General features: G+C 55.9%; 126 protein-coding genes, 1 tRNA gene and 2 pseudogenes (1 of these 129 cut by a window edge). 28 read left to right on the top strand and 101 right to left on the bottom strand.

Translation table 11 applies throughout. The annotated features are described in order from the left end of the window. The 9 genes from ccoP to ACR0AL_RS18220 form a co-directional block, all read right to left on the bottom strand. Window positions 1-623: the 5' portion of a cytochrome-c oxidase, cbb3-type subunit III gene (ccoP, locus tag ACR0AL_RS18260; protein ID WP_480664142.1), read on the bottom strand. It extends 250 nt beyond the left edge of the window; only the first 623 of its 873 coding nucleotides appear in the window; its start codon is at window positions 621-623; its stop codon lies beyond the left edge, outside the window. Then, window positions 614-781: a cbb3-type cytochrome c oxidase subunit 3 gene (locus ACR0AL_RS18255; RefSeq protein WP_170351576.1), complete on the bottom strand. Its 168-nt coding sequence runs from the start codon at window positions 779-781 to the stop codon at window positions 614-616. The genes ccoP and ACR0AL_RS18255 overlap by 10 nt, the downstream gene beginning before the upstream one ends. Beyond that, window positions 778-1,509 carry a cytochrome-c oxidase, cbb3-type subunit II gene (ccoO, locus tag ACR0AL_RS18250; protein ID WP_480664140.1) on the bottom strand — a complete coding sequence of 244 codons (732 nt, stop codon included), beginning with the start codon at window positions 1,507-1,509 and terminating at the stop codon, window positions 778-780. The genes ACR0AL_RS18255 and ccoO overlap by 4 nt, the downstream gene beginning before the upstream one ends. Window positions 1,510-1,515: 6 nt before the next feature. Next, window positions 1,516-3,138, bottom strand: coding sequence for a cytochrome-c oxidase, cbb3-type subunit I (ccoN, locus tag ACR0AL_RS18245; RefSeq protein WP_480664138.1), 1,623 nt, complete (start codon window positions 3,136-3,138; stop codon window positions 1,516-1,518). Continuing rightward, complete coding sequence (locus ACR0AL_RS18240; protein ID WP_170362189.1) at window positions 3,128-3,418, bottom strand: TehB-like domain-containing protein; 291 nt, start codon at window positions 3,416-3,418, stop codon at window positions 3,128-3,130. Before ACR0AL_RS18240 ends, ccoN begins: the two co-directional genes overlap by 11 nt. After that, window positions 3,415-4,158 carry a DUF2189 domain-containing protein gene (locus ACR0AL_RS18235; RefSeq protein WP_480648824.1) on the bottom strand — a complete coding sequence of 248 codons (744 nt, stop codon included), beginning with the start codon at window positions 4,156-4,158 and terminating at the stop codon, window positions 3,415-3,417. Before ACR0AL_RS18235 ends, ACR0AL_RS18240 begins: the two co-directional genes overlap by 4 nt. Next, entirely contained in the window at window positions 4,155-4,574 is a 420-nt protein-coding gene (locus ACR0AL_RS18230; RefSeq protein WP_170362191.1) for a group III truncated hemoglobin, read from the bottom strand. Before ACR0AL_RS18230 ends, ACR0AL_RS18235 begins: the two co-directional genes overlap by 4 nt. Before the next feature lie 105 nt (window positions 4,575-4,679). Beyond that, the gene (locus ACR0AL_RS18225; protein ID WP_170351588.1) at window positions 4,680-5,576 is read right to left on the bottom strand and encodes a catalase; all 897 of its coding nucleotides are present in this window, start codon (window positions 5,574-5,576) and stop codon (window positions 4,680-4,682) included. 152 nt (window positions 5,577-5,728) lie between these two features. Next, on the bottom strand, window positions 5,729-6,685 hold the full coding sequence (locus ACR0AL_RS18220) for a catalase (protein WP_174820559.1): 957 nt from the start codon (window positions 6,683-6,685) through the stop codon (window positions 5,729-5,731). Between the two features lie 97 nt (window positions 6,686-6,782). Between ACR0AL_RS18220 and ACR0AL_RS18215 the strand changes: the two genes are divergently transcribed. Both ACR0AL_RS18215 and ACR0AL_RS18210 read left to right on the top strand, forming a co-directional pair. Further along, complete coding sequence (locus tag ACR0AL_RS18215) at window positions 6,783-7,241, top strand: MarR family winged helix-turn-helix transcriptional regulator (RefSeq protein ID WP_170351589.1); 459 nt, start codon at window positions 6,783-6,785, stop codon at window positions 7,239-7,241. 280 nt (window positions 7,242-7,521) lie between these two features. After that, window positions 7,522-8,448, top strand: a complete 927-nt coding sequence (locus ACR0AL_RS18210; protein ID WP_480664136.1) for a DMT family transporter — start codon at window positions 7,522-7,524, stop codon at window positions 8,446-8,448. 137 nt (window positions 8,449-8,585) lie between these two features. On the opposite strand, the gene ACR0AL_RS18205 is transcribed toward ACR0AL_RS18210, so the two are convergent. From ACR0AL_RS18205 to ACR0AL_RS18135, 15 genes are all read right to left on the bottom strand, one after another. Next, window positions 8,586-8,834: a ParB N-terminal domain-containing protein gene (locus ACR0AL_RS18205; protein ID WP_170351593.1), complete on the bottom strand. Its 249-nt coding sequence runs from the start codon at window positions 8,832-8,834 to the stop codon at window positions 8,586-8,588. Between the two features lie 74 nt (window positions 8,835-8,908). Then, the gene (locus ACR0AL_RS18200; RefSeq protein WP_480664134.1) at window positions 8,909-9,541 is read right to left on the bottom strand and encodes a hypothetical protein; all 633 of its coding nucleotides are present in this window, start codon (window positions 9,539-9,541) and stop codon (window positions 8,909-8,911) included. A gap of 247 nt (window positions 9,542-9,788) precedes the next feature. Beyond that, window positions 9,789-10,592 carry a hypothetical protein gene (locus tag ACR0AL_RS18195; RefSeq protein ID WP_480664132.1) on the bottom strand — a complete coding sequence of 268 codons (804 nt, stop codon included), beginning with the start codon at window positions 10,590-10,592 and terminating at the stop codon, window positions 9,789-9,791. Window positions 10,593-11,654: 1,062 nt separating this feature from the next. Next, window positions 11,655-13,436 (bottom strand): thiamine pyrophosphate-binding protein, encoded by a 1,782-nt coding sequence (locus ACR0AL_RS18190; RefSeq protein WP_480664131.1) that lies wholly within the window; start codon window positions 13,434-13,436, stop codon window positions 11,655-11,657. Further along, window positions 13,436-14,845 (bottom strand): aldehyde dehydrogenase family protein, encoded by a 1,410-nt coding sequence (locus tag ACR0AL_RS18185; RefSeq protein WP_170351599.1) that lies wholly within the window; start codon window positions 14,843-14,845, stop codon window positions 13,436-13,438. Before ACR0AL_RS18185 ends, ACR0AL_RS18190 begins: the two co-directional genes overlap by 1 nt. Then, window positions 14,826-15,740, bottom strand: coding sequence for a sugar phosphate isomerase/epimerase family protein (locus ACR0AL_RS18180; RefSeq protein WP_170351601.1), 915 nt, complete (start codon window positions 15,738-15,740; stop codon window positions 14,826-14,828). Before ACR0AL_RS18180 ends, ACR0AL_RS18185 begins: the two co-directional genes overlap by 20 nt. Before the next feature lie 153 nt (window positions 15,741-15,893). Further along, window positions 15,894-17,084, bottom strand: a complete 1,191-nt coding sequence (locus ACR0AL_RS18175; RefSeq protein WP_170351604.1) for a Gfo/Idh/MocA family protein — start codon at window positions 17,082-17,084, stop codon at window positions 15,894-15,896. Further along, window positions 17,077-17,751: a hypothetical protein gene (locus ACR0AL_RS18170; protein ID WP_170351606.1), complete on the bottom strand. Its 675-nt coding sequence runs from the start codon at window positions 17,749-17,751 to the stop codon at window positions 17,077-17,079. Before ACR0AL_RS18170 ends, ACR0AL_RS18175 begins: the two co-directional genes overlap by 8 nt. Then, window positions 17,741-18,928, bottom strand: coding sequence for a Gfo/Idh/MocA family protein (locus ACR0AL_RS18165; RefSeq protein WP_480664129.1), 1,188 nt, complete (start codon window positions 18,926-18,928; stop codon window positions 17,741-17,743). The genes ACR0AL_RS18170 and ACR0AL_RS18165 overlap by 11 nt, the downstream gene beginning before the upstream one ends. Further along, entirely contained in the window at window positions 18,918-19,754 is an 837-nt protein-coding gene (locus tag ACR0AL_RS18160) for a citryl-CoA lyase (RefSeq protein ID WP_254440267.1), read from the bottom strand. The genes ACR0AL_RS18165 and ACR0AL_RS18160 overlap by 11 nt, the downstream gene beginning before the upstream one ends. Further along, a complete protein-coding gene (locus tag ACR0AL_RS18155) occupies window positions 19,751-21,643 on the bottom strand; it encodes a bifunctional sugar phosphate isomerase/epimerase/4-hydroxyphenylpyruvate dioxygenase family protein (RefSeq protein ID WP_170351609.1) in 1,893 nt (630 codons plus the stop codon). The genes ACR0AL_RS18160 and ACR0AL_RS18155 overlap by 4 nt, the downstream gene beginning before the upstream one ends. After that, the gene (locus ACR0AL_RS18150) at window positions 21,643-22,938 is read right to left on the bottom strand and encodes a TRAP transporter large permease (RefSeq protein ID WP_074736095.1); all 1,296 of its coding nucleotides are present in this window, start codon (window positions 22,936-22,938) and stop codon (window positions 21,643-21,645) included. The genes ACR0AL_RS18155 and ACR0AL_RS18150 overlap by 1 nt, the downstream gene beginning before the upstream one ends. After that, window positions 22,935-23,510 (bottom strand): TRAP transporter small permease, encoded by a 576-nt coding sequence (locus ACR0AL_RS18145; protein WP_170351611.1) that lies wholly within the window; start codon window positions 23,508-23,510, stop codon window positions 22,935-22,937. Before ACR0AL_RS18145 ends, ACR0AL_RS18150 begins: the two co-directional genes overlap by 4 nt. Before the next feature lie 30 nt (window positions 23,511-23,540). Beyond that, window positions 23,541-24,551 carry a TRAP transporter substrate-binding protein DctP gene (gene dctP, locus ACR0AL_RS18140; RefSeq protein ID WP_170351613.1) on the bottom strand — a complete coding sequence of 337 codons (1,011 nt, stop codon included), beginning with the start codon at window positions 24,549-24,551 and terminating at the stop codon, window positions 23,541-23,543. A gap of 88 nt (window positions 24,552-24,639) precedes the next feature. Continuing rightward, window positions 24,640-25,725: a Gfo/Idh/MocA family protein gene (locus tag ACR0AL_RS18135; protein ID WP_217356094.1), complete on the bottom strand. Its 1,086-nt coding sequence runs from the start codon at window positions 25,723-25,725 to the stop codon at window positions 24,640-24,642. A gap of 213 nt (window positions 25,726-25,938) precedes the next feature. Between ACR0AL_RS18135 and ACR0AL_RS18130 the strand changes: the two genes are divergently transcribed. Then, window positions 25,939-26,592, top strand: a complete 654-nt coding sequence (locus ACR0AL_RS18130; RefSeq protein WP_170351617.1) for a GntR family transcriptional regulator — start codon at window positions 25,939-25,941, stop codon at window positions 26,590-26,592. A 901-nt stretch (window positions 26,593-27,493) separates the two neighbouring features. Here the strand turns inward: ACR0AL_RS18130 and ACR0AL_RS18125 are convergent. Beyond that, a complete protein-coding gene (locus tag ACR0AL_RS18125; protein WP_480664127.1) occupies window positions 27,494-28,165 on the bottom strand; it encodes a GntR family transcriptional regulator in 672 nt (223 codons plus the stop codon). A gap of 117 nt (window positions 28,166-28,282) precedes the next feature. On the opposite strand from ACR0AL_RS18125, the gene ACR0AL_RS18120 reads away from it, so the two are divergent. The 4 genes from ACR0AL_RS18120 to ACR0AL_RS18105 all read left to right on the top strand — a co-directional run bounded on the left by ACR0AL_RS18120 (window position 28,283) and on the right by ACR0AL_RS18105 (window position 32,332). After that, window positions 28,283-29,281: a TRAP transporter substrate-binding protein gene (locus tag ACR0AL_RS18120; RefSeq protein ID WP_480664125.1), complete on the top strand. Its 999-nt coding sequence runs from the start codon at window positions 28,283-28,285 to the stop codon at window positions 29,279-29,281. Between the two features lie 78 nt (window positions 29,282-29,359). Further along, complete coding sequence (locus ACR0AL_RS18115; RefSeq protein ID WP_170357713.1) at window positions 29,360-29,845, top strand: TRAP transporter small permease; 486 nt, start codon at window positions 29,360-29,362, stop codon at window positions 29,843-29,845. Between the two features lie 10 nt (window positions 29,846-29,855). Beyond that, window positions 29,856-31,139, top strand: coding sequence for a TRAP transporter large permease (locus ACR0AL_RS18110; RefSeq protein WP_170357711.1), 1,284 nt, complete (start codon window positions 29,856-29,858; stop codon window positions 31,137-31,139). A gap of 47 nt (window positions 31,140-31,186) precedes the next feature. Continuing rightward, on the top strand, window positions 31,187-32,332 hold the full coding sequence (locus tag ACR0AL_RS18105) for an alpha-hydroxy acid oxidase (RefSeq protein WP_170411663.1): 1,146 nt from the start codon (window positions 31,187-31,189) through the stop codon (window positions 32,330-32,332). A 24-nt stretch (window positions 32,333-32,356) separates the two neighbouring features. On the opposite strand, the gene ACR0AL_RS18100 is transcribed toward ACR0AL_RS18105, so the two are convergent. The 13 genes from ACR0AL_RS18100 to ACR0AL_RS18040 all read right to left on the bottom strand — a co-directional run bounded on the left by ACR0AL_RS18100 (window position 32,357) and on the right by ACR0AL_RS18040 (window position 43,070). Continuing rightward, window positions 32,357-32,770 (bottom strand): methylglyoxal synthase, encoded by a 414-nt coding sequence (locus ACR0AL_RS18100; protein ID WP_480664122.1) that lies wholly within the window; start codon window positions 32,768-32,770, stop codon window positions 32,357-32,359. Further along, on the bottom strand, window positions 32,751-33,269 hold the full coding sequence (locus ACR0AL_RS18095) for a 2,4'-dihydroxyacetophenone dioxygenase family protein (RefSeq protein ID WP_170357704.1): 519 nt from the start codon (window positions 33,267-33,269) through the stop codon (window positions 32,751-32,753). Before ACR0AL_RS18095 ends, ACR0AL_RS18100 begins: the two co-directional genes overlap by 20 nt. A 9-nt stretch (window positions 33,270-33,278) precedes the next feature. Further along, window positions 33,279-33,980, bottom strand: a complete 702-nt coding sequence (locus ACR0AL_RS18090) for an SDR family NAD(P)-dependent oxidoreductase (protein WP_480664120.1) — start codon at window positions 33,978-33,980, stop codon at window positions 33,279-33,281. After that, complete coding sequence (locus ACR0AL_RS18085) at window positions 33,977-34,603, bottom strand: 2-dehydro-3-deoxy-6-phosphogalactonate aldolase (RefSeq protein ID WP_480664118.1); 627 nt, start codon at window positions 34,601-34,603, stop codon at window positions 33,977-33,979. Before ACR0AL_RS18085 ends, ACR0AL_RS18090 begins: the two co-directional genes overlap by 4 nt. Beyond that, on the bottom strand, window positions 34,600-35,520 hold the full coding sequence (locus ACR0AL_RS18080; RefSeq protein ID WP_170765392.1) for a 2-dehydro-3-deoxygalactonokinase: 921 nt from the start codon (window positions 35,518-35,520) through the stop codon (window positions 34,600-34,602). Before ACR0AL_RS18080 ends, ACR0AL_RS18085 begins: the two co-directional genes overlap by 4 nt. After that, on the bottom strand, window positions 35,501-36,190 hold the full coding sequence (locus ACR0AL_RS18075) for an RraA family protein (RefSeq protein ID WP_170596885.1): 690 nt from the start codon (window positions 36,188-36,190) through the stop codon (window positions 35,501-35,503). The genes ACR0AL_RS18080 and ACR0AL_RS18075 overlap by 20 nt, the downstream gene beginning before the upstream one ends. A 12-nt stretch (window positions 36,191-36,202) precedes the next feature. Next, entirely contained in the window at window positions 36,203-37,234 is a 1,032-nt protein-coding gene (locus ACR0AL_RS18070) for a C-terminal binding protein (protein WP_480664116.1), read from the bottom strand. After that, window positions 37,227-37,721 (bottom strand): lactoylglutathione lyase family protein, encoded by a 495-nt coding sequence (locus ACR0AL_RS18065; protein WP_010437254.1) that lies wholly within the window; start codon window positions 37,719-37,721, stop codon window positions 37,227-37,229. The genes ACR0AL_RS18070 and ACR0AL_RS18065 overlap by 8 nt, the downstream gene beginning before the upstream one ends. A gap of 22 nt (window positions 37,722-37,743) precedes the next feature. Beyond that, window positions 37,744-38,532 carry an SDR family NAD(P)-dependent oxidoreductase gene (locus ACR0AL_RS18060; protein ID WP_050606103.1) on the bottom strand — a complete coding sequence of 263 codons (789 nt, stop codon included), beginning with the start codon at window positions 38,530-38,532 and terminating at the stop codon, window positions 37,744-37,746. 1 nt (window position 38,533) lies between these two features. Further along, entirely contained in the window at window positions 38,534-39,535 is a 1,002-nt protein-coding gene (locus ACR0AL_RS18055) for an ABC transporter permease (protein WP_170351637.1), read from the bottom strand. Continuing rightward, on the bottom strand, window positions 39,532-41,055 hold the full coding sequence (locus ACR0AL_RS18050) for a sugar ABC transporter ATP-binding protein (RefSeq protein ID WP_425080914.1): 1,524 nt from the start codon (window positions 41,053-41,055) through the stop codon (window positions 39,532-39,534). Before ACR0AL_RS18050 ends, ACR0AL_RS18055 begins: the two co-directional genes overlap by 4 nt. Window positions 41,056-41,139: 84 nt before the next feature. Then, window positions 41,140-42,174 carry a sugar ABC transporter substrate-binding protein gene (locus ACR0AL_RS18045; RefSeq protein WP_170351639.1) on the bottom strand — a complete coding sequence of 345 codons (1,035 nt, stop codon included), beginning with the start codon at window positions 42,172-42,174 and terminating at the stop codon, window positions 41,140-41,142. Between the two features lie 26 nt (window positions 42,175-42,200). Then, window positions 42,201-43,070 (bottom strand): SMP-30/gluconolactonase/LRE family protein, encoded by an 870-nt coding sequence (locus ACR0AL_RS18040; RefSeq protein ID WP_480664113.1) that lies wholly within the window; start codon window positions 43,068-43,070, stop codon window positions 42,201-42,203. Between the two features lie 105 nt (window positions 43,071-43,175). On the opposite strand from ACR0AL_RS18040, the gene ACR0AL_RS18035 reads away from it, so the two are divergent. From ACR0AL_RS18035 to ACR0AL_RS18010, 6 genes are all read left to right on the top strand, one after another. Continuing rightward, the gene (locus ACR0AL_RS18035) at window positions 43,176-43,847 is read left to right on the top strand and encodes a GntR family transcriptional regulator (protein ID WP_480664112.1); all 672 of its coding nucleotides are present in this window, start codon (window positions 43,176-43,178) and stop codon (window positions 43,845-43,847) included. Window positions 43,848-43,952: 105 nt separating this feature from the next. Continuing rightward, complete coding sequence (locus tag ACR0AL_RS18030; protein ID WP_480664110.1) at window positions 43,953-45,548, top strand: sugar ABC transporter ATP-binding protein; 1,596 nt, start codon at window positions 43,953-43,955, stop codon at window positions 45,546-45,548. A gap of 2 nt (window positions 45,549-45,550) precedes the next feature. Further along, on the top strand, window positions 45,551-46,537 hold the full coding sequence (locus ACR0AL_RS18025; protein WP_174818509.1) for an ABC transporter permease: 987 nt from the start codon (window positions 45,551-45,553) through the stop codon (window positions 46,535-46,537). A gap of 56 nt (window positions 46,538-46,593) precedes the next feature. Beyond that, window positions 46,594-47,589, top strand: a complete 996-nt coding sequence (locus ACR0AL_RS18020; protein ID WP_170351641.1) for a substrate-binding domain-containing protein — start codon at window positions 46,594-46,596, stop codon at window positions 47,587-47,589. Between the two features lie 53 nt (window positions 47,590-47,642). Continuing rightward, window positions 47,643-48,545: a hypothetical protein gene (locus ACR0AL_RS18015; protein WP_480664108.1), complete on the top strand. Its 903-nt coding sequence runs from the start codon at window positions 47,643-47,645 to the stop codon at window positions 48,543-48,545. Continuing rightward, window positions 48,533-49,342, top strand: a complete 810-nt coding sequence (locus ACR0AL_RS18010) for an NAD-dependent epimerase/dehydratase family protein (RefSeq protein WP_480664106.1) — start codon at window positions 48,533-48,535, stop codon at window positions 49,340-49,342. Before ACR0AL_RS18015 ends, ACR0AL_RS18010 begins: the two co-directional genes overlap by 13 nt. A gap of 707 nt (window positions 49,343-50,049) precedes the next feature. On the opposite strand, the gene ACR0AL_RS18005 is transcribed toward ACR0AL_RS18010, so the two are convergent. The 4 genes from ACR0AL_RS18005 to ACR0AL_RS17990 form a co-directional block, all read right to left on the bottom strand. Then, window positions 50,050-50,126: transfer RNA gene (locus tag ACR0AL_RS18005), tRNA-Arg, on the bottom strand. 64 nt (window positions 50,127-50,190) lie between these two features. Continuing rightward, on the bottom strand, window positions 50,191-51,576 hold the full coding sequence (locus ACR0AL_RS18000; protein ID WP_170351695.1) for a sensor histidine kinase: 1,386 nt from the start codon (window positions 51,574-51,576) through the stop codon (window positions 50,191-50,193). A gap of 15 nt (window positions 51,577-51,591) precedes the next feature. Then, window positions 51,592-53,010 (bottom strand): dihydrolipoyl dehydrogenase family protein, encoded by a 1,419-nt coding sequence (locus tag ACR0AL_RS17995; RefSeq protein ID WP_480664104.1) that lies wholly within the window; start codon window positions 53,008-53,010, stop codon window positions 51,592-51,594. A 4-nt stretch (window positions 53,011-53,014) separates the two neighbouring features. Then, entirely contained in the window at window positions 53,015-53,746 is a 732-nt protein-coding gene (locus ACR0AL_RS17990; protein WP_480664191.1) for a TVP38/TMEM64 family protein, read from the bottom strand. Between the two features lie 296 nt (window positions 53,747-54,042). Here ACR0AL_RS17990 and rpmH point away from each other — a divergent pair, with 296 nt between their 5' ends. Genes rpmH through yidD form a run of 3 tightly spaced genes read left to right on the top strand, consistent with a single transcriptional unit; the run spans window position 54,043 to window position 54,861 of the window. Next, window positions 54,043-54,177 (top strand): 50S ribosomal protein L34, encoded by a 135-nt coding sequence (rpmH, locus tag ACR0AL_RS17985; protein WP_005980833.1) that lies wholly within the window; start codon window positions 54,043-54,045, stop codon window positions 54,175-54,177. Between the two features lie 25 nt (window positions 54,178-54,202). Continuing rightward, a complete protein-coding gene (gene rnpA, locus ACR0AL_RS17980) occupies window positions 54,203-54,628 on the top strand; it encodes a ribonuclease P protein component (RefSeq protein ID WP_480664102.1) in 426 nt (141 codons plus the stop codon). After that, entirely contained in the window at window positions 54,625-54,861 is a 237-nt protein-coding gene (gene yidD, locus ACR0AL_RS17975; protein WP_480664100.1) for a membrane protein insertion efficiency factor YidD, read from the top strand. The genes rnpA and yidD overlap by 4 nt, the downstream gene beginning before the upstream one ends. 28 nt (window positions 54,862-54,889) lie before the next feature. On the opposite strand, the gene ACR0AL_RS17970 is transcribed toward yidD, so the two are convergent. Further along, window positions 54,890-55,834 (bottom strand): alpha/beta hydrolase, encoded by a 945-nt coding sequence (locus tag ACR0AL_RS17970; protein ID WP_170351647.1) that lies wholly within the window; start codon window positions 55,832-55,834, stop codon window positions 54,890-54,892. Between the two features lie 112 nt (window positions 55,835-55,946). Between ACR0AL_RS17970 and ttcA the strand changes: the two genes are divergently transcribed. The 7 genes from ttcA to ACR0AL_RS17935 all read left to right on the top strand — a co-directional run bounded on the left by ttcA (window position 55,947) and on the right by ACR0AL_RS17935 (window position 63,622). Next, window positions 55,947-56,840 (top strand): tRNA 2-thiocytidine(32) synthetase TtcA, encoded by an 894-nt coding sequence (gene ttcA, locus ACR0AL_RS17965; protein ID WP_480648869.1) that lies wholly within the window; start codon window positions 55,947-55,949, stop codon window positions 56,838-56,840. A 71-nt stretch (window positions 56,841-56,911) separates the two neighbouring features. Further along, window positions 56,912-58,456: a putative bifunctional diguanylate cyclase/phosphodiesterase gene (locus ACR0AL_RS17960; RefSeq protein ID WP_480664098.1), complete on the top strand. Its 1,545-nt coding sequence runs from the start codon at window positions 56,912-56,914 to the stop codon at window positions 58,454-58,456. A 123-nt stretch (window positions 58,457-58,579) separates the two neighbouring features. Next, on the top strand, window positions 58,580-60,403 hold the full coding sequence (yidC, locus tag ACR0AL_RS17955) for a membrane protein insertase YidC (protein ID WP_170351650.1): 1,824 nt from the start codon (window positions 58,580-58,582) through the stop codon (window positions 60,401-60,403). Then, a complete protein-coding gene (locus tag ACR0AL_RS17950; protein WP_480664096.1) occupies window positions 60,400-61,137 on the top strand; it encodes an MOSC domain-containing protein in 738 nt (245 codons plus the stop codon). Before yidC ends, ACR0AL_RS17950 begins: the two co-directional genes overlap by 4 nt. Further along, window positions 61,134-61,787: a ribosome biogenesis GTP-binding protein YihA/YsxC gene (gene yihA, locus ACR0AL_RS17945; RefSeq protein WP_480664094.1), complete on the top strand. Its 654-nt coding sequence runs from the start codon at window positions 61,134-61,136 to the stop codon at window positions 61,785-61,787. Before ACR0AL_RS17950 ends, yihA begins: the two co-directional genes overlap by 4 nt. Continuing rightward, window positions 61,784-62,152, top strand: coding sequence for a DUF2946 domain-containing protein (locus tag ACR0AL_RS17940; RefSeq protein WP_480648879.1), 369 nt, complete (start codon window positions 61,784-61,786; stop codon window positions 62,150-62,152). The genes yihA and ACR0AL_RS17940 overlap by 4 nt, the downstream gene beginning before the upstream one ends. Before the next feature lie 66 nt (window positions 62,153-62,218). After that, a complete protein-coding gene (locus ACR0AL_RS17935; RefSeq protein ID WP_480664092.1) occupies window positions 62,219-63,622 on the top strand; it encodes a PepSY-associated TM helix domain-containing protein in 1,404 nt (467 codons plus the stop codon). An 83-nt stretch (window positions 63,623-63,705) separates the two neighbouring features. On the opposite strand, the gene ACR0AL_RS17930 is transcribed toward ACR0AL_RS17935, so the two are convergent. Next, entirely contained in the window at window positions 63,706-64,431 is a 726-nt protein-coding gene (locus ACR0AL_RS17930; protein WP_480648883.1) for an SDR family NAD(P)-dependent oxidoreductase, read from the bottom strand. 117 nt (window positions 64,432-64,548) lie between these two features. Here ACR0AL_RS17930 and argB point away from each other — a divergent pair, with 117 nt between their 5' ends. The 3 genes from argB to ACR0AL_RS17915 are packed head-to-tail and all read left to right on the top strand — an operon-like array spanning window position 64,549 to window position 66,602. Then, window positions 64,549-65,412, top strand: coding sequence for an acetylglutamate kinase (argB, locus tag ACR0AL_RS17925; protein WP_170362244.1), 864 nt, complete (start codon window positions 64,549-64,551; stop codon window positions 65,410-65,412). 18 nt (window positions 65,413-65,430) lie between these two features. Then, window positions 65,431-66,108 (top strand): ferredoxin, encoded by a 678-nt coding sequence (locus ACR0AL_RS17920; protein ID WP_480648885.1) that lies wholly within the window; start codon window positions 65,431-65,433, stop codon window positions 66,106-66,108. Continuing rightward, window positions 66,105-66,602, top strand: coding sequence for a SixA phosphatase family protein (locus ACR0AL_RS17915; protein ID WP_480648887.1), 498 nt, complete (start codon window positions 66,105-66,107; stop codon window positions 66,600-66,602). The genes ACR0AL_RS17920 and ACR0AL_RS17915 overlap by 4 nt, the downstream gene beginning before the upstream one ends. Before the next feature lie 45 nt (window positions 66,603-66,647). Here the strand turns inward: ACR0AL_RS17915 and ACR0AL_RS17910 are convergent, their stop codons facing one another. From ACR0AL_RS17910 to ACR0AL_RS17800, 23 genes are all read right to left on the bottom strand, one after another. Further along, window positions 66,648-67,439: an amino acid ABC transporter ATP-binding protein gene (locus ACR0AL_RS17910; protein ID WP_058283489.1), complete on the bottom strand. Its 792-nt coding sequence runs from the start codon at window positions 67,437-67,439 to the stop codon at window positions 66,648-66,650. 12 nt (window positions 67,440-67,451) lie between these two features. After that, on the bottom strand, window positions 67,452-68,807 hold the full coding sequence (locus ACR0AL_RS17905; protein WP_480637976.1) for an amino acid ABC transporter permease: 1,356 nt from the start codon (window positions 68,805-68,807) through the stop codon (window positions 67,452-67,454). A gap of 1 nt (window position 68,808) precedes the next feature. Continuing rightward, entirely contained in the window at window positions 68,809-70,077 is a 1,269-nt protein-coding gene (locus ACR0AL_RS17900) for an amino acid ABC transporter permease (protein WP_170351660.1), read from the bottom strand. A 124-nt stretch (window positions 70,078-70,201) separates the two neighbouring features. Next, the gene (locus ACR0AL_RS17895; protein ID WP_170351661.1) at window positions 70,202-71,221 is read right to left on the bottom strand and encodes an amino acid ABC transporter substrate-binding protein; all 1,020 of its coding nucleotides are present in this window, start codon (window positions 71,219-71,221) and stop codon (window positions 70,202-70,204) included. 208 nt (window positions 71,222-71,429) lie between these two features. Beyond that, complete coding sequence (locus tag ACR0AL_RS17890; protein WP_170362249.1) at window positions 71,430-72,137, bottom strand: ATP12 family chaperone protein; 708 nt, start codon at window positions 72,135-72,137, stop codon at window positions 71,430-71,432. A 4-nt stretch (window positions 72,138-72,141) separates the two neighbouring features. Then, window positions 72,142-72,813, bottom strand: a complete 672-nt coding sequence (locus tag ACR0AL_RS17885; RefSeq protein WP_480664090.1) for an HAD-IA family hydrolase — start codon at window positions 72,811-72,813, stop codon at window positions 72,142-72,144. Further along, complete coding sequence (locus ACR0AL_RS17880) at window positions 72,810-73,853, bottom strand: RluA family pseudouridine synthase (protein ID WP_480648891.1); 1,044 nt, start codon at window positions 73,851-73,853, stop codon at window positions 72,810-72,812. Before ACR0AL_RS17880 ends, ACR0AL_RS17885 begins: the two co-directional genes overlap by 4 nt. 109 nt (window positions 73,854-73,962) lie before the next feature. After that, a complete protein-coding gene (locus ACR0AL_RS17875) occupies window positions 73,963-75,273 on the bottom strand; it encodes a replication-associated recombination protein A (RefSeq protein ID WP_480664088.1) in 1,311 nt (436 codons plus the stop codon). Between the two features lie 3 nt (window positions 75,274-75,276). Further along, the gene (locus tag ACR0AL_RS17870; RefSeq protein WP_480664086.1) at window positions 75,277-76,662 is read right to left on the bottom strand and encodes a trypsin-like peptidase domain-containing protein; all 1,386 of its coding nucleotides are present in this window, start codon (window positions 76,660-76,662) and stop codon (window positions 75,277-75,279) included. Between the two features lie 71 nt (window positions 76,663-76,733). Continuing rightward, entirely contained in the window at window positions 76,734-77,726 is a 993-nt protein-coding gene (locus ACR0AL_RS17865) for a TauD/TfdA family dioxygenase (protein ID WP_254429609.1), read from the bottom strand. Between the two features lie 193 nt (window positions 77,727-77,919). Next, the gene (locus ACR0AL_RS17860; protein WP_480664084.1) at window positions 77,920-78,810 is read right to left on the bottom strand and encodes a DUF2950 family protein; all 891 of its coding nucleotides are present in this window, start codon (window positions 78,808-78,810) and stop codon (window positions 77,920-77,922) included. A 1-nt stretch (window position 78,811) separates the two neighbouring features. Beyond that, a complete protein-coding gene (locus tag ACR0AL_RS17855; protein ID WP_480664082.1) occupies window positions 78,812-80,155 on the bottom strand; it encodes a DUF3300 domain-containing protein in 1,344 nt (447 codons plus the stop codon). A gap of 141 nt (window positions 80,156-80,296) precedes the next feature. Continuing rightward, on the bottom strand, window positions 80,297-80,719 hold the full coding sequence (gene rplQ, locus ACR0AL_RS17850; protein ID WP_480664080.1) for a 50S ribosomal protein L17: 423 nt from the start codon (window positions 80,717-80,719) through the stop codon (window positions 80,297-80,299). Between the two features lie 119 nt (window positions 80,720-80,838). Continuing rightward, the gene (locus ACR0AL_RS17845; RefSeq protein ID WP_058276312.1) at window positions 80,839-81,855 is read right to left on the bottom strand and encodes a DNA-directed RNA polymerase subunit alpha; all 1,017 of its coding nucleotides are present in this window, start codon (window positions 81,853-81,855) and stop codon (window positions 80,839-80,841) included. Window positions 81,856-81,970: 115 nt separating this feature from the next. Beyond that, the gene (gene rpsK, locus ACR0AL_RS17840; RefSeq protein ID WP_008757289.1) at window positions 81,971-82,360 is read right to left on the bottom strand and encodes a 30S ribosomal protein S11; all 390 of its coding nucleotides are present in this window, start codon (window positions 82,358-82,360) and stop codon (window positions 81,971-81,973) included. 15 nt (window positions 82,361-82,375) lie between these two features. After that, entirely contained in the window at window positions 82,376-82,744 is a 369-nt protein-coding gene (gene rpsM / locus ACR0AL_RS17835; protein WP_058272383.1) for a 30S ribosomal protein S13, read from the bottom strand. 200 nt (window positions 82,745-82,944) lie between these two features. Further along, entirely contained in the window at window positions 82,945-83,589 is a 645-nt protein-coding gene (locus ACR0AL_RS17830) for an adenylate kinase (protein WP_170351670.1), read from the bottom strand. Continuing rightward, window positions 83,586-84,950, bottom strand: a complete 1,365-nt coding sequence (gene secY / locus ACR0AL_RS17825; RefSeq protein ID WP_058283501.1) for a preprotein translocase subunit SecY — start codon at window positions 84,948-84,950, stop codon at window positions 83,586-83,588. Before secY ends, ACR0AL_RS17830 begins: the two co-directional genes overlap by 4 nt. 109 nt (window positions 84,951-85,059) lie before the next feature. Next, a complete protein-coding gene (gene rplO, locus ACR0AL_RS17820; RefSeq protein WP_170351671.1) occupies window positions 85,060-85,533 on the bottom strand; it encodes a 50S ribosomal protein L15 in 474 nt (157 codons plus the stop codon). A 144-nt stretch (window positions 85,534-85,677) separates the two neighbouring features. Continuing rightward, window positions 85,678-86,538 (bottom strand): hypothetical protein, encoded by an 861-nt coding sequence (locus ACR0AL_RS17815; RefSeq protein WP_480664078.1) that lies wholly within the window; start codon window positions 86,536-86,538, stop codon window positions 85,678-85,680. A gap of 178 nt (window positions 86,539-86,716) precedes the next feature. Then, window positions 86,717-86,929 (bottom strand): DUF1127 domain-containing protein, encoded by a 213-nt coding sequence (locus tag ACR0AL_RS17810; protein ID WP_170351672.1) that lies wholly within the window; start codon window positions 86,927-86,929, stop codon window positions 86,717-86,719. Window positions 86,930-87,099: 170 nt separating this feature from the next. Further along, window positions 87,100-87,558 (bottom strand): hypothetical protein, encoded by a 459-nt coding sequence (locus ACR0AL_RS17805; RefSeq protein ID WP_170351673.1) that lies wholly within the window; start codon window positions 87,556-87,558, stop codon window positions 87,100-87,102. A 21-nt stretch (window positions 87,559-87,579) separates the two neighbouring features. After that, the gene (locus ACR0AL_RS17800; RefSeq protein ID WP_170351674.1) at window positions 87,580-87,948 is read right to left on the bottom strand and encodes an antibiotic biosynthesis monooxygenase family protein; all 369 of its coding nucleotides are present in this window, start codon (window positions 87,946-87,948) and stop codon (window positions 87,580-87,582) included. Between the two features lie 77 nt (window positions 87,949-88,025). Between ACR0AL_RS17800 and ACR0AL_RS17795 the strand changes: the two genes are divergently transcribed. Then, complete coding sequence (locus ACR0AL_RS17795) at window positions 88,026-88,457, top strand: MarR family winged helix-turn-helix transcriptional regulator (protein ID WP_170351675.1); 432 nt, start codon at window positions 88,026-88,028, stop codon at window positions 88,455-88,457. 102 nt (window positions 88,458-88,559) lie between these two features. Here ACR0AL_RS17795 and rpmD read toward each other — a convergent pair whose 3' ends face one another. The 26 genes and pseudogenes from rpmD to ACR0AL_RS17665 all read right to left on the bottom strand — a co-directional run bounded on the left by rpmD (window position 88,560) and on the right by ACR0AL_RS17665 (window position 102,451). Beyond that, on the bottom strand, window positions 88,560-88,748 hold the full coding sequence (rpmD, locus tag ACR0AL_RS17790) for a 50S ribosomal protein L30 (RefSeq protein ID WP_008757946.1): 189 nt from the start codon (window positions 88,746-88,748) through the stop codon (window positions 88,560-88,562). A gap of 12 nt (window positions 88,749-88,760) precedes the next feature. After that, complete coding sequence (gene rpsE, locus ACR0AL_RS17785; protein ID WP_058283505.1) at window positions 88,761-89,330, bottom strand: 30S ribosomal protein S5; 570 nt, start codon at window positions 89,328-89,330, stop codon at window positions 88,761-88,763. A 116-nt stretch (window positions 89,331-89,446) separates the two neighbouring features. Continuing rightward, window positions 89,447-89,806, bottom strand: a complete 360-nt coding sequence (gene rplR / locus ACR0AL_RS17780; RefSeq protein WP_058283506.1) for a 50S ribosomal protein L18 — start codon at window positions 89,804-89,806, stop codon at window positions 89,447-89,449. Between the two features lie 11 nt (window positions 89,807-89,817). Continuing rightward, window positions 89,818-90,351, bottom strand: coding sequence for a 50S ribosomal protein L6 (rplF, locus tag ACR0AL_RS17775; RefSeq protein WP_170351676.1), 534 nt, complete (start codon window positions 90,349-90,351; stop codon window positions 89,818-89,820). Window positions 90,352-90,363: 12 nt separating this feature from the next. Further along, window positions 90,364-90,756 (bottom strand): 30S ribosomal protein S8, encoded by a 393-nt coding sequence (rpsH, locus tag ACR0AL_RS17770; protein WP_010437099.1) that lies wholly within the window; start codon window positions 90,754-90,756, stop codon window positions 90,364-90,366. 13 nt (window positions 90,757-90,769) lie between these two features. Continuing rightward, window positions 90,770-91,075, bottom strand: a complete 306-nt coding sequence (gene rpsN, locus ACR0AL_RS17765; protein ID WP_010437098.1) for a 30S ribosomal protein S14 — start codon at window positions 91,073-91,075, stop codon at window positions 90,770-90,772. Window positions 91,076-91,094: 19 nt separating this feature from the next. Then, window positions 91,095-91,655: a 50S ribosomal protein L5 gene (gene rplE / locus ACR0AL_RS17760; protein ID WP_170351677.1), complete on the bottom strand. Its 561-nt coding sequence runs from the start codon at window positions 91,653-91,655 to the stop codon at window positions 91,095-91,097. Beyond that, window positions 91,648-91,959 carry a 50S ribosomal protein L24 gene (gene rplX, locus ACR0AL_RS17755; protein WP_008755589.1) on the bottom strand — a complete coding sequence of 104 codons (312 nt, stop codon included), beginning with the start codon at window positions 91,957-91,959 and terminating at the stop codon, window positions 91,648-91,650. Before rplX ends, rplE begins: the two co-directional genes overlap by 8 nt. Window positions 91,960-91,961: 2 nt before the next feature. Beyond that, on the bottom strand, window positions 91,962-92,330 hold the full coding sequence (gene rplN, locus ACR0AL_RS17750; protein WP_008757934.1) for a 50S ribosomal protein L14: 369 nt from the start codon (window positions 92,328-92,330) through the stop codon (window positions 91,962-91,964). 76 nt (window positions 92,331-92,406) lie between these two features. Next, the gene (gene rpsQ, locus ACR0AL_RS17745) at window positions 92,407-92,637 is read right to left on the bottom strand and encodes a 30S ribosomal protein S17 (protein ID WP_170351678.1); all 231 of its coding nucleotides are present in this window, start codon (window positions 92,635-92,637) and stop codon (window positions 92,407-92,409) included. A 4-nt stretch (window positions 92,638-92,641) separates the two neighbouring features. After that, the gene (rpmC, locus tag ACR0AL_RS17740; RefSeq protein WP_010437082.1) at window positions 92,642-92,848 is read right to left on the bottom strand and encodes a 50S ribosomal protein L29; all 207 of its coding nucleotides are present in this window, start codon (window positions 92,846-92,848) and stop codon (window positions 92,642-92,644) included. A gap of 194 nt (window positions 92,849-93,042) precedes the next feature. Beyond that, entirely contained in the window at window positions 93,043-93,468 is a 426-nt protein-coding gene (locus tag ACR0AL_RS17735) for an ester cyclase (protein ID WP_480664076.1), read from the bottom strand. Window positions 93,469-93,664: 196 nt separating this feature from the next. Further along, window positions 93,665-93,871 (bottom strand): cold-shock protein, encoded by a 207-nt coding sequence (locus tag ACR0AL_RS17730; protein WP_170351679.1) that lies wholly within the window; start codon window positions 93,869-93,871, stop codon window positions 93,665-93,667. A 256-nt stretch (window positions 93,872-94,127) separates the two neighbouring features. Then, entirely contained in the window at window positions 94,128-94,748 is a 621-nt protein-coding gene (locus tag ACR0AL_RS17725; protein ID WP_170351700.1) for a 2OG-Fe(II) oxygenase family protein, read from the bottom strand. Window positions 94,749-94,797: 49 nt separating this feature from the next. Continuing rightward, the gene (locus tag ACR0AL_RS17720) at window positions 94,798-95,346 is read right to left on the bottom strand and encodes an amino acid synthesis family protein (protein ID WP_170351680.1); all 549 of its coding nucleotides are present in this window, start codon (window positions 95,344-95,346) and stop codon (window positions 94,798-94,800) included. A 216-nt stretch (window positions 95,347-95,562) separates the two neighbouring features. Then, window positions 95,563-95,670, bottom strand: a pseudogene (gene rplP / locus ACR0AL_RS17715) (50S ribosomal protein L16); the annotation flags it as partial. After that, complete coding sequence (locus tag ACR0AL_RS17710; protein WP_480567458.1) at window positions 95,667-96,011, bottom strand: YHS domain-containing (seleno)protein; 345 nt, start codon at window positions 96,009-96,011, stop codon at window positions 95,667-95,669. The gene ACR0AL_RS17710 and the pseudogene rplP (ACR0AL_RS17715), both read right to left, overlap by 4 nt. 329 nt (window positions 96,012-96,340) lie before the next feature. Beyond that, complete coding sequence (gene rplP, locus ACR0AL_RS17705; protein ID WP_058283513.1) at window positions 96,341-96,754, bottom strand: 50S ribosomal protein L16; 414 nt, start codon at window positions 96,752-96,754, stop codon at window positions 96,341-96,343. A gap of 12 nt (window positions 96,755-96,766) precedes the next feature. After that, on the bottom strand, window positions 96,767-97,477 hold the full coding sequence (rpsC, locus tag ACR0AL_RS17700) for a 30S ribosomal protein S3 (protein ID WP_008758042.1): 711 nt from the start codon (window positions 97,475-97,477) through the stop codon (window positions 96,767-96,769). Further along, window positions 97,477-97,857, bottom strand: coding sequence for a 50S ribosomal protein L22 (gene rplV / locus ACR0AL_RS17695; RefSeq protein WP_039538267.1), 381 nt, complete (start codon window positions 97,855-97,857; stop codon window positions 97,477-97,479). The genes rpsC and rplV overlap by 1 nt, the downstream gene beginning before the upstream one ends. A gap of 3 nt (window positions 97,858-97,860) precedes the next feature. Next, window positions 97,861-98,139 carry a 30S ribosomal protein S19 gene (rpsS, locus tag ACR0AL_RS17690; protein WP_005980699.1) on the bottom strand — a complete coding sequence of 93 codons (279 nt, stop codon included), beginning with the start codon at window positions 98,137-98,139 and terminating at the stop codon, window positions 97,861-97,863. Between the two features lie 3 nt (window positions 98,140-98,142). Next, window positions 98,143-98,985: a 50S ribosomal protein L2 gene (gene rplB / locus ACR0AL_RS17685; protein ID WP_170356688.1), complete on the bottom strand. Its 843-nt coding sequence runs from the start codon at window positions 98,983-98,985 to the stop codon at window positions 98,143-98,145. A 307-nt stretch (window positions 98,986-99,292) separates the two neighbouring features. Further along, window positions 99,293-100,303, bottom strand: coding sequence for a formylglycine-generating enzyme family protein (locus ACR0AL_RS17680; protein ID WP_170351682.1), 1,011 nt, complete (start codon window positions 100,301-100,303; stop codon window positions 99,293-99,295). A gap of 172 nt (window positions 100,304-100,475) precedes the next feature. Beyond that, window positions 100,476-100,570, bottom strand: a pseudogene (locus ACR0AL_RS17675) (50S ribosomal protein L23); the annotation flags it as partial. 5 nt (window positions 100,571-100,575) lie between these two features. After that, a complete protein-coding gene (locus tag ACR0AL_RS17670) occupies window positions 100,576-101,610 on the bottom strand; it encodes a fatty acid desaturase (RefSeq protein ID WP_170351683.1) in 1,035 nt (344 codons plus the stop codon). A 259-nt stretch (window positions 101,611-101,869) separates the two neighbouring features. Then, window positions 101,870-102,451, bottom strand: a complete 582-nt coding sequence (locus tag ACR0AL_RS17665; RefSeq protein ID WP_170351684.1) for a YceI family protein — start codon at window positions 102,449-102,451, stop codon at window positions 101,870-101,872. Between the two features lie 39 nt (window positions 102,452-102,490). Here ACR0AL_RS17665 and ACR0AL_RS17660 point away from each other — a divergent pair, with 39 nt between their 5' ends. Beyond that, on the top strand, window positions 102,491-102,991 hold the full coding sequence (locus ACR0AL_RS17660) for a MarR family winged helix-turn-helix transcriptional regulator (protein ID WP_170553308.1): 501 nt from the start codon (window positions 102,491-102,493) through the stop codon (window positions 102,989-102,991). 28 nt (window positions 102,992-103,019) lie between these two features. On the opposite strand, the gene ACR0AL_RS17655 is transcribed toward ACR0AL_RS17660, so the two are convergent. The 8 genes from ACR0AL_RS17655 to ACR0AL_RS17620 all read right to left on the bottom strand — a co-directional run. Beyond that, complete coding sequence (locus ACR0AL_RS17655; protein ID WP_480664074.1) at window positions 103,020-103,721, bottom strand: hypothetical protein; 702 nt, start codon at window positions 103,719-103,721, stop codon at window positions 103,020-103,022. A gap of 312 nt (window positions 103,722-104,033) precedes the next feature. Further along, complete coding sequence (locus tag ACR0AL_RS17650; protein WP_058272362.1) at window positions 104,034-104,330, bottom strand: 50S ribosomal protein L23; 297 nt, start codon at window positions 104,328-104,330, stop codon at window positions 104,034-104,036. Next, complete coding sequence (rplD, locus tag ACR0AL_RS17645) at window positions 104,327-104,944, bottom strand: 50S ribosomal protein L4 (protein ID WP_170334382.1); 618 nt, start codon at window positions 104,942-104,944, stop codon at window positions 104,327-104,329. The genes ACR0AL_RS17650 and rplD overlap by 4 nt, the downstream gene beginning before the upstream one ends. Then, window positions 104,941-105,666 (bottom strand): 50S ribosomal protein L3, encoded by a 726-nt coding sequence (gene rplC / locus ACR0AL_RS17640; protein ID WP_170351686.1) that lies wholly within the window; start codon window positions 105,664-105,666, stop codon window positions 104,941-104,943. Before rplC ends, rplD begins: the two co-directional genes overlap by 4 nt. Window positions 105,667-105,684: 18 nt before the next feature. Next, window positions 105,685-105,999, bottom strand: a complete 315-nt coding sequence (gene rpsJ, locus ACR0AL_RS17635; protein WP_008756422.1) for a 30S ribosomal protein S10 — start codon at window positions 105,997-105,999, stop codon at window positions 105,685-105,687. Window positions 106,000-106,226: 227 nt separating this feature from the next. Then, window positions 106,227-106,913 carry a hypothetical protein gene (locus tag ACR0AL_RS17630; RefSeq protein WP_425081859.1) on the bottom strand — a complete coding sequence of 229 codons (687 nt, stop codon included), beginning with the start codon at window positions 106,911-106,913 and terminating at the stop codon, window positions 106,227-106,229. A gap of 303 nt (window positions 106,914-107,216) precedes the next feature. Beyond that, on the bottom strand, window positions 107,217-108,461 hold the full coding sequence (locus tag ACR0AL_RS17625; protein ID WP_170351688.1) for a cation:proton antiporter domain-containing protein: 1,245 nt from the start codon (window positions 108,459-108,461) through the stop codon (window positions 107,217-107,219). 132 nt (window positions 108,462-108,593) lie between these two features. Next, a partial coding sequence (locus ACR0AL_RS17620; RefSeq protein WP_480664189.1) for an EF-Tu C-terminal domain-related protein occupies window positions 108,594-108,730 on the bottom strand: 137 nt, incomplete at its 5' end.

The raw sequence follows: 108,730 nt of genomic DNA, 5'->3' as shown, positions 1-108,730 counted from the left end.
GCTTCGGCCGCCGTCGCATCATGCTGCTGTCCAGAGAGGAACAAGACAAATTCCGTGACTTCCTCAACCTGTTGATTTTCGATCATGCCATCCGCACCAAAGGCAAGCATCTGTGCGATCCGTGTATCGTCATGCTGCGCATTGATTCCATATCGAATGGTCGCCTCTATCTCTTCCGGCGTGCCTGACCATAGCCAATGACGGTCCACCAGGTTGGGAAAGCCAGCCTGCCCTTTCAGATCATTCCGGTGACAAGCCGCACAGTTGTCGGCGTAAAGCTTGGAAATCGACCCGCCATATCGCGCCTCAAGCGTCGGATCGGCGGCCAGTTTCTCGATATCCCCGGACGCGAAAGGCGCGAATGTCATTTCTCGACTCGCATCCGCCTGTTGAAGTGCCGTCGCAACTTCTGCACGCGAGGAATAGCCAAGCATCCCCTTCGCGTAGTAACGCACACTCGGGAAAGATGGGTAAAACACCCAATACAGCGCTGCTATGATGATACTGATCCAAAGCGCCCATCGGGCAGCCCAGGGAACAGGTGTATCCAACTCTTTGATACCGTCCCATTCGTGGCCAGTCAGATCGGTGCCGGAAACGGGATCCTTTTCCTTCATCGACATGGCTGATCCTCCCGGCTGTCGAGTGGGGATTGGGCGGCATCGTCGTAAACCTTCCGGCGCGAGGGCCAATAGGTCCAAACAGCTGCAGCTAAAAAGACGGCCAGCAGGTAGATTGCGCCCCAAGTCTTGGAGAATACGAGAACCGTATCATGTGTCATCGCTGAACCTCCTCAAGGTTTAACGAATCCAGATCGGCCAATGTGCCAAGAACCTGAAGATAGGCTACAAGGGCATCCATTTCCGTCAGCCTGCCCGGTTGCCCGTCATAATCCCGAACCTGAACGTTTTCACCGTAACTTGCCTGCAACTCTCCTTCAAAGTACTGCTCAGCATCCGCCTGCCATGCGGCGTCCTTTTCGGCGTTTTCGATCTGGGTGTCCGTATAGGGCACACCAGCCCGGCTGAGGGCTTTCAGCGAGGCAGGTAAATGTCCAGTCGCAAGACGCGTCTCGGACAAATACGCATATCCCGGCATGATTGACCCCTCGACGAGGTCTCGCGGCGCCTCCAAATGCGCCACATGCCATGCGTCAGAGTATTTGCCACCAATGCGCGCCAAGTCCGGCCCTGTACGTTTCGAGCCCCATTGAAACGGATGGTCATACATGCTTTCGGCAGCCAGACTGTAATGTCCATAGCGTTCGATGTCCGACCGCAGGGTGCGGATCATCTGGCTGTGGCAGGCATAGCAGCCCTCGCGTACATAGATATCGCGCCCGGCAAGTTCCAGCGGCGTGTAGGGCCGCATGCCTTCGACCTTTTCCACTGTGTTTTCGATCGTGAACAACGGCGCGATTTCGACAATGCCACCGATCGATGCAACCATCAGGATTGCCATTGCAAACCCAAGTGAATGGCGTTCGAGTTTTTGGTGCTGAGTGCTCATTGGGACTTACTCCGCTGGCAGCTGGACCAATGGTCCGGCTTCCCGGGTTTGGGCCTTCTTCGGCCCACTTACAGTCATGTAAATATTGTATGCACCGATGCAGGCTCCGATCAGATACAACAGCCCCCCAATCGCGCGGGCGACATAGTAAGGATGCATCGCGATCACACTGTCGAGGAAGGAATAGAGGAAAGCGCCGTCCGCATCATAGGTCTGCCACATCAGCGATTGCGTGATGCCGCTGTTCCACATCGCGCCGACGTAAATCAGCGTTCCGCTCAGGGCGAGCCAGAAGTGCCAGGCCTCCAGCCGCAAGGAATATACGCCGTCCCGCTTCCATATCCAGGGCACCAGTTTGTACAAGGCACCAAAGGTGATGAAAGCGACCCAACCCAACGCGCCGGCATGAACGTGCCCAACCGTCCAGTCGGTATAGTGGCTTAGCGAGTTTACCGGGCGGATCGCCATGAACGAACCTTCAAATGTCGACAGCCCATAGAACAGAATTGCGACCATCATGAACCGGACCGCCGGGTCCGTCCGAACTTTATCCCAAGCCCCGTTGATCGTAAGAATGCCGTTGAACACAGAGGCCCAGCTGGGAACCAGCAAAATGATCGACATGGTCATACCAAGGTACTGAACCCAATCAGGCAGGGCTGTATAATGCAGGTGATGCGATCCGGCCCAAAGGTAGAGAAAAGTGATCCCCCAGAACCCCACAATCGACATGCGGTATGAATAGATCGGTCGGTTCACCGCTTTGGGCAGAAAGTAATAGAGCATCCCTAAGAACCCTGCCGTAAGCAGGAAACCAACCGCGTTATGCCCGTACCACCACTGAGTCATGGCATCCTGTGTCCCGGAAGAAAGCGAGTAGCTTTTGGGGTAAGCGATGGAGACGGGCACCGAGAGGTTGTTCACCGTGTGCAGAATCGCGATGACGACAATGAAAGCCAGATAGTACCAGTTGGCCACATAGATATGCGGCTCTGCCCGACGCGAAAGGGTCTTTAGGTAAAGCGCGAGGTACCCTACCCATACAACCAGCAACAAAAGATCCGCGTACCATTCCGGTTCCGCATATTCCTTGGATTGGGTAATCCCCAAGGGGTAGCCGGTCGCCGCAAGGACCATGAAAAGGTTATAGCCCCAAAAGACCATCCAAGGCAGCGATTCACTGGCCAGTCTTGCCCGCGAGGTGCGCTGCACCACGTAGAACGAAGTTGCGATAAGGGCATTGCCGCCAAATCCGAAGATTACCGCAGACGTATGTACCGGACGCAACCGGCCAAAGTTCGACCAGAAAATATCCCCGTTCAATGCCGGAAAGGCCAGTTGCCAAGCTAGAATGTCTCCGACGGTAAAACCAACCAAGGCCCAAAATAGCGCAGCTATGACACCGAAACGCGTGACCTTGTCATTATACTCAAGCGGGATGTCCCGGATTTCTTCACTCATTCGGGTGATCATCCAGATCAACCCCCAACCGGCGAAGATGGCGATCATCCAGCCATGCAGCACATAGGCGAGAGGTACACCCCAACCAAGAATGGCCACTCCGCCGATCAGAACAATGACAAGAGCACACAGGACCAAAACGTTTTCGACAGTATTGTTATTCAGCATCTGGCCGCTCCTGCCGGTGGAAACGCACTTCCAATGCGACCTCTCCCATGGGGTTCACAGAGTGAATTTCCTGGGGCGCAAAGACCGCCGTTTCATCCGCAGCTAACACCAGGTCTTCTTTGTTGTCCCGACGCAGCAACAGCTGGCCAGATTGCACCGCCAATTGGCCCCAGACACCGGCTTTCGTGCTGTGATTCTTGCGCAATTTTTCTGGCAGAGTTTCGTGAGTGAATTGCGAAGTCGCATAGTGCACCACGCCTTCTGGAAGGGCTTCTGTCATTGTGCGTCTCCATGGAAAAGCTCTGCATAGGCATGCCAGGTTGAGTATCCCAGCAAAGGGAAAACTACGGCCAGCCCTAGCAGGCCCGTTAAAATCCCCAACAAAGTCAGCGCGGTAATCGCACTGCCCCAATACAGGCAAAGACGAAAATTGTGAGTGGTGGCATTAAAACTCAGCCCCATGGCTGAGAAGCCATCAATCTTGCGGTCTACAAGCATCGGAAGCGAAAAGGCTGAGACAGCGAACCCCAACGATGCAAACAATCCGCCGATCAAAGATCCAGAGATTAATAAAGCCCAGCCCGACGGTGTGCTGATCATCCGCAGCAGAGTGTCAGCGAAGCCAGAGAACGGGCGCAGACCATATACAATGGCGAACATGACTGTCGCGGCACGTATCCAAGTCAGGGCAAACACCATGAGGATCGCGCCGACCAGAGCAATCTGCCCTTTCGCGACAGCTGGTCCAGTGTCACCGCTGGCGATCGAATACAAACCAACGGTGGCAATGGGTCCAACAAGCACGCCACCAGCCAAAAGTGGCAGCAGAACCCAACCTTGACCGCTAAACACAAGACCCGCGACACATGCCCATCCCAACAGAACAAGCGCAATGCCGTAACATATCGAATACTCAAGGTTCGCTCTGAAATCGCGCCATCCCGCTCGCAACCAACGTTTCACGACTTGGATTGGCGGCTCGGTAATGACCTGCGCTTTTGAATATACCGATATGGTCATGACAACACCGGCGGGGCACCCACCTCGCGACGAAAGTTCTCGATCCCAAAGGTCAAACCTTTACCGATCCGGTTGGTCAAATGAGTAAAAGCTTGAGCGGTATCTGGCTGCAGAACCTGATGTGCCGTTTCGCCAAACAGATCGAGCCACAAGGGAAAATGCTCGGGAAGGATGTCTGAATTCGCCAGATGAGCCTGCATTGGATTTCCGGAATACCCGGGCTCCCTGAGGATCGCGCCGCGCCAGAACGATGCGATCTTTTCTTCGTGCGCTTTCCAATCCTGAATGGCCTCATTGAACACGGGCCCCAATACAGGATGTACCCTTATCTGCGCGTAAAACCGGCAAACCAATATCTCAATTTCCTCAGCGGAAATTTCAAACATCTGTGGTTTGGCAACCATCGCAGCTGTCATCAGAATCTACTCCATTTCGGGCTCCCGTTTTTTGCCCTCCTTAATAGGTATTGTCAATACCTATTAAGGAGGGCGCTGGTACCCCACAGATACTCAACCCGCCTCTCAGACGGATCGTCTTGCCGCAGATTCCGCGTAAGCTCCACTTCGCAGGGAAAAAACATCATCCAGGGGTGCCCTAACTCCTTCAGGCATCCGGGTTGGGTCGAACACCTTTTTGGTGCTTTCAGAACGATCATCAGGTAGCTCAACCTGAATTGTCCCAAGATCAACCATGGTATGTGTCCCACTCCAAGGCACAGTCGGATCAGACACATTGTCAGCGGCGTTCGCGATCACCAACTTCAACGACCAACGGGCGGGACCATCGCAGAGCTTTTCCAGGAACCTGTCATGAAGGAAATCATCCGAGAGGGTTTCCACCTCTTCCTTGCTCAATGCCAAACGCCCACCCTCCGGCTCCAGCAGAATTCGGGCAGAGATTTCCCTTCCACTCCAATCAAACCGATAAGCATGACCAGAGTGGTATTGTTCAGACGAATAACAACGGCAGGGCGCAACAGACTTCAGATATTGTTGGTGTGGCACCGTGTTGGGGTTTGCCTCATTAAAGGCTTCTACCAACTTCGGATCCGGGGCACCGGTGTCCGGATCAGGAATACGAGCGGCAAGAAAAGCCCGGAATTGTGCAGCAGAGTTGGCAAAGAAAACCGGGTTCGAAATTAACGTCAGAACCCAAGAGTCTGATCCTTTTCCGATCTCCAGCCCAATCCCGCGCACCGTAGGGCTTTTGTCACTGATGCCCGGTTTTCCACCCCCAACGGAGAAGCGCGCCGTAGCCTTGCATTCATTGTTCAACATCGGGATTTGAACTCTCGGCTCCTCCGCAGCAGGACAGAAACGCCCCTGTGCTGCAAACCCCTTTGCGTGTGACGCGCGATAGCCATTGTGACGGCCAAACGTTCCATTCAATGCGTCGATCAGTTTTACTGCCTGTGACATGACGTCCTCCTTGATCAGTTATCGAACAGGCCGGGAAACCCTCTTTGAGATGGCTTTATTGCCCATGCATTTTGCTCATTGAGAATTCGTATTTCCGGCAGCGCAGAGCATCACAGGAAATCGATTGATCCGCTGATTCAGTGAATCCGAAGTTATTCTTTTTCAGACAGCCGTTTTCCCACACCATGTGCGTAGATCAACGATCGTGCTTTCAACATGGGATCATTGGATGGCGCAAAGCCTTCGCTCAAGATCAGCGGGTCAAAGTTGATCTCGTCACACTGCCCGTCAGCCTCAGTCATCGCAGCATTCGCTGTGAAACGCGCAGCAACGATTTCTGTGTGATCGCCGGTCCACTGAACAGAGGGATCTTCGACATTGTCATCAGCGTTAGCCAGAACGATAACCATGTCCCAGGACACGCCCCCGTTGGCGATATTGGCCTGCATGTTTTCAATGAAGAAGTCGGGGTGAGTGTCAACAACGATATCCTCCTGCCCCGATGGGCGGAAATAGAATCGCATCGCAGTTTCTTGACCCCCGTCATTTACAAGGAGGAAAGAATTCACGCTGTAGTAGGTTGTACCCTCATGGGGTCGAAGCGATTTATCCAACGCGCCATGATACTCGCTGTAAGTCTTCAATGAAGGATTAGCGGCAGCAAACGCCTTGGTTGCGTCCGCTCCAGCAGCCTTGGAACGCAAAAGTTCGATGAACGCTTTGCTCGTCGGCACCGGAAAGAAGTGTTCCGTGTTCATGGCAATCACGTGCAGGTCATCATCCGGCGTCGTGATCTCCATCGATAGCCCAAGTAGCCCGTATTTGTCGTCTGCTGGATTCGCCTTACCACCCTTGTGGGACACCCGAGCAATAACCGAAGATTCACTAGTGAACAAAGTGCTGTTGGAGTACGTTTCAATCGTCTCGTCTAAGGGTGTAAGCGTGCCCTCAACGCAAAATCCTTTGGTGTGATTGCGGCGTTTACCTTCAGTCACACCAAACAAGTCTTCGAAGGCAGCGAAACCCTTCTCAAAGTCAAAGTCACCTTCTGCGACGGCAGGTGTCGCCACCACAGAAATGCCAATAGCTATAATGCTGCGTCTGATCATTACATCCTCCATTTTCATTTATTTGCTAGCAAATATTTAGCTTCCTAATTATTTGCAAGTAAAAACTTCAGATGCTAAAAGGTGCCCGAAATCAAAAATGAAAGTCGCCATCGTGCCCAAGACGAAAAAGCCTGAGACCGACGAAGATGTTCGGCTAGACAATCAGTTGTGTTTTGCGGTCTACGCGGCCTCGCACAAGATAGAGCAGCTTTACCAGATACTTCTGAAAGCCCAGGGACTAACTTACACCCAGTATTTGGTCTTGATGGCATTGTCCGAAGAGGATGGTGTCTCCATTTCCACTTTGGCAAAACGGCTTGACGTATCCGGAGCGACAATGACGCCGTTGTTGCGGCGCCTTGAGGAAAAAGATCTGTTACGGCGTGAGACGCGGGACGGGAACGAGCGCCAGAAGATTGTCACTCTAACTGAAACAGGACGCAGCATCTGGATAAAAAGCTGCGGGATATCATCTGAAGTCTTTTCCCAAATTGGCCTTACTCAACATGAGGCAGACGACATCATCCGAATTTGCAAGAAGATCGCCAGCAAGTAATCCGTTATCGAAGTGCGAAAGACATCACAGATTTTCTCTAAAATTCTCCAGGTATTTATCCAGGACTTCCAAGCAAGCATTCGCTCTTTGCCATGTTCGCCACAAGACTGATCGCTAGATCTTTAAGCTCACAGAACGATTGCGGACCTGCGATGAGCCCTTACCAGACCTTGATCACACCTCGGTCTTTCGCTCATGCAGCAGGTCGCGAACGCGTACAAAGTTGCCGTTCATTTGTCTTGACGATGTCAACCGCAGCATAGCGTGTTAGTTGTCAGCAATGAACCAACTAACCTCAGCCAAGCGGAAGGCCATACCCTATGCCCTTGCGGTCGTTGGTGTGCTTTTTGCATCCATCTGTTTTGGCCTTGTACCCTATTTTAGCCGTGGGCTCACCGATCAGGGTCTCGCTCCCTATGCGGTTGCCTTTTATCGGTACATCTTGGCAGCGGTTGTCCTTTTGCCCGCACTTGTAATGCATCACTCAAAGTGGCGAGAAATCGTCTGGGGTATGGTTGCGGGCGCAGTGATGGGTCTTGGCTGGGTCGGCTATGTTACTGCTCTTGAGACTGTTCCTGCATCGACGGTTGGCGTACTCTACATGACCTATCCGGTGTTTACGATTGCCATCGCATGGGCGCTTTTTGGTGATCAACCAACGCGGCGCAGCTTTGTTGCGGCTGGATTGATCGTCGCTGCTGCGATATTCGCAGGTTCTCCGACATCTGTGCCACCGGACCAAATTCCAATCCTTCTCGTCTCATTAGCGGCACCTTTCGGTTTTGGCTTCGGCATATGTGTTCTCGTGCACCGCCTGTCACGTATTGCGCCTTTAGCCAGAATGGCGTCAGTCTCGCTTGGGTCGGTCATTGGCCTTGCCCCTCTCATTCTTTCATCCGAGGTCGGCGAAATTCTACCAGAAGGTGGGGACGACTGGGTTCTAGTTGTCGGGTTGGGCCTTGTGACGGCGCTAATTCCGCAACTGATTTACACGATCTGTTCGCCTATTATTGGGGCAGCGCGCACTGCTGTAGTCGGAAGTATTGAACTACCCACGATGTTTGCTGTTGGCGTTCTTGCATTCGGTGAAGTAATCACGGGTACACAGGCGCTGGCCTGCGCGCTGGTTTTGGGCGCGATAGCTCTCACTCAAAGTCGCTCAACTCGAACTGTGACGACCGTGATCAGCAAGGAGCCTGAGAGGTAGCTTTGGTCTCGTTGCCGACTTTCTCTATGGAGAGTTTGGACAAGCAGATAGAGCCCTTAGCCGCCGTTCCCGACCATTTGATAGCCGTAGCCGCACTCGGCCGGTTTGGTCGGGAAGTTGCCGGTTCCAAGGAATTGTCAGTGCAATCTGCCACGCACCAGGTAGGCTTCAATTGTGTCACCACCGAGGGCGCGAATGGCCTCTAATCGGTGCAGACCTTCGATCAACACGAACCTCTTGCTGTCGGCGCGCAATTGGATCGGGGTCTTCTGACCGTTCTTCAATATATCTTCGGCAAGCGTCAGAACTTTATTCTGATCAAGTGTTTTTGCACGTTTTACAGGTACGTAGATCAATTCCAGCGGGTATGGTCTTTTCTCTAGCATAAACTACTTGTGCAACCTTTCGAGCTTTTGGTCAGATTCGGAATCCCGTTCGACAGCGGGCGCTGGTACGTACATCAAAGTTCCGAACGAACAGCGCCGCGCAGTTCCTCATGCATGATCCAAGTTGCTGGTTCATCGTCATTTTCAATATGAGAAAACGCCAGTATCTGAGCAGCGCCATCATTCTCTTCCGATCCGGTTTCGGGAAGATCGAGATCAAGGTATTCAGCGATTAACAGCCCCACTTTTTTGAAGGACTTGAGGGATGCCCCGCGCGATTTGTGGCCTGCTGCCTGAGAGAGCTGGCCAACAGTCAGACCTTCCTTTCCTGCGATTGACAGCGCCCTGAGCATCGCAACCTGCGCCGGTGTAAACCGGACTTGGCGCAATGCTTCTGTGTATTCTCTTTCGCTGGGAACATGAGTCCCGGAGTTTCCTTTCAGACGGCGTTGACCGCTGCGTTTCCGGTCACGTTCTTCAAGAATTTCCTTTAACGCCTCGATAGCCATTGCCGGTGTTTCGCCAACTGCGTCAGCAATCATGGTTTGTGTTTTAGCCGGTGGCTTGGGGAACGCCCGTGCAACGCTGTTGCCGCTTAGAAGGCCGGCTTTTATCAGGTATTTTCCGAACTCTTCTTCAATAACTCCGGATACGTCTGCATTTCGCGACTCTCGAACACTGCGGTCCTGAAATTCTCGCTGCTCCATACCAAGAACTGACGTCCTTGCGCTCTGAAGACTGACTTGAGGGGTTCGATTGCGCATCAGAAAAACACTACAAAGACAACCGCCGCTACAAAAAAAACTGACGCGATAAAAAATTTGATGCCGTAAGTTAAGAGGCGAACCCTTTCAGCTTTGAGCCTTTTGCCCAGATTTTCGTCAATCGAGTCTAGAGTCACAGTTTGATCCTTCCTACTCTGTCAGGGCGACGGTGAATTTCAACAGCCCATTGTCACGGCAAGTTTTCAGCACATGTATCGTTCTGACGTTTAAAGGGTTGATTGCATTCCCACCCATCACTTCTTCGATTCAAATGAGCATTTGATGGGACGATGATTGCAATACACGTGTTTCGACTTGCGCGGAAACCACGCTCGCATTTCCACCCAGAATAGGTGTCAGACGCAAGATATGCGTGATCCGGAATGGCTACAGGCTCGCAACGACTCTCTACTGATCTAAATCCTCTGAGGCACACCCAGCCATCCTTGCTGTTTTTGTCGGTTAGGTGGCCGTTTCGGGGGACATCTATTGTAACACAATCCAGGCCATCTTTGCGAAATCCCCAGTTGCAATGTGTTTCCTGCACGCCAAATCGGGTTTCAACGAATCCGTTTTCCGGCGCAATCACTTCTTCACATTCCTCTCCGAAACGCCGGAACAGCCGATTGCATTTCCAGTGGTCTCCCGTAGAAACGAGGTAGGCATTTTCAGGAACTTCTGTTTCCTCACAAATGCCCCCGACACCCCGGAAACCATGGTTGCACTCCCAGCCTTGGCCATAGGAGTTGCCTGTCGAATATGCGTTTTCAGGTACGTTGTCTTTTAGGCACGATCCGCCCCTGTTTTCGTAACCTTCGTCACAAACCGATCCGCCAGAATTTCCTGCCAATTGAGAGGTTGCAGGCGCGACCTGAGCTGAAAGCTGCGTTCCCGAAATCAACACGAAAAATGTCAAAATCAAACACGAAACATCGCGCGTACGTTTGATTGAAGTCAGGTTAAAGCGGTGCCTGGGGTCGGGCCTATCGGGCATCAGACACGCAGTTTATGAGCCAAGTATTGTTCATGTTTTGCCTTCTTTCATGTGTCGTTCGTCGTCTGAAAAATATCAGGAAACAACTGCGAACGTTTGCGAGTAACGAGTTCGTTTCGAACACCCCAGCGGAACCCGTTCCTAAGCTGGGGTACATGCTACAGCTACTATGAAGGCCATTGGATCGTCGAAGTCGGCAGCATTGCGACGACGAATGAATTTCACCAATGCACTCTTGTGGTTCTTACCCAGCATAGAGTCAAGGAAGTTCCCTGTGCCACAAAGCCCGCTGATGCGCACAAAGCGGACGCAGATTGATGTCTAGGCTGCAAACGCGGCGAATGGCAGCAAAGTGGCCACAATTACTTTATGAAGTTTGACAGAAGGTTTCGATCGCAAATAGCGGTAAGCCCTCTTTCCCATCACCTCCCTTTCGTGGGCCAGCGGGATTTGGACAAGCCAAACGCCCTTGGCCGTCAGGGTGAGGGCGCGGCCCTCCCCCTCGGGCAACGCTATTAGACAGGACCGTGTCCTCGGCTATGCCTGCGGGCCGCACCACCCCTATCGAATAACATTGCCTCGCCCCCTCCCGCGTTCGCCACGTGGCAGATCGGCAGAAACAGGCAGCTTCGCTGTCTGATCTGCAAATCAGCCCAGATTTTCCAAAAGGGAAGCCAGATCAAACGAAACCCTCTGCGGGAGAATTAAAATGGGAATTTGGGGTCAGTTTAAGACGCAGAGGCCAAAATCAATTGATGTCCAACATCGGGGGTGCCTTCCGAAGTCGAACGTTCACCCCGTTTCTGGTCCAACTGTGACGGTTGGGTCAGGTTCGTGTGACGTTCAACAGGAAATGTCAGGCGACACATAGTTTTGCCATTCGGCGACATCTAAATCTTTGATTTTTAATTTCCCTTAAAAAGCACGACGCACGAGTCTTGCCATTTGCGACTCAAAGGTTTTCCATCAATCTGAAGCCATCGCACAGCGGCAATTGCCCTTCTGTTTAACCGATACAGGCAAAAGCCGTATGCATAGGCGGATCGCACACTCTAAATTGCTTTAGGTTGCAACGTGCGAAACATCCCTGTCTGGCGAATAGATGTCGAGGATGTTCCAATGTCCGGTCGTTGGTGTCGGGTTGTTGATCATTGGCACATCGAGCACGGTTGGCTTGCCACTGGCGATTGCCGCTTCCAGTGCGGGCAACAGTTCGTCGGCAGCGCTGAGTCTGTGTCCTTCTGCACCGTAGGCTCGCGCTATGTCGGCATAGCCCGGTCCGTTTGCGGGTGCGGCGGCTGATCCGGGGAATGTGGTTCCATAGGTCAGACCGTAATGCGCTTTTTGAAGGCCAGCGATAGTTCCGAAAGCGTTGTTGTTCATCACCAGCCAGATGATGCCCAGATCAAGTTCAACGGCCGTTGCCAGCATTGACGGGTTCTGACCGAAACCACCATCGCCAACCAGGCTGATCACCACACGATCAGGTGCCGCCAGTTTCGCGCCGATCGCACCCGGAGGGCCAAAACCCATCGTGGCAAAACCACCCGGGGTCAGGATTGAGCCCGGGGTCAGGATATCAAACTGTTGTCCGACACCGTTTTTGTTCCACCCAACGTCCGTCGTGATGATGGCATCTTCAGGCAGCGCTTTTCGGGTATCTGCAAGAATGCGCTCGGGCATCATCGGAAACGCAGTTGAAGTTGCCATTTCCACATTGCGCGTTTTGAAGTTTGTTCGGAAGTCAGCGATCTTTTTTTCCAACGCGGGGCGACTGAAACCCTCTGGATACATCTCGCGGGCCACCCGAATAAGCACACGAAGCGTGGCCTTGGCGTCCGCGATTACGCCGATCTCGGTCGGATAGTTCCGCCCGATCTCCTGCGGTTCGATGTCGATATGAATAACCTTGGAGCCGGGAATGTTGAACGTGTAGCCGGGATACCAACTGGAGCAATCAGCTTCCTTGAAACGGGTCCCAACGGCAAAAATGTAGTCGGCATTCAGGCAGGTCTGATTAACCAGCTCGGTGCCCCAAAAACCAGTCATGCCCAACACAAGCGGATGGTCGTCCCGCAACGCACCTTTACCCATCAGGGAATGCGCGACTGGCAGGCCCATATGTTCAACGAATTCGCGCAACTCTTCGCTGGCTTGCGCCAGCAGGATACCACCGCCGACATAGGCGACCGGGTTTTCGGCCTGTGCCAGAGCCTCAATGATTTCACGCGCGGTTTCATCGCCTATAGACGGTTTCTTGAGCGCGCGGGTGTTGTCGCAGATACGATCAAAGCTGTCCGATGGGATCACCTCTGAAAAAATGTCCATGGGCACATTGACCAGAACCGGTCCGGGTTGGCCGCTTTCTGCCAGATGGAATGCCTTTTCCAAAATCTCGGCCATCAGGTCTGCCCGATCTACTCGCCATGCACGTTTAACAAAGGGGCGGTAGATCTCCCACTGGGCCGCATCCGCGTGTAGGTTCACTTCCTGATGCGGATGCTTGCCGTAGTAATGCGTGGGAATGTCGCCTGCGATCACAACCATCGGGACACAGTCCAGTGCGGCGTTGGCGACCCCGGTGGCGCAATTGGTCAGCCCCGGGGAGAGATGGGACAACACCACCGAGGCCTTGCCCGTCACGCGGGCATATGCGTCCGCCGCGTGGCTGGCGATTTGTTCATGACGCACCGTTACAAAATCAATTGGGCTTTCCGCCAATGCAGCCAAAACCGCGATATTGGTATGGCCGCATAGGCCGAACACATGCTTTACCTCACGGCGTTCGAGGAAGTCGACAATGTGTTCAGCTACGGTTTTTCCGTCCAGTTTCGCTCCGTCCATCACGCGACCTCCTGCCCGAAGAACTCACCGAACAGGTCCGGCTCCGAGGGGCGATCCTCGGGGATCGGACGGCTGACCCAGGTGTAGTTCATCATGTGTTTCATGGTGACGTTTTCATTGGTGATGTTGCCGCCCCAGATGCCGCAACCCAGGCTGCTGGTCATGGGCATCCCATTGGTCCAGGCACCTGCGTTGGCCTTGGATTGTGGCTGTCGCACCATCATGCGGCTGACCGGAGCCAGACGCGCCAACCGGTCAATGTGATCGTCATTGTGGCTGTAAATGCCGCAGGAATGGCCCTTGCCCCCGGTGTTGTAAATCTGGCTGACCGTTTCCAGCGCGTCATCAAATGTGTCGAAGTGATATAGAGCCATCAGTGTGGTCAGTTTTTCCCTGGAGAACTTGTGCTGCGGCCCGATTTGCCCCTGATTTTCGACCATCAGGAATTTGCGATCTTCGGCGATCGAGAAACCGGCGACCTTGGCCGTTTGCTGAGGCGGACAGGCGATAGTCGGGAAGGTACGGTTGCCCTTCTCATCCCACATGGCCGCTTCGAGCATTGCCTTCTCTTCGTCCGAACACAGGTAACCGCCTTCGGCTTGAAGTGCCTTGACCATATCGTCGTAAACCGAGCGCTGGATGATGATGTTGCCGTCCGCCGAACAGCCTGACCCAAAGTCGGAGGTCTTTGAAATACGTGTGTTTTGAGCGGCGACATCCAGATCGGCTGTCTCATCGATGACGATGGAAGAATTGCCCGCGCCGACGCCATAAGCCGGACGTCCCGAGCTGTAGGCTGCTTTGACCATGGGCTTGCCACCCGTCGCCAGCGTCAGGTCACAAATCTCCATCAGATGTTGCGTTAATGGGATCGACGGTTTGCGAATGGATTGAAACAAGTCCTCGGGGGCACCGGCAGCACGACAAGCTGCGCGCATGACCTCGACCATTTCAAAGGTGGTATGGGCGGTTCGCGGATGTGGACTGAAGATGACCGAATTCCGGGCGTTGGCGGCGGATACGCCGGTCACCGGTGGTGTCATCGCTGGGTTAGTCATGGGGATCAGTGACGCGATCACACCGGCAGGTTTGGCATATTTCACCAGTCCTTTTTCCTCATCCACTTCGACGATACCGGTCGATGGAGTGCGCAGGACGTCACGCAGTACCATGTGAATCTTGAATCTCTTCGCTGGACGCCCTTCGCGATCTCCGATGCCGCTCTCGTCCACGCCTTGCTGGGCCAGACGCGTGAAAGTTTTCTCGTTCCCAGCATACCACGCAATGGCCTGAGACAGGCGGTCCAGCCTGTCCTGATCCCAATCCTCGATCTCGGCCATGGCAGCGCGGGCGCGTGCCAGCATATCGGCCGCCATGTTGCGGTCGTTTTCAGTGAGCTCTTTGCCCATGGTGATCCTCTTGGTGTTTTAGAAATGCAGCATCAGGCGTGCGGCGCTGTGACCGCGCTTCGCCGAATGTTCGCTTGGCGTGGCTGAGACAGCGACGCGCGTGTTCTTCATATCCCAACTCGGCAACGCGGCTTTGGTTGGGCAGTTCAATAGAATAGTCGACGGGCGGCATCCGTTCGATGATGCCGTTGAAATCGATCCAACCTTCGCCTGGGTACAACCTCGCATCGCGGGCCAGTTGGATCATGCCCTCGCGCGTATCGGCGATGCCGGGCAGGCAATCAGAGATATGCAAGAAGTGAAACAACTCCGAGGGGACGTGCAGAAGCTCTCCGAGATCCACGCGGCTGAGGTGCAGATAAAGCGTATCGACCAGAATACCGCCATTCGGCTGATCAGAGGCGCGGACAATATCCAGCGCCTCATCCAGAGTGCGCAAGCGAGAGAAGCTTGGGAACTCCAGATCCACCGTCAGCCCATAGGGCACGGCCAGTTTGCAGGTCTCTGAATAGACGTCGATCAGAAAATCACGATCATCACGGGTATTGGTCCACGCGCTCATGATCATGCGCTTGGCACCCAGTTCTCCGCCGATCTCCAGAGAAGGCTCAAAGCTGCGCGGATCGACATCTTCAGTGATGCGCGCAAGCTCGACATCAAGGACCTTCAAGCCGGTGGTAGAGAGAGCAGTTTTGGTGGCCTGGACCTGCGCCTTGTCGATTGGAGATTGAGTGAATTCACCGGGCACATGCATCGGAATGAACCGAGGACTGACAGCATCGTAACCGGCCCGCGCGGCGATATAGACCAACTCGGGCGGCGTGCAGCCGATCAGCGTCAGATGCGCCAAGGAATAGAGAGAGGGGCTTGCGCCAGCCTCTTCGGGTTTCACCATGAACGACAGCTCCAAGCGTCTGCGAATCTCATTTTCATCACACGTAATAAAAAATATCTGATATTTTTAAAATATCAACTTTTAATACTAAGCAGAAAACGAAAACGCCCGGGCAATGGCCCGGGCGTGTTTAACCTTCGTTTTGGCAAAGCTTTAGATAGTGACCCAGTCGCCTCCGGACTGGTGAGAGCGTACAGAGGCATCAATGAATCGGACACCGTCTGCGCCTTGTTCGACACTGGGATAAGCAAGCCAATCGGCCGGAACTGTAACGCCATCCCGACGCGCAGCTACGGCCATGGCAAATTCCGTATAGAGGTTGGCCCAAGCTTCGATAATCCCTTCAGGGAAGCCACGCGCGGTACGGACCAGACGTTCCGCGCCGGGGCCAATGCCGTGCCCGTGACCTCGGCTGATGATACGATCCGGCTCACCGAACCGATTGAACTTCAGCTGTTCCGAATTCTCCAAGCCCCACTCAAGACCGCCTTCGCTCCCGAACATCCGCAACCGCAACCCACCCCGATTTCCGGGGGCAAGGCGTGTTGCCATCAAGGTTCCGGGGACTTCATTTTGGTAACGGGTGAACATGAAAACTGTGTCTTCCAAAGGCTTTGGCGCACCGCAGACATGAAACTCGGCCCTCACGTCGGTCATCGGCACGCCCGAGACAAAACTGGCAAGATGCGCGGCATGCGTGCCTATATCGCCGACACAACTGGTCGGGCCTGAAATCTTGGGGTCCAGCCGCCACTTTACATGAGGCGCATCAGCAACATCATCGGGCGTCATCCAGTCTTGCATGAACTCGACGTGGATTTGGTTGATTTTACCTATGCCGCCTTCCGCCACGATTTGTTTGGCCTGACGGATCACCGGAAAACACGACATCGCATAGCCGACGGCAAAGACCTGCCCCGTGCGCGCGGCGATCTCCTCAAGCCCCTCGGCCTCGGCAACTTCGTTGGTCAGGGGCTTGTCGCACAGTACATCAATGCCTGCCTCCAGAAACGCTTTGGCCGCGTCGAAATGGACGTGGTTCGGGGTAGTGATCATGACCGCATCCACGCCATCCGGGCGCGCCGCCTCAGCCCGCGCCATTTCGTCGAAGGACGCATAACACCTGTCTGACGACAGGAACCACTGAGCCCCACGCGCTTTGCTGCGCGCGGCGTCAGAACTGAGCGCTCCTGCGGTGACCTCCCACCGGTCGGTCATCCGCGCGGCCGTTGCCTGCGTGACAGAGATACGTCCACCGCCGACGACGCCCAGCCTCAAACGGCGAGAAAAGCGGGGGAAAGGGCCGTCAAAGTTCAGGTCTTCGGGTAAAAGTCTCTCAGCCATTCTGAACCTCCATTTCCGGGGCCCGTACGCCTTCTGGCAGCATTTCCACCGCCATGAAGATGCTGGGGGTAATCGTCTCGTATTGATGCCAGGGATAGTTGCCTTCAGCGTCATACATCGGCTTGTGCGTCGTGCCGGGGGCCATGAATTCTTCGAGGTAAAGGGTTTCAACGTCCCGTTCGCGGCATTGCTGCATTTTGCCAAAGCCTACGATTTGCGTATGCACTTCGCGAAACCCCGGTACCGGGCAGAACGGATGATCCTTGTGCAATCCAACATTCAGCGGCACCGAGCCCGAGTGATACATGGTCAGTCCGACGTTACCCACGAAGACCTTTGGTGACATGTAGTGGCTGACGCCACGCAGACGCTCCTCTTGGCGAACATCAAAAGCAGATGGCCATGTATTTTTCACCCATGCAAACAACTCGTTGTCATCGGCATGGGCGTCGAAACCGTGGACAATTATTGCGCGTTCCACGTTTTGGATGGTGCTGTTCTGTACGATCACAGACGAAAGTGGCGCAACGATCTGATCCTCGACCGAGAAGTCCCTCCCCCCAAGGCTCAGAACAATGGCGCGGCCCTCGACAGATAATCGGTCTTCATTGGTGATGTGCTGGACACGAAAGAACGGCTGGGCAAAGTCGAGTGTCTCAATCGGCATGGACCAGCTCCTTCCTCTCAGTGTTCAGGAAATCGACCGGTAGAGGCGCCGGGGCCACGCAACGGCTTTCTATTGTCTGATAGGCGCCAAATTTCGGCGCCCGTTCAATCGCGTCCATGACCTCGAAAACGTGGTAGGCAAGCGCTCCACTTGCACGGGGTTGGCGTCCTTCTTGTGCCGCCAGGGCCAGATCCAAAAGGCCGAGCCCGCGGCTGTCTTCATTAAACCCATGTTTGTTCTCGACCACCTGCCAGTCTTCGCGACCGGCTGGACGGGGCTGATAAGACCAGCGCGAGGTGTCTCGCGTCTTCAACCAGACATCCCCCTGAAAGACATTGGCACCATGAACCGGGTCAGGGTCAGGGATGCTGATGGTTCCGTTTTCACCATAGATTTCGAACCGTGGGGTTTCGCTGTCCCAAATGTCGAAGCTCATGGTCATCGACCCTATAGCTCCGGATGAGAACTGCAGCAGGCTCAGGGAGTGCGTGTCGACCTCGACATCCATCCATTCGCCGTTGCGCGGGCCGTTTTCGATCATACGCTCCTCAAAGGTCCGCCGTGCCATTCCAGCGACCCGGTCAATTGGTCCAAGACAGCAGATCATCGCGGTCAGGTAGTATGGGCCAAGGTCCAGCAAGGGCCCGCCACCGGCCTGGTAGTAGAAATCCGGGTTGGGATGGTGGCGCTCCGTCCCGTGGGTCCCGACATGGGCAAAAACCCCTGTCGGTTTGCCAATAGCACCCTCGTCGATCAAGCGCCGAACGGTCTGCCAGCGACCGCCCAGAAACGTGTCGGGTGCGCAGCCGACCAGTAACCCCTTTTCAGAGGCCATGTGCAGGATCGCCTTACCATCCGTTCGATTCATAACCAGTGGCTTCTCGGAATAGACGTGTTTGCCCGCCTCCAACGCGCGTAAACTGATTTCCGCATGCGCCGCCGGAATTGTCAGATTCAGAACGCAGTCGATCGTCGGATCGTCAAACACTTCATCTGGCGTGCAGGCCTTGGCGACACCGTATTGATCCGCTTTGGCGCGGCTTTCCAAAGGATCAAGGCTTGCACAAGCCACGACTTCGACGCTGGAGAATTTAGATAGTGTTTTTAAATAGATATCGCTGATACGACCACAGCCGATAAGGCCGACCCGGAAGGATTTCGGTGTCTCACGTGTCATCATTCCTGTCTTCGTAGAGGGGCAAGTAATTTGGGGGCATGGGCCCTTTGTTCCGACCACCCTGGTTCATCTGTTCCCAAGCATGGGCGAGTATTCCAACCGAGCGGGACAAGCAGAATAGCCCCCGCGACAAGGGCGCAGGAAAGCCAAGCTCGCAGAAGATCACAGCTGTCGCGCCATCAATATTCATGGCAATCGGTCGACCTCCGCGTTGACGGGCAAGTTCGGCCTGAACCTCTTCGCCAATGTCGGCAAACCGGCCTGAAACTGTGCCTTCCTTTGCCGCATTTCGAACTAGTTGCATAAGCCGGGGTGCACGTGGGTCGGTGGGCTTGTGGAACCTGTGACCAAAGCCCGAAACGATCTTGCCGTAGGTCTCACGCCAGCTGTCCAAGCCATCCCGAACAGCGTCATTCAGTGAAGCTCCCGCATCCATGCGGGCCGCGATATCATAGTACAGCTCTGCGCACTGCTCTCCTGCCCCACCATGCACGTCGCCCAGCATGTTCACCGCAGTCGCCATCGCATTATTGAGACCCACCCCGCAGGTGGCGGCCATACGCGCAGCCGCGATCGAGGGAGCCTGTGGACCGTGATCCACGCCTGCGACCAAAGCGGCCTCGAACAGGCGCGCTTGCGCGTCGCTGGGCAAACCGCCCCGTACCATCAGCCAGATCATTTGCGGGAAAGATACGTTCCCGATCAGGTCCTCTATGGCATTGCCACGAAAAGCGATCTTTCCGGGTTTCATGTCGACGATGGATGTGCGCCACCATTGGCGAACGGCGCGCTCATCCATTGTCATGTTTTCATCCAGCACGGTCATTGAGTTTGCACCTCTTTCACGGTCTGGATTTTGCTTTGCGCGGCGAGGCGAATGGGTGCGTTACGCGCGCCATAACCGGCATAGCCCATGCGGCGTTCAACAATTTCGAAGAAGAAGCCGTTAAAGATGGGGCGGCTGTATATCTGAAAATACTCGGCACCTGCTGCCCGATCGTAGAGAATGTTGCCTCGGCGCAGTTGGGCGATCAAATCGTCATCCAATCCGAAAGTCGCTTGCAGATCAGCGTAGTAGTTTTCTGGGATGGACAGGCTGGGAAAGCCGGAGTTGAGCAATTGGTCTGAAGTTTCAAATATATCGTCAGACTGGAAGGCGATGTGCTGAACACCAGCCCCAAAGCCATCTTCAAGGAACGAAGCGGCCAGAGTTCGGCGACCAACTGCCCCGTTCAGGTTCAGGCGCACTTCGCCTTCGGGGCTTTCGATGGCCTGGCTTTGCACGACGCCGGACGGGTCGGCCACATTCACGATAGGCGACTTCTCCATCTCAAAAGTCGAGATGTAATACAGTAGCCAGCTTTGCATTTCATCGTGGCTCATCGTCTGTGCCAGATGGTCGATACGGCGCAAACCGGCGGGCTGGGTCGCTTTGGTTTTTGCTACCGGCTCAAATTCGATATCCCAAACCCGATGCAGATCGGATTTCTCATCAATGAAATGGACGACATTGCCGCCGACACCACGGATGGCCGGAATATCCAGCTCTCCTGTTCCCACGGGCTGCGAGAAATTCGGAGCGCCCAACGCGGTCGCACGCTGGACCGTCTGATCCGCATCTTTGACACGCAACCCCATGTCACAAACCGAGGGGCCGTGGCCCAGGAACGCCGACTGGGCAAAACCGTCCTTTTCGGTATTCACTACGATGTTGATAGCCCCCTGCCGCCACAGCTCGACGGACTTGCTGACGTGCTTTCGCTCCATTCGAAAACACATTGCTGACAGCATGTCTGCCAATTGGGTCCCACTCGTTTCGTCGGCTGTAAACTCAACGAATTCGAAGCCTGAGGCGTAAACGCGTTCAGGCAATTTCGGGATATCAAAGTTCGTTCCGGGCTCGGTCCGCGACACCTCGTCCAAGAGGTTCACCAGCGACCTATAGCTGTCTCGGGCAAGTGTGCGGCCACCGGGTTGAGGAGCTGCTTCGTTGACGCGCGCAATAGACCAAGGCCCCTTGTACCCGGCGCGGGACAACACCCGCACGAAACCTGCAAGGTTCAGCGATCCGAGCCCTGGCAGAAGCCCAAAGTGCCGTTTGAGCCGACGTATATCCATCTCAAGCCGGGGTGCATCGGACAGTTGCACATGGAACAGCCGCTCTCCGGGAATGTCCCGAAGGCGGGCGGGTTTGGACCCGTCGGCAAGCGAGAAGAATGAGTTCAAGGCCAACCCCAAATGAGGGCTGTCGATGGCTTCAACGACGCCTAACGCCTGCTCATCCGAGTGAACAAGATCCGACCATGGCAAGCCCATATAGGCCAGACGCAACCCCATCTCTTGCGCGATCTTGGCCGCCTCGCCAAGGTCCGCGATTACCTGTTCTTCGGTTGCAGCGGCATCGACCTCGTAAGCAGACCCGATTAGCAGTAATTCTGTTCCCAACTCGCTCATCAGGTCGAGTTTGCGCTTTAGCCGAGCAAAAGCGCGCTGCCGACCGCTGCCGGATTGACCTTCGAGGTTATGGAAGGGTTGCAGCAGGCAAATCTTCAGGCCGAGGTCTGATGCAATATTCCGGATTTGCGATGGCGGCCCATCAAAAGCGGTCAAATCCGGTTCGTGTAGTTCGACACCCCCGAATCCTGCGTCAGCGATAGCACTCAGCTTTTCAGCCAGATCACCGGGGATCGACGTTGTCGAAACCGAAAGGCACATTATCCCTGATATCCAAACATACGCGGCAACCACAGGACCAGATCAGGCATCAGCATCATGATCACCAAGGCGAAGATGAGAACCGCGAGGAAGGCCCAGATTTCCGAGATGATTTCGCGCAGCGGAATATCCGTCACGGCGTTGATCACAAAGAGTAGAATGCCATAGGGCGGCGTGATCAGACCGATCATCGAGTTCACGACGACCAGCACTCCGAAATGCACCAGATCAATCCCAAGCGCTTCGCAGGTTGGAATGAACAGAGGCACGATCACAAGAATGATCGTTGTCGCGTCCAACACGCAACCCAGCGCGAGGATCAGCAGGTTAACCAGGATCAGGAAAACAATCGGACTAACATCTGAACCCTCCAGCAGTGCCGAGATCGACTGTGGAATCTGTTCCTGAATGACGATGAAGTTCAGAATGAACGCGCCACCAATGACCACCCCGACGGCGGCGGAAGAGCGCGCGCTGTCGACGAACACTTGATAAAGACCACGGAAGGTTAGTGCGCGGTAGAACAGCGCTGCCAGTAGCAGGGCGTAGAATGCAGCAACTGCGGCGGCCTCTGTCGGAGTAGTGACGCCGCCATATATGCCGTACAGCAGAATTGCGGGCATCAGCAGTGCCGGGAACGCGTTGGCGGTTTTAGCCGGCAACTCGCGCAACGGAACAGGTTCTTCCAATGCAAAGTTCCGCTTTCCAGCCAGATAGTAGTTCATCGCCATAAGAACGACACCCATGATCAGGCCCGGCAGAATGCCAGCAAGGAACAGCGACCCGATAGAGGCCTTTGAGACCAGCGCATACAGAACCATCGGGATCGAAGGCGGAATAATCGGGCCGATCGTCGCCGAAGCCGCCGTGATTGCGGCTGCATAACCTCGGCTGTAGCGGCCATCCTTGGTCATCATTTCAATGATTATCTTGCCGATCCCTGCAGCATCCGCGACGGCTGAGCCGGACATGCCGGAGAAAATCAACGACGCCACAACATTGACGTGCCCAAGACCACCCTTGAAACGCCCGACCGCCGCGACGCAAAAGTTCAGCAACCGGTCTGTGATCGATCCCGCGTTCATGATATTGGCGGCAACGATGAACAAAGGCACGGCAAGCAGGATCGTGCTTTTGTAGAAACCCTGCAGGATTTTTTCACCCGCCAGTGCAACGTCCAGACCGGCGACACCCAGATACATAAGTGACGCCAGCAGGATGGAATACCCGATAGGAGTCCCGATGCCTGCCAGAACAAAGAGTGTGAGCAGGCAGGAAAGAAGTTCGAAACTCATTTGCTTGCGTCCTCGTCGTCTTCCACATCAACACGGGGATGTTCGTCGACCACGTTGTATCCCACGACCATTTCAAGTTCGGTTTTTGGTGGGCCGTTGCGCATGATGTCAAAAAACAGCCATGCATACCGCGCCGCTACGACCAGCATGAACACGGCATAGATCGAGAACACGGTGCGCAGCGGTATCTTCTCACCCGAAAAGGGATTACGTACCGTCGCGGTTTTGCGGATTTTCATCCAGTCGATGTAGTCCCAAGTCGGTAGGAAACTATAGAGCATCCCGACCACGATTGCCGCGGCCGCCAGCATCGCAAATACCTGGCGCACCCGCATCGGTACCGAAAGGTAGATGATGTCGAACTTTACGTGATCCCGCTCGCGCACGATGAAAGCGCAGCTGAAAAAGATCACCCAGACCCAGAGGATGCCGATCAGTTCTAGCGTCCATCCGGCAGGGGTGAAGAAATAGCGCAATAGAATTTGCAGAAGGAAGATCAGGAAGATTGCCGCCAGCATCCCGCCGGCAATCGCTTCGGTCAATCGGGAGAACCCCTTTATGAAGCCTTTCATTGTGGTTCTCCCTCCCTTGTGTAGATGAACTTAGTTGCCCAGAGCGTTGATCTGCTCCAGAACGCCATCCGGCCATGATCCGGCGAACTCGCTTTCCAGATACATGGTCTGTACCTGATCGCGGAACGCCGCGAGGTCGGGTTCATAGACCTCCATGCCCTGCTCTTTCAGGAAGCTGACAAGGTCCTCTTCTTTCTGAAGCTGCTTCTGGCGCCCCGATTCAGCCGCTGCGTCTGCAGCCTCCTGAACCTTTGCTTGCTGTTCCGGTGTCAGCCCGTCCCAAACCTCTTTGCCGATGGCGATATAATTCAGGTCGACCAGATGCGATGTCAGGACGATCTGATTGGTCACTTCGTAGAACTTGGCATCAACCACAGTCGGCAATGGGTTGTCCTGACCGTCAACGGCACCGGTCGACAGCGCGGTATAAACCTCGGAGAAGGCCATTGGTGTCGGTGCGGCACCCAGCGCTTTGCCAAGGAACTGCCACGCATCGGTGCCCGGCATCCGCAGGTTCACGCCGTCCAGATCGGCCGGAGTTGTGACCGTCAACTCATCCTTGGGCTGACGCAGGTTCACCTGACGACGGCCCAGATACATGACCGACAGCAGTTTAACGCCCAGTTCTTCTTCGGCCTTCTGCTTAAAGGCATCCATCAAGGGATCGTTGAAGACAGCCACCTGATGCGCGGCGTCCTGGTGGACATAGCCTGCGGTAAAGATCGAAAACTCGGGGAAGAACTGGGCCAGTTCCTGCGCCGAGGTGATCGACATTTCCAGGTTACCGCGACTGATAGCATCCAACTCAGTGCCTTGCGCGAAGATCGTGCCGTTATAGCTGGGCTCATAACTTGCGAAATCGGCGACCATGGGCGCGAAAACCTCGGCCATGGCAACCGAACGCTGGTCGGTCTCCGATCCTGATGTTGCGAGGCGAAGTTGCACTTTGTCTTCCGCCAGCGCACCACTTGTTGCGCTAAACAGAACACCGGTTGCAACCAGGGCTGACACAGCAGCCCGGCGGGTAAGTTTGGTAATCACTTTGCTCCTCCCTGAGACATCATGATGCATTTTTCCGATTCTGAGTTTTGACCTATTTTGGACTTTTTGCAAGATTTTTTGCAAAATATCAGATATTTTTCATTACCTGCAATTTCTGTTGTTGCATTTCCTGAAGGTTTCTTATCTTGACAGTCTCGCCAGTTCTGCAGGAATTCTGAATGGCTTCAATGACTTGAAGTGTTCTGAAGCCTTCCCATCCGGACACAATCGGATCTGCTTCGTGCCGAGCAACGTCAACAAAGTGCCCGAGTTGATTGACCAGTGGGTCAGAGGAACCCTTCTTCAGCGCGGTTGACGAAATTGGAATCCACCAATCCCTTTCCTCACCCTGGTAGGTCCATAGTCTTAGATCGGGGACAGACAACGACCCATGAGAGCCACCGATCATGTAGCTACTCTCAGTGGTCGACGGATAGATTGGATATTCCTGAGACGTCATCTCCCAGCTCCACGGAGCAACAATGCTGTCGGATACGCTAATGGTCCCAATCGCTCCGCTTTCAAACGTCAATAGCGCTCCGGCGACATCTTCGTTGTCATAGCCGCGTTGCGAGGTAGCCGACTGCGCCTGTACGGTCACGACCTCTCCGGCCAGGTACCGCAGAAGATCGACATCATGGACAAGATTGACCGAGATGGGCCCCGCTCCGGGCTTCTTACGCCAGGGTGCGGCGTCAAAATATTCATCGGGCTTGTAAAACCAGCAATTCGCATGGACAGCGCGCACATCTCCAATCTTCCCGTCGACAATGGCTTCCTTCGCTGACTTGATCAAAGGATTGTGCCGACGATGATGTCCGACCATCAGTGGCACATTGGCCTTCTCCGCTTCTTGGACAAGCTCCAGTGCAGCGGAGGCTTCCACGGCGATCGGTTTTTCGACGAGTACGGGACAACCATGCCGAACACATGTGAGCCCTTGTTCGACGTGAAGCGTCGTGGGCGTCGCGAGCACAGCTCCGTCCGGCGTCTGATTTGCAAACATATCCTCGAGGGTCTCGTAACACGCAACGCCATGCTCCGCAGCGTAGGTGCGCCCTTCGTCACTGGGATCAACAACCGCAACAAGATCGACATGACGCAACGCGCGTATCGCGTCTGCGTGGCGGCGTCCAACAAGGCCAATGCCGACAATGGCAATGCGAAAGTTCATTGACAATTTGCTTCCTTCCAGAGGGTTCGGAAACTCCGAAACCAATGTTTATGACTGAGCTGCTTTGCCCAACTTGAACTCGACCGTATTGGGGTTTTTGCGATTCCACAATAATGTATGATATTTTTATTTCTACCATACATCACATTGGATTGCTGATAACTCTGTAAAGTGGTATTTAAAGGAGGAATCTAAAAATATCGGGTGAAACGCATGGCGAAACAGCCGTCTACGATAGGTGCAAGCACCTATCAGCGCATAAAGCGGGATATTATCTTTGGAGAATTGCAGCCTGGCTCCAAACTGAAGCTGGACGCATTGAAAGAGCGCTACTCAGCAAGCCTTTCGACACTTCGTGAAACGCTGAACAGGCTTGCCAGCGACGGGTTTGTCGAAGCCCCGGAACAACGGGGGTTCCTGGTTACGCCGGTCTCTCGCGAAGACCTGACCGAGATATCAGAGTTGCGTGTCCTGCTGGAATGCCACGCGTTGGAGTTGTCCATTGCGAATGGCGACACGGACTGGGAAGGCAACCTCGTTGCCGCGCACCACAAACTGCACCTGATGGAACAGCAGCTTCTCAAGGGCGACGAGTCCGAGAAAGAAACCTGGAAACGATATGATTGGGAGTTTCACCAAGCGATGATCGCGGCCTGCAACTCCAAGAACCTTCTGTCTCTGCACTCGATCATCTACGACAAGTATTTGCGGTATCAGATGCTCGTGCTGACCTATCGCGGCGAAGAGGCCGTCAAGGAGCATAAGGGCATGTTCGATGCCGCATTGGCCAGAGACGCGGGCACCGCTAAGAAGCTGTTGGTAGATCACATCCGAAACGGTCTTTCACATACGCTGGAGGCTATGTAGCTCGCTGTTGTTGCCGCCTATCTCCATCACCTGAATCAGCGGCACGGGACCTGAAAGGCAAGTTTAATTACTGTGCTTACCAGACGAATTCCGTAAGTTTATGATTCAACATCCGAACCCGCTACATCAGGCAGCCGTTTAAACAAGGATGAGAACGCTAAGCTTCCGCAACCAAGGGTTGCTTTGCACCACCATAACAAACCGCGAACATCCTTGAAGCGGTTTTATGTGAAGCGATCTCTGATTGAGTAGTGGCCATTCAGTGGAACGAGTACTAAAGGCTGCTTCGCGGACAAAGTGTAAATTCGCTGTAACTGCGCCAATATCCACCCTCAGAAGTAACATGAAAACGGTTGTTTCTGTCGAAGACAAAGAAAAAATGACCAACCAAGATACGCAGTGACACGAAACTAGGTTGCGGGCCGCACCACTATTGTCGAATAGCATTGCCTCGCCCCCATCCGCGTTCGCCACGTGGCAGATCAGCAGGAACAGGCGCCTTCGGCGTATGATCTGCAAATCAAACCTGGTTTTCCTAAAAGGAAGTCACGATCAATGAAATCAGTCGAGGTGCTGGATGAAGGAAGTGAGGCGAAAATGGCAAGGTTCTGTCGCTGGTGGCAGAACTATGTGTCGCCTGACAAGGAAATGTGGAACGTCACTGATATTTGACTCAATCGACAGCCAAAACCTCAATAAATCGGCCAATCACGTCATTCATTTCTGGCCCAATCGTCAAGCATTTCTGACCCAACACAAAAACCACCCTCTAATCGTGGCCACGGCCCTTGTCTCAGAACAGCCCAACTCCGCCACTTTGAACTTATGTTGCCCACGCACGCGACATCAGATTTGCTGCCAGGTGCGCTTTTGGTGAACATCGTGACCAAATGGTGGGCACCTATGCTTGCTTCAGACCAACCAAATCGGAATAAGAACGCTCACCGCGAGTGATTTGACGTTTGAGGGTGTTCGTTGCTGCTTTTACTTTACCCTCGCCCAAAAGCGATGTGATCGCTTGATGTTCCTTGTAAGATTTCTTCGTTCGATTGGAACGCTTGGACAGATGCGTCCGCATAGTTTGGACGATATCACTGACTTTTTGATATCCATCCCGCAGGTAACTGTTTCCGCAGGACCTGAAAAACGCGTCGTGAAACTCGGCGTCAAGTTCCAAGTACTGCTCGAATTCATCCGCTTCCTGCGCTTCTGACATCTTAGAAACAATTGTAGCCAGCTCATTGATCAGAACCGACGGGTTCTTTTCAAGCGCTTGCTCCAAAGCTGCAGATTCTAGGATGAGCCGATACTGGCAAAGCTGCACCACGTCCTCTTGAGAAAGAGAGAATACAAAGGCTCCTCGATGAGGAAAGATCTGAACGAGCCCCTGAAGATTCAAAGCCGATAGCGCTTCGCGAATCGGAGTTTTGCTGATGCCCATGGCATTTGACAGCTTCACTTCCGGCAACGATTCACCCAATTGAAACGTGCCATTGATTATGCCTTTTCGGATATGCTCTTCAGCAGTTTTACTCAACGAATCCGGGCGCTTAATCTGCAAAATCTCGGTCATTTTCACTTCGTCCTATTTTGTCTCTCCAACACAATAGCACATGTAAGCTTGATTTCTATATTATATCTGATATCTCAGATAATAGATCGAAAATGACTAAATCCGTGGGAGGATACCTTGTTCAAGAAATCAACATTGGCGCTTGGCGTCGTCATGTCAGCCGGGCTTGCTTTTGCAGCATCCGCTGAAACAGTCATTAAGGTTGGGCATGGCGCAGCAGAAGCGTTTCACATGCATCGCGCGCTACTGAAATTTGAAGAACTGGTCGAGGCTGGCTCGAATGGCGAGATCGACGTACAGATATTCCCTTCGTCGCAGATGGGCCCTGATCGCGAGATGATTGAAGGCGTTCAAACCGGCGTTCTGGAAATGGCCATTCCTCCTTCTTCTTTCTTCGCGGGCTGGGATCCGGCATTTGCAGTAATTGAACTGCCTTACATGTATTCCTCCAAGGACATCGCCTTTGATGTTCTTGATGGCGATGCTGGTGATGACATGCTTGCACGGGTCGAAAACCAGGGATTGGTTGGTCTCGGCTGGCTTGAATTGGGTGTACGCAATGTGACCAACAATGTCCGTCCGGTTGCAACCCCCGCAGATCTCGAGGGTGTCAAGCTGCGCACCATGAAGGTTCCGGCGCATGTGGCGACATTCGAAACGCTCGGGGCCAACCCGACGCCAATGAACTTTGGTGAGGTCTATTCTGCTCTCCAGCAAGGCGTGATCGACGGCCAGGAAAACCCACTGGCGATCATTACCTCACAACGTTTCTACGAGGTGCAGAAATACCTTTCGACCACGGGCCATGTCTTTGCGGTCTATATGCCCGTCATTTCCAAACCGTTCTTTGACTCGCTGTCCGCAGAGCATCAGCAACTGGTGCGGGAGTCGATGGCCGCCGCACGTGACTATCAGGCGGAACTGGTCGCAAACGAAGATGCGGAACAGTTGGAACAGATCCGTGCTGCCGGTGTCGAGGTTCTGGAACTGACTGCAGAGCAGCGACAGGCCTTTGCCGACAAAACCGAGAGCGTCCGCCTGCAGTATCGCGACGAGGTTGGCGCCGAAGCCTATGACGACTGGGTAGCAGCGGTTTCCGCAGCAAGCGGAAGCTGACCCTCGGACTACTCAGCCAATACGGGCACCCGTGCCATGAGGATTCGGGTGCCCCTTTCGTTCAAGGGGAGGTGAACGGTGTCGGTTATCAAATGGATCGATATGAATGCCGAAAAGGTCTTAGCAAGCGCACTTCTGGCCGCGATTGTCTTGTTGATCTTTGGCAATGTGTTCATGCGCTACATTCTGAATGCCTCTCTTTCATGGGGCGAAGAGCTAACGCTTTGGCTGTTTGTATGGTTTGTCTGGCTTGGCGTCAGCTATGCATTCCACACAGGCGATCATGTGCGTATCACGGTCCTGCGTGATGTCCTAAGCGAGCGCGCAAGGCTTTATGCGGATGTTGTGATCGCGCTTCTTGTCCTTGGATTTCTGATCGTTCTGACAATTGAATGCATCAAGCTTATCCGACAGCCTTTTGTCGCCAGCCAGACTTCGGTCGTTTTGGGACTACCGATTCCGATCCTTTATGCTTCGGCGCCGATTGGCGCGGGCCTGTCCGCGATCCGCGTCACTCAACATCTGATCCGAACCCTGCGTCTGATCGCAGGAACCAAAGCGTGAGGAACCTGGCATGCTTGCAACAACGCTTTTCTTGACGCTCTTTGCCCTGTTGCTCTTCAGCGTGCCTATTGGCATCTGTCTGGGCTTGGCCACTATGATCGTGATGGTCTTTGTGGATGGCACGCCACCCATGGTTCTTCTGGCACGGTCGGTGGTAACAGGCGCGGACTCATTTCCCCTGATTGCTGTTCCCTTGTTCATACTGGCAGGCGACCTGATGCAGCACGGCGGAATGTCTCGCCGACTGGTTGGGTTTGCCAATGCACTGATCGGTCATATCAGGGGTGGGTTGGCTTATGTGAACGTACTCGCCTGCGTGTTCTTTGCCGCCATATCCGGTTCGTCTCCTGCAACTGTAGCCGCCATCGGGTCGAACATGATCCCAGAGATGGAAAAGGTCGGCTATACGCGCAAATTCAGCGGCGCATTGACGGCATCCTCAGGAATGATCGGCGTTATGATACCGCCAAGTATTCCCTTCATCATCTATGGTGTTACCGCCGAGGTTTCGATCGGCAAACTGTTTCTTGCAGGTGTTGTTCCTGGCATCCTTTTTGCCCTCATGTTCATGTTGGTCGCTCGTGTTCTGCTGCGAAAAGACGAGGTTGTTCAGCAATCGACGACTACGTTCTCAGGCCCGGGCGTCTGGCAGAGTTTCCGCTCTTCTATCTGGGCGCTACTGGTGCCCGTGATTATCCTTGGGGGTATCTATAGCGGTATCTTCACCCCAACCGAAGCTGGTGCCGTTGCTGTGGTTTATGCCGCCTTCATCGGCATCTTCGTCTATGGCGACATCACCCTCAAGGACCTGCCAGAGGTTTTGGCGGGCAGTGCGAAGACCAGCGGGACCATTCTGATATTGGTAATCATGGCGACCGCCTTTGGCAGGTTGATCACGCTCGCAAGAATCCCGACAGAGCTCGCAACAACAATCACCAGCCTGTCCGACAATCCGATCATCATTCTGTTGCTGATCAATCTGCTATTGCTGGTGATCGGAATGTTCATGGAGACGATTTCTTCGATCATCATCATGACGCCGATCCTGCTGCCGGTTGCAACCGCACTGGGTGTCGATCCGATCGTTTTTGGTGTCATCTTGACGGTCAACCTAGCCATTGGGTTCTGCACACCGCCATTGGGTGTAAACCTGTTCGTGGCCAGCAGCATTTCGAAGGTCTCCATCGAAAGCCTCAGCCGGGCGATCCTGCCATTCTTTGCCGGCATGCTGATCCTGCTGATGTTCATCACCTATGTGCCCGCAATTTCCCTGGCCTTGCCATCCCTTTGGTGACCGGCTGAGGCGCTTCAAACGTTAGACAACAAAACCAGAGGACCCGGATGATTCTGGACCTATCCCACCCGTCGATAGAAGACCTTCGGAAAACCGCGCAAAAGCGCATTCCGAAGTTTGCTTTCGAATACCTCGACAGCGCAACCGGCCGGGAACTGGGGTTGAAGGTAAACCGCGACGCACTTGATGCCATCGGGTTCATGCCACGTGTTCTATGCGGCCGAACAAAGGCCGACCTGCAGACTACACTGATGAGTCAAACATATGATCTGCCTTTCGGGATAGCACCTGTGGGCATGTCCGGCCTGATGTGGGCGGGTGCAGAGCGGATGCTTGCAAGGGCGGCGGTCGCGCACAACATTCCGTTTTCGTTGTCCAGCGTGGCAGTAGCATCGCCGGAAGACGTGGCGCCCCACATTGGCAACAACGGATGGTTTCAGCATTACCCGGTGAACTCCGGTGAATTGCGCCGCGCAATGCTGCCGCGGATCAAGGCGGCAGGGTTTCATACACTAATCATCACGGTGGACGTACCAGAAGAGAGTCGGCGCGAACGACAACGCCGCGCCAACCTGACCGTGCCTCCAAAAGCTGACCTGCGCACGCTGAAAGAAATGGCGTCACGACCCGCCTGGTGCCTTGCGCATCTGCGCGAGGGCATCATGCCACGTATGCGGTTCTTTGACGATTACGTTCCCACACGCGGGCGAGAAAGCTTTACCCATGCAGGTGCTCTGATACGAGGGATTCCGGATTGGGACTACCTGCGCGAACTACGGCAGGAATGGGAGGGTCACCTGATCGTCAAGGGTGTACTGCGGCCGGAGGACGCGCAAAAAATGGTTGCCGAGGGCGTGGATTGCATCTGGGTCTCAAACCACTCCGGGCGTCAATTCGAAGCCGGGCCCGCCGTGATTGACCAACTCCCGAACATCCGCGAGGCGGTCGGAACAAATGTGCCATTGATCTACGACTCTGGCGTTGCCTGGGGATTGGACATCATGCGTGCCCTGGCGAAAGGTGCAGACTTCGTCATGGTCGGGCGCGCCTTTCAATATGCTGTTGCAGCGTTCGGAGCACGAGGGATCGACCATCTCGTTCACATCCTGAAAGCTGACATTGAGGCCAACATGAGCCAGCTTGGCAGCGAAAACCTCGGCAGTCTGGCAGAGCACCTTCTGAGAACTGGCTGATCGGCGCTTGCGGCGCGTGGCGTATCACCCAGGCGCGTTGTCATCCTCGTCAATCAGCCCCTTGACGATCAGATCCGCGGTTGAGCGCGAACATGCCATTGGCAGATTATATACCGTTGCGAGACGGGTCAGAGCCTTAACGTCGACGTCATGTGGCATGGGTGAGAGAGGGTCGACAAAGAAAATCAATGCATCCAGTTTCTCTTCGCAGATCATGGCGCCAATCTGTTGGTCGCCTCCGAGTGGTCCGCTTTTCAGGCAGGTCACATCCAGTTGTGGATAGGCTTGCTTAATGCGACTGCCGGTGGTCCCTGTCGAAATGATTTGTACTCTGGACAGGCGGGCCAATTGCAGACCCACCCATTCAACGATTTCGTCCTTTCGCGCATCATGGGCTACGAGGGCGAAACGCGGCGCTTTACCGGATGAATTGTTCAACGTAATCTTCTCCAAGACCGACTTCCGCGAAATGTTTCCGGCACAGATCAATCTTGGTAAAGACATCTTCGTAGCCAGTGACCTTGCCCCACGGATCAACATAGCACATCACGCCATTGACCTGGAAATAGGTAACCATCTCTTCGACATCGTCGGGAACGACCAAGGTATGAGTCTCACCCGGCGGCTCAAAGACATATCCCCCCTCTTCCGCAACCCAGTCATGTTCCAGATAATGCCAGCGCCCTTTCAGGACGAAGCCGTGGACGGGCTGGGGATGGCGGTGCCGCGAAAGAACGCCAGCTTTGCGCACTTTGAGAAGGTTCATCCAATAACCTTGCGAGCGGTTCAGACAGAGCGGTCGGAACCAGACGTTCTCTGCCTGCGGAACCCACAGTCTGTCGTCCTCGCTCATGGCATTCGGGATCACGATCTCGTCTTGCGCATCCTTGGGGAATGGCAACTGATAGGGCATTCGGGCGGTGTCATGGTCATTCATTGATTTTCCTCACATAGCGAGATAGCCGCCATCGACCGGATAGATCGATCCGGTTACAAAGCTGGCATTTTCACTCAAAAGCCATTGCACAAGCGCACCGACTTCTTCGGGTTTCCCCCAACGTTTCATCGGCGTACGCGCCAAGATCCCTGCCGTTCGTTCAGGGTTTTCCCGAAGGCCTTGGGTCATCTCTGTCTCGATCCAGCCCGGCGCGATGGCATTGACCCGGATACCGTCGTCGGCCCAGCGACCTGCCAGCGCCTTCGTCAACTGTGCCACGCCGCCCTTGGAAGCGGAATAGGCCGGCACCAAAGGTCCACCAAAAGTGCTGAGCATAGAGGCTGTATTGACGATAGCCCCACCTGTTTCCGCTAAGAAAGGATGCGCGGCGAGACAGCAGCGCATAGTACCAGTCAGGTTCACATCAAGCACCTTAGCGAAAACGTCAATGTCGTATTCTTCGCCACGCAGAAGAATACCTGCGCAGTTCACCAAGGCATTGAGACCCGTGAGCTCGCCGAATACATCATCGATGGATGTCTGGTCGGTGACATCCAAGAACTGCAACTTTATCCCGTCCTGAGGCTCGAATGCATCCAATTCGGATTGGGAGGCGGAAGCGGCAATGACGGACCAACCTGCGTCTGCCAACGTACGTGCAACACCCGCACCAATCCCTCGCGTACCGCCCGTAACAAGGGCCTGTTTCATCCAAGTTCCTCCAATACACTGATGAAGGCGCGCGCGCGCCTGCCGATATCATCCAATGTATAGCTCGGTTTGAACAGCGCGGACCCCAGCCCATATCCATCTACACCCGCGGCATGATACGACGCCATCGTATCAGGCGTTATGCCGCCCACCGCAGCGACGACTGCGTCTGCAGGCAATACGGCGCGCATTGCAGCGATGGCAGCGGGTGGCACCATTTCCGCCGGAAAGAATTTGAGGATCGATGCTCCGATATCCAACGCCGTAAAGGCCTCGGATGGGGTCATGACACCTGGACACCAATACAGACCCCGCGCGACAGCCGCGCGCCCGACGTCCGGGTTCATATTGGGCGACACGATGATCCGCCCGCCTGCATCTGCAACCGCCGCGACCTGATCCGTAGTCAACACAGTGCCAGCGCCGACGATGGTTTGAGCGCCATGTTTCACGGCGATCTGCCCTATCGATTCCAGCGGGTCCGGTGAGTTGAGTGGCACTTCGATTATCCGAAACCCGGCATCGAAGAGTACATCAGACACCGGGCGCGCATTTTCTGGTGCTAGCCCCCGCAAAATCGCAATCAGCGGGTTCTCGGCAAGAGCTGCGGCGAGGTCAATCATCCAACCAACCCCGCAGCGCGAGCAATCAGAAAATGCCCTTTCGCAACGATATCATCTGGCGCGCGACGGCTGTCGAAACCAGCAGTTCGAAGCGCTATTTCGTATCGGTCGGACAAGTCGCTGCGTCCAACAACAGTGATCGTGCCGACGTCTTTTACTTCGCCGGTCGCGGCAGCAACCTCGGTCCCGATCAACAAGCCCGACAAGTAGTCGGCCGTGGCAACCTTTGGGATTTTGCCCATGAGAGGAAGCGTCCGAACATGAAACAGGCTGTGCAGCAGGTTCGACTCACCACTGAGGCCCGCCTTGACGCCCATCACGAATGCGTCTTCGCTGAAGGCGTCCTCCTTCATCAAAGTGCCAAGGATCGTGTGTTCTTTCAGCGCCGAAAAGATCTCACCTGTCATGTAGGTTGAGAAATCCACGATCTTCCCGTCGGCAACCTGAACCCATTTGCTGTGCGTTCCCGGCATCACGAACATACCTTCGCTCAAACCTAGCGAAGATGCCCCAATGATCTGGGTCTCCTCGCCGCGCATTACGTCCGGTCCTCCGGCATGTTCTGTCGAAGCACCAGTCACAAAATGAATACGCGCTCCGTTGGCCGCTTCGTGGGGGACCAACGCTCGCGCAAGACCGCCAGCACCCAGCGGCATTTCAGCATATTGCGTTTCTACCCAGCCATTGCGGCTGGTGATCATGCCAGATGCCAGGATCGGCAGGTTAGCCTTGGCGACCCAAGGGCCGATTAGACGATCAAGGACCGCCTCAAAGGTTTGTCCCGCAACCTGCATGATGCCTTCAGGCGACGAGACCCCATCGATCACCTCGCCCTCCGCACCGATTAGAAATGCACGGAACGATGACGTGCCCCAATCTACGCCGATCAGCGCTGGCTCAGATGCGACCGAATTCATTCAGCAGATCCTCAACGGTTTTGCCTTGGGCCACCCATTTACGGGTTTCCTCTTCACGGTCAGCTTGCTCTTGAGCAAGACGCACGGTTTCTTCGGCAATTTCCTGTGGAACCACAACGACGCCCATAAGATCAGCTACGATGAAATCTCCAGGGTTTACGACGACGCCCCCACAGGCGATTGGCACATTGATCGAAAGTTCTTCTTTACGTTCTGAAAACATCGTGTGCGTTCCACGCGGCGTGATCGCACGCGTCCAGATTGGCCAGTTGATGTCTTCCAGCTCATCTGTATCGCGCCCCGTGCCATCAACGATCATACCGCGTATGCCACGGTTCTTGGCTAGACCGCCCATTAAACCGCCGCAGACTGACGTTTGACGATCACCACCCGCGTCCACAACGATCACGTCCCCGGGTTGTCCCATTTCAAGCGCTCGCAATGGGTCGACCAGGTCGCCTTTTGAAAGCTGAACCGTCACGGCCTGGCCTGTCACCTTGGCGCGGAAAGCGGGTTTGATGGCGCTGTCCATCACGCCTGTTCGGTACTGCACATCCGCAAAAATGGCAGCGGCAGAGTACGCCTCCAACACCTTGTCGAATTCTTTGAGAAGTTCCGGGTTTCTTTCAAAATCATTGAAAACCCTGAGGTCCGTGCTGACGTCTGGCATTCTAGTCTCCTGTTATGCGGTAGATACGGCCAATGCGTCGGCATTGACGGTATAGTCGGGGTTTTGCCCTGTCAGGACCTTGGCCACCTGAGTGGCCGCGGTGACCCGCGCTGCGTGTATGGATTCCTCGGAATAGTAGGCCGCATGTGGCGTTACGATCACGTTGGGCAGTGTGAACAACGGGTTGTCATCAGGCGTCCAGTTGGCGCGCTTGGCCGGCTCTTCTTCGGGGTCGTCGAGCCCTGCAGCGGCCAGATGGCCTTCGGTCAGCGCCCGGAATAGGGCTTTGTTGTCGACCGTTGGTCCGCGTCCAGTGTTCACGAGTATCGCACCGGGTTTCATGACCGAGAATTCGGCATCCGACAAAAAGTGATGCGTGTTCGGCGTCATCGGCGCCTGCATCAGGATATAGTCGGACCTTGCTAGCAATTCGGGCTTGCTCACCAGCTCGACCCCAATCTTCGCGGCGACTTCTCTTGGCAAATACGGGTCGTAAGCGATGACCGTAACTCCGAAAGATTGCGCCCGCGCAACGATGGCTTGCCCGATTTTACCCAGCGAAACGACACCCATCGTCCGCCCGCGCAACCGGTAGACCGGCTGCCCGCTTTGCCATTGCCAGACCCCTGCGTGAGTGGCCCGATCATAGTCAGGCAACTTGCGCGCCAGGGTCAGCCAAAGGGCAATCGCGTGATCGGCGACTTCCTCGGTGCAATAGTTTTGCACGTTGGTAACGAGGATACCTTTTTCCGTCGCCGTGCCGACATCCACGATATCCACGCCTACGCCATAGCGCGCGATGACCTCGCAGTTTCGCATCCGCGTGATCGTTTCTTTCCCGATCCGGGCATATTGGTTCATCATCGCTGCGCAATGCGGCGCGACATCGAACAGGTCTTCCTGACGCTTGGCCTGAAGCGCAATCACCTCGGCTCCCGCTGCTTCCAGGATTTCCGTCTCAACGGCAACATCACCAAAGTCGTAATCGGTGATCACGACCTTGGGTTTGTCCGTTCTGGGGGGAAAGGCGGCGCGATCAGTCATAAGCACCCGCCGAATAGGTCAATTCGTACGAGTGGCTGTAGAGCTCGAAAATGTTGCCAAAAGGGTCTTCCATATAGACCATGCGATAGGGCTTTTCACCTGGGTAATACTTGCGCACTTGGCTCATGCGCTGGCGCCCGCCCAGGTCTTCGATAACCTTGACGCGGCCTTCCAGATCCTCGTCCTGTACGCAGAAATGAAACAAGCCACGCCGCCAATATTCAAACGGGCGTTCTTCTTCGACGGTCTTCGGGAATTCAAACAATTCGATGCCAACACCGTCGCCCATCGACAAATGCGCGATGCGGAAGCTTCCCCAACCTTCCCCAAATACATCGTCGCACATCTGACCGATGGCGCTTTCGTCATGCAGGATTTCAGTTGGTTCCATCAGCACGTAGAGGCCGAATGCCTTGGAATAGAACTCCACGGCTTTTTCCAGGTCGGGAACTGTGATGCCGATGTGAGAGAAAGTGAGAGCGGCCATGTAGGGCTCCTCCAGTTAGAAGTTAAAGAATGTTGCGAACGATGCCGCCTTCGATCCGGTGCGCAGAACCATTGGAGGCTGTGCTTGCAGAGATCGTGACGATCATGCGGGCGACTTCGTCTGGTTGGACAAAGCGTTGTATGAGCGATGTGGGCTCATCTGATTTGAAGTAATTGTCGACGATCGTGTCGAGCGGCTCACCCTTTTGATCGGCGAGGCCGTCAAAATAGGCCTCGACACCTTCGGTCCAGGTTGGACCAGGCAGGATCGAGTTAACCCGGACTTTTGTCCCCTTTGTCAGTTCTGCCATGCCACGTGTCAGACCTAACATGGCAGTTTTAGTGACAGAATAATGCACCATCTGAGGCAGTGGTTTCACTGCCGCTTCGCTGGCCATGTTGATGATGGACCCCTTATCCCGGCCGAGCATGTCAGGCAGGAAAATCCGGCTCATCCGAACGGCGGACAGGACATTGATGTTGAAGTAATGCATCCAGTCGTCATCGGTGAGATCCTCGAACGGTTTGACCGAAAAGATGCCAACATTGTTCACCAGAACGTCCACCGCGCCGCGCGCGCGGGCAAACTCTGCCAGAGTTTCCGCATCAGTGGTTTTGGTTAAGTCGGCCGCAATGCCTTCGACCTTGCCCAGAGATGACAGGTCGTCGACGCAGTCGGACACTTCCGCCTCGGTAAGGCCATGCACGATGACCCGCGCGCCTTCTTCCAGGTAGACCCGGGCAGTGGCTTTGCCGATGCCGGAACCTGAGCCAGTCACCAGGACCAGCTTATTTTTGAGCCCTAGATCCATCTCAGGCCTCCTTCTTAACGTTAGATGACTGCTGCGATGAGGGGCGACCGAATATTCGACCCATCAAGCCCGAAATTTCCGCACGCCACATATCTATGCCAACGGCCAACAGAATGATCAGGCCCAACACGATGTTCTGAACCGATGATGGCGCAGCGTTCAGGTTCAAACCGTTCTGGACGATAACGATTGTCATCGCCCCCATCAGCGTGGCGAGGATGTTGCCGCGGCCGCCTGCAAGGCTGGCCCCGCCGACAACAGCAGCGGCAATGGCCTGCAGTTCCAGCGTCTGGCCATAGTTCGGTGAACCAGAGTTGAGGCGCGCGGACATCAGGATCGCACCAACCGCAGTCATGAAACCTGCGATGACAAATGTCGTCGTCTGAACTTTACGTACGTTGATACCTGTCAGAACGGCAGCGGCTGGGTTGCCACCCACGGCATAAATCTCACGGCCGAGTTTCGTGAAGTTCATAGTGAACGCGGCAAGGACGTAGAAGAACACGAGATAGAAGAAAGGCATCGGAACGCCGAACAGCTTGCCGTAAAAGATTGGCTCCAGCGCCGGATCCAGCGAAAAGATCGGAGACCCATTGTTGAAGGTCAGCGCAAGGCCCCTGAAGGCAATCAACGCCGCCAATGTTGTGATGAAAGACGGGATACGCCCGTAGGCTGTTATCAGCCCAATGAACAGACCAAGCAATCCGCCCATGAGAAGAATGAGTGGTAACGCCAGAACCAGTGGAATGCCAACAAATTTCAACATCTGCGCAAGGATCATGGTCAGTAAAGCCACCATAGACCCGGAACTCAGATCGATGCCCGCAGCGAAGATCACGATAGTAGACCCGATTGCGATCAAGGCCACGATGCTTACCTGTAGCGACAAGTTAGAAAGGTTGCCCGGGTTCAGGAAGCGTTCCGTCGTAAGTGCCACGATCAGTGCGACGATCACCATTGCTGCAAATGGTCCGATCAACTGGGTGTCAAAGATCCGCTTCATGCGAAAGCCTCCTTAGGCTTGGATTGAGGAGTGTCGGCGGACGCGCGCACAAGGTCGTCATGAGTAAGGTCGGATGCATCGACCGTGCGCACTATCGTTCCGTGCTGCACGACGGCAATCCGATCGCTCATCGCAAGCAACTCATCATGGTCTGAACTGATCAGAATGATCGATTTTCCCGCCCGAGTGAGCCTGTTAATCAGCTTGTAAACAGCAATCTTCGCGCCGATATCGATCCCCTGCGTCGGCTCATCAAGGATCAGGATGTCAGAGGCTGAGAACAGCCAGCGTGCAATCACGATCTTCTGCTGATTACCACCAGACAAGAAGTTGACCGTCTTTTCCTCGGCCTGGGTCGAGATTTCCAGATCGCGGATCAGGTCATGGGTGGCTTGCTCTTCCGCCTTGAGATTCAAGACACCGAACCGGCTTAACCCGCCAAGGGACGCTGCGGTGACGTTCCCGCTTGCGCGGAAATTGAAGAACAACCCGTCAAACTTACGGTTCTCCGGAACAAGGGCCAATCCAGCACGGATCGCATCGATTTCCCGGCGGAAGCGTACTGGTTTGCCATGCAGTGTTATCTGTCCGCCCGTCAGCTCGTCTGTCCCGAACAGTGCGCGAGCGATCTCTGTGCGGCCACTGCCCAATACGCCACCCAAGCCCAGAACTTCGCCCCGATGCAACGAAAACGATACATCTTTCACGCCCGAATTGGTGGCCAGACCCGCCGCCTCTAGCACAATATCCTTGGTCGCGTTCTGCTCCTTTGGATAATGCTCACCAATGTCCTCACCGACCATTGCGCTGACAATCTCAGAGACGTTGATTTTGGTTTCGCCACTTGCTCGCACAACACAGCCGTTGCGCAAGATCGTCACTTCATCAACGATCCGTTCAACCTCATCCAGCCTGTGCGACACATAGAGAATAGCGGTACCGCGCTCACGCATATTGCGCAGTAGCTGGTGCAGGCGCTCAATTTCATCTTCACCCAATGCCGCCGTCGGCTCATCCAGGATGATCATGCGAGCGTCCATCGCGACTGCCTTCGCGATCTCGACCAGTTGTTGCTCGCCTACCGATAGCGAGCCGGTTATGGTCTCGGGTGAAACATCGACATCCATTTCCGCCAAAACGCGAGCAGCTTCGTTGTGGACCTTGGCCCAATCGATCACGCCAAAGCGGGACCGAGGCATATTGCCAAGGAAGATGTTTTCGCCAACCGACAAGGTGGGCACGATCGAGAATTCCTGAAAAACTGTTGCGACGCCCAATTCACGTGCCGCCTGCGGGTCGCTGATCGTGACCGGCTTGCCATTGTGCAGGATTTGACCGCTATCGGGTTGCTGCACGCCGGACAGAGTCTTGATCATAGTCGACTTGCCACAGCCATTTTCACCCAGCAGCCCATGAATGGAACCGGGCATAAGCCGGATGCAAACCTTGTCATTCGCCAAAACCCCAGGATAGGCCTTGGTGATATCGACAAACTCCCAAAGTGGCGTTGCGGGTGTCATTGCGATTGCCTCGACAAAAGTGAAACTCGGTTGAGTTGCGACCCGGCAGCACGCGCACGCGCCACCGGGAAGCGGGGAGAAAGCTCAGTACTCTTTGGACGGCTGCGGGAAGAGCTTTTCTGGCTCTTGCAGCACGCTGATCGCACCATCTTTGTCTTCAATTGATGTGGGCGTTTCGATCCAGCCGCCGGGATAGGACCCGTTGAGCGCATCAATGGTTGCGTGCATGGCCGCTTTACCCATTAAGAATGGCGAGGTGTTGACGGTTGCCGTGATGTTGCCAGCCGCGATTTCTTCAAGGCCAGAAGTGTCACCATCATTGCCCAAAAGGACGATATCATTGCGGCCAAGTGCTTTTGCAGCAAATGATGCCCCAATGATCATGTAGTCGTTCGCCGCAAAGATCATGTCGAGATCGGGGTTCGACTGCAGGATATCCATACCAGCAGTGTTGCCGCCTTCAACGTTCCATTTACCATCAATGGATACCACAACGTCGAAGTTATCATTGCCCTCGATACCGTCGAGGAAGCCGCCCACACGTTCGGTCGAGTGATAGCCAGGCTGCCCTTCGATAATGCCGACCTTCAGCGGTTGATCACCATAAGTTTCAATGGCCCAATCAGCGATAGCATGCGTGCCGTTACGCTGAGAGTACCCGACAACGCCATGAATTGGTGTCGGGAAGTTCGGGATGTCTGAGTTGATCATCAAAACTGCCATGCCCTTGTCGACGGCCTGCTTCAGCAGTGGTGCGGCAGCAAATTCATCGTGGGTACCAAAGATGATTGCATCCACATCCTGCGTCAGCACATCCTGGATCATTCCCATTTGGCCGTTGATGTCCGCACCGGACTGGGGCGCAAGCATGAAGACTTCGACCCCGGCCTCAGCAGCAACCGCTTTGATGCCTTCACCGATGGCGATGTAATAGTTGAACTCGGTCGCCGGCGGCATATACGCGATCCGGAACGTATCGTTTTTGGGTTCTATTGCATCGATTGGCGCTTGTGCCCCGTCCTCAAGTGGAACCGGTGTTGGATAATTTTCCGCCAGAGCGACCGTTGCCAGAGTGGCGAACCCCGCGACAAGCGTAGTGGTCATAAGCGTTTTCAACATAGTTTTCTCCTCCAGAATTTCGTCGGTTATCCTTTGAATGGCGCGTCGATCACGCCACGAACGCCGGGTTTCACAGCAAAGAGGCCGCCGGATTCCGGTTCCTTTGTTAAAGCTGCTTCGTCACTCATCAGCCTTGAGGTCGTGATGAACAGCGTGTCGAGATCAGAGCCCCCGAAAGCGCAACAGGTGGGCTTCCAGACCGGCACCTCGATCACGCGATCTATCGTGCCGTCAGGTGCGACGCGAACAACGCGATGGCCTTCCCATTCGGCGTTCCAGACGCCCCCTTCGGCATCGACACAGGACCCATCAGGCAAGCCAGGCTCATCATTGAAAGACGCGTGCCGCCGACGGTTCGAAACGGTTCCACTGCGGGTGTCGTAATCAAACGCGACGATTTCCCGATCCGGGGTATCCGCGAAGTACATCGTCTCACCGTCGGACGTAAAGCAAGTCGAATTGGCGCAAGACACTCCTTCGATAATCGTCCGTACACTCAAATCCTTATCGACGCAGATGACTGACGAATCGGCCTTACCAGAAACTTCGTTCATGCCTCCAACAATCAATCGCCCCTGGCGATCGGTTCGCCCATCGTTAAGCCGTGTCTCCGGATTGTTCGGCTCGAATCGCGTCACGAGGGTTTCCTCGCTATTGGGCGAATCGAACAAGACAACTCGATCCGCATAGGCAACGATCAGACCGCCAGACGCGCGCGGCGCGAAGCAACACACGCGCTCCGGCATCTCATGAGAGGCAGTTTCTGACGTTGCAGGATCAAATGACCAAAGCGCACGGCCTTCAATGTCGGTCCACCAGATAAGGCCATCGGCGGGACTCCAGAAAATCCCTTCCCCGTGCTGGTTCTTACAATCGACGACCAACTCTGCGCGCAATTTTTTTCTCCTAAGTACATTCTGATATCTGATATACCAGCTTGCCTAATCTGGTGTATCAGATATCTTGCATCTGGCAACACCTTTTTTTGGAGATATCCTCAGATGGCGCTTGAGAGACCCAAGTCTTTGCGTGAACTCGCACTGGAACATTTGCGGAATAGTATTATCGATGGCTCCCTGAAAATGGGTCAGGTTTTGTCGGAGCGAAAAATCTCCGAAGAGCTGGGCGTATCGAAATCGCCAGTCCGCGAAGCACTCGCTCAACTACGTGACGAAGGGTTGGTCAGTATCGAGCCTCAAAAAGGCGCACGTGTTTTTTCGCTGTCTGAGCCGGAAGTGACTCAGATTTGCGATTTCAGACAGGCTATCGAAACTGCCGCCTTTGAACTTGCGTTGTTGCGGAACCCGGAAGGTCTTGCCGACGACATGCAGCGTGTCGTGAAGGACATGGAGAAGGAACGCAGGCGAGGTAATGAAAAGGGCTACCTTTCACTGGATACCACATTTCATCAGTTGATTTTTGAACATGCCGGTAACGATTATCTGACGGCCAGCTATATACGCTACATCGGTAAGATTGCCGCATTGCGAACCCATTTGGCGAAGCTGCCACAGCATACTGAGCTCTCCTTCGATGAGCATTCGAAAATCGCTATTGCCGTTCGCGAAGGTGACATGGCCAAAATCAAATCTCTTCTCACAGCGCATATTGACCGCACCAGACAAGCCTACAAAAGCGCCGCCATCGTCCTCGAAGGAGCGACCGCATCCTAGCAAAAACGTAGCTTCGTTGTGACGGGGGCGGGCCAGAACGGCGCCGCCCCTTTCTTTTGGGCACCTCACTGTCTTTTCTTTTTCAGTTGACATCTGAGATATCAGATGCCAATCAAAAAGCGGGAGGAAGCTTATATGACGCCAGCAATGAAACCTGACTCACCGGGGCTACAGCCACTGATCCAATTGGATCGGGTTGGCAAAAGCTTCGGCACGAACATTGTTTTGGATGGCGTCGACTTTGAATTGAGACCCGGCGAAGTTCACGCGCTATGCGGGGAAAACGGCGCCGGAAAATCCACCTGTCTCGGCCTGTTTTATGGACTTCACCAACCTTCTGCTGGGCGTATCCTGTGCGACGGCAAGGAACAGCGGGTCGAAAGCCCGTCGCGTGCGCAATCCCTGGGCATCGGCTGTGTATTCCAAGAGCTCAGCCTCGCTGGCGCGCTCTCTGTTGCGGAAAACATCTACGCGGGCCGCGTGCCCACCCGGTTTGGCGTAGTTGACTGGCCTGAACTGCGCCGCCGTGCGGAGGCGTTACTGGCGGAATTCGGTCTGGATATCGACGTCTCAACACCCGTGGAAAACTTACCGATCAGCTCCCGCCAGATTGTTGAAATCGCCAAGGCGCTGTCGTTGAATTCCCGCGTCCTTTTGCTGGATGAACCGACATCGGCATTGGCACCCGACGAAGTAGACGCACTATTCGAAGTCCTAAAGTCCCTGACAAAGAAAGGGATTGGCATCGTCTATGTCAGCCACCATATGGCCGAGATTTTCCAGATCTCGGATCGCATTACCGTTTTGCGAGATGGGCGCCACATCAGCACTTTACCGGTTTCGGAAACTTCTCAGGAACAAGTCGTTGCCGAGATGATCGGCGGCGCTCACCCCGGTGATGTCAAGCGGTCAGGTAAGGTTAACGGCGAAGAGGTTTTGCATGTCCAAGACCTAACCCATCCAGGTGAATTCGAAGACATTTCTTTCTCCATCAAAGCCGGAGAGATTGTAGGGATGGCAGGGTTGATGGGTGCTCGCCGCAGCGAGATTGTTCGATCGATTGTCGGGCTGATGTATGGCACGACCGGGGAGATCAGACTTCACGGCAAGCCTGTTAACTTTGCGTCCTTGCGGCAGGCGATGCGTGCTGGAGTCGGGTTTGTTCCCGAGGAACGCAAGACTGAAGGCCTCTTTCTGGAGCAATCACTCAGCGACAACCTGATCGCGGCTAGCCTTTCCGATCATGCGTCTGCTGGGCTCATGCGTTCGGGCTCGATCAAAGCAGCTAGCCAAGCAGCCATTGACGCCTTCAGTGTCAAAACCAGCGGGATTAACGAACTTGTTGGTGATCTCTCAGGGGGCAATCAACAAAAGATAATGTTGGCCAAGTGGCTCAAACGCGCGCCAGCTCTTCTGATCATCGAGGAGCCCACAAAAGGGGTCGATGTCGGAGCCAAATTCCAAATCCACACGGAACTATTGCGTCGAGCTGCCGAGGGAATGGCCATCCTCGTCGTGTCATCCGATTTTCCCGAACTTGTCTCCCTCTCAACCCGCATCCTTGTCGTCCACGACGGTCGCCTCATGGGAGACATCGCAGCCGCTGAGGCAACCGAAACAACGCTTCTTCAAATGGCCGCCGGAAATTCCGCCCCAATTGTTGATGCGCCCCAAACCAATCAATCAGGAGTCGCGACGTGACCATGACCGCTCAAGCCAACTTGCCCATGAAGCGTCCGCTGCTGCGCCGTGTTTTGCAAGCTTTTGTCGATATTCGTGAACTGACTCTGATCGTTCTGATCGCCGCCATCATCATCGTGATGTCCAACGTCAATCCCTACTTCCTCAGCTTCTCGAACTTTCGAGCCGTGGCCGTGGGCATGGCCCCGACCGCGATCATCGTGATCGGTATGGCGATCTTGCTTGCCTCTGGCGGGTTCGATCTTTCCGTCGGGTCGGTAATGGCCTTGTCTTCTACCGTCGTAGCCATGCTGCTTTTGACCGGCATGCCAATTCCGCTCGCTGTGGTATGCGGATTGGTGCTGGGTGGAATTGTCGGCGTAGTGAACGGTTTGCTGGTGACCGGCCTCGGGATCAATCCGCTTATCGCAACCCTCGGCACGATGTCGATTGCGCGAGGCATCGCTCTTGTCCTGACGGAAGGTTTCTCAGTCTCAAGCCTGCCGGCATCATTTGCCTGGATCGGTAAAGCTGACATAGGCGGCTTTCCGGTAATCGTCTTGTTCACCATTCTGCTCGTCGTTCTGTTTGACCTGGCCGTCCGCCATACACGCTTTTTCCGTCAGGTCTATTTCATCGGCGCCAATGAAAAGGCCGCGATGTTGTCAGGCATCCATGTCACACGCGTGCGTATCATTCTGTACGCACTGACCGGTATTCTGGCTGCTTTGGCCGGAGTTTTGCTGGCCTCGCGCCTGATGAGCGGCACGCCCACGGCAGGAAACGGTATCGAACTTCAGGTTCTGGCAGCGGCTGTCATCGGTGGCGCATCTCTACGCGGCGGCGAAGGTACTATTCTTGGTGCTTTCCTCGGCGTCGTTTTCGTAGCGTTGATCAACAACACTATGACGATGCTGGCTGTATCGATCTACTGGCAGATGATCGTCATCGGCGGTGTACTCGTTACAGCGGTCGCCTTGGACATGCTGATCCGAAGCAAACGGGGCTAATCCCGAAGCTTTCCAAAACTTAACAACAACCAAAGATCCAAAACAGGGAGACTACGATGACTGAATTGAATGTGAATCGGCGCAGGCTGCTGACAGCGGGCACCACCGCAGGATTGGCCGCAGCGTTTGGACTGCCCATGCTGTCCAAAGAAGCCATGGCGCAAGCGGCCGGCAAAGAGTATGTTTTCCTGTCCATTGTCACGCAGGTGCCGTTCTGGGTGGACTATCGCAATGCGATGGAAGACCTTGAAGAATTGATGGGCATCAAGGCCACATTCACCGGTCCGTTGGATTTCGACACGGCCGCACAAGCACGTCAATTGGATGAACTGATCGCAAGACGCCCCGCAGGCATTCTTATCTTCCCCGGTGATCCAGCCACTCTGGCCCCCGGCGTCGAACGTGCGGTCGAGGCGGGCATTCCGGTCACATGTTGTATTGGCGATATTCCCGACAGTCCCCGGTCCACATTCCTTGGTATCAACGGTGTTCAGGCAGGACGTGTCGGCGGCGAAATGCTCGCGCAAGCGATTGGCGGCAAGGGCAAAGTTATCCTCGGCACTTTCCCTGCCCCTTCCACATTGGAGCGTGTCGAAGGGTACAAACAAATCTTTGCCGAGAAATACCCGGATATCGAGGTTGTCGACGTCGTCAACGATAAGGCCGACCCTTCCTATGCGCCGACAGCCTACCTTCAGGCAATTCAGGCGAACCCGGATATTGTTGGCATTGGCGGCACGGACGGCGACAGCGGCAAAGGCGCGGCAATTGCAATCAATGAGGCGGGACGCAAGGACATCAAGATCGTCGCGATGGACCGAAATGATGATATGCTTCCCTATATCGAAGACGGCACAATTCACGGCGCTGTGGCTCAGAAATCCTATCTTGAGATCTTTCTCGCCTTCCACATGATGCATTGGCAGAACACTGACGCGCTGAAGGTCTTGCCCGATTGGAAGGCGGCTGGCATCAATCCTCTACCCGAGCGCGTTGAAACCGGGGTTATGCCGATTACTGCCGAGAACGTCGTCCAGTTCAAGCACACCTAAGCGATTGTCCCGGTGCATTCTATCGCGCCGGGAAACCGATAGGAGGGGGTTAAATGTTGGACCGATGGAGCGTTCTTCACCTGCAGCAAAACGATCTGCGGCTGACACTCCTGCCCGGCATCGGGGGCCGCTTATGGGATATAAACTTCCAAGGTCGCTCCCTCCTATTTCAGAACGCAGATCTCGACGGTTTGGATGTCGATGACACACGGCTTACTGATCTGCCCACACGCTCTCCACAATTTGGTTTTCCACTCTGGGGCGGCGAGAAGACTTGGATCGCCCCAGATGCGTCCTGGGTAAGCGGCGCTCCGTTTCCCGTGTTGGACAGCGGCTCTTACCAGATCACTTCTAGAAGCAGCACTCGTATCGACATGACCAGCGCATTATGCCCGACCTCGCACTTGTCAGTGTCGCGCCGCATCACGCTGACCTCTGCGGAAAGCTGGGAAATAGAACACATCGTGGTCAACCATGGGACCTCGTCGCGCCTGACTGGCATTTGGTCAGTCATGATGCTTAACACCCCCACCAAAATCGGTGTCGAGTTGGAAGACCCCGCGTTTTATCCTGTTTTTGGCTCTTCCGAAGGGATGATAGCGACGCACGGCAATGGCATTGTCGTGGATTGCAACAGACAGCAGGAATTCAAAGTCGGGTTACCGAACCCCAACGGTCGTACACTGATGCGGTGCGGCCCTAACACCCCGTTGCTAATGTGCTCGGTACCAGAACCTCAACAGGGCGATCAATTTGCACACGACTATCCGTTTGAGGTCTTTAATTCAGCCGATTACGCCTATTGCGAAGCGGAGTGGCACTCCCCGGCACGCAACCTCGCACCGAATGAAACGCTGAGTTTTCGGCAAACGTTCCGCGTCTTGACGGATGAAGATGCAACCCAATTGCCATTGGGGCTCACAAACAACAAGGAGTTCCTGTCATGCATGTCTTGATTACAGGCGCAGGCGGGCATCTCGGCCGCAAACTCTTCAACGCGCTAGAAAGCGACTCCGATTACACCGTCTCTGGCATCGACATCCGTCCCGTTGATCATCCCGACATTCACACAGCAGACCTGTCCGACGACAGCAGTTGGGTCAGTTTGCTTAAGGGAGTGGACGTTATCGTGCATCTAGCTGGTGACCGAGAGCCCTCCGCCACCTGGGCCTCCGCGATCAAACACAATATGGATGCAACGCTTTCTCTCTATCACCATGCGGCAGCCATGGGCGTCAGCCGCGTGGTTCTTGCCAGCTCCAACTGGGTTCACGGCGACAAAAGGTTCACGCATCAGGTGCTCAACAGCACGACACCACCAGGGCCAGTAAACGCCTACGGCATGTCAAAGCTATTCTGTGAACGGACAGGGGCTTATTTCGCTGAGCATCACGGACTGTCGGTCATCTGCTTGCGCATCGGCTGGACGCAATGGACTCACGGCAACCAACCCGGCACACACATGGCGATGGGCCGGTGGGGTCAGGAAATGTGGTTGAGTGATCGGGACTTTCTAAGCGGAATGCGCGCCGCAATAGATGCCAAGAATATTTCCTTCGCAGCCCTCAACCTAATGTCAGATAACCCGGGGATGCGCTGGGATATCACCGAAACGCGGAAAGCGATTGGCTACTCTCCAAAGGACGGAAGCCCCGCGAAAATAACATTGGGCATTTCCTTGAGATCCATGCTGCAGCGGCTGTTTACAGTCCGGCTCCCTAGTTATTTCACGACACGCTTTCCAGATTGGTAGAGTATAAGGCCCGGACATTGTTGCGTCTCGCATTCAGTTTCCGAAACCTCGCACCGAAGTAAGCGCTGAAAAGGTCATCTTTGTCCGCTTCGCGGTAGACGGAGAGCGACATAACGAGCGCCAGATTTGGCAACCATTGATGTTTGATACTTCGATAACAAACTGCAAACGTCGCTGAACGGGTGTTATCTGAAGCGATCTCTGGTTGAGTGCGAGCCTTATCTGCGGACCGAACGAACCATCATTTCAACCCCTCAGATATCATCCTTCCCACCACTTTCCTTTCGTGGCCAGCGGGATTTGGACAAGCCAAACGTCACTGGCCGTCAGGGTGTGGGCGCGGCCCTCCCCCTCGGGCAACCCTATTAGACAGGGCCGTGTCCTCGGTTGCGCCTCCGGTCCGCACCACCCCTGTCGAATAGCATTGCCTCGCCCCCTCCCGCGTTCGCCACGTGGCAGATCAGCAGGAACAGGCAGCTTCGCTGTCTGATCTGCAAATCAGCCCTGATTTTCCAAAAGGGAAGTCAGATCAAACAAAATCTTTGCGGGAGTATCAAAATGGGGATTCTGGATCAGTTTAAGACGCAAAGGTCAATTTCAACTTATGGCCAACATCGGGGGGTGCCTTCCGGTGTCGAACGTTCACCCGTTTCTGGTCCAACTGTGACGGTTGGGTCAGGTTCGTGTGACGTTCAACAGAAAACCAATGGCGGACCGAGGAGGATTCGAACCCCCGACCCCTTGATTCGTAGTCAAGTACTCTATCCAGCTGAGCTATCGGTCCGCGTTGGTGAGGCGGTATGTAGACCCACGTCAGAGGACGTGCAAGCCGATTCTTCAAAAAACTTTTAAAAAGTCACGTCGCCCTGCGGTAGCCTGATTTCAAAGGTGGTTCCCTCCGGTCCGGTCTGGGTTAGAACCAAGTCGCCACCATGTCCACGCACCAATTCTTGCGAGATGGCAAGCCCAAGGCCCGAGCCTCCTTTGCGCACCCCGCCTTGAAACGGAGTGAACAGGTTTTCGCGCGCTCGCGGGGGTAAACCAGGGCCGTTATCCCTGATCTCTACGCACCAGTCATTGTCGTGTACGCAGCCGGCAATCGTGATTCGGCCCGGTTTTCCGGACGCCACCAGCGCCTGACGCGCGTTGCGCACCAGGTTCATCATCACGCGGAAAATCTGTTCGGGATCTGCGCGCGCCACGAGGTCTTTCGGAACCTCGTTCACAATCTCGACACAGGCATCAGCAATGGCGAGCTTTTCACTTGCCACAACATCCTCGGCCACGTCGCGCAAAGGCACCATTGTCAAGGTCGGTGCCGGCTCTTCCGCCCGACCAAACGCCAGCGTGTTTTCACACAGGGACACAGCCCGCGTGATCGAGTTGACCAGCTTCGGCGCCATGCGCCGCACCAGCGGATCATCGCTGGCCTCGATCCGATCAGTGAACAGCTGCGCCGACGTCAGGATGTTGCGTAGGTCATGACTGACCTTGGCCACAGCACCACCCAGCTGCGCCAGTCGTTCGCGCTGTTTCAAAGCTTGCGTCAGTTCGGTCTGTAACTGCTGCAGCGCCTCTTCAGCTTCGCGCAACTCGGTCACTTTGGAATTGGGCGAGATGATCCCGCGGGCATCTTCGGGGGCGCTTGCATAGCGCTGCATGTACCCCACGACGCCCTTGATCGGCTTCACCAGAACAACGCGCACGGCAAGGAACAGGAAAAACGCGGTGATAATTGAAATGACAAAGGACAGGCCCAGAATACGCAGGCCATAATCGGTCATCGCCATCCGCAGAGGCTTGCTGTCTGTCGTGACCTCGATCAGAAGACCTGCATCTTTGACCGGCTCACCAATCACGCGAATGACTTCGTTTTCAGGTGTGAACAGGCGCGACATGGCGTCCCGGATTAAAATCCACGGACCGGCATCGCGCAGATCATAGGTATTGGCGATCTGTTCGGGAATGGGCGAGGACAGCATCAGCTGTCGAATTTCATCGCGCCGCAGCACCACATTATACACGCCCGCGTTGACCAGCAATTCGGCCTCAAGGTCTTCGGCCAGCATATCATCGGCCAGCAAGGCCAGCGAGGCAATCTGCGCACGCTCTAGACGGTTCAGCAGGAAATCTTCGCGAAACCGCGCAATCGAAGGGACAAAGATCAACACCTCGGCCAACATGACGAAGACCGTCGTCAGGATCAGAAATCGGCCCGACAGCGAGTTCACTATACGCTCCTTTTCCGGTCAGGGTATCCAGCGTTGGACGAACCCGACCACTCGTTTAACCATTTGATTCTCAAATAGCCTTGGCGTGAAATAGGCACCTGCCACGCGTTTGTTAAGCTCTCCGATCGTCGGATAGGGCGAAATCATCGCAGCGATCTGCCCCATCTTCAGATTATTGGCGAGCGCCAGCGACCACAAGTTGATCAATTCGCCCGCCTGATGACCCACGATTGTGGCGCCCACGGGACGGCCTTTTACGACCATGACCTTAATGAAGCCTTTCGTCTTGCGTTCGGTTATGGCGCGATCGTTATGGTGATAGTTAAAGCGCGCGATCTCGACCCTGTCGCCATGCTGGTCGCGGGCTTGCGCCTCGGTCAGGCCGACCTGCGCCAGCTCCGGGTCCGTATAGGTGGCCCAGGGGATATGTGTCGTTTTTGCCTTGGATGGCAGGCCAAACAAAGCCGAGCGGATGATGATCCCGGCATGATACCCGGCCACATGGGTGAATTGCAGCCCGCCCGCCACGTCGCCGATGGCATAGACCTTGCGGTTCGTGGTGCGCAGCGAGGCGTCCACCTTAATCCCGGTACGGGTTGGTTCGATCCCGGCGGCTTCCAGATTAAGGCGGTCGGTATTGGCCTTGCGCCCGGCGGCGATCAGCAGATGCGAGCCGGTGTAGATATCGCCATTCTCGGTCACGACATCGACCAGCCCGTTATTGTCCCTGATTTGGGCAACCATCGCCTGTTCATGCAGGGCTACACCTTCGGCGCGCAAAGTGTCCAACACAACAGCCGCCGCGTCAGGGTCATCCTTGCCCAGCGCCTGCATGCCTTCGATCACGGTCACCTCGCAACCAAGACGGATATGGGCCTGTGCCATCTCAAGCCCGATAGGGCCACCACCAATGATCAGCAGATGCTCGGGTTTTTCGCGCAGCTCGAATATGGTTTCGTTGGTGTAATATGGCACCTGATCCAAACCCGGGATCGGCGGCACCAAAGGCGACGAGCCGGTGGCAATCACCACCCGTCGCGCAGTGATCAAGTGATCGCCCGCCTGCACCTGCGTGGGGGAAACAAAGCTGCCGAATTCGCGTATCACTTTGACTCCGAAGCCTTCAAAGCGTTCCTGGCTGTCCATCGGTTCGATCTGGGATATCACGTCACGGACGTGATCCTTAGCAGCCGCATAATCCACTTGCGGCATCACGTCTGCCACACCCATGGCTGCGGCATGGGCCTGCCCATAAGCTGTCTTGCCGCTGGCGATCAGCGCCTTGGAAGGTACACAGCCAAAATTCAGGCAGTCACCACCCATCTTGTGACCTTCCAGCAAGATGACGTCGGCCCCCATCTGACTAGCCCCGGCGGCAACGGACAAGCCACCCGACCCGGCCCCGATCACCAGGATATCCGTCTTCAGTTCTTGCATGAGTTCAGGTGTCCTTATTGCCGCGCAGGGCTTTGATAACTATCGGCAACGCGGTCAGCACACACAAGCCCAGGATGGGTCCGATAACGAAGGGTTCCCACAGCAACGAGACATCCGGCGTCTCGCCGCGGTCGAACACGCCACCCAAACCAACACCGATCCAGGTGTACACGATGCCGCCCGGAATGATGCCCAGCGCTGTGGTGATCAAGAAGTTGCGGAATTTCACTCCCACCAGCGCTGGCACCAGATTGGCGACAAAAAACGGCACAACTGGCACAAGACGCAGCAGGAACAGCACCGAGATTTCGTTCTCGCGTAGGCCGTCCTTGAGCTTTTTCACGGTGCCTTCCGAAGCCTCCAGCCGTGCGGTCAGGGATTCACCCAGCCCCCAACGCGCGGCCAGAAAGATCGCCGATGCACCGATGGTAGCTGCAAAGACGTTAAAAACGGTTCCGGCAAAAAGGCCGAACAGAAACCCTCCGGTCATGGACGCCACAGCCGCGCCGGGCAGCGAAAAGGCGACGATGACGATGTAGGTCGCCACAAAAGCACCCGCCATGGACCAATAATTCGCATCCCGCCACGCCAAAAGGGCTTCGCGGTTGTCACGCAACGTCTCGAACGTCAGATAATCGCCCAACGTAAAGAACCCCACCGCAGCCACGGCGAGAATCACCAGCAAAGGTACGTGTCGCGCAAGCCCTCTGCGCGGGGTCTGGGTGGTTTCGCTCATCAAGCTGTCCGGTTTGGTGCGTTTCATTCTGTCCCCAACATGCGCCGCGCGGGACCCATGCAACAGGGACCTCACGCGGCGTTGATGCAAATGACGGGTAATGTGAGGGTTTGAGGCCATAAAACCGCTATTTTGAAACCTTTTGCGTGACGCCGTACCAGAATTGTTGCAAAAGGCGTCAAAACCCCCACCTAGGGGTTTGACTTACCCACCGCTACCCAGTAGAGGACGGGCTTCGAACACTAGGGCCAGGCGAATCCGCGCCGCACCCCACCGCATAGATTGGAGACGGAGCGATGAAACGCACCTATCAGCCTTCGAACCTGGTTCGCAAACGCCGCCACGGTTTCCGCGCGCGCATGGCCACCAAGGCCGGCCGCAAGATCCTGAACGCACGTCGCGCACGCGGCCGCAAATCGCTGAGCGCATAAACCGCTCACCGATCAGGTTATGAACATGACGCCGCCGGAGGCCCCTGAGGATGGTAAGAACCAGCCGAGGGTCAAGCCCCCGGCGGCGTCCGTTTGCGTGCCTGAAACATTGACTGTTCTCAAGAAACGATCCGATTTCCTGAAAGCCGCCCGCGCGCGCAGGCAGGGCACCTCGTCCATGATGGTGCAGGCGCGCAAACGTGCTGCGGATGAAGCTATGGGGATTCGCGTCGGTTTCACCTGTTCCAAGAAGGTTGGGAATGCGGTGGCGCGTAACCGCGCCAAGCGGCGCCTGCGAGAAGCTGCCCGCGCGGTGCTGCCCGCACAGGGTCAGAATGGTTGGGACTACGTGCTGATCGGCCGCGCCGAGGTCACTGCCGCGCGCCCGTATGAAGCTTTGCTGGATGATCTGCGCTATGCCCTGCGCAAAATTCACAGCGCGCGGAAATGACTCTGCTGTCTCATATCCTTGCCCTGCCCATTCGGGCTTATCGGCTGGTGTTCAGCCCCTGGGTTGGTTTCAATTGCCGCTATCAACCCACTTGCTCGGCCTATGCGCTGGAAGCATTGGAAAAGCACGGCGCCATCAAAGGCGCGTGGCTGACCGCCCAGCGGATCGGGCGCTGCCATCCTTGGGGTGGTGACGGGTATGACCCGGTTCCAGAGCAGAAACCAAAAGACTAGAGCAGACGTGTATCAAAGAATAGCTGTCTCAACTCGGCCTTAAAGCAAGGTTGCCCTGCGTCGTGTGTGTACGGGTCGGGATTTCCTCGCGGTCCAACTTGCCAGAAATGGTGTGGAACACGTCTTCAAGAAATACCGGGTCATCAAAATAAAACGTGTGTCCGGAATTAATACCGCCGTCAAAACCGCCTTGTTTAAAGCGCGCCGCGCAATACACATTGGCGGCCTTGCTATGCAGCGGCCTGTTCATACCATTCCGCCCAACCCTTGGTGCAACCCCGATCCGTTTGACCGCAGATATCGACAGTACGTCATCCATTGTATTGTAGTAATTCGTCAGTCGTACGCAGTGACGATAAAGCGATGAAGACTTGGAGCTCTCCGGATCAAGCGATTTGACAGACAGATCTCCAGCCACCAGCATGACCTGGCTGACTGACCAGCTTTTGCTGGCAATTCGGGCTCGGTCATCGGCATCATCAAATGCCTCGCGCACCACATAGCTGCCCATCGAATGTGCCAGTACGTGCAAGTCGATCCGACACTCTGGTCGCTGCATCTCCGAAAACATCGCGACGCCGTCCCTCACCAGCCGGAAAGCCGATTGCTTGGCATCCATCCGGTCCTCCAGGTAATTCAAGGCCGAATCCGCACTGGGCCAGTCAAAGCTGACAACAACGCCTTTGAAGCCGTGTTCTTTTAGCCCTGCTTTGATTTTGCGGTGCCGCACAAGAACTTCCGCCTGAGAGTTATTGAACCCATGCACGTAGAACACGATGTCACCCTCGGTATAAGGGTTCGTCGTACCACCCTGAGCGGCCAATATGACCTTGTCGCGCCATTCTCGCTTTGTGATCTTGTGCGACAGCATCATATCATCCGCGCTTTCCGGAATTTCCAGAAAATGGCTGGCTGCAGGCTCGTTAGAAAAGCCGTTTCCGCTTTTGCCGCGGGCAACAAAGGCATAGTCCATAATAATCTCCTCGATAAATGACGCCCTTTTATCACAGGTCAACAATGCCCCAAAATCTACAATCCGGCTTATCACGCTTGCTCGCTTGCCATATCGACTGTAACCACGGCGCATGTTTGACGAAACTGACGATATCCACCCGCTCTTTGCTGGCGCGCCCTCGACCACCGAGTTCAAGAAGCTGCGCAAACGCATCGTACGCCAGACCCGTGAAGCCATTGAGCATTACGGAATGGTGGACCCGTCCGCCCATGACAAGGACGGCAAACCGCCCCGTTGGCTGGTCTGCCTGTCGGGCGGCAAGGACAGCTATACCCTGCTTGCGGTTCTCTATGAACTAAAGTGGCGCGGGTTGCTGCCGGTCGATCTGTTGGCCTGTAATCTGGATCAGGGTCAGCCTGGTTTTCCCGCCACGGTCCTGCCCGAGTTTCTGGAACGCATGGGCGTGCCTCACCGCATTGAATATCAAGACACCTATTCCATCGTTGTAAATAAGGTTCCGCAGGGCCGTACGTTTTGCGCCCTGTGTTCACGCCTGCGCCGGGGCAACCTGTACCGGATCGCCCGCGAAGAAGGTTGCTCAGCCGTGGTTCTGGGCCATCATCGGGACGACATTCTGGAAACGTTCTTCATGAACCTCTTCCACGGCGGGCGTCTGGCCACGATGCCACCGAAACTGGTGAACGAAGAAGGCGATCTGTTCGTGTTCCGCCCACTGGCACACGTGGCCGAGACCGATTGCGAGAAATTCGCCACCTCGATGAACTATCCGATCATCCCCTGCGATTTATGCGGCAGCCAGGACGGCTTGCAGCGTCAGCAGGTGAAACAGATTCTGGATCAGTGGGAAAGAAACAGTCCCGGTCGACGCCAAGTGATGTTTCGGGCACTGACCAATGCGCGACCGTCGCATCTGTTGGACTCAAAACTGTTCGATTTCGCCAACCTTGCGCTAAACACTGGCAAAAAAGACGAAAATTCGGACGAGATTCCTCAGCTGCGTTAACGTCTGACTCAGATTGGTTTTCTACGGTTGCCCAATACGTGCTTTGCCAAACGTAGAGGCCCAGAAATCCGATGTGGAAACATATCAAATTCGAACGCGTTCTTGATGCTCTTGCTTCTGTTCTGAGTGGCCCTGCCGCGCTGGCCTTTGTGCCCGCCATCAGTTTGGCGGCGTTCTGGATTGGCGGGGAACGGGCGTTGGTGGTTGCCGCCCTCGTTTTACCCTTGATATTCGCAGGCGCGGCCACCTTTGACGCCCGCGCCAACAGGCAGCTTCAGCGGCGCAACCCGCCTGGTGGCATGATGGCGGTAGACAGCTTTTACAACGAGCTGGAAGGCATGTTCAAAAAGGCAGTAACCGATGGTGCGGATTCGGCTTGCCTTCTAATCGCCCTGGATGATTATTCCGACTTTCTCGATCTTCACGGCAATTCGGCGGCAAATCATCTGACTAATCAATTTGGCAGCCGCATTCTTTCTGTTATCCGAACACAGGATATCGCGACCCGCCTGGAACCTAACAAAATCGCAATCGGCCTGCATCCATCCCACCAATTGGATCTGGAGGCCTGCATTCAGATGGCGGGGCGCATTCAGGCTGTCGTTGAAGAACCCTTTACGCTCAACGGTGCTGGTGTCTACGTTTCCTGTTCAATCGGATTCAGCCTGCTGAGCAGCGGCCCTAAGGATCAGTACGAGGATTGGGTCGACGCCGCAAAAGCCGCCTTGGGCGAGGCGCAGCGGAACGGGCCGTCGACCATTCGCGCGTTTTCCAGCGAAACACAGCGTCGCTCACGCATTCGCGCCAATCTTCGCAAAGAATTTGAAGACGCGCTCGACAATGGTGAGATACGCCCTTGGTTCCAGCCACAAATCTCAACCGACACAGGTCGCGTTACGGGTTTCGAGGCTCTGGCCCGCTGGGAACACCCGCAAAAGGGTGTACTAAGTCCACAGGTATTCTTGCCGTTCGCTGAGCAGGCCGAGTTGATGGAGAAATTCGGTCAGGCGATGCGGCACCATGCTTTCGCCGCGATGCGCGATTGGGATCGCGCATCGGTCGTGGTTCCCCGGATCGGCGTGAATTTCTCATCTGAAGAACTCCGCGATCCAGCGTTGATCGACCGCCTGAAATGGGAGTTGGACCAGAATGATTTGACACCGGACAGGTTGGCGGTGGAAGTTCTGGAAACCGTGTTCTCGCGCCGCCCCGACGATGTGATAACCCGCAACGTGACCAGCATGGCCAAGTTGGGGTGCTGCATCGATCTAGACGATTTCGGCACCGGCCACGCATCTATTGCTTCGATCAAGCGCTTTGATGTTTCGCGGATCAAAATTGACCGCTCTTTCGTCGCCAAGGCAGATCGCGACGCCAGCCAGCAACAACTGGTCAGCGCAATACTGACGATGGCCGAGCGGCTGAATGTCGAAACGCTGGCCGAAGGGGTTGAGACCCAAGGCGAACATGCTTTGATGGCGCAATTGGGGTGCGATCATGTTCAAGGGTTCGGAATTGGCAAGCCAATGCCCTTTGAAAAGACGCTGAATTGGATCGCGGCACATCAGAACAAGGTCAACGGAATGCCGAAGATCAGGCGCAAAACAGGACCGTAATCGCTGATTTACGCCACAGAAACGCGATCCAAAAGGAAATGACGGGCGAATCCGCTTGACCTTTGGGCTTGCACTCTGTTGAACCCACCGGGTGTGTTTCACTGCTTAAGGTGGCTGTCCCCGATGGACGATCAGAACAAGAATCTCATCCTTGCAACCGTGCTCAGCTTTATCGTGATCCTTGTTTGGTTCGTGCTGTTTCCCCCGCCGGAGCAGACACTCACTCCAGACGAGGTTGAGATTGCAACCGCCGAGGGTAATGAGGTTCAGACGCCCAGCGCCGCAGGTACTGTGGGTGAGGCGACGGCGGCCGCAGAAGAAACCCTGCCCGAGGAGCAAGCCCCACGGGTTGAAATCGACACCCCCCGGCTGAAGGGCAGTCTGTCGCTGTCGGGCGGACGGATCGATGAGCTGTTCCTGAAGGACTACAAGGTCTCGATTGAAGAAGGGGCGCCAATTGTCGAATTGCTGTCTCCGGTTGGCTCGGACTCGGCTTACTATGCCCTGTATGGCTGGGCGCCGGGAACCGGTGTGGCAGGCGCGGATGTGCCCGGCCCGAACACGTTGTGGACGGTCGAAAGCGGCGAAACGCTGGACGTCGACGCTCCGGTCACACTGAAATGGGAAAACGACAAAGGTCTGACCTTCCGCCGCATGATCTCGGTGGACGAAAACTATATGTTTACGGTCACCCAGTCGGTCGAAAACAATACCCAGGCCGAGGTTGGCATGGCCCCCTATGGCATCCTGGCCCGCCACGGCATTGGCGAGGATGGCGATCTGCCCGGTCTGAAGAACTTTTTCATCCTGCATGAAGGCGTAATCGGCATGGCCGACGGCACGTTGGCCGAGATTGACTATGGCGATGTCCGCGATTTTGATATCGACCCGAACGAGCGCGCGCAAGCCGAGGTCTATCAGGTCAAAGAAGATGGTTGGATCGGATTTACCGATCACTATTGGATGACCACACTGATCCCGGAACCGGGAACACCGTTCAAGGCCGCAGCAAAATACGACGAACGCCGCAAGATATACCAAACCGAAACAGTGCTGCCGACCCTGACGGTCGCCCCCGGCGCTACCGAAGAGGTCACCACACAGCTGTTCGCAGGTGCTAAGGAATGGGAAACCATCCGCGAATATCAGTCGGAAGGCGTACAGAAATTCATCGACAGCATCGACTGGGGTTGGTTCTTTTTCCTGACCAAACCGATCTTCTGGCTGCTGCATAATATCAACGCGTTGATCGGCAATATGGGGTGGTCGATCATCGGCCTGACCCTGATCATCAAGGCGATCCTGTTCCCGTTGGCGTATAAGTCCTACGTCTCGATGGCAAAGATGAAAGAGCTTCAGCCGCAGATGGAAGCCCTGAAAGAGGCAGCAGGCGATGATCGTCAGAAGATGCAGCAAGGCATGATGGAGCTGTACAAGAAGGAAAAGGTGAACCCCGCCGCAGGCTGTCTGCCGATCCTGATGCAAATCCCGATCTTCTTCTCGCTGTACAAAGTGATCTTCGTCACCATTGAACTGCGTCAAGCGCCGTGGTTTGGCCCGTTCCGGGATCTCAGCGCGCCGGACCCGACCTCGATCATGAACCTGTTTGGACTGCTGCCGTTTGCCGGTCCGCAGCCCGACACGATCATGGCACTGATCTTTATTGGTATCCTGCCGCTGTTGCTGGGTATCTCGATGTGGCTGCAGCAAAAGCTGAACCCGGCGCCAACCGATCCGACGCAGGCGATGATCTTTGCCTGGATGCCTTGGGTCTTCATGTTCATGCTGGGCAGCTTTGCGAGTGGTCTGGTTGTCTACTGGATCGCGAACAACACGATCACGTTCACCCAGCAGTACCTGATCATGCGCAGCCAAGGCTTTAAGCCGGACGTGTTCGGCAACATTAAGTCCAGCTTTAAGCGCACGCCGAAAACGGATGATAAATGACAGCTGAAGTGACCCAGCTTTGGCGGCATCCGATCAAAAGCCATGGTCGCGAAGCCGTCGAAACCGTAAACGTGACCCCCGGGCAGACCATGCCCGGGGATCGCGTTTGGGCGGTTGCGCATGAGGCATCCAAAGCGGATGATTCAAAATGGGTCCCTTGCGCCAACTTCAGTCGCGGCGCAAAAGCACCACAGTTGATGGCGATTTCAACGCAATCAAACGGCGACACACTGACGTTGTCCCACCCGGATCGCCCGGACCTGACCTTTGCCCCAGACAGTGAGCAACAGGCGTTTCTGGATTGGGTCCGGCCCCTAATGCCCGCAAACCGCGCGGCCTCGGCACGGATCATTCGGGTTCCAGGGCGCGGGATGACCGACAGTGATTTCCCTTCAATCAGCCTATGCAACCTGGCATCGCATCGTGCGGTCGGACAAAAGCTGGCTCAAGATTTGTCGGTGCGCCGCTGGCGAGGCAACATCTGGTTCGACGGCCTGCCCTTGTGGGAAGAATTCGACTGGCTGGGTCGTGAGGTTCAGATCGGCGAGGCCGTGCTTCGCGTACGCGAGCGCATCACCCGCTGTTTGGCAACCACAGCCAACCCTGACACAGGTGTACGCGATACCGATACATTGGGCGCACTTGAAACCTGGGGTCACCAGGATTTCGGCGTCTATGCCGAAGTTCTTGAAGGCGGCGCAATCTCGGTTGGCGATAAGGTAGAATTGTTATGAGCCCCCTCCCGTTTCCTTTAGCCGAAAACCCCGATGAATTCGCGTTGGAGCGCGGACGCAAATTGTTTGCGGGCGAGTCTGAATTCGTCAAGGGCGTGGTCGCCATGGATGGCCTACCTGCGCCGGATCGGCTTGAGGTTTGCTTTGCCGGCCGTTCCAATGTGGGCAAATCCAGCCTGATCAACGCGCTGACGGGCACCAAGGGACTGGCGCGCGCGTCGAACACTCCGGGCCGCACGCAAGAGATCAACTTCTTCACTCAAGGCCCCGAACTATATCTGGTCGACTTGCCCGGTTATGGCTACGCCAATGCGCCAGTGAAGGTGGTGGAAAAGTGGCAGCGGTTGCTGAAACAGTACCTGAGCGGACGTCAGACCTTGCGCCGGGCCTTTGTCCTGATCGACGCGCGCCATGGGGTAAAGCCGGTGGATGCCGAGATCATGAAGCTGCTGGACACCAGCGCTGTGACTTTTCAATGCGTTCTGACCAAGGCAGACAAAGTCAAAGCCAAAGAACGCGAAAAGGTGCTGGAACAAGTGCGCAGCGCATTGTCGAAACATCCTGCGGCCTTTCCTGAAATCGTGCTGACCTCGTCCGAAAAAGGCGATGGCATTCCGACCTTGCGCTCGATCATCGCGCATCTGGAATGACTCTGCCGCTTCGTCTCTTTGCCCTGTTGACCACACTGGCGCTGTTGCTGACCGGTGTGATTCCTCAGGGCTGGATGCCCACAATGGGCAATGACGGCAAGGTGTTGCTGGTTCTCTGCACCGGCGAAGGCACGGTCGAGCAATGGGTCGATCTGAACCCGAACGATCCCATACACGACGACACTGACGAGCGCGCGATGTGCCCCTTCGCGGGGCTGACCGCTGATTTCACCCTGACCACCGTCGGGGACACCATGCCTTTCGAGGCAACGATCCAGCCGCGCTGGGTCCATCACGACTTTACCCATCGCAGCGCCGGGTTCTATGCCCGTTATGACGCGCGGGCGCCTCCCGTCTTCTCCTGATTCACCTCAACATCTGAGAGCCCGCGCATACGCTGCGCGGGGCAATTTTCGAATCCGGAGAACACTATGGCATTTGATAGCCAAACCCTGGGGGACACCCCGGCGCAAAACATTGCTGCGCAAAAGTTCTACTTCGCCGCCTGGCGGTGGCATTTCTATGCGGGGATTTTCGTTATCCCCTTCCTGATCATTCTGGCCGTCACCGGGTTGATGATGATGCTCATCACCCAATATGACGGTCGCGATGGCGAAAAAATTGCGGTCGAAGTTCAGGGAACCGCCCTGCCAATATCGCAACAGGCCGAGGTCGCGCTAACCGAACTCCCCGGCACAGTCGTCGAATGGATTGGCCCGAAAGCCGCCGATCTGGCCACCGTGTTTCGTATCAAAACCGAGGCAAGCCAACGCCTTATTGCCGTCGACCCCTATGCCGGAGAGGTCCTGCAAATCTGGGATCGTCGCGCGGGCTGGTACGATCTGGCGGACAATATTCACTCGACCCTGCTGATCGGGACAACCGGGGATCGCATCATTGAAATCGCTGCCGGTCTGAGCCTGCTGATGGTCTTCACCGGTCTTTACATGTGGTGGCCACGCGGCAACGCCATGGCTGCATTTGTCCCCAACCTGCGCACGCGAGGCCGTGCTTTGTGGAAATCCCTACATGCCGTGATCGGGTTCTGGATGTCCGGGCTGCTGGTTGTCTTTCTGATCTCGGGCCTCTCCTGGGCCGGTGTCTGGGGTGGAATGATCGTACAACCCTGGAGCAGCTTCCCCGCCGAGAAATGGGACAACGTGCCCCTCTCGGACGATATCCACGCCAGCATGAACCACGGGCACCAAAACGACGTTCCCTGGGCGCTAGAGCAAACGCCGATGCCCGCCTCGGGTTCTGAGGCCGGGATTGATGGCGTACCGCAAGGCACGCCGGTGGATATCGATGCCTTGGTGGCGTTGGGAGTGGCGCTGGACATGTCAGGACGCTTCCGCGTCGCGTATCCCAACGGCGAGGAGGGCGTCTGGACCCTGAACCGCGACAGCATGAGCAGCGACTCGACCGATCCGGCAAACGACCGCACCGTTCATGTGGATCAGTATACCGGCAAGATCTTGGCCGATGTGCGGTATCAGGATTATTCGCTGATGGGGAAGTCCATGGCTGTTGGCATTCCGTTTCACATGGGGCTGATGGGGACGTGGAACTTTATCCTGAACGTCGTGTTCTGCCTGTCGGTCATCTTTGCTTGCGTCTCGGGCGTGGTGATGTGGCTGAAACGGCGGCCACAGAGTGCGGGGCGACTGGCCGCGCCGCCAATGCCTGCGGAAATGCCGCTGTGGAAAGGGGCTGTTGTGATCGGTCTGTTCACCGCGATGGCCTTCCCGCTGGTGGGTCTGACATTGCTGGCGGTGCTGGTCTTTGACCTTCTGCTGGTCAGCAATATCCCGGTGATGAAAAAAGTCCTGAGCTGACAAATCCGGGCCGCATCGCATCGGTGCGGCCCGATCTATCCCGATGTTTCCGCTGTCTGGGTTTGGCAGCGTCCGCCAATGTCCTATACGTGCTGTGCCCCATTCACCTCGATTTCCGCCCCCGAGATGTATGAGCTTTCCTGAGAACACAGGAAATAGATCGCCGCTGCGACTTCTTCAGGCTGCCCTAACCGTCCAAGTGGCAGATTTTCCACTATTTTATTGGTACCGGGGCTGAGGATTCCGGTTTCAACCTCACCAGGTGCGATTGCGTTCACCCGCACGCCCATTGGGCCGAAGTCATGTGCCATTTCCCGCGTCAGCGCTGCCAGCGCCGCCTTGGATGTAGCGTAGGCCGCGCCTGCAAACGGATGTACGCGCGCGCCTGCAATGGATGTCACGTTAACGACTGATCCACGGGCTGCGGCCAATTCCTCTTTCAAGCCGCGCGCCAGAACAACGGAAGCAAAGAAATTGACGTGGAACACCTGCCCCCAAGTCATGAGGTCGGTGTCCAGCGTATTCAATCGCTCTCCTTCTGGGCCCTTCGGCGACACCCCCGCGTTGTTGACGAGGGCGTGTAGCTTGCCTCCGACCATTTCTTGCAGGACACCAACTGAATTGATCGTTTCGGCAGGATCGCTCAGATCCAGCTGCAAATGATTTTCTTTTCCTTCCCACGGACAATCATCCGGCACAGGAGAGCGCGAGCACGTGATAACCCGCCAACCTTCGGCATGGAACCGACGAACCGTTGCGAACCCAATGCCCCGGCTAGCACCCGTCAGAATAAGAGTTTTTTGCTCCATTGGATGTGTCTCCTGTTTCAGGGCATGCAGGCACACTAACAGTGGCGACTGCACTCACAACAGCGATCTTGGCTTATGCCGCCAAAACGCCTAACACGTGAGGAAGAGGACCAAGATATGAAGACACGAGACATGAACCGGGACTGGATCGCCACCGCCGCCACTTTGAACAGCGCATTGCCGTATCTGCAACGCTATGACGGTGCAATCGTCGTCATCAAACTGGGCGGCCACGCCATGGGCAGCGACGAAGCGATGGAAAGCTTTGCCCGCGACGTCGTTCTGATGCGTCAGGTCGGGGTCAACCCGGTGGTCGTGCATGGCGGCGGGCCGATGATCAACGCGATGCTGGATCAGCTGAACATCCAGTCGGAGTTCGTGAACGGCAAACGTGTGACCGACAAAGCCACCGTCGAAGTGGTCGAGATGGTGCTGTCCGGTCTGGTAAACAAACGCATCGTGCAGGCAATCAATGGTCAGGGCGGCAAGGCGGTGGGCCTGTCGGGCAAGGATGCCAACCTGATGATCTGCGATCAGGCCGATCCGTCACTTGGGTTTGTCGGCTCTCCGTCGCAGATGGATCCGGCGATTTTGCATAACCTGTTCGCGCATGACGTGATCCCCGTGATCGCGCCTCTGGGCGCAGGTAAGAACGGCGAGACCTTCAACATCAATGGCGACACTGCTGCCGGGGCTATTGCTTCGGCGCTCAAGGCGGACCGGCTGCTGCTGCTGACGGATGTTTCGGGCGTTAAGAACGCGGGCGGCGAGGTTGTGACCGAGCTGAAAGCCGGTCAGATCCGCGAAATGACCATGGACGGCACCATTGCGGGTGGGATGATCCCCAAGACCGAAACGGCTCTGGATGCCTTGCACAGCGGCGTACGGGCCGTGGTCATTCTGGATGGGCGTGCGCCCAATGCGGTGCTGTTGGAGCTGTTCACCGAACACGGCGCAGGCTCGCTTATCCGGCCCGACTAATTACCCAACGGAGGAGACATGACCGGACGTCCCCCGACCTCCTCATCAACCTTCTATGACCGCGTGGAACATGCGGTGCTGCAAGCGGGTCTGATCGTGATGGGCGCCCTGCACCCACACCGGGTCGACGCCAAACAATTGGATGGCGGCACGCTGATCCTGTTGGGCGCGGGAAAATCATTCTGGCCCACGCTGAAATCCGCACCCGAATGGCCAGGCGACCACCCGGTTGATCGGTGGTCAACGCGCGTGGTTGGGCAGTTGGCCCACGATATGGGGGCCGAGGCACATTTTCCCTTCGGCGGCCCGCCCTACGCACCCTTCATCGACTGGGCCCTGAAATCCGGGCGTACCTTCAGCAGCCCGGTGGGCGCGCTGGTGCATGATACCGTCGGCATGATGATCTCATACCGTGGGGCGCTGCATTTTACCGAAGAGTTCATTATCCCCGAGGTTCCCGGCTCCTCTCCTTGCATCAACTGCCCGGCCCCCTGTACCCAAACCTGCCCCGTCGGCGCCCTGAACAGTCAGAATTTCTATGATGTCGGGGCCTGTCACGCTCATCTGTCCACCGCGGCAGGGCAGACCTGCATGACAGGTGGGTGTCTGGCGCGGCTGTCCTGCCCCCTTAGCGAGGGTGCAGGGCGCGATGCTGAGCAATCCGCCCATCACATGAAGGCCTTTCACCCGTCATGAGCCGCACCCTGATCCTGACTCGCCACGCGAAATCCAGTTGGAATGACTTGTATCTTTCGGATCATGATCGCCCTTTGAACAAACGCGGACGCAAATCCGCCCCGGCGATAGCCGGTTGGCTGCGCGCAAACGGCTGGCTGCCAGATGAGGTGCTAAGTTCAACATCGACCCGCACCCGTGAAACCTGGGACCGTATGGGGCTGCAGGCGGACAAGATCACGTTTCACCGTGCGCTTTATCACGCGGAGTCCGAAGACATTCTGACCGAATTGTCAGGGGCGACAGAACCCACAGTGCTGATGCTGGGCCACAACCCCGGGATCGGCGTCTTTGCCAGCCGCATTGTCCGGGAGGCACCAGACCACGCCCGGTTCCACGACTACCCGACCTGCGCCACCACCGTGATCCGGTTTGATATCGACGACTGGGCGCATGTCCGATGGCACAGCGGCACCGTGCAGGGGTTTGTCATTCCACGGGAGCTGCTGGAATGAAAAAAGGCGGGGCAAAACCCCGCCTTTTCGTCCGGTTCTCTGGGATCAGTGGCCCAGAATCTGGCTGAGGAACAGCTTGGTCCGTTCGCTTTGTGGGTTGTTGAAGAACTCTTCCGGTTCGTTCTGTTCCACAATCTGACCGGCATCCATAAAGATCACACGGTTGGCGACCTGACGGGCAAAGCCCATCTCGTGCGTCACGCACAGCATGGTCATGCCTTCCTCGGCCAGCTCGATCATGGTGTCGAGCACCTCTTTGATCATCTCAGGGTCCAGCGCCGATGTCGGTTCATCGAACAACATGATCCGCGGCATCATGCAGAGCGAGCGGGCAATCGCCACACGCTGCTGCTGACCGCCCGAAAGCTGACCGGGGTATTTGTCGGCCTGTTCAGGGATTTTCACCTTTTCCAGGAAATGCATCGCACGCTCTTCGGCCTCTTTCTTGGGCGTCTTGCGCACCCAGATCGGAGCCAGCGTGCAGTTTTCCAGGATAGTCAGGTGCGGGAACAGGTTGAAGTGCTGAAACACCATGCCAACCTCGGACCGGATCTTGTCGATGTTCTTGAGGTCATTCGACAGCTCGGTCCCGTCCACAACGATCCTGCCCTGCTGGTGTTCCTCCAGCGCGTTCAGGCAGCGGATCAGAGTGGACTTGCCCGACCCCGATGGCCCCGCGATCACGATCCGCTCGCCCTGGTTGACGGTCAGATTGATGTCGCGCAGCACGTGGAAGGCCCCGTACCACTTGTTCATGTTGGTGATTTCGATGGCGACCTCGTCGCTCACCTGCATCTTCGAGCGGTCGATTTCGCGTTCAATTGCAAGTTCAGACATGTGTTGAACTCCTTAGCGGTGGCCAGTCTGAAGCTTGCGCTCCAGATACATGGAATAACGGGACATGGAGAAGCAGACGACGAAGAACAGCACGCCGATAAAGGCGAACAGCTCCCAGTAGACGCCGTTCCAGGCGGTATCGGCGCGGATGCCGTTGGTCAGGCCAATCACGTCGAAAAGACCGATGATCGAGACCAGCGTGGTATCCTTGAAAATGCCGATAAAGGTGCTCACGATGCCCGGGATCGAGATTTTCAGCGCTTGCGGCATGATGATCAGCCGTTGGGCCTGCCAGTAGTTAAGGCCCAGACTGTCGGCCCCTTCGTACTGACCGCGCGGCAAGGCTGCCAGACCACCCCGGATCACCTCGGCCATATAGGCGGCCGAGAATAGGGTCATCATGATCATCACTCGCAGGATGATGTCAAAATTGGTTCCCGGCGGCAGGAACAGGTTCAACAGCAGCGAGGCCACGAACAGCAAGGTGATCAGCGGCACGCCGCGAATGAACTCGATAAAGCCCACGCACAGGTATTTGACGATCATCAGATCGGACTGCCGACCCAGCGCCAGAACGATGCCAATTGGCAGCGAGACACCAATGGCCACAACACCCAACAAGATTGCCAGCATAAAGCCACCAAAGTCGCGGCTTTCGACCGGCGCGATACCAACGGGAATCACTGAATCGATCGCAACAGCAACCGGTCCAGAGGCAAACAACCACCAGAGTATCGGCAATCCAATCGCCAGAATCAGCGCCATCAAGGAACCTGCGGCGGGTAGCGCCAGCTTGTATACAAAGTACCCAATGGCGAACCCAGCAGCGACCATCAGCGGCCCCCAAATGCTTCCACCCCACATCAGCCAAGGCAGCAGAAACGGATAGGCCGCCGTTACGAACAACAGCTTACGCGGCACTTTGGTGAACAACACCGGCGCAATAGCAACCAGCAACAGGATGAAGGTCAGGTTCGGCCGGAAATAGGCCGGCCAGCCGCCCGATTCAGGTGGGTTAGACCACGTCGCGTCCGGATGCGCCGGATAAGGCGGATAGAACCCGTACAGCAATTGCAGCCACCGGTCCTTGATAACACCCCAGCAGGCATGGCCATGAGTATCACCCCATGTCGCCATCATGATCTCGCGACATTCCGACAGAGAATTGGCATTCCATACGGATTCGAACGTCCATGACAGGATGTTGGACAGCACATAGTAGATGAAGAACAGTGAGATGATGGTCAGGATGGCGTTGAGCCAGCTTGAGAACAGGTTATGCCTGATCCATCCCAGCACACCGACCTCGGATGCGGGTGGTGCCTGCTCCGGCAACATTTCCGTGCGGACAAATGAAACATCACTCATATTACCGCTCCACCAGTTTGACACGGTTGTTGTACCAGTTCATCACCGCCGAAATGCTCAGCGAGATGGACAGATAGACCAGCATCAGCAGCAGAACGCATTCCAGCTCGCGGCCGGTCTGGTTCATAGTGATGCCACCCAAAGTACCCGTGATGTCCATATATCCGACCGCGATCGCCAGCGACGAGTTCTTGGTCAGGTTCAGATAGTTCGAGATCATCGGCGGGATAATCACCCGCAACGCCTGCGGCAGGATCACCAGACGCATGGTCCGGCCAGGGCGCAGACCCAGTGCGGATGCGGCCTCGGTCTGACCCTTGGAAATTGCCAGAATACCGGCGCGCACGATCTCGGCGATGAAAGCCGCAGTGTACAGCGACAGGGCCAGCCACAACGCGATCAAAGAGTTCCGCATATGGGTGCCACCGGTGAAGTTAAAACCTTTCAACTCGGGGTAGCCTAGATGAAAGCCTAGCACTGTCAGCAGAATGATCGACGGAACGAACAGCAAACCCAGCTGGATGTGCCAGATGGTCGGACGGTCACCCGTCTTTTCCTGCGTCGCATTGGCCCAGGCCGACACTTTGCGCATTGCGAAGATGCTGCCGCCAAGCACGATCAGGAAGGCGATGAGGTCCAGCGAAACATCGAACCGCAGGCTCGACGTGCCGAACAGGTGGATGTCACCCAACCCACGCGAAAACAGGAATTCGGGGATATAGACCCCGCGATTGGTCACAGCGACTGTGCCGAACAGATCCATAGTGGCTTCTGGGTTTTCACCCCGGAAGGCGCGCGGTGCCGGCAGGCTTTCGATCAGGATCGCCATGGCGAACACGATCCAAAGCAGCACTGGCACGTTGCGGAACATTTCGACATAAACCGTCATGATCCGCGCGATCAGCCAGTTATTCGACAGGCGCAAAACACCGACCATAACGCCAATGATCGTTGCCGTGATACAGCCCAGAACTGCAACAACCAGCGTGTTTAGCAGGCCTATGAACGCCGCACGCAGATGGGTATCGCGCGAGTCGTATTCCAGCAGACGCTGGTTGATGTCATAGCTGGCCGGTTCGGCAAAAAAATCGAACCCGACTGTTCTGCCCAGTGTTTCGAGGTTCTGAATGGTGTTGTTGATAATCCAGGCTGCCAGAAGCATGAAACCGATCATCGCTATGACCTGAATGGTCGCAGATCGGTACCGCGTATCGTAAAGGAGCATGGACAGCCGGAAGTGCTCCTTCGGCGGGTCAGTGAGTGTCGTCATGACCTATGTTTTTCCCCGTGCATCCCGGTTTATGGCAGAGTTTGCTTCTGCTCAGATCGTTCCGGGCGTGTTTCTTATGGAAGGAAAAAGGGCGCAGGTTGCCCCGCGCCCTTTTCCGTGGTTTTTAGCGGAAGGGCGGTGCGTAAAGCAGACCGCCATCAGTCCACTGAGCGTTCAGGCCGCGTGCCAGACCGATCGGAGTTTCTTCACCGATGTTCTTGGCAAACACTTCGCCATAGTTGCCGCCGACTTTGATCGCGCGCTGTGCCCAGTTCGCGTCCAGACCCAGCATCTCACCCAGCGTACCTTCGGTACCCAACAGGCGGTTTACCTCTGGGTTGTCGGTGGCACCGCTGGACATCTCGTCGATGTTCGCCGAGGTTACACCCAGCTCTTCCGCCGCGATCAGTGCGTTGAGGGTCCAGCGGACCACATCGCCCCATTCGTGATCGCCATGACGGACCAGCGGGCCCAGCGGCTCTTTCGAGATGATTTCGGGCAGGATCACGTGATCACCAGCGTTTTCAAAGGTGGCACGAGTTGCCGCCAGGCCAGATGCGTCGGTGGTATAGACGTCACAGGCACCAGCCAGATACTGCTGCTGCGCTTCGGCGTTGGTTTCGATCGGAACCGGCTCGTAGCTCATGTTGTTTATGCGGAAGAAATCCGCCAGGTTGAGCTCGGTCGTAGTGCCGGTCTGGATGCAGACCGTCGCGCCGTCCAGTTCCTTGGCCGAGCTGACGCCCAGAGCCTTGGGAACCATGAAACCCTGACCATCATAATAGTTGATGCCGACGAATTCGAACTTCAGGTCGACGTCGCGGCTGAAGGTCCAAGTGGTGTTGCGGGCCAGCATGTCGATCTCGCCCGAGGCCAGCGCGGTAAAGCGTGTCTTACCGGTGGTCGGAATGAATTCTACAGCGGTCGGATCGTCCAGAACGGCGGCTGCAACGGCGCGGCACACGGCCACGTCAAAGCCCTGCCATTCGCCATTGGCGTCCGGGCTGGCAAAGCCGGGAACACCGGTCGCCACGCCACAGTTCAGTTTGCCGCGCGCCTTGACATCATCAGCAGTCCCCGCCGCAGCCGCACCAGCAGCCAGGCCGGCGATGGTTGCCACGCCCAAGATTACGGATTTTTTCATTTTTACCTCTTCCTGATTTCCCGTCCCTATCCAGAGACGGCTCTGTCCGGCACCTTTGGCACCAGAAAGGTTTCCCCAAAGGTGTCTCCCCTTTAGTGGGCACGAGTTTGGGCGTATTCATAAACAAACGTCAAGGCCCGGATCAGGGAAAACGATGAGTCAATTCAAAGATGACTCGTTCCACGTTGGAAAATCAGGCTGTAAGGGATCAAATCGAGAGGTCAAAAAATCTTTTTGCGTGCAAAAAGGCCGCCTTTTTGGTTTCCGCTACGTCAAATGCCTCATCGTCGTGGCCCCATTGCTCAATCTGCCAAATTTCATCCAGCCTGGACATTTGCCAGATTTCTTCAACATTGCGCCAGTTCAGAGCAGTCGCAAAACCAAGGACAAGCGAGCCTGACAAGCTGACAAGATCATGGAATGCGGCCAGTTGAAAATCGTTAAGCTGATGAACACGCAGCTTTAGGGTGTTCAAAGCCGTTTCCGATTGCGGCTGATGCAACACACCAGCCACGGGCAACAGCCGCGCAGATAGCACCTCGGCCGCCCAGTCCAGGGCCGGGTCCCATTGCTCGGCCTGACGTTTTTGCAACTCTTGCGGGTGTGCCGCGCGGTAGCACAGCAAATCCGAATCCCCATAGTCGGCCAACATGTCCGCAACCTCGGCGTGTTGATGGTGGACCTTGTCGATGGCAGCGTTGGCCGATCGTGTGAATGGCATGACTCGCGGGTCGATCTCTTTTTCCTGCGCGTCCCATTCAGCGGCAACCTGTTCGGCCATAGCATGTGTGGGCAGGATCAAGGCTGCCTTAGCCGGAGTTTTCACCCGGCGTCCGTCCAATTCGACAGTGAATCCCCCTTCGGCATCGACCACGGCACTTTCGGTCCAAAATCGCTTGGGTTTCCAATCGCTCATGTTGTCAGGTCCAGATATCGTCCAGCGCTTGCGGCAGCTGGTCAAAGGTTTCAATTACACAGGTCGCACCGTCCAGAGCGGACCGGTCGTGATAGCCCCAACTGACACCGATGCCCGTCACCCCGGCGGCGCGGGCCATGTTCATGTCGAATCTTGTGTCGCCAATCATGACCGTGTTGGCCGCGTCCACCCCGGTTTCACTGCGCGCGGTGTCGATCATCGAAGGGTGCGGTTTCGACGGGTGGTGATCCGCAACCTGCCGGGTCACGAAATACCGCTCCAGCCCATGCGCCTCGATCAGTGCGTCCAGCCCGCGCTGGGACTTACCGGTGGCCACGCCCAACAATATTTCAGGCACTGCGTGCAGCGCCTCAATGGCATCCCGCGCGCCAGGATAGAGAGGAGAGCTTGCAGCGCCATTTTCAAGACGGTGCGCGTGATAGGCTTGTTTATACCCCTCGACCAGGCACTGCTGATCACTGTCCGAATGTTCTGGCGCCAGTTGTGCCATCGCGTTGGGCAGGGACAAACCAACAATGGACAGAATTGCGTTGCGGTCAGGCACCGGTAGGGACAGCGCCCGAAAACTGGCGGTCATCGCCGCGACGATGCTGCCCTGGCTATCGACAAGGGTGCCATCCACATCGAACAGCACCAAACGCAGCGGTGCGCTCATTGCAGTTCCTCGAAGGGATCATCGGCGGCCAGATCCTCGGTCCAACCAAAGGTGTCCCAGCTGTGTTTCATGTGATCCGGCAATGGCGCAGTAATGGTGATGGTCTTGCGCGTGGTGGGATGCTGGAACGAAGCCTGCCGTGCGTGCAGATGCAATTTCTTGCTGATGATACCGCCCAGTTGCGCGCCCCACCCGTCACCAAGGTTTTCCTGACCTGAGCCGCCGTATTTGCCATCGCCGATGATGGGATGCCCAATTGCGGCCATATGCGCGCGCAGCTGATGCGTGCGGCCCGTGATCGGCTCCATCGCCACCCATGCAGCGCGCCCAGCCACCCGGTAAAGCGTGGCATAGAGCGTGTGCGCCCTTTTCGCGCCCGGCGTGTCATTGATTTCGTTCAGATGCACGGGGATCATCTTTTCACCCTCACCGTGCTTGCCGTGGCCTGCGGCTTTGACCAGCCCGGTCTTGATCTCACCCAGATAGGGCGTCGGCACCCCGGCGACCAGCGCCCAATAAATCTTGCGCGTATCGCGGTGACGGAAGGCGGTAGTCAGCCCTTTGGCCGCCTCGCGCGTGCGCGCCATCAGCAATACGCCCGAGGTGTCTTTGTCCAGCCGATGCACAAGGCGGGGGCTCTCGTCATATCCAAACCGCAGCGCCTCGGACAGGCTGTCAACGTGGCGCGTCTGGCCACTGCCGCCCTGCACCGGCAGGCCTTGGGGTTTGTTCAGCGCCAGAACGTCATCATCGCGATAGATGACGCAGGACTGGATCATCTTGGCGTCGGCGTCCGAAATACGATGTTTGACCTCGGCAGGTTTGTGATCGGCATCGGGCAAAGGCGGTACACGAACGACCTGACCAGCCTCAAGCCGGGTCGAGCCTTTCACCCGCCCGCCTTCAACCCGCAGCTCGCCCTTGCGGCACATCTTTTCGATGCGCCCCTGGCTGACATGGGGAAACAGGCGGCGCAGCCACCGGTCCAACCGCTGGTCGCCGTCACCTTCTGCCACGGTGATCATCTGTACGCCGCTCATGCCGATATCCCCTGCGTCGCGCGACGTGTCCGCGCGCTAAGCCTGTCTGTACGTGTCCTAGAAAACATGCGCGTCTGTGGCCTGCTGCACCGCAAGAGTCAAGCCGACCTTACCCGTTGCGCTGGGCCCGCAGCTTGGCAAAATAATCCAGCCGCTTTTTCAACTCGCGTTCGAACCCACGTTCGACCGGCTGATACAGTTCAGGCCGGTCCATACCGTCAGGGAAATAGTTCTGACCCGAAAAGCCATCTTCGGCATCGTGGTCATAGGCATAGCCCGCGCCATAGCCCTGATCCTTCATCAACGAGGTCGGCGCATTCAGGATATGCTTGGGAGGTGGTTCGCTGCCCGATTGCTTGGCCAGCCGCATCGCCGCCTTGTAACCGACGTAAGCGCCGTTCGATTTGGGGGCCAGGGCCAGGTAGACCAGCGCCTGTGCCAAGGCCAGTTCCCCCTCGGGACTGCCCAGCCGTTCATAGGTCTGCCATGACTGCACGCAGATCGCCTGTGCCTGCGGGTCGGCCAGACCGATATCCTCAACCGCCATCCGGGTGATCCGCCGCGCCAAATATCGCGGGTCTTCGCCCCCCGTCAGCATCCGCGCGAACCAATAAAGGGCAGCGTCCGGATCTGACCCGCGGACCGATTTGTGCAAGGCTGAGATCAGGTTGTAATGCTCATCCCCCGATTTGTCGTATTTTGCTGCACGCCGCATCAACCGGGTCGACAGCGCATCCGGGTCCAGCGGCGCATCGACCTTCCACGCCGCGATCTGCTCGATCAGGTTCAACAGCGCACGCCCGTCACCATCGGCCATTTCCTGCAACGCCTCACGGGCAGGCCCGGTCAGCGGCAATGCGCGGTCCAGCTCTTTCTCGGCCCTTTGGGTCAACCGTTCCAGATCAGTCAGGCTGAGCCGTTCCAGCACCAGCACCTGCGCCCGGCTGAGCACAGCGGCGTTCAGCTCAAAGGACGGGTTTTCGGTCGTGGCACCAACCAGCAGGATCGTCCCATCCTCCATATGGGGCAGGAACCCGTCCTGCTGGGCTTTGTTGAAACGGTGGATCTCATCCACGAACAGCAGCGTGCCCTGCCCGTTCTGGCGGCGGATCTTGGCGGCTTCGAACACTTTTTTGAGGTCCGGCACGCCAGTGAAAATTGCGCTGATCTGAACGAAATGCAGATCGGTTTCCTGCGCCAGCAGCCGCGCGATAGTTGTTTTTCCCACCCCAGGCGGCCCCCAGAACACCAGACTGGACAAGCTGCCCGAAGCCAGCATGACCCCCAGCGGTGCCTCCGGGCCCAAGACCTGAACCTGCCCGATTACCTCAGCCAGCGCTTGCGGCCGCAACCGATCCGCCAGCGGTCGATGTGCGGGCGGTGCTGGCGCGGCGGCCCCGGTGCCGAACAGATCGCTCATACCTTACAACCGGAACCGCAGGGAAACCGAACGGCCACCGCGCAGGATGTCAAAATTCAACCTGCGTCCCGGATCGGTCAGCGCATCGACTATGTCTTGCGGGTGGTCGATCTGCGCGCCGTTGATGCCATTAACCACATCACCCACACGCAGCCCAGACCGCCCTCCGTATCGGTCTGCGTCCACCACAACAACGCCGGTTTGCGACAGCACCAGCCCCAGCCGCGTGATGACCGCCGGATTAACGCGTGAGACCGTCAACCCAGGCATGACCGTCTGGTCATCCAGCGTGGTCTCGTCGGCTGGCGGGGTCTCGGGCGCTCGGACAAGAGCTACTTCCAGATCCGAGCTTTCTTCGCCGCGCAACCGGGTCAAGACCGAGGTGCCACCGACGCCCGCCACCGACATACGAAACTTCATCTCGGCCGGAGAGTTCACTTCATCCCCGTCTACGTGGGTCACCACGTCACCGACGCGCAGCCCTGCATCGGCAAGCGGGCTAAGGGGGTGCAGGTCAGAGATTACCACGCCCAACGGGATCACCAGACCCAGCGACTCGGCGATATCAGCGCTCATGTGCTGACCTGCCATTCCCGCCCAAGGGCTGATGAAAAGGTCATTACCCTCCTGCGCTTGCCGCAGGAACTCGGCCACCAAATTGGCCGGGATCGCAAATCCAATGCCGTTTGATCCGCCCGAGCGGGTCAGAATGGCCGTATTTATCCCGATCAGATCCCCGTTTACGTCAATCAGCGCCCCACCCGAGTTTCCCGGATTGATCGCCGCATCCGTCTGGATGAAATAACCGCGCGCGTTGCCGGTCGCAGCCCCGGTCCGGGCCAGCCCTGAGATGATGCCCGACGACACGGTCTGTCCCACCCCGAACGGGTTGCCGATGGCCAGCGCCAGTTCCCCCACCGCGACTTGATCGGAATCGCGCAGTTCCAGGAACGGCAGATCGTCAGCCTCTTGCAGGCGCAAAATGGCGATATCGCTTTCCTTGTCACCCAGTACCACCTGGGCCGAATACTCCCGCCGATCCGTCGTCACCACGCGAATTTCCGTGGCAGTACCAACCACATGGTAGTTCGAAACGACGTAACCATCCTGCGAAAGGATTACGCCGGACCCCAGCGAGTTCTGCACTCGCGGGCGCGGCTCGGCCGTGCCGCCGCCAAAGAAATCCCGAAAGAACGGGTCCGAGAAAAACGGGTTGGCCCGCCCCTGCCGCACGATCTTAGCATAGATGTTGACGACCGCCGGTGAGGCCTCTTTGACCACCGGAGCGAAACCCAACGATATCTCGGCTTGTGATTGCGGCACGCGGGTGTCCGCAATGGCAACCGAGGCGCATGCGAAGGAAAGAGCGATAAGTGTCGCGCGGAACATATAGACCTCAACTTGCAGAGTTGCGTTGGATATGCGCCCGCGCGAAACGTAATGCAAGCTTCCGGTGACAGTCAGTTAAGAGGAGCGTTCAACCGCGTACCCTTGGTAATGATCCCGCCGCGATTGCCAACATCAATGGTTCCGTAGCGCTGCTTGAACACCTCAGGCAATTCGCGGTCTCCCTCGGGGGATAACCAAAGCCGGAACAGATGACGCCGCTCGTCCGGGTTCGGCCAGTCGGTGAACCCTGTCCGGTCGTGCAGCTGGGAATGATTATAGACGAACTGCATGTCTCCGGGCTGCAGCCGCATGGTCAGGTACATTTCTGGATCATTTGCTAACGCATCAAACCTGTCCAAAGCCGCGACGTGGTCCGGTGTCAGGCGCATGGCATCAGGAAACCTTTGCGCGCTATCGATATACTGGCGCTGGTAGAACACGGTGAGCTTGCCGTCGTGCCAGCAAAATGGAGGGATCGTCATGAATGGTTGCATGCCTTCCGGCACTTCGCCACGGCGATCGGTCGCGATGGGGTCGAACAAACGCTGCAGCAGGTCGGGGCACTCGGCACGCATTCGATTATAGATGGTTTCGGCACTGACCAACAGTGAATCCCCGCCCTCTTTGGCGTCACGCAAACATAGCAGCCCGACGATATCGGCGCTGTCCGTGTGAAAGGTCTGCCGCTCGTGGGTCTGGTAAATCCGCGTGTTCGGGTCATTGGCATCCGCGCCAATGTCACGGACATGCCCTAGAATGTGGCCCTGAGCGTTCTGTGAGCGGGCAGACCCCAGATGTGCCCCCGCCCCGCAGAAAATAGCCGCTGCCATCTCTTGCGTGTACGATTGCACCGGAAGGCCCCGGACTACCTCAAATCCGATCCCATTGATCAATTTGTCGCGCAGATGTTGCAGATGGCCGTCAAACCGTTGTAACGGAAAATCCGCTTTTGAAATTTCCCCGATGTCGCGCCCCAAGCTCAGATAGTGACGGGCAGCTTGTTCAAGATCGGCGATGTCCTCGGGCGAAAGGTCGACAATCCATTCATGCTCGCGAGCGCTCATCTGTTGTCCGGTCCAAGCGGAAGGTCCTGTGAATTCACTGGGGATCTCGGATATTTCCGTCATCATCTGTACTCCACACATATTTTTCAGGATAACGCGGGAAAGATGGTTTTTCATTGCCGTAAATCGCCGGAAATGACGTTAGTTAGACGATAGACCTGTACTGTCCGCCTGCAAACAGGTGGCGCACGCATCATTCAATCGGCGACCAATCCTGACCGGGATCGTAGGACGTAAAATCCGCAGTTATTTCCAGTGTTTCGGGGCCAAAATCCGCCTCGAAAACAATTCCGTTTTCGCCCACAAGGAATGAATGGATACCGGTTTCACCATATTCGGCTGGAACTGCCAACAGGGCGTGCCCGGCGACAAACCTATCACCGACAAAATAGGAATAAGCGCCACCCGGTGCATTTGGACCCTGCTCTTGTAGGATAGTATAGTAATACCCTAGGAAGGGCTCGGCCTCGTAATTAACCTCGCCATCACTCCAACCCGAAGCGGCAGCGCGGGCCAGTGCTGCACCGACAAAGCTGTCTTCTTCGGGCCAGAACAACCCGTTTCTGACGCCTGGATCCGCAATAATCGTCTGAGCAAATTCCATAACGCCATCACCATTGTGATCGACCAGCCTGAACGCAGCCTGAAGATCGACGTAAGCCTCAAGCAGTTCGATCACGTCCAGTTCGTTCAAGCCAATCTCGCGCGCCGAAAGTTCCTCGATGCCGGCTTCGAGATCGAATTGCCAGCCGTCTTCGCCTCGTGAAATGGGGATCGGGAATGGCCAGCTGTCTTCGCCCAACAAAAGAACGACGCCGTCCTCGTCGGGCTGAAATCGGTAACCCTCGGCGTACATGGCAAGTACTTCCTGCCGCCTTTCCTGATCCTCGACAGGATCACCTGTCCCGATCAGGTCTTCCGCCTCGGGCCCAAAAATCTCCAGCAACTTGCCTTGGTCATCCGCCCTCAGGGCATCAACAAAGGCATCAAGGGCAGTTTGCGGCGTGTCGAACCGAACCCCATCTGAAACTGCCGCACCCGCAGTTGCGGTAAGAAAAATAATGGAAAACACCGAATTACGCATCTTACCGTCTCCGCTTGCCTTTGGCGGCATGGCCGCGATTGGACGCGCTGTGGGTTCTTTTCCCTGACGCCTTTTTCTTCATCGCCTGCCCCTTGGAGGCCTGTGGCTTGCGCTGAGCCGCTTTCTTGGCCTGAGGCTTCTTGGCAGCTTGGGGTCTTTGTTGGACAGGCTTTTTCGCAGTCTCCGGTCTTTGCTTGGTACGCTCGACGGCTTGCTGCTTGGCTGCGGCCTTATCCCGGTCGACATTGCCCCGGTTCACCTGTGGCAGGTCTTTCTTTCCACTGTCCCGGTTGGCAAGCGCACCGCCAGCGACGGCTCCTGCGCCCGCTCCGGCGGCAACCGCTGCTGCCCGCTCACGCGAAGCGCCATCCCGACTAATATCGGCAGCACCAGATTCGCGGCTCAGTTTCGCGCGCAACTCATCTGTGCGTCCTTCGGGACGGTTCACTGGCAGATCGCCACGGCCACTTTCGGGCCTTTTGTGGTTCGAGATTTTATCCTGTGCCTGTTTTTTGCGGTCAGGATCGGGTTGCCATCCGATGTCCGTCCGGTCCCCAAGATCAATGTCCCTGTCGATATTGACGTTGCGGTCGACATCAATGTCGATATCGGGGTTCCTGATGATGGGTTGACCATTCCATCCGCCACAATTCCGACAGCCCCAATAGTCGTACCAATCATCATCGTCGTCAAAAATTTCGTCAATTAGTGCGACCGTTCCAAAGGTCAGTAACGCCGCACCAACCACATCCCCTGTCGATGGACCGGTATAAACTGTTTCGGGGTTGTATTGCGGCACATATACCGTCTCGGTGTTTGTGGGCGTGATGACTACTGTTTCGTCTTCGGCCACTTCAACTGTTTGTTCAGGGCCTGAAACTAATGCGCCACTGTCGATCGCCTGGTCCCGCATCACCTGAACAGCGTCCATCACATCGTCGGACTGGGCCAGCATCGCGGTACCCATGGTTTCGGTCCAGTCAATATGAGTGGCCATCTGCCCGACAACTTCGGGAAACGCCGTTGCAAGAACACTGACCGAAGGATCCCAGCCCATGGCATCGATTTCCGGCTCCAACTCAGCGGGGTCACGGTCGGCGTTGTCCAGCAAGAAACGCTCGGCCTTTACAATTTCCAACGGCTGGGTAGCGGCGACAAATATCTGGATAAGCAACGTGTCTGGATAAAGAGCGACCGGTGCAACCAATGTTTGCAGCTCGGCATCTGTCAACAGATCAGATTGATCAGTTGACGTTTCTTCGGCCGCGGGATCATTGGAGGTTTCCTGAGCATAAAGCGCGGTTGATGCGCCAATACCGAGCACAAAAATCAGATACCTAAACATATTGCGATCCTTTAATTTCTTAAAGGATCACCCAAGATTGCGATTCTGGCAACAGGAGGACCAGTTGGCCGCTTGGTCCGCGGAATCAAAAACCCCCGCGTCCGGAGACACGGGGGTCAGAATTCAGAAAGCCGGGCTTTCTTATGCTTCGTCTGCAGCCTCTTCGGCGGCAACGCGGGCTTTGTCGGCCGCGCCTTTGGCGTCGACGTCGCGATCTACGAATTCGATGATCGCCATCGGGGCCATGTCGCCATAGCGGAAGCCAGCTTTCAGGATGCGGACGTAACCGCCCTGACGTTCGGCATAGCGGGGGCCCAGAACTTCGAACAGCTTTGCGACGTATTGGTCTTCTTTCAGCTGCGATGCGGCCTGGCGGCGGGCGTGCAGGTCTCCGCGCTTGCCCAGGGTGATCAGTTTTTCAACGATCGGGCGCAGTTCTTTTGCCTTCGGCAGAGTCGTTTTGATCTGCTCATGCTCGATGAGCGAGCCAGCCATGTTCGCAAACAGCGCCTTACGGTGCTCATGTGTACGGTTCAGGCGGCGGTAACCACGTGCGTGACGCATTTTCTAGTTCCTTCTTTCGCGTTTTGCTTTGTCTGGCCGGCGATGCGTGTCACCGGCTCTCCTTGGGGCGGAAGTGCCCATTTTGTCCCCGGCAGTCCCGGGCATTGGGGAAGACGCGTTTAGAACGCGTCTTCGAATTTCTTGGCCAGATCTTCGATGTTGTCGGGCGGCCAGTCCTCGACATCCATGCCCAGGTGCAGACCCATGCCGGACAGCACTTCCTTGATCTCGTTCAGCGACTTGCGGCCGAAGTTCGGGGTGCGCAGCATCTCGGCTTCGGTTTTCTGGATCAGATCGCCGATGTAAACGATGTTGTCGTTCTTCAGGCAGTTTGCCGAACGGACCGACAGTTCCAGCTCGTCCACTTTCTTCAGCAGCAGCGGGTTGAACTCCAGACCATCGTCTTCGTCCTGGCGGCCCGCTGATTCCGGCTCGTCGAAGTTGACGAAGATCGACAGCTGATCCTGCAGGATACGAGCGGCAAAGGCCAGCGCGTCTTCCGGAGTGATCGAACCATCGGTTTCGATCTTCAGGGTCAGCTTGTCATAGTCCAGAACCTGACCTTCACGGGTCGGCTGAACGTCATAGGCAACCTTTTTGACCGGCGAATAGATCGCATCGATCGGGATCAGGCCGATAGGTGCGTCTTCTGGCTTGTTCTTCTCAGCCGAAACGTAACCCTTACCGGTGTTGACGGTCAGTTCCATGAACAGATCGGCACCATCGTCCAGGTGGCAGATGACGTGATCGCGGTTCAGAACCTCGATACCAGCGCTTTCGCTGATGTCGCCGGCGGTGACAACTGCGGGACCTTTCGCATTGATCGACAGACGCTTGGGGCCTTCGACTTCCATGCGCAGGGCGACCTGCTTGAGGTTCAGGATGATATCGGTGACGTCTTCACGAACGCCTGCGACCGAGGAGAACTCGTGCAGGACGTTGTCAATCTGAACGCTGGTGATGGCCGCACCTTGCAGCGAGCTCATCAGAACGCGGCGCAGCGCGTTGCCCAGGGTCAGACCAAAGCCACGTTCCAGCGGCTCGGCAACCAGAGTCGCCTGACGCGCAGGATCGTTGCCCGGCTTGCCTTCCAGCTGGGTCGGCTTGATCAATTCAGCCCAATTCTTATGGATCATGTAATCCCTCCATTCCTGTCCGCGCCCCATGACCAACAAGGTGCAGACGCCCGAGGTTCAAAATGACGTGCTGGGGCCGTGCAAAAAACACAGCCCCAGCTCAATTCAAAATCGCTTAGACGCGACGACGCTTCGGCGGACGGCAGCCGTTGTGAGCGATCGGAGTCACGTCACGGATCGACGTGATGTTGAAGCCCACAGCAGCCAGCGCGCGCAGAGCCGATTCACGACCCGAACCGGGGCCCTGAACTTCGACTTCCAGCGTCTTGACGCCATGTTCCTGCGCCTTCTTGCCTGCGTCTTCTGCAGCCATCTGAGCGGCGTAGGGTGTCGATTTCCGCGATCCCTTGAAGCCCATGGTACCGGCAGACGACCACGAGATGGCGTTGCCCTGTACGTCCGAGATCAGGATCTTGGTGTTGTTGAAGGTCGAATTCACATGGGCAACGCCCGATGCGATGTTCTTACGCTCTTTGCGCTTAACGCGAGTCTTATCACGTGCCATCAGTCAGACCCTCCCTTATTTCTTCTTACCAGCGATGGCCTTTGCGGGGCCTTTGCGGGTACGAGCATTGGTGTGGGTACGCTGACCGCGAACCGGCAGGTTGCGGCGGTGACGCAGACCGCGATAGCAGCCCAGGTCCATCAAGCGTTTGACGTTCATCTGAACTTCACGGCGCAGGTCACCTTCGACGGTGAAGTTGGCGTCGATGTGCTCGCGGATGGCCAGAACTTCGGCGTCGGACAGTTCGTTAACGCGACGGGTCGCGTCGATACCTACGGCTTCGCAGATCGCTTTGGCCGAGGTGTTTCCGATACCGGTGATATATGTGAGGGCGATAGGTACCCGCTTTGCAGTCGGGATGTTTACGCCGGCAATACGTGCCACGTGTCACTTTCCTTTTCGTTGCGGTTCCGTAACTCCAGAACCTTTTTTCACAACGCTTTACCGTGGCAGTGAGGCCAGAGGGTTCAGCATTATTCGAGGTGGTCGGGGCAATTGGGACGAATCCCGCATGCGGTCTTGATTCCCTTTAGGGATGGGGGTCGATATGGGCTTTTGGCAACGCCGTCAAGCCCATATTGATATCAGCCAAGGATCGCCTCAATCGACGCGGTGACTTCTTTGATATCCGCCAGTCCGTTCACGGGGCGCAGATCGCCCTTGGCGTAGTAATAGCCGATCAGCGGCGAGGTCTTCTTGTAATATTCCATCAGGCGCGTACGCAGGCTGTCTTCGTTGTCATCTGCACGACGCTGGAAGTCATTTTCCTTACCGCAATTGGTGCATTTACCATCCGCAGGGATTGGTTTGGTGATGTCGTTATAAACCTCACCACACCCGCCGCAGGTCGAACGCGCCGTAATACGGCCCACCAACGCATCGTCATCGACGCGCATTTCGATCACTGTGTGCAACGACTGACCCAGCTTGGTCAGCAACGCTGCCAGTGCATCGGCCTGCGCCAGCGTACGGGGGAAGCCGTCAAAGATGAAACCGGCGCCTGTTTCGGTGGTCAGCTTCTCTTCGATCAGGCCGATCACGATCTCATCGGTGACCAGCTTGCCCGCATCCATGATCGCCGCAACCTTTTGCCCCATCTCGGTGCCCGAGGTCTTGGCCTCGCGCAGCATGTCGCCCGTGCTTAACTGAACCATGCCGCGTGTTTCAACCAGGTGGCGCGCCTGCGTCCCTTTACCGGCCCCCGGGGGCCCAAGAAGAATGATGTTCATCGACGAGAGGGTCCCTTCCTGCCGCGTTTCTTACCTTTGCCGCGCAGTTGGGACTTTTCAATCAGCCCTTCGTATTGGTGCGCAAGCAGGTGGCTCTGAACCTGTTGGATCGTGTCCATGGTCACAGAGACGATAATCAGAACCGAGGTGCCTCCGAAATAGAACGGGATGGCAAACTGGCCCCGAAGGATTTCAGGTAGCAGACAGACCGCCGCCAGATAGGCCGAACCCAGAACCAGCACGCGGTTGACCACGTATTCCAGATACTCGGCGGTTTTCTTGCCCGGACGGATACCCGGCACAAAACCGTTCTGCTTTTTCAGGTTGTCCGCCACATCGTCCGGTTTGAACGACACGTTGAACGTATAGAAATAGGCAAAGAACACGATCATCGAGGCGAAAAACAGCAGGTACAACGGCTGTCCGGGGCCAAAGTTGGCCAGCAGCCACGACATCACCGGCCCGTTGGTCGCACCCGACGAGAAGGTCGAGATCGTCACCGGCAACAGAAGCAGCGAGCTTGCAAAGATCGCCGGGATAACGCCCGCCGGGTTCACTTTGACCGGCAGGTGGCTGGAACCACCTTCATAGATCTTCATACCGGCCTGACGGCGCGGATATTGGATGTGGATCTTGCGCAAGGCCCGCTCCATGAACACCACAAAGGTGATCACGGCGATAACCATCACGATCACACCCACGATCACTGCAGGGCTGATCGCACCGCTACGTCCGCTGGCAAAGAACTGCGCCAATGCGGCCGGAACCTCGGCAATGATACCGACGAAGATGATCAGAGAGATACCGTTACCGATGCCACGTGCGGTGATCTGCTCACCCAGCCACATCAGGAACATTGTGCCGCCAACCAGCGTAATCATGGTCGACATCCGGAAGAACATGCCCGGATCGGTCGCCAGATCACCCGATTCCAGCGATACGGCCAGACCATAGGCCTGAACGGTGGCCAGAGCCACGGTTCCGAAGCGGGTATACTGGTTGATTTTCTTGCGTCCCTGCTCGCCCTCTTTCTTGAGCTGTTCGAGCGCGGGAACCATAGATGTCAGCAGCTGCACAATGATCGAGGCTGAAATGTAGGGCATGATGCCGAGGGCAAAGATACCCATCCGCCCCAGCGCCCCGCCAGTAAACATCGAAACCATGCCGCCGATGCCCTGCCCCGCCTGCTCCATGAATTCGCGCAGGGCCTGCCCGTCGATCCCCGGCACCGGAATAAAGGTGCCCAGGCGATAAACGATCAACAAACCCAGCGTAAACAGGATGCGGTTGCGCAGATCGGTGGCTTTGCCAAGGGCAGACCAGCTTGTGTTGGCTGCCATTTGTTCTGCTGCTGATACCATAAATCGGTCTCTCTTATGAAAACACCGCCCGGAACCGTTTTCCGGCTCGGGCGGCGTCTGGGAAAACTCTGAGGACTATGTAAGCGGGTCTTTGCCCGCTCACAAGCGCTTACTCTGCCGCAGCAGCTTTTGTGACCGTCAGTGAACCGCCCGCTTTTTCGACTGCCTCAACGGCAGCTTTCGAAGCACCCGTGACCTCCAGGTTCAACTTGGCGCTGATTTCGCCCTTGGCCAGAACGCGGATGCCGTCCAGCTTGCGACGAACCAGACCGGACGCAACCAGCGCGTCCTCGGTGATCGCAGCTTTGGCGTCCAGCTTGCCGGCGTCGACGAATTTCTGGATCAAACCCAGGTTGATAACGGCGAATTCCTTGCGGTTCGGCTTGTTGAAGCCACGCTTGGGCAGGCGCTGGTACAACGGCATCTGGCCGCCTTCATAGCCATTGATGGCCACACCCGAACGGGATTTCTGGCCTTTGATACCACGGCCACCCATTTTACCTTTGCCGGAACCGGGACCACGGCCAACGCGGGTGCGTTTCGGTGTGGCGCCAGGATTGTCGCGCAATTCGTGCAGTTTCATATCGCTTCTCCTTAGCCGGATGTGGCCCCCGAAGCGTGATGGGCCAACCACGGCATTTCTTGGTTTTGATTCGTATGGCGCAAGGCCACCGCAGGCGTATAGGCCCGTTGACCCCTCTTGGCAAGCCCGCGGAAGCGTACCGCGCTAGTCCTCGGGTCCACCCGCCTTTTCAGCGGACCCTTTATGCGGCCGGATGGGGGCTGCAAGTGGGTCGATACCGTGCTTCTCGACCAGTTTGCCCACCAGACTGTTCGGATCGGGTCTGCCGCCATATTTGGTCCGCATGATCGCTCGCATCCGTCGACCGTATAGATGGATCGAAACCGTATCCTCTTTCATGTAGTGGTCGATTCTAGCATTCGGCCGGGCCAGGGCACGGCGGCGCGTGAAGTTCAGCGGATAGAAAACGTGCTCGGGCAGCGCATATTTGATCTCACCCGTCTGCTTCAGTGCCCAGGTAAACGCCCGTGGCCCCCACACCCCCCAGAACACCTCAGGGACGTTTACAGGCGCTCCGTTCTGCAGCGATTCTTCCAGCGGCTTTCGGTGCCTCGGAGGCAACCACGGCGGAATGAAATAAGGATCATTGGTTAGCTCAATCAATTTGCCCAGTGTATCACTATCCTGAGGTAGAGCGAGCACGCCTGTGGCCACCTCACCTTCGAGCCGCCCATAGTAATGGCCGTTGGGTGTCGAGAAAGGCTTCAGACAGTAAGCATCGGTATCTGCCCAGATCAAATCCGCTTCTTGCGCCAGCAGTCGATACCGGAACTTGTCCGAATGAGGTGCCGGGCTTCCGGTTCGGCCATGAGTCACAAACTCGGAATCGGGCAGTACCTCACGCGCATCGCGGTGCTCGACCCCATCGGGGATGTTTGTGACGTTGTCATAAGTATAGAGGCGCACACTTTGTCCTGCGTCCAGGTAAGACTTGATGCAGAGCTGTTCCAGGAAACTCAGGGGGCCTTCGACCCACAGCATTCCAATCTGATATTCACGCGCCATACTAAGTCTTTCCGCCAAATTGAACCGAGCATAAAAGTCGCTTTTCTGGCGTGTGCCTTATATGCGGCGTCCTCGCAATGCGCCCGGTCAAAAAACTTCAGCGCTGTGACGCGATAGACTCTCAAACAAAAAAGCGGCGCCAAACGGCGCCCCTGAATTCGTGGATCAGTTTGCTGTGTTACGAGCAGTAAACGTGATCATGCGCGATGTCTTTGATATCGCAGCGGCGCACACCGATATCGTTCAGTTCGCGGTCGGTCAGGCTTTGTAGTTCCGAATAGGTGCGATTGAATTCTGCGCGCAGGGCGTAAGCCTCTTTTACCTTTGCTGCAAAGTCAGCGATGCGAGCAAAAACGGTGATGCCGTGAGTGGTTGTTGCTGTATAAGCCATATCTGAATTCCTTTCCTGATCGGGGCGTATTCCCCGATGTTTTCTTGTGTGTTCCTTGTTTGGACAGGGTTCAGATAGGAGTGTTCGGTATCGCTAACAACGAAGATTTCGGTCTAGCCGCTATGCGTGCATTGAATAGCTATGCGGGGCGCTGTGCTTAATTGGGACCTTTACTGGCTTCTCTGCTTTCGCGCACTTCTTCTGCGGGCGGTCATCGCCCGGCCATCCCGAATACTAAGCCCCATCAACGTCAGATTGGTGGCGCCAGCGATCAGTTCAACGACTTGCACAATATAAAAGCTGGTGTCGAATGATCCTGCGTTTGCTTTTGCGCTAAGGTAGATGGCGGCGGGAACAAGGATGAGAAGTCCGTTCATCGCTATGATCGGCATCCGTTTCTTCTTGGCGAGCGCCTGGACATCTTTGCGGCGACGCCCAAGAGACATGCCGGATGCACCGACAATCACCATTGCTGGCACCAGAATAAACAGTCCGCTGACGATCATGGATTTTACCGCGGCGACGGTCGCATGGGTTGCAAATAACTCGCTGTACAAGGTGGATGTCCAGAAAACGAGGATTGTAAGAAAACCTAATACTCCGGCGATGGGGTGGATGGTTCTTAACATGTTGCTACTCCGGTTATCGCATCAGGCGACGCAGTGGTTTTCAACTGCGAGCTTTCGAACAAGATGTGGCCGCGCCACAGCACTATCTGGATAGTCCGCGATCCGTCGCTGAAATTCGGGATTGGTAAATGCGTCGCGGAAACTTTGGACGTCCTGCCAGATCGCGTAGTTCACAAAGGTCGAACTGCCAGCGATGCCCTGATGGAGTTGTGTAGAAATATATCCTGGCTGAGATTTCATGAAATCTGCATCATGCGCCCAGGCCTTCAGCAGCGCCTCTTTGTCTTTGGCGTCCACTGTGAACAGGTTGATCAGCACTACCGGACCTTCTTCGGTCTGCATCTGATCTGCCAGCGTGACGATATTGTCCAACTCTTCAATACGAGCCATTTCGATTCCTCTCAATTCTTCTCCATAGCAAGCTATATATTATTGCATAGCTTGCTATGCAAGTGTAAATCTTGAACATGAACTTTGAAAAAGAAAACTCGGCCGGATACCTGGTCAATCACATGGCGCGGCTGTTTGCGAAGGAATTGCAGCAGCGCATTGCGCCCTTGGGCATCGTTGTTGGGCAATTTCCGATTTTACTGCAGCTTTGGCTCAAAGACGGCGTGACGCAAAAAGAATTGCTGGGCAAAATTGATGTCGAACAAGCGACCCTGGCGAACACGCTCAACCGAATGGAACGCGACGGCTTGATCAAAAGAACAAAGAACCCCGCTGACGCCAGAGCCCAAATGATTTGGTTAACTGAGAAGGCCACAGCAATTCGAAACAGCGCCTATGAGTCTGCTCAAAGCGTAAATGCCGAAGCCCTACAGGTGTTAAGTGAAACTGAACAGGCACGTTTCATGAACTATATGCGCCGTGTAATAGAAAAAATGCGTTCAGATTGAACTGACACCATATCGATTAAACTAAGAGACCGTCATAACCCTTAAATGATAAAACGCCCCCGAAATATCGGAGGCGTTTCTAACTTTTCGAAGATGTCGCGCTTAGCCGCGTTCTTCGATGATCTCAACCAGATGCGGGATCTTGTTGACCATGCCGCGGACCGAAGGAGTATCCTCCAGCTCACGGGTCTTGTGCATCTTGTTCAGGCCCAGACCGATCAGGGTCGCGCGCTGTTCAGCGGGGCGGCGGATCGGGGAACCGATCTGCTTGACGACGATGGTTTTTGCCATGGGTCGCTCTCCTTATGCTTCTGCTTCAGCAGCAGCCGGTGCTTCGTCCCGCTTGGGCAGGATGTCAGCAACCTTTTTGCCACGACGCTGTGCAACCGAACGCGGGCTCTGCTCTTTCTGCAGGCCGTTGATGGTGGCGCGGATCATGTTGTACGGGTTCTGCGAGCCCAGCGACTTGGACACAACGTCCTTGACGCCCAGCATTTCGAACACGGCACGCATCGGACCACCGGCGATGATACCAGTACCTTCAGGTGCGGTACGCATTACCACTTTACCGGCGCCGTGACGGCCTTCGATGTCGTGGTGCAGGGTCCGACCTTCGCGCAGTTGCACGCGGATCATCTGACGCTTGGCTTGCTCGGTCGCCTTACGGATGGCTTCAGGTACTTCTTTCGCTTTACCTTTGCCAAAGCCGACGCGGCCTTTCTGATCGCCGACAACCACCAGAGCGGCGAAGCCAAAGCGCTTACCACCTTTTACGGTTTTCGACACACGGTTGATCGCAACCAGACGATCGGCGAATTCCGGTGCTTCGTCGCGGTCACGACCACGGCCCCGGCGGTTTTCACGTTCTGCCATTTTGGCATCCCTTCTCTCACATGGCGCAATCGGCGCCGTTTGTTCAATCCAAGTGAGCCCCGACTGTTGCCGAGGCCCCCGGATCATCGGGGCAGCCGCAAAGCTGCCCGCAAGTCTTAGATCTTCAGACCGCCTTCACGCGCAGCGTCGGCCAGAGCCTTCACTTTGCCGTGGAACAGGAAGCCGCCACGATCGAAATAGGCCTCTTCGACGCCTGCCTTCTTGGCACGCTCGGCGATGGCCGCGCCCACTTTGGTGGCCGCTTCGACGTTGTTCTTGCCAACGACACCCAGATCTTTTTCCAGGGTCGAGGCCGAGGCCAGGGTCACGCCACGCACGTCGTCGATCAGCTGAACAGAGATGTTCTTGTTCGAACGGTGTACGGACAGACGCGGACGACCCGCGTTGACCTTGCGAAGTTTGTTCCGAACGCGCAGGCGGCGCTTCAGAAACAGGGTTCTTTTGCTGTTTGCCATGGTTTGCGTCCTTACTTCTTCTTGCCTTCTTTGCGGAAGATGAACTCGCCCTTATAGCGGATGCCCTTGCCTTTGTACGGCTCGGGACGGCGCCATTCGCGGATTTTGGCCGCGACTTCGCCCACCTGCTGCTGGTCGATACCTTCCACAACGATCTCGGTCTGCTTCGGCGCGGTGATGGTGACACCTTCCGGAGCGGTGAAATCAACGTCGTGGCTGTAGCCCAGGTTCAGCTTCAGGGTGTTGCCCTGCATCTGAGCCCGGTAACCAACACCCTGGATCTCCAGCTCTTTTTTGAAGCCCTGGGTCACACCGGTTACCAGGTTGGCAACCATGGTGCGGCTCATGCCCCACTGCTGGCGGGCACGCTTGGACATGCCACGGGGGTTGATTTGCACAACATTGTCTTCGACCGACAGCGTTACGTCATCGGTTGCGGTGAAGCTGCGGGTGCCTTTCGGACCTTTCACTTCGATGGTCTGGCCGGACACAGTGGCGGTAACGCCGCTGGGCAGCTCGACCGGTTTTTTACCAATACGAGACATTGACAGACCTCCTTAGAAGACGGTGCAGAGCACTTCGCCGCCAACATTGTTGGAGCGAGCGTTTGCGTCCGACATCACACCTTTCGGAGTGCTGACAATCGACACGCCCAGACCCTGACGGACCTGTGGGATGTCATTAACGCCCATGTATACACGGCGACCGGGCTTCGAGACCCGCTTCAGCTCGCGAATAACAGGGGTGCCTTCGTAGTATTTCAGGCTGATTTCGATGGCCGGATGACCGTTTTCACCGGTCGTCGCTTCGTAGCCACGGATATAACCTTCGTCCGCCAGCACGTCCAGAACCCAACCGCGCAGCTTGGAAGCCGGGGTGGAAACGGTGGACTTGCCGCGCATTTGCGCGTTGCGGATACGGGTGAGCATATCGCCGATAGGATCATTCATATCTATGTCTCCCTTACCAGCTCGATTTCACCATGCCGGGGATCTGACCAGCAGAACCCAGCTCGCGCAGCGCAATACGGCTGACCTTCAGCTTACGGTAGTAAGCATGAGGACGACCTGTCAGCTGACAGCGGTTGTGCAAACGAGTAGCCGAGCTGTTGCGCGGCAGTTTCGCCAGTTTCAGACGCGCTTTGAAACGCTCTTCCATCGGCTTGCTCTCGTCATTCGCGATTTCTTTCAGCTCGGCACGCTTTGCGGCATATTTGGCCACCAGGCGTTCGCGCTTCTTCTCGCGTTCGATCATTGCTTTTTTAGCCATGTCTTAATCCTCCCGGCGCTTATGCGTTGAAGGGCATGTTGAATGCTTTCAACAGTGCCTTTGCTTCAGCGTCGGTTTTCGCTGTGGTGGCAATTACGATGTCCATGCCCCAGACTTCGTCGACTTTGTCGAAGTCAATTTCGGGGAACACGATGTGCTCTTTCATGCCCATGGCAAAGTTGCCCTGACCATCGAAAGACGGCTTAACACCGCGGAAGTCACGAACGCGCGGCATCGCGATGGTGATCAGACGATCCAGGAATTCGTACATCCGGTCACCGCGCAGGGTCACTTTCGCACCCAGCGGCATGTCTTCACGGACGCGGAAACCCGCGATCGACTTTTTCGCCTTGGTTGCAACGGCCTGCTGACCGGCAATCGCAGTCAGATCCTCGACAGCCGCTTTGGCTTTCTTGGAATCTTTGACAGCTTCTGCACCACAGCCGATGTTCAGAACGATTTTTTCCAGCTTGGGCAGCTGCATGTCGTTCTTGTAACCGAACTCTTCTTTCAGAGCGGGGCGGATGGTTTCAGCGTACTGAGCCTTCAGACGCGGAGTATAGGTTGCGTTATCAAGCATCGATCACGTCCCCTGTGGTCTTGGCGAAGCGAACCTTCTTGTCACCTTCCATGCGGAAGCCAACGCGGGTGGCTTTGCCGTTTGCGTCCAGCAGTGCCAGGTTCGACAGCTCGATCGGGTTTGCCTGGGGCAAACGGCCGCCTTGGCTGTTCTGGGTCTGGCGGGTGTGGCGGATGGCGATGTTGATGCCGTCGACAACAGCTTTACCGGCTTTCGGGTCAACCGAGGTAATCGTTCCCTCTTTGCCCTTGTCCTTGCCGGCCAGCACGACGACCTTGTCGCCTTTGCGGAGTTTAGCAGCCATGATTACAGCACCTCCGGAGCCAGCGAGATGATTTTCATGAAGTTCTTGCCACGCAGTTCGCGAACAACGGGGCCAAAGATACGGGTACCTACGGGCTCGTTGTTGTTGTTCAGGATGACGGCGGCGTTGCGATCGAAACGGATCGCGGTGCCGTCTTCGCGACGGACTTCTTTGGCGGTGCGCACGACGACGGCCTTGCGGACGTCACCTTTCTTTACGCGGCCGCGTGGGATGGCTTCCTTCACCGAGACGACAATGATGTCGCCGACGGAGGCGTATTTACGCTTGGAACCACCCAGGACCTTGATGCACTGAACTCGGCGAGCGCCGGAGTTGTCAGCGACATCCAGATTGGTCTGCATCTGGATCATGTGGTTTCTCCCGACCTGTGGGGGCTGGTCTCGTTAGATCCCCCAGGGTTTCGACAAATGGAAAAATCCCGGAAGCTTACGCCTCCAGAACTTCCCAACGTTTCGTCTTCGATTTCGGCGCGCATTCGATGATGCGTACAGAGTCGCCGACCTTGAAGGCGTTCTTTTCATCGTGAGCCCGGTATTTCTTGGACTTACGGATGGTTTTCTTCAGAACCGGATGCGTAAAGCGGCGCTCGACGGAAACGGTTACGGTCTGTTCGTTGGCGTCGCTGGTTACGGTGCCAGACAGGATACGCTTGGGCATAGGATTACTCCTCCGATGCCGCGGCAGCGGCCTTTTCGTTCAGAATGGTTTTGACGCGGGCAGCATTGCGGCGGGCCGCTTTGATGCCGGCAGTGTTTTCCAGCTGACCGGTTGCCTGTTGAAAGCGCAGGTTAAAGCTTTCTTTCTTCAGGTTGGCCAGTTCCTCGCGGAGCTGGTCCGGGGTCTTGTCACGCAGTTCTTGGGCGTTCATCGCCTTTTTCCTTTGCTCAAAACACCAGAAGGCCCCGTGTCAGGGTCACCTTTGACCTGGTGGATGAATGATAGACATACGAATCCCCCGACTCAGCCGGGGGAACGCAAGATGCCGCTCTATAGGGGGTTAGCGGGTAGGTAGCAAGGGAAAGTTTAGGAATCCTCTGCCTTCACTAACAGGCTAGTCGCTGCTTACTTCACCAAGCCTAGATGTCGTACGATAGTGGCGCTGTCATAATAGTCTCGTCCTTCAACAACCATGCCACCTATTACCCGCATTACTGAGCAATAGCGCACTTCGTATCGCCTTCCAGTTGGTTCAAAATCACCGAAGCTTGAATGCAGAACACCAGTGTGGGTTCCGGTATTGTGGAACTCTACGATCGCCCATTCACCGCACTCGCTGACGATCACATTATCCACGATGCATTCTCCATCCGGGAATGCCTTTCGCCAACGCTCGTAATCCTCTTTATAGGCCAGCTTGCCAAGTTGCTTTTCCTCACGAGCAACATCTTCGAACTGACAATCTTCGGCAATCACCTCGGCCCCGCGATCAGGATCCCGCATCCCCCAACTTTCATGGAATTGGCGAACCACCCGTTCAGTTTCTTTCATACTGGATACCTCTGTGATCCATGGAACATACAGGATTGTATATGAGTTGGCGTCAGGTTTTCTCACATTGAGTTTGACGAATTCATCCGGAGAAGTTTTTTAAAACTATCCAGAATTATTTGTATTTTGGTTGGAAACGCAAAACGCGGCCTCGTTTGCACGAGACCGCGTCTTCAACTGTCTAAGTCTGAGTGGCTTACGCCAGAGCGATGTTCACAGCTGCCTCACGACCGTCACGGCCGGGCTCGATGTCGAATGTCACTTTCTGGTCGTCGGCCAGGCCAGTCAGACCCGAGCGCTCAACAGCCGAGATGTGCACAAACACGTCTTTGCCACCGGTCTCCGGTGCGATGAAGCCAAAACCTTTAGTTGCGTTGAACCATTTTACGGTGCCATTGGCCATATCCGTATTCTCCTATTAAATTGCTGTCCGCGGGATTGCGACAGCGCGGCGTGGTCGGTCTGGATCGAGAGACTGAACGCCAAAATTCAGGAGACAGTGGTCGAAAAAGAAAAACGTAAGCGTGCCTCACATGGGTCATGGCGGAGCATATTGCAAGGTTTTTCGGCAACTCGAGGTGAAACGTGATTGGCAGGAACACCGCCTGTTCGCCGCGCAATTGCTCTGCTGTTCCAATTCCCGTACGGGGAACCGGGGCTCATTCCCACTTGTAGTTAAAGCTAACACTAATCCGCTCTTCCTCGGCCATGTTCATCGGCACCTCGTGGCGCAGCCAGCTTTCCCACAGCAGGACATCGCCCACCTGCGGCTTCATATAGATGAACGGTTGTAAGTCCCGCCGTCCATCTTTTAAACGCGTAGGTGCCGCCATCATGCGGCCCGAGCGGGGGTCTTCCAGCTTCAACGCGCTGGCTCCTTCGGGCATCGCCACATAAGTGGTGCCCGAAATCACACTGTGTGGGTGCAGGTGGCTGGAGTGCATCCCGCCCTCGGGCAGGATGTTGATCCACAGATCCTCGAGCTTCAACTCACCTTCGCCCAGATCAAACTCGAGATCCTTGGCAAAAGCCGCGACGTGGATGTCCAGAGCCTTGACCAAATCGGCAAAGATCGGGAACCGCCACGGCAGATCGGTCAGCGAGGCATAGCTGGTGTAACCAGGATAGCCGTTCTCCTCACACCATTCCTGCCCGGCCTCATCATCCTCGGCAATGACAAGGCAAGAGTTTTCCAGCTCTTCTGGGTCGATCTTGGGACCAAACTCGGACAAAGCTGCGCGATAAAGACGGGTAACGAAGAGTGATTCAATCTGGGCCATAAGCTGGGCATAGCCCAAGCTCTGATCCAAGGCCAGCCCCAGCCAACCCTTAGTTTTTGATTGGCCCCGAGCCGCAGCGCGGGATCGGACGCCCGCCATCCGCGTAGGCCAGACACATAACAATCTCATCCGGTTTCGGCGCGTCGGGAATGCTCAGCGTCATGGTATCGAAATGGTCAAAGGACCACGGATTGTCCTTGTGTCCGAGGGGCAGATCAATCGCACATCCCGGTGCCCCAAGTTTGGCATTCGACGGGATGACGGCTTCACCTCCACCTGCTGATGCGCGCATTGGAGCGCCGAGTTTCGGATGGATCAATGCGCCACCTTGTTCGAGATCGCCATTCGCACCCACAATCGCTGCTTTACCGTAGGAAATCGGGGCACGGTCGAGTTGAGAAACAGCCTCGGCCGCTAGGTCTGCCCCAAGCATTCCTCCAATTTCAAACAGCTCGGACAAGTCTTCCGAGAATTTACCGGCCAGCGGGTTTTGTATGACAGCCAAAGCTGCAACTCTGCAGACTGGAGCGCATGGTTGCCCAAACTGGTCGGTGGTTATGACCTCTTTGACAAAAACCTTCTTGCGTAGCTGAAACATACAACCCTCCCATTCACTCTGGGCAGATTATGGGGGCTATGGGCAAAGGTCGACTTTTTTCACTCATCAGTGGGATGGGTCGCAAAAGACTAACACAATACCCCCTGCCGGTGTCCTGACAGGGGCAATCTTGTCACGAACGAGTGGTCCCCAGTCACTTACCAGTCTTAGGGAACCTAAACACAGGTCTTGATCGGCAGCTTTATAGTGATCCGACTTGAGCTTGCATGCCCAGCGATCGACTGAAACTCTACCCAGACGTACTTTGACCGGCTTTGCAGTGACCGGAGTATCTTGGAAGATGCGGATCCAGACACGCCCTATTTCTTCAGCAAATCGGGCCAGAACTCGTTTGCTTTTTCAATATTGGCATCAATATCGCTGGCCCAGATGCGCCGCACCTGCGGGCTGTAATTCAGATACAGTTTTTCGTCCCAGATGCGCCATGCGAACGGGTCGACATCGGCCACCGCATTCTGGCTGGCCGCATAGGCGCAATATCCGCCATATTGAGGAGCATACTTCGCCGGGTCAGACAGAAAAGCCTGGCGGTTTTCATCATTCAGAAACACCCAGGTGGCGCCATTGTGCTGAGCCATGATCTCAGGATCGCCCTTTTGCGGATCACCGCCTTGCCAATAAGTCATGACGTCATATCCGTTCATCGCAAGCTTGTTGAAATACCCTAGATTCACCTCGGGCGACGCGGCCCAAGTTTTTGCGGGGGCGACCACGGTACCAACGGCCATCAGAAACAACAGAACGAAATGGCGGAGGATAAAACTTGGCATCAGTATCCTACTCGATGGCAGAGAGGGTTCGTCCGAATTTAGCCACGCCTGTCTGCCGATTGCCAGTCACGAGTCGGTAAACCGGCATGTGGCCATTGAAAGTTTAAGTCCCAAAACCTGCGTCTGACATCGAGAACGCAAAACCCCCGCCGGTATCCCGACGGGGGTCAATCTTTTAGCGAACGGGGTAGCCCCCCAATCGCTTACCAGTCTTCGCGAACCACGACGCGAGTCTTGATCGGCAGCTTCATCGCGGCCAGGCGCAGGGCCTCGCGGGCGATGTCGTCATTGACGCCGTCGATCTCGAACATCACGCGGCCAGGCTTGACTTTGCATGCCCAGCGGTCGACCGAACCTTTACCTTTACCCATACGAACTTCGATCGGCTTTGCAGTGACCGGAGTGTCGGGGAAGATGCGGATCCAGACACGACCCTGACGCTTCATGTGACGCGTCATGGCACGACGTGCAGCTTCGATCTGGCGTGCAGTTACACGCTCAGGCTCAAGAGCTTTCAGGCCGTAGGTGCCAAAGTTCAGATCAGAGCCGCCCTTGGCGAGACCCTTGATCCGGCCTTTGTGCATCTTGCGGAATTTAGTACGCTTTGGTTGAAGCATATCTTTCCCTCCTTAGCGACGACCGCCACCAGCACCACGAGGTGCAGGGCCGTCCTGGAGTTCCTGTGCTTTACGGTCACGTGCCTGCGGATCGTGCTCCATGATCTCACCTTTGAAGATCCAGACCTTGATCCCGATGATCCCGTAAGGAGTCATCGCTTCGGCATGTGCGTAATCGATGTCGGCACGCAGGGTGTGCAGAGGCACGCGGCCTTCGCGGTACCACTCGGTCCGTGCGATTTCGGCGCCGCCCAGACGGCCAGCGACGTTCACCCGGATACCCAGGGCGCCCATGCGCATGGCGTTCTGAACCGAACGCTTCATCGCGCGGCGGAACGAGACGCGGCGCTCCAGCTGCTGAGCGATGGACTCGGCAACCAGCTGCGCGTCAAGCTCGGGCTTGCGCACTTCGACGATGTTCAGGTGCAGTTCGCTGTCGGTCATACGAGCAAGCTTTTTGCGCAGAACTTCGATGTCTGCACCTTTCTTGCCGATGATGACACCGGGACGTGCAGTGTGGATCGTCACGCGGCACTTCTTGTGCGGACGTTCGATGATCACACGGGCAACACCGGCCTGCTTGCACTCTTTGTTGATGAACTCACGGATCTTGAGGTCTTCCAGCAGAAGATCACCGTAGTCCTTGGTGTCGGCGTACCAGCGGCTGTCCCAGGTGCGGTTGACCTGCAGGCGCATGCCGATCGGATTTACTTTATGACCCATTAGGCTTGCTCCTCAACTTGACGCACCTTGATGGTGATCTCCGAGAACGGCTTCATGATCTTGCCGAAACGGCCACGGGCACGCGGGCGACCACGCTTCATGACCAGGTTCTTGCCAACCCATGCTTCGGCGACGATCAGCTCGTCAACGTCCAGGTTGTGGTTGTTTTCGGCATTCGCGATTGCGGACTGCAGGCACTTCTTGACGTCCTGCGCGACACGCTTGTTCGAGAAAGTCAGGTCGGTCAGAGCCTTCTCAACTTTCTTGCCGCGGATCATTTGCGCAACCAAGTTCAGTTTCTGCGGGCTGGTGCGAAGCATGCGCGTTTTCGCCATTGCTTCGTTTTCAGCCACGCGGCGGGGGTTCTTTTCCTTGCCCATGACTTACTTCCGCTTCGCTTTTTTGTCTGCGGCGTGACCGTAATAGGTACGAGTCGGCGAGTATTCACCGAACTTCTGACCGATCATGTCTTCCGAGACGTTTACCGGGATATGCTTCTGGCCGTTGTACACACCAAAGGTCAGACCCACGAACTGGGGCAGAATGGTGGAACGACGCGACCAGATTTTGATGACTTCGTTGCGGCCCGACTCGCGTGCTGCTTCGGCTTTTTTCAGCACGTAAGCATCGACGAAAGGACCTTTCCAAACAGAGCGAGACATAGATTAACGTCCCTTCTTCTTGGCGTGCCGCGAGCGGATGATCAGCTTCTGGGACGCTTTGTTCTTGTTGCGGGTACGCTTACCCTTGGTGTCCTTACCCCACGGAGTAACCGGCGTACGGCCGCCCGAGGTACGACCTTCACCACCACCGTGCGGGTGATCGATCGGGTTCATTGCAACACCACGAACCGACGGACGAACGCCCTTGTGACGCATACGACCGGCTTTACCGAGGTTCTGGTTACTGTTGTCGGGGTTGGACACGGCACCGACGGTGGCCATGCATTCCTGACGGACCATGCGCAGCTCGCCCGAGCTCAGACGGATCTGAGCGTAGCCGCCATCGCGACCAACGAACTGAGCGTAAGTACCGGCCGCACGTGCGATCTGACCGCCTTTTCCTGGCTTCATCTCGATGTTGTGGACGATGGTACCGATAGGCATGCCCGAGAACGGCATTGCGTTGCCCGGCTTGATGTCAGCTTTTGCCGACGCGATGACTTTGTCACCAACAGCCAGACGCTGCGGAGCCAGGATATATGCCTGCTCGCCGTCTTCGTATTTTACCAGTGCGATGAATGCGGTCCGGTTCGGGTCATATTCGATCCGTTCGACGGTTGCCGCGACATCAAATTTATTCCGTTTGAAGTCAACGATCCGGTAGAGACGCTTTGCGCCACCGCCGCGGCGGCGTGAAGTGATCCGTCCGGTGTTGTTCCGGCCGCCCGATTTGGTCAAACCCTCAGTGAGAGACTTGACCGGACGTCCTTTCCAAAGCTCCGAACGGTCGATCAGCACCAGCCCGCGCTGGCCCGGCGTCGTCGGCTTGTACGACTTGAGTGCCATGCTTTCTGTCTTCCGTTTAGCAAGTGCAGGGGATTTCCCCGCTATGTGATAGGCCCCCGTAGGTGCCAAGGGTATAGGGCCCCGAAGGTCCCCGGTTACAAATATCAGAGGCCCCGGAACGAATCCGAGGCCGCAAGATTGGGTGCGTTTAGCAGTGTTGGGGGTGGGTGTCTATAGCGGGCGCTGGATTTTTGCGCCCCAGCAAAATCCGATTGCGCGGGTGAACGAAGCGTCGAATTACTCCACTATAAGTTTTGGATGACTTAGTTTCAGAAAATGCCGAGACAACTGGTTACCCAACACCAACTCAGCCCTCCTGATTGTCCTCCGCTTTCAATTCTCGCACAATGCGGAAACCGACCCATGGCCCCCAATAGTCTTCGGGATGGCCTACACGCCGAGCTGGGCGAGCCAATTCTACTGATGCTCCGTACGAGCCCCCCTTTCCAACGCGCCTACACCCAAGCGGACGATACGAGGCAGCGAGGTAGCGAGCCGAAGAGGCAAAGCCGAGATGCCCTTCGCTCCAACACGATCTTGTCGTTTCAGATACGTTTCCAGACATATGACGCAACCCCCAAGAATTTGCAGCATCCAACTCATCCACTGTAACAGGCCGTTTTTCATTCCCGGGGTCTCTTTTCCACACGCTCCTGCCACCTTCGATTTCTCGCCAATAGATAGAAAAGTTGGCTTGTTCCCGTGTCAGTGAATCACCTTGTGCAAAGATCGTTTTTGCTCCTGCCCGGGCAGCGTATTCCCATTCTACTTCAGTAGGGAGGCGATAGACCTTGGCACCCACCTTGTCATTTAGCCATGCTAAGTAGTCTTGCATTTCGGTGTAGGTGACAGCAGTGATCGGGCTGCGGGGATGGTCTTGGTAGGGGCCGTTTCTAAGTCGAAAGCGTATACGTGCGTCGGCCTCATCTGCGCACCTTCTCTCAGCGACGCAGGCGGCCCACTCCTCTCGAGTAACTTCGGTAAGACCCATTGCGATAGGAACATCAATTGTAACGTCGTGTTTTGGGGTCTCGCTGACGAATGTGTCATAGGGGTCTGGGACTTCATCGGGATCAATGTTTAGACCAATCTTGAAACGACGATGCGCTTCCCTCGCCTCTTTTTCAGTTGATCCGAACGAAAAATACCCCTTAGGCAAAACAACCATTGATGGACATGCTTCGCATTCCTGAAACGTATCAAGATCTGAAACCACTTGGCTTTTGGAGATAAAATAGCTCTCCTCAGCGAAAATCGGAGAAACATGAAAGAGCGCAATGAAACTCACCGGCAAAAACAAAATTCTGAAGAGGCTCATCCTGCTCAATCTCTATCAAGTCATTTATGAACGCACAGCTAAAGAATTTAAGCAGCTTTGAGCTTTGATCGAAGGGCCACTGCACTCGAAAAAAACGAAAATGCACGTTATCCCAAAAATAAAACCCCCAACTTTAGCGGGGACATTTATCTCTCTCCAAAGACGGGTCCGATCAGAGACCGGTGGACACGTCGATGGTGTTACCCTCTTCCAGGGTCACATTTGCTTTTTGACGTCTTTTCGACAGCCCAGCTGGCCGTGGAACTTACCGCTCACCCATACAGCGCGCGGGCCTCGGCGAAGGACAGCAGACGGCGGCTTTTCTCATCCCACAGGTGCAGGCGCGCGTTGGCGAGGCTCTCTCGGATGGTCATCTGGTTGCTGTTGGCCAGCTCATCATGATCGCGCAGCACTTCGGTCAGGCGATAGAACGGAATGCGGCTGTAGAGGTGGTGCACGTGGTGGATGCCGATATTGGCGCTGAACCACTGCAATACGGATGGCAGGATGTAATGAGAGCTTCCGTGCAGGGCAGCCTCGTGCAGCTGCCAATCCTTATCGGGATCCCATTGCGTCTCTTCGAATTGGTGCTGGACGTAGAACAGCCAGACGCCGGCCGCCGCGGCAATCAGGGTCGAGGGCAGGAAAATCAGCAACATCGGCATCATGCCGCCAAAATAGTAGATGGCCCCTAACACGATCAGAATGGCCAGATTTGTGACCATCGCGCTGACCCAGAATTTCGGAATACCCGTCAGGCCAAGCGGCAGCCGGTTCTGAAACAGGAACAGATACCCGGGACCAAAGCCAAACAGGGTAATCGGGTGCCGATACACCCGATACCAAAAACGGTTCATCGACGTCATCGCACGGTATTCGGCCACCGTCAGCGTGTGGATGTCACCCATCCCCCGCTTGTCCAGATTGCCCGAAGAATTGTGGTGCGTGGAATGCGTACGGCGCCAGACATCATAGGGCGTCAGGGTCAGCACTCCGATCACCCGCCCGACCCAGTCACTGACCGTTCGGTTCGTGAAGAAAGCCCCGTGCCCGCAATCGTGCTGAATGGCAAACAGGCGCAACAGGAATGCCGCGTTGAGGACTGAGACTGCAAAAGCAAGCCAATAGCTGACGGACAGGAACATCCACGACACTGCCCACAATGCGATGAATGGGATGATGCTGACGCCAAGCTCGAACCAACTGCGCAACTGGTTCGGTTCGCGATATTTGGCAAGCGTCGTCACCCAGTCACGCGCGGCGGTCACATCCGGCTTTGCCGAGGTCGATAGATTGGTTTCCGTCATGTGCCTGCCAAATCATTTTCTTTCAGCACACCGGATAGACGACCACACCGACATAGCAACCTGATTCTGGACCAATCGCGATGTTTGGCGTTCAATTTATGGTGCTGCCGCTCAAAAAAGGCCTCCGAAGTCACGGGGGCCTTGTTCGATTGTCCGATGTCGGGTCAGACTTAGGCAAGTGAAATCGTCAATGGCGTCATCCGTTCCACCTACATATGTGTTTTTTGACGCCAGCCCGACGACTCGGTCGACCGTAATATTAGCCGTCCGCCTTCATCTCGGTTGCAATTATGATGCTGATCGGCCCGGTCGAGAAGGGCCCCACACCGAACTCCATGTGGTCAATCTCGCCCTCTGCCGTGAAGGCCACCCAATCGCCCGCATAATATTCGATGGCGCTGCCCAGCGGGTGCTCGCCCTGATGGGTCAGAGTCGCCTTCAAGGTCACGGGTTTGGTCACGCCGTGGATGGTCAGGTCACCGGTCACATCTGCCGTGGTGTCTCCGGTCCGCGCGATCCCGGTGCTGACAAAGGTGATCTCGGGGTAGGTTTCGACCTCAAAGAAATCCGCCGACTTCAGGTGGTCGTCCAGCGGGCCAAAGCCCGACGACAGGCTGTTTGTGTCAATTGTCACGTTCAGGGTCGATGCCTCGACATCATCCGCGTTCAGGTCCAGCACGCCTTCGGCCTTGGTGAACTCGGCATGCTGGTTGGACACGCCTGCATGGCTCCAGCCAAAGCGCACCTCGGTATGCCCCTGGTCGGTTTTGTAAGTCTGCGCAAAGGCCGGGGTGACGGCGACAGCTACTGCAACGGCTGCGATCATAGATTTGAAAGTCATCGTTATGTTCCTTTCATCTGCAATGGGGCTGGTTTTTAGATGAATTTTCATCTAGTTGAATTTGCAGCCAACAGCAATAAGATTTGGAGCAAACACAAAGTTGTGAAGAACGATCTGCCAACCCCATTGGAAACAGACATCTGGGTGGCCATGAACCGGACAACCCGGCTTATCCAATCAGAAATCAGTGCAGCCTTGAAAGATGCGGGCCTGCCGCCTCTGAAATGGTATGACTTGCTATGGTCGCTTGAACGGCACGGAGGAAGGCTGCGCCCTTTTGAACTTGCTCAAGACACCATTTTTGAGCAGTCGAACCTGTCTCATCTCAGCAGACGAATGGTTTCTGAGGGGCTAATCGAATTCGTATCTTATGCCGGAGACAGGCGCGGTAAAATGCTGCAGATTACAGACAAGGGCAAAGAGCTGCGTAAACGTATGTGGAAAATCTACGGACCGCTGCTGCATGAAAAGATGCGCGCACTTGGCGGTGCCGAGGGTTGGCAGGCGTTCCTTGCGTCCGCAGGACGTCAGGCGGATTGAACGAAACATCAAAGACCCAGATCGACGATCACCCCAATGACCGCCTGCGACACAGTGGTTCAGATTCAACCGCAATGCGCTGCTTTAGTTTGATATGGCCCAACACCTCGCGAAAAGCGCGGTGCCTGGGTTTCCCCTCAAGATAATCCGCCAGCTTGAGCAGGTTGATCGGATGCTTCACAATCAGCGCTTCGACCCTCTGCACTGCGTCATCCAACTCGTAATGGTCGATAAACTGACAGGCCACCTGGGTCGGCGTTAGCAGGCAAAAATCCTGCGGCCGTTTGTCGGTATAGCGGATGATATCGAAGGGCGACGCCCCAAGGGCGTGGAACTTGGGGATGTACACGCGCATATCAGCCTGCGGATGTTCTAGTACCGTGCCCGAGATCTGACAAAACCCCAGCGGCCCAAGCTTGCCGAAAACATGTCTCCGCATCGCCGGAGAAACCATGTCAACATCCGCCCTGTCATATTTCAGATCATCGAATACGGACAAAAGCCCGAGATTTTCATCAGCGATCTGAAAGTATGGCTCGGCGCTGAAAGCCCGCATCTGCCCCAGTAACTGATTGCGTTTGGCTTCGGTTTGGGACCCTGAAACCGCGTCATCGGCAGGGTCCACTGACCCCATAAAAAGCCGCAGTAAGCGCTGGGTAACGAACCCCTGCTTGCGCGCAAAACGGTCCGAATTCACAGAGATTGATTTGTTTGCTCCACGTTTGTTCATTTGACCGTACCTATAATTTCCGAAGCATTCGGCGCATCAGTCAAAACGCTTGGGCGTACCACCCCATAGTCACCGCCCAATCAACAGAATGATCTTCAACCTTTTGCCCCGTTCACTACTGAAGATAACGCAGTCCGCTCCCCTGTCACGGGTTAGCGGCGAAAGAACGCCGGTAACAAAACGCTAACGGCTTGCCGTCAGACACCCGTTCCTGCCTTCGACATGGCAGCTTCCTGACCCAAACGTAAAAAGGCTCCGCCCACCATTCGGGGGCGAAGCCTGATCATGTTCTCACCGTTTGGTGTAACCGGATCAGAGACCGGTCGACACGTCGATGGTGTTACCCTCTTCCAGGGTTACATATGCTTTTTTCACGTCTTTCCGCTTGCCCAACTGGCCACGGAACCGCTTGACCTTGCCTTTGGTGATGGTGGTGTTCACCGCCTTCACCTTGACACCAAACAGCGACTCAACCGCTTCTTTGATCTGCGGTTTGTTGCTGTCGATCGCCACTTCAAAGACAATCGCGCCGTTCTCGGACGCCATGGTCGACTTTTCGGTGATGATCGGCTTGCGGATTACGTCGTAGTGTTCTGCCTTCGCGCTCATTTCAGACGAGCCTCCAGTGCTTCGACAGCCGCTTTGGTGAGCACCAGGGTGTCACGCTTGAGGATGTCATAAACGTTTGCACCCATCGACGGCAGGATATCCAGACCTTCGATGTTGCGCGACGCCTTCAGGAAACCTTCGTTCACGGTCGCGCCGTCGATGACCAGAGCGCGTTTCCAGCCCAGGTTTGCAACCTGTTTGGCCAGAGCGGCGGTCTTGCCCTCGGCTTCGGCGTTCTCGATCACAACCAGTTCACCTGCCTTGGCTTTGGCCGACAGAGCGTGGCGCAGGCCAAGCTTGCGGAACTTCTTCGGCAGGTCGTGGCCGTGCGAACGAGGGGTCGGGCCTTTGTAGATACCACCCTTGCGGAAGATCGGCGCGTTGCGGTCACCGTGACGAGCGCCACCGGTGCCCTTCTGGCGATAGATCTTCTTGGTCGAGTAGCTGGTTTCCGAGCGGGTCTTCACCTTGTGGGTGCCGGCCTGCGCGTTGTTGCGCTGCCAACGGACCACACGGTGCAGGATGTCCGCGCGCGGCTCCAGGCCGAACAGGTCTGCATCCAGCTCGATGTTGCCGGCTTTGCCGCCGTCCAGTTTGATTACATCAAGTTTCATGCTTCACCACCTTCCGCGGGTGCTTCTTCCGCAGGTGCTTCGGTTGCAGCCGATTTCACAGCAGCCGGGAAAGGCAGGCCTTCCGGTGCTTTCTTCTTGACGGCGTCCTTGACGGTGACCCAGCCCGATTTCGGTCCGGGAACGGCGCCTTTGATGAAGACCAGACCACGGTCGGCGTCGGTTTTGACGACTTCCAGGTTCTGGGTGGTGACACGGGCAGCACCCATGTGACCGGCCATCTTCTTGCCTTTGAACACCTTGCCCGGGTCCTGACACTGACCGGTCGAACCGTGCGAACGGTGGCTGATCGAAACACCGTGCGAGGCGCGCAGACCACCGAAGTTGTGGCGCTTCATCGCACCGGCAAAGCCTTTACCGATCGAGGTACCCGAAACGTCAACCTTCTGACCTTCCAGGAAGTGTTCTGCCGAAATCTCAGCACCCACTTCAATCAGGCCATCTTCGGAGACGCGGAACTCGGCCAGCTTGCGCTTGGGCTCGACCTTTGCAGCGGCATAGTGACCGCGCATGGCCTTCGAGGTGCGTTTTGCCTTGGCCGCACCGGCGCCCAGCTGAACGGCGGTGTAGCCGTCTTTGTCAGCCGTACGCTGTGCAACGACCTGCAGGTTGTCCAGGTGAAGAACGGTTACAGGAATCTGTTTGCCGTCTTCCATGAACAGGCGGGTCATGCCAACTTTTTTTGCGATAATACCAGAGCGCATAATCTATACCCTCCGATCTTACGACTGCAGCTTGATCTCGACGTCCACACCAGCAGCGAGGTCGAGCTTCATCAGCGCGTCAACGGTCTGGGGGGTCGGATCAACGATGTCGAGCAAACGCTTGTGCGTACGGATCTCGAACTGGTCGCGGGATTTCTTGTCAACGTGAGGGCCACGGAGAACCGTGAACTTCTCGATCTTGTTCGGCAGCGGGATCGGGCCACGCACGTTCGCGCCGGTCCGCTTGGCAGTGTTGACGATCTCTTGCGTGCTGGCATCCAGAACGCGATAGTCAAATGCCTTCAGCCGAATACGGATATTTTGGCTTTGCATAATAACAGCCTTTTATCAGGCGTTGAGGTTGAGAGGAGGACAAGCGCGCATCGCCAACCCTCTTCGAACCCAAAAGGCGGGAATCACCCCGCCTTAACGTTCTTGTTGAGAACTCGCGCGAAATACAGGGGTGTAGGGGGTTTGGCAAGGGCGATTTAAAAGCTCATTGAAAAAGTAATTGAGCTAAGGCTCAGAGCTTCGCGTTTCTAAGTCCAAGATTAGGTCACTTACTTTACGGTCTCTGAATTGCTCAGGGTGCTTTCGTGATGTCGATACACATCACCAAGAATTGCTGCTGGACATTGTAGAGAAAAATCTTCCAAAACATCTCTACAATAGGCAGACGCACGCAGAAGGAAAACCAACTCGCTTTCGTCTACGAACGGCTCATCTTCCGGAATCCGTTTTCCCTCATACTTGGACCAACTAAGATTCGAGAACACTGGCAGAACACCAAGCGATGAAGGAACAAAACGATCAATGCATGCTCTCTGATCAAGCTGCGAAACTTCGGTATCAACAACCAATACGAACCCTCGCACCTCATTCTTCTCGTTCGCGCCCCAAGCTGCAAAGCATCCAGCACCTTGAACAGACAATCCTGAAGACAGTAACCGTCGAATCTCCGGTTTTGCGTTTGAGATATCAATATCAATGTCACGGCCAATATAGACTTTGGTCGCATTTCTTGCCTTTTCGTCTTTCAATCGACCAAACAACAGCGCATAGTTTGTTTCCGGTCCGATACTGCCTTTAGGCAGAAACCAGTTGCCCGGAGATCCAGGTAACGAGATTTGTGTTTTTGCATGCTCCCCCAGAAATTTGAGCATTGATGCCGAATGGAATCCTAGCTCAGCAGGAACGTCCCCAACTGCTTCAAATGCAATTCCATCGGGCCAATGAGTCAACGTCATGAGGTCCGCGTTTTCACGGATGTATCGATTTGTCGGAACAACTAAATCCGAGGATTCTTGGCCACTCACTGATGTTGCGAGGAATACCAAGCAAACAAGGTTCCTGAGTACTGTCATTCTATGAAACCCTCGGCAGAACGCGTGCAATATTTCCGCACAATACCGTGATGTCAAACCATTCAGACCGGGCTTTAGAATCAGTGGTTCCCCGAAAACACGCAAGCGCAAACTTGGACACAGAACACCGCGCGGACGCCGCAACGAAAGCTTCACCTCTCTGACGCTGCGCCCTAGGAGGAGCCGCTAACCCTCAGGCGGTCGGATCGTCACATATCGTGGCACAATGACCTTGTCGTAAAACAAAAAAAACAACGGCGTCAGTACCATCGACAGCGCTACGACAATAATCAGCGTGTTTGCGAGATCAGCGCTCAGCACATGGGTTGCGACCGAGAAGGACAACAGCACAAACCCGAACTCTCCGGCCTGTGCCATTCCCAGCGCAAACAGCCAATTATTTGCACCGGACACGCCGAACAATCGGCCCAGAGCAAAGAGGATCACCGCCTTTATAGCCATCACCCCAAAGGTCAGCGAGACAACCAGGCCTACATTTTCGACCATCAATCTGAAGTTCACCGAGGCTCCTACGCTGACAAAAAACAACCCAAGAAACAGCCCCTTGAACGGAGTGATCTCTTTTTCCAGCGCATTGCGATATTCGCTGTTGGCCAACACCACCCCGGCGATGAACGCCCCCAGAGCCGGTGTCAGACCAACGGCCATCATCAACACGGCCACACCGACCACAAGGGTCAGGGCCATGGCTGTGAACAGCTCAGGCAATTTAGCGGATTCGACATATCGGAACACTGGCCCGGTCAGATAAGCACCGCCAACAATCACCAGAATGATCGAACCAAGTGTGACAAGCGCCCTCAGCCATCCCGGCATGCCTTGCACAAGATTCAGTGAAAGCCCGGTGCTTGTCGTGGGCCCGTGACTGACGGCCCCGCCCCCCATCGCGGCAAGCTCCGGCACCACCAGCAACGGCAGAAGCGCCAGAATTGGGATCACCACAATGTCCTGCATCAACAGAACCGAAAAGCTGGATTGCCCTCCGGTTCCCATCAGCAGCCCTTTTTCATGCAGTGTTTGCAACACGATAGCCGTGGACGACAGTGAAAATATCAACCCGATGGTCAAGGCCGACTGCCACGGCTGCCCGAGCGCCATCGCCAACCCCATTACGGCAAGAGAGGTACAAACCAGTTGCAAACCACCCAACCCCAAAAGCCTTTTACGCAAATCCCAAAGTTTCTTTGGCGCCAGTTCCAGACCAATCAGAAACAGCATCATGACAACGCCAAATTCGGCAAACCGCTCAAGACTGCCGACATCAACACTCAGCACCGACAAGACAGGGCCAAGCAGCATTCCGGCAATCAGGAAACCCAGAACCGACCCAAGGCCAAGCCATACGGCGACCGGAACAATAGCAATGCCCGTCCCGAGAAGAATGAAAGATAGAAAAAGATAGTTTTCCATATAGGTTCAAATATTGCTTGTGGAATTCTCTTACACAAGCTGCACATTTTTGCGCGCCTAGGAACTGATACATCCAAACAAAAAAAGGGCGTCCCTTGGGACGCCCTTTCTTTTGGTAATCGCGTAAGCGCCTTACTCGATGATTTTCGACACAACGCCGGCGCCGACGGTGCGGCCGCCTTCGCGGATGGCGAAACGCAGGCCGTCTTCCATCGCGATCGGGGCGATCAGCTCGACGGTGAAGCCGACGTTGTCGCCGGGCATGACCA

It is taken from the genome of Ruegeria sp. BB1, assembly GCF_056539465.1.
This window is presented reverse-complemented; position numbering and strand designations above follow the sequence as displayed.

What these genes read in the sequence shown, in the direction of transcription:
- ACR0AL_RS18255 (WP_170351576.1), bottom strand. Translation starts at nt 781, where the DNA reads ATGACACATGATACGGTTCTCGTATTCTCCAAGACTTGGGGCGCAATC.
- ccoO (WP_480664140.1), bottom strand. Translation starts at nt 1,509, where the DNA reads ATGAGCACTCAGCACCAAAAACTCGAACGCCATTCACTTGGGTTTGCA.
- ccoN (WP_480664138.1), bottom strand. Translation starts at nt 3,138, where the DNA reads ATGCTGAATAACAATACTGTCGAAAACGTTTTGGTCCTGTGTGCTCTT.
- ACR0AL_RS18240 (WP_170362189.1), bottom strand. Translation starts at nt 3,418, where the DNA reads ATGACAGAAGCCCTTCCAGAAGGCGTGGTGCACTATGCGACTTCGCAA.
- ACR0AL_RS18235 (WP_480648824.1), bottom strand. Translation starts at nt 4,158, where the DNA reads ATGACCATATCGGTATATTCAAAAGCGCAGGTCATTACCGAGCCGCCA.
- ACR0AL_RS18230 (WP_170362191.1), bottom strand. Translation starts at nt 4,574, where the DNA reads ATGACAGCTGCGATGGTTGCCAAACCACAGATGTTTGAAATTTCCGCT.
- ACR0AL_RS18225 (WP_170351588.1), bottom strand. Translation starts at nt 5,576, where the DNA reads ATGTCACAGGCAGTAAAACTGATCGACGCATTGAATGGAACGTTTGGC.
- ACR0AL_RS18220 (WP_174820559.1), bottom strand. Translation starts at nt 6,685, where the DNA reads ATGATCAGACGCAGCATTATAGCTATTGGCATTTCTGTGGTGGCGACA.
- ACR0AL_RS18215 (WP_170351589.1), top strand. Translation starts at nt 6,783, where the DNA reads ATGAAAGTCGCCATCGTGCCCAAGACGAAAAAGCCTGAGACCGACGAA.
- ACR0AL_RS18210 (WP_480664136.1), top strand. Translation starts at nt 7,522, where the DNA reads ATGAACCAACTAACCTCAGCCAAGCGGAAGGCCATACCCTATGCCCTT.
- ACR0AL_RS18205 (WP_170351593.1), bottom strand. Translation starts at nt 8,834, where the DNA reads ATGCTAGAGAAAAGACCATACCCGCTGGAATTGATCTACGTACCTGTA.
- ACR0AL_RS18200 (WP_480664134.1), bottom strand. Translation starts at nt 9,541, where the DNA reads ATGGAGCAGCGAGAATTTCAGGACCGCAGTGTTCGAGAGTCGCGAAAT.
- ACR0AL_RS18195 (WP_480664132.1), bottom strand. Translation starts at nt 10,592, where the DNA reads ATGCCCGATAGGCCCGACCCCAGGCACCGCTTTAACCTGACTTCAATC.
- ACR0AL_RS18190 (WP_480664131.1), bottom strand. Translation starts at nt 13,436, where the DNA reads ATGGACGGAGCGAAACTGGACGGAAAAACCGTAGCTGAACACATTGTC.
- ACR0AL_RS18185 (WP_170351599.1), bottom strand. Translation starts at nt 14,845, where the DNA reads ATGGGCAAAGAGCTCACTGAAAACGACCGCAACATGGCGGCCGATATG.
- ACR0AL_RS18180 (WP_170351601.1), bottom strand. Translation starts at nt 15,740, where the DNA reads ATGGTGAAACCCGAAGAGGCTGGCGCAAGCCCCTCTCTCTATTCCTTG.
- ACR0AL_RS18175 (WP_170351604.1), bottom strand. Translation starts at nt 17,084, where the DNA reads ATGGCTGAGAGACTTTTACCCGAAGACCTGAACTTTGACGGCCCTTTC.
- ACR0AL_RS18170 (WP_170351606.1), bottom strand. Translation starts at nt 17,751, where the DNA reads ATGCCGATTGAGACACTCGACTTTGCCCAGCCGTTCTTTCGTGTCCAG.
- ACR0AL_RS18165 (WP_480664129.1), bottom strand. Translation starts at nt 18,928, where the DNA reads ATGACACGTGAGACACCGAAATCCTTCCGGGTCGGCCTTATCGGCTGT.
- ACR0AL_RS18160 (WP_254440267.1), bottom strand. Translation starts at nt 19,754, where the DNA reads ATGACCGTGCTGGATGAAAACATGACAATGGATGAGCGCGCCGTTCGC.
- ACR0AL_RS18155 (WP_170351609.1), bottom strand. Translation starts at nt 21,643, where the DNA reads ATGTGCCTTTCGGTTTCGACAACGTCGATCCCCGGTGATCTGGCTGAA.
- ACR0AL_RS18150 (WP_074736095.1), bottom strand. Translation starts at nt 22,938, where the DNA reads ATGAGTTTCGAACTTCTTTCCTGCCTGCTCACACTCTTTGTTCTGGCA.
- ACR0AL_RS18145 (WP_170351611.1), bottom strand. Translation starts at nt 23,510, where the DNA reads ATGAAAGGCTTCATAAAGGGGTTCTCCCGATTGACCGAAGCGATTGCC.
- ACR0AL_RS18135 (WP_217356094.1), bottom strand. Translation starts at nt 25,725, where the DNA reads ATGAACTTTCGCATTGCCATTGTCGGCATTGGCCTTGTTGGACGCCGC.
- ACR0AL_RS18130 (WP_170351617.1), top strand. Translation starts at nt 25,939, where the DNA reads ATGGCGAAACAGCCGTCTACGATAGGTGCAAGCACCTATCAGCGCATA.
- ACR0AL_RS18125 (WP_480664127.1), bottom strand. Translation starts at nt 28,165, where the DNA reads ATGACCGAGATTTTGCAGATTAAGCGCCCGGATTCGTTGAGTAAAACT.
- ACR0AL_RS18110 (WP_170357711.1), top strand. Translation starts at nt 29,856, where the DNA reads ATGCTTGCAACAACGCTTTTCTTGACGCTCTTTGCCCTGTTGCTCTTC.
- ACR0AL_RS18105 (WP_170411663.1), top strand. Translation starts at nt 31,187, where the DNA reads ATGATTCTGGACCTATCCCACCCGTCGATAGAAGACCTTCGGAAAACC.
- ACR0AL_RS18095 (WP_170357704.1), bottom strand. Translation starts at nt 33,269, where the DNA reads ATGAATGACCATGACACCGCCCGAATGCCCTATCAGTTGCCATTCCCC.
- ACR0AL_RS18090 (WP_480664120.1), bottom strand. Translation starts at nt 33,980, where the DNA reads ATGAAACAGGCCCTTGTTACGGGCGGTACGCGAGGGATTGGTGCGGGT.
- ACR0AL_RS18085 (WP_480664118.1), bottom strand. Translation starts at nt 34,603, where the DNA reads ATGATTGACCTCGCCGCAGCTCTTGCCGAGAACCCGCTGATTGCGATT.
- ACR0AL_RS18080 (WP_170765392.1), bottom strand. Translation starts at nt 35,520, where the DNA reads ATGAATTCGGTCGCATCTGAGCCAGCGCTGATCGGCGTAGATTGGGGC.
- ACR0AL_RS18075 (WP_170596885.1), bottom strand. Translation starts at nt 36,190, where the DNA reads ATGCCAGACGTCAGCACGGACCTCAGGGTTTTCAATGATTTTGAAAGA.
- ACR0AL_RS18070 (WP_480664116.1), bottom strand. Translation starts at nt 37,234, where the DNA reads ATGACTGATCGCGCCGCCTTTCCCCCCAGAACGGACAAACCCAAGGTC.
- ACR0AL_RS18065 (WP_010437254.1), bottom strand. Translation starts at nt 37,721, where the DNA reads ATGGCCGCTCTCACTTTCTCTCACATCGGCATCACAGTTCCCGACCTG.
- ACR0AL_RS18060 (WP_050606103.1), bottom strand. Translation starts at nt 38,532, where the DNA reads ATGGATCTAGGGCTCAAAAATAAGCTGGTCCTGGTGACTGGCTCAGGT.
- ACR0AL_RS18055 (WP_170351637.1), bottom strand. Translation starts at nt 39,535, where the DNA reads ATGAAGCGGATCTTTGACACCCAGTTGATCGGACCATTTGCAGCAATG.
- ACR0AL_RS18050 (WP_425080914.1), bottom strand. Translation starts at nt 41,055, where the DNA reads ATGACACCCGCAACGCCACTTTGGGAGTTTGTCGATATCACCAAGGCC.
- ACR0AL_RS18045 (WP_170351639.1), bottom strand. Translation starts at nt 42,174, where the DNA reads ATGTTGAAAACGCTTATGACCACTACGCTTGTCGCGGGGTTCGCCACT.
- ACR0AL_RS18035 (WP_480664112.1), top strand. Translation starts at nt 43,176, where the DNA reads ATGGCGCTTGAGAGACCCAAGTCTTTGCGTGAACTCGCACTGGAACAT.
- ACR0AL_RS18030 (WP_480664110.1), top strand. Translation starts at nt 43,953, where the DNA reads ATGCCAATCAAAAAGCGGGAGGAAGCTTATATGACGCCAGCAATGAAA.
- ACR0AL_RS18025 (WP_174818509.1), top strand. Translation starts at nt 45,551, where the DNA reads ATGACCGCTCAAGCCAACTTGCCCATGAAGCGTCCGCTGCTGCGCCGT.
- ACR0AL_RS18020 (WP_170351641.1), top strand. Translation starts at nt 46,594, where the DNA reads ATGACTGAATTGAATGTGAATCGGCGCAGGCTGCTGACAGCGGGCACC.
- ACR0AL_RS18015 (WP_480664108.1), top strand. Translation starts at nt 47,643, where the DNA reads ATGTTGGACCGATGGAGCGTTCTTCACCTGCAGCAAAACGATCTGCGG.
- ACR0AL_RS18010 (WP_480664106.1), top strand. Translation starts at nt 48,533, where the DNA reads ATGCATGTCTTGATTACAGGCGCAGGCGGGCATCTCGGCCGCAAACTC.
- ACR0AL_RS17995 (WP_480664104.1), bottom strand. Translation starts at nt 53,010, where the DNA reads ATGCAAGAACTGAAGACGGATATCCTGGTGATCGGGGCCGGGTCGGGT.
- ACR0AL_RS17990 (WP_480664191.1), bottom strand. Translation starts at nt 53,746, where the DNA reads ATGAGCGAAACCACCCAGACCCCGCGCAGAGGGCTTGCGCGACACGTA.
- rpmH (WP_005980833.1), top strand. Translation starts at nt 54,043, where the DNA reads ATGAAACGCACCTATCAGCCTTCGAACCTGGTTCGCAAACGCCGCCAC.
- rnpA (WP_480664102.1), top strand. Translation starts at nt 54,203, where the DNA reads ATGACGCCGCCGGAGGCCCCTGAGGATGGTAAGAACCAGCCGAGGGTC.
- yidD (WP_480664100.1), top strand. Translation starts at nt 54,625, where the DNA reads ATGACTCTGCTGTCTCATATCCTTGCCCTGCCCATTCGGGCTTATCGG.
- ACR0AL_RS17970 (WP_170351647.1), bottom strand. Translation starts at nt 55,834, where the DNA reads ATGGACTATGCCTTTGTTGCCCGCGGCAAAAGCGGAAACGGCTTTTCT.
- ttcA (WP_480648869.1), top strand. Translation starts at nt 55,947, where the DNA reads ATGTTTGACGAAACTGACGATATCCACCCGCTCTTTGCTGGCGCGCCC.
- ACR0AL_RS17960 (WP_480664098.1), top strand. Translation starts at nt 56,912, where the DNA reads ATGTGGAAACATATCAAATTCGAACGCGTTCTTGATGCTCTTGCTTCT.
- yidC (WP_170351650.1), top strand. Translation starts at nt 58,580, where the DNA reads ATGGACGATCAGAACAAGAATCTCATCCTTGCAACCGTGCTCAGCTTT.
- ACR0AL_RS17950 (WP_480664096.1), top strand. Translation starts at nt 60,400, where the DNA reads ATGACAGCTGAAGTGACCCAGCTTTGGCGGCATCCGATCAAAAGCCAT.
- yihA (WP_480664094.1), top strand. Translation starts at nt 61,134, where the DNA reads ATGAGCCCCCTCCCGTTTCCTTTAGCCGAAAACCCCGATGAATTCGCG.
- ACR0AL_RS17940 (WP_480648879.1), top strand. Translation starts at nt 61,784, where the DNA reads ATGACTCTGCCGCTTCGTCTCTTTGCCCTGTTGACCACACTGGCGCTG.
- ACR0AL_RS17935 (WP_480664092.1), top strand. Translation starts at nt 62,219, where the DNA reads ATGGCATTTGATAGCCAAACCCTGGGGGACACCCCGGCGCAAAACATT.
- ACR0AL_RS17930 (WP_480648883.1), bottom strand. Translation starts at nt 64,431, where the DNA reads ATGGAGCAAAAAACTCTTATTCTGACGGGTGCTAGCCGGGGCATTGGG.
- argB (WP_170362244.1), top strand. Translation starts at nt 64,549, where the DNA reads ATGAAGACACGAGACATGAACCGGGACTGGATCGCCACCGCCGCCACT.
- ACR0AL_RS17920 (WP_480648885.1), top strand. Translation starts at nt 65,431, where the DNA reads ATGACCGGACGTCCCCCGACCTCCTCATCAACCTTCTATGACCGCGTG.
- ACR0AL_RS17915 (WP_480648887.1), top strand. Translation starts at nt 66,105, where the DNA reads ATGAGCCGCACCCTGATCCTGACTCGCCACGCGAAATCCAGTTGGAAT.
- ACR0AL_RS17910 (WP_058283489.1), bottom strand. Translation starts at nt 67,439, where the DNA reads ATGTCTGAACTTGCAATTGAACGCGAAATCGACCGCTCGAAGATGCAG.
- ACR0AL_RS17905 (WP_480637976.1), bottom strand. Translation starts at nt 68,807, where the DNA reads ATGAGTGATGTTTCATTTGTCCGCACGGAAATGTTGCCGGAGCAGGCA.
- ACR0AL_RS17900 (WP_170351660.1), bottom strand. Translation starts at nt 70,077, where the DNA reads ATGACGACACTCACTGACCCGCCGAAGGAGCACTTCCGGCTGTCCATG.
- ACR0AL_RS17895 (WP_170351661.1), bottom strand. Translation starts at nt 71,221, where the DNA reads ATGAAAAAATCCGTAATCTTGGGCGTGGCAACCATCGCCGGCCTGGCT.
- ACR0AL_RS17890 (WP_170362249.1), bottom strand. Translation starts at nt 72,137, where the DNA reads ATGAGCGATTGGAAACCCAAGCGATTTTGGACCGAAAGTGCCGTGGTC.
- ACR0AL_RS17885 (WP_480664090.1), bottom strand. Translation starts at nt 72,813, where the DNA reads ATGAGCGCACCGCTGCGTTTGGTGCTGTTCGATGTGGATGGCACCCTT.
- ACR0AL_RS17880 (WP_480648891.1), bottom strand. Translation starts at nt 73,853, where the DNA reads ATGAGCGGCGTACAGATGATCACCGTGGCAGAAGGTGACGGCGACCAG.
- ACR0AL_RS17875 (WP_480664088.1), bottom strand. Translation starts at nt 75,273, where the DNA reads ATGAGCGATCTGTTCGGCACCGGGGCCGCCGCGCCAGCACCGCCCGCA.
- ACR0AL_RS17870 (WP_480664086.1), bottom strand. Translation starts at nt 76,662, where the DNA reads ATGTTCCGCGCGACACTTATCGCTCTTTCCTTCGCATGCGCCTCGGTT.
- ACR0AL_RS17865 (WP_254429609.1), bottom strand. Translation starts at nt 77,726, where the DNA reads ATGAGCGCTCGCGAGCATGAATGGATTGTCGACCTTTCGCCCGAGGAC.
- ACR0AL_RS17860 (WP_480664084.1), bottom strand. Translation starts at nt 78,810, where the DNA reads ATGCGTAATTCGGTGTTTTCCATTATTTTTCTTACCGCAACTGCGGGT.
- ACR0AL_RS17855 (WP_480664082.1), bottom strand. Translation starts at nt 80,155, where the DNA reads ATGTTTAGGTATCTGATTTTTGTGCTCGGTATTGGCGCATCAACCGCG.
- rplQ (WP_480664080.1), bottom strand. Translation starts at nt 80,719, where the DNA reads ATGCGTCACGCACGTGGTTACCGCCGCCTGAACCGTACACATGAGCAC.
- ACR0AL_RS17845 (WP_058276312.1), bottom strand. Translation starts at nt 81,855, where the DNA reads ATGATCCATAAGAATTGGGCTGAATTGATCAAGCCGACCCAGCTGGAA.
- rpsK (WP_008757289.1), bottom strand. Translation starts at nt 82,360, where the DNA reads ATGGCACGTGATAAGACTCGCGTTAAGCGCAAAGAGCGTAAGAACATC.
- ACR0AL_RS17830 (WP_170351670.1), bottom strand. Translation starts at nt 83,589, where the DNA reads ATGAACATCATTCTTCTTGGGCCCCCGGGGGCCGGTAAAGGGACGCAG.
- secY (WP_058283501.1), bottom strand. Translation starts at nt 84,950, where the DNA reads ATGGTATCAGCAGCAGAACAAATGGCAGCCAACACAAGCTGGTCTGCC.
- rplO (WP_170351671.1), bottom strand. Translation starts at nt 85,533, where the DNA reads ATGAAACTGCACGAATTGCGCGACAATCCTGGCGCCACACCGAAACGC.
- ACR0AL_RS17815 (WP_480664078.1), bottom strand. Translation starts at nt 86,538, where the DNA reads ATGGCGCGTGAATATCAGATTGGAATGCTGTGGGTCGAAGGCCCCCTG.
- ACR0AL_RS17810 (WP_170351672.1), bottom strand. Translation starts at nt 86,929, where the DNA reads ATGGCTTATACAGCAACAACCACTCACGGCATCACCGTTTTTGCTCGC.
- ACR0AL_RS17805 (WP_170351673.1), bottom strand. Translation starts at nt 87,558, where the DNA reads ATGTTAAGAACCATCCACCCCATCGCCGGAGTATTAGGTTTTCTTACA.
- ACR0AL_RS17800 (WP_170351674.1), bottom strand. Translation starts at nt 87,948, where the DNA reads ATGGCTCGTATTGAAGAGTTGGACAATATCGTCACGCTGGCAGATCAG.
- ACR0AL_RS17795 (WP_170351675.1), top strand. Translation starts at nt 88,026, where the DNA reads ATGAACTTTGAAAAAGAAAACTCGGCCGGATACCTGGTCAATCACATG.
- rpmD (WP_008757946.1), bottom strand. Translation starts at nt 88,748, where the DNA reads ATGGCAAAAACCATCGTCGTCAAGCAGATCGGTTCCCCGATCCGCCGC.
- rpsE (WP_058283505.1), bottom strand. Translation starts at nt 89,330, where the DNA reads ATGGCAGAACGTGAAAACCGCCGGGGCCGTGGTCGTGACCGCGACGAA.
- rplR (WP_058283506.1), bottom strand. Translation starts at nt 89,806, where the DNA reads ATGGCAAACAGCAAAAGAACCCTGTTTCTGAAGCGCCGCCTGCGCGTT.
- rplF (WP_170351676.1), bottom strand. Translation starts at nt 90,351, where the DNA reads ATGTCTCGTATTGGTAAAAAACCGGTCGAGCTGCCCAGCGGCGTTACC.
- rpsH (WP_010437099.1), bottom strand. Translation starts at nt 90,756, where the DNA reads ATGAATGATCCTATCGGCGATATGCTCACCCGTATCCGCAACGCGCAA.
- rpsN (WP_010437098.1), bottom strand. Translation starts at nt 91,075, where the DNA reads ATGGCTAAAAAAGCAATGATCGAACGCGAGAAGAAGCGCGAACGCCTG.
- rplE (WP_170351677.1), bottom strand. Translation starts at nt 91,655, where the DNA reads ATGCTTGATAACGCAACCTATACTCCGCGTCTGAAGGCTCAGTACGCT.
- rplX (WP_008755589.1), bottom strand. Translation starts at nt 91,959, where the DNA reads ATGGCTGCTAAACTCCGCAAAGGCGACAAGGTCGTCGTGCTGGCCGGC.
- rplN (WP_008757934.1), bottom strand. Translation starts at nt 92,330, where the DNA reads ATGATCCAGATGCAGACCAATCTGGATGTCGCTGACAACTCCGGCGCT.
- rpsQ (WP_170351678.1), bottom strand. Translation starts at nt 92,637, where the DNA reads ATGCCCAAGCGTATCCTGTCTGGCACCGTAACCAGCGACGCCAACGAA.
- rpmC (WP_010437082.1), bottom strand. Translation starts at nt 92,848, where the DNA reads ATGAACGCCCAAGAACTGCGTGACAAGACCCCGGACCAGCTCCGCGAG.
- ACR0AL_RS17735 (WP_480664076.1), bottom strand. Translation starts at nt 93,468, where the DNA reads ATGAAAGAAACTGAACGGGTGGTTCGCCAATTCCATGAAAGTTGGGGG.
- ACR0AL_RS17730 (WP_170351679.1), bottom strand. Translation starts at nt 93,871, where the DNA reads ATGGCCAATGGCACCGTAAAATGGTTCAACGCAACTAAAGGTTTTGGC.
- ACR0AL_RS17725 (WP_170351700.1), bottom strand. Translation starts at nt 94,748, where the DNA reads ATGGCCCAGATTGAATCACTCTTCGTTACCCGTCTTTATCGCGCAGCT.
- ACR0AL_RS17720 (WP_170351680.1), bottom strand. Translation starts at nt 95,346, where the DNA reads ATGTTTCAGCTACGCAAGAAGGTTTTTGTCAAAGAGGTCATAACCACC.
- ACR0AL_RS17710 (WP_480567458.1), bottom strand. Translation starts at nt 96,011, where the DNA reads ATGAACGGATATGACGTCATGACTTATTGGCAAGGCGGTGATCCGCAA.
- rplP (WP_058283513.1), bottom strand. Translation starts at nt 96,754, where the DNA reads ATGCTTCAACCAAAGCGTACTAAATTCCGCAAGATGCACAAAGGCCGG.
- rpsC (WP_008758042.1), bottom strand. Translation starts at nt 97,477, where the DNA reads ATGGGTCATAAAGTAAATCCGATCGGCATGCGCCTGCAGGTCAACCGC.
- rplV (WP_039538267.1), bottom strand. Translation starts at nt 97,857, where the DNA reads ATGGGCAAGGAAAAGAACCCCCGCCGCGTGGCTGAAAACGAAGCAATG.
- rpsS (WP_005980699.1), bottom strand. Translation starts at nt 98,139, where the DNA reads ATGTCTCGCTCTGTTTGGAAAGGTCCTTTCGTCGATGCTTACGTGCTG.
- rplB (WP_170356688.1), bottom strand. Translation starts at nt 98,985, where the DNA reads ATGGCACTCAAGTCGTACAAGCCGACGACGCCGGGCCAGCGCGGGCTG.
- ACR0AL_RS17680 (WP_170351682.1), bottom strand. Translation starts at nt 100,303, where the DNA reads ATGAGCCTCTTCAGAATTTTGTTTTTGCCGGTGAGTTTCATTGCGCTC.
- ACR0AL_RS17670 (WP_170351683.1), bottom strand. Translation starts at nt 101,610, where the DNA reads ATGACGGAAACCAATCTATCGACCTCGGCAAAGCCGGATGTGACCGCC.
- ACR0AL_RS17665 (WP_170351684.1), bottom strand. Translation starts at nt 102,451, where the DNA reads ATGACTTTCAAATCTATGATCGCAGCCGTTGCAGTAGCTGTCGCCGTC.
- ACR0AL_RS17660 (WP_170553308.1), top strand. Translation starts at nt 102,491, where the DNA reads ATGAATTTTCATCTAGTTGAATTTGCAGCCAACAGCAATAAGATTTGG.
- ACR0AL_RS17655 (WP_480664074.1), bottom strand. Translation starts at nt 103,721, where the DNA reads ATGAACAAACGTGGAGCAAACAAATCAATCTCTGTGAATTCGGACCGT.
- ACR0AL_RS17650 (WP_058272362.1), bottom strand. Translation starts at nt 104,330, where the DNA reads ATGAGCGCGAAGGCAGAACACTACGACGTAATCCGCAAGCCGATCATC.
- rplD (WP_170334382.1), bottom strand. Translation starts at nt 104,944, where the DNA reads ATGAAACTTGATGTAATCAAACTGGACGGCGGCAAAGCCGGCAACATC.
- rplC (WP_170351686.1), bottom strand. Translation starts at nt 105,666, where the DNA reads ATGCGCTCTGGTATTATCGCAAAAAAAGTTGGCATGACCCGCCTGTTC.
- rpsJ (WP_008756422.1), bottom strand. Translation starts at nt 105,999, where the DNA reads ATGCAAAGCCAAAATATCCGTATTCGGCTGAAGGCATTTGACTATCGC.
- ACR0AL_RS17630 (WP_425081859.1), bottom strand. Translation starts at nt 106,913, where the DNA reads ATGACGTTGACTCATTGGCCCGATGGAATTGCATTTGAAGCAGTTGGG.
- ACR0AL_RS17625 (WP_170351688.1), bottom strand. Translation starts at nt 108,461, where the DNA reads ATGGAAAACTATCTTTTTCTATCTTTCATTCTTCTCGGGACGGGCATT.